The following is a 115,343-nucleotide window of genomic DNA, read 5'->3' as shown; positions in this document are numbered from 1 at the left end:
GCCTTTGTAGCTATAGCTATAAGCCGCATCACTCAAATTAAAATTGAACGACACGTTGAACTTTCCCTTCCCCATAAAATAGCTGGTAACATCGGCCGTGCAAATGTTATTTTTTTGCACCAGTTCCTTTTTGTTGGTGAGGTTTAAAAACCGGGCATTAATATTACTGAAAAATATCATCCCCGTTTTCATGGGCCCTTTATTTACTTCTTTATAAGTAAAATTAAACTTTTTAACATCAAGCGTATCTACATTAAACTTCGCTTTAACCATGTTGCGCAAGGCCCAGTTTGGGAAAGTGACCAGCCTGTCGGTTGTTTTTAGTGGGCCGTTGGGGTTACTGTAAATCTCGAAGAAGCCTTTGCTTGCGGTCATCTTCGATACCGATAAGTCCTGGTTTTTCTGATAATTCATGTAATCAAAACCGTTCAGTACAATAGTATCCAACTTTAAGGCAAACAGGTCGTCGGTGCTTTTGCGGAAAAACGTCTCATGCGGCAGTGGGGTCAATGTTACGCCAGCCAATCTAAGCCGGGCCGTTTGAGTAGATAGCTTTACTGATTTAACCTTAAAAGTATACAAGCCGTCGGCAGATTTGCTGGTGTAGTTATACAACTCGGTAGTCACATCCTTACAAAACAAAAACCTTGATGTATCCTTTTGCGTGGCCGAATCTATGAGCAGGCCGGTAGCTTTCAGGTTCAGCTTCTTTAGCTCAGATACAGCTACCTTCGGCCCGGTGTAGTCTTTATATTTCAGTTTAACATCATTTAAATAGATCTCACCTACATTGATCAACTCCAACGATTTGGAGATCTTTTGCCAAAGCGTACGCTTATCTTTTTTTGCTGTATCGGGTTCCTGGTTGGGGTGATAGCTTACCTCCACATCAGGCGCGTTCAGCGTAATCCGGCCAATATTTAGCTTCTTTTTAAAGTACAGCGTAAGTAGCTGCATGTGCGATACCACGAGGCGCTTCACCTGTAATTCGTATAAATTATTGGGCGCGGTTCCCTGTTTTTTCTTCAGGTTGTATACCGCGGTATCTACACTCAGTTTAATATCGTACAGGGTGGCCTGCCCCTTTAAAATGTGTAGCTCGGTGTTCCCTATGTCTATACGATAGAGGCTGTCGCTGCTTTTTAAAACCTGGTTTTTTATTTTATCGGCCAGTTTTGGCGCGAAGTAACTATTGGCGAATAAAGCGACTATCAAAGTAAGCACCAGTAACCCGAGTACGACGATGAGAGATATTTTTTGCCAGCGATGCTGTAGTAATTTAAATGCCATTTAAGGATATTTAGATATGTTGAGGTGATTGTACCGGTAAAGGGCTTTGTTTTAACAACAAAACATTCATTTTGTTATCTGCTGACAAACTGTCACATCATTATATAAAATTTTGTATTTTTGCGGTTCAATTTTTAAGAATGACGATGGATTTGCTTATTCCGGATAAGGTGCATGATGAGAGCAGGCAGGGAGAAGCTTTGTTATTGGAGCCTGTTGTAGGTAAAAATAACGGGCGAAAGCTTTATATAGAAAGTTATGGCTGCGCCATGAATTTTTCTGATAGCGAGATAGTAGCTTCTATACTGGCCGATAGCGGTTTTGAAACCACCAGCGATTTTAACAACGCCGATGTGGTGTTCATCAATACCTGCTCCATTCGCGAAAACGCGGAAGTGCGCGTACGTAACCGCCTTAAAGAATTTGCGGGTGCCAAATCCAAAAACCCGGGTATGGTGGTTGGCGTATTGGGCTGCATGGCCGAGCGCTTAAAAGCCAAATTTTTGGAAGAAGAAAAACTGGTAGATGTTGTTGTAGGCCCCGATGCTTACCGCGACCTGCCAAACCTGATAGAACAGGTAGACGGCGGACAGCGTGCGGTAAATGTATTGCTTAGTCGCGAAGAAACTTATGCAGATATCAGCCCCGTGCGTTTAAACAGCAACGGCATCAACGCCTTTGTCTCGATAATGCGTGGCTGCGATAATATGTGCTCGTTTTGCGTGGTGCCATTTACCCGCGGTCGCGAACGGAGCCGCGATGCGGTTTCCATTGTAGCAGAATGCACCGACTTGTTTAACCAGGGCTACCGCGAGGTAACTTTGCTTGGGCAGAACGTGGACTCGTACAAATGGAGTGGACAGCTGGCTGATAGCAGTGAGCAACTGGCAGTTGGCGATGAGGTTAAAATCGTAAACTTTGCCAACCTGCTGGAAATGGTTGCGCTGGTAAACCCGGATCTGCGCGTTCGCTTCTCCACCTCGCATCCAAAGGATATTACCGACGAGGTTTTATACACCATTGCCAAATACGATAATATTTGCAACTACATACACCTGCCGGTACAAAGCGGTAACAGCCGCGTACTGGAGCTGATGAACCGCACTTACGACCGCGACTGGTACATTAACCGTATCGACGCGATCCGCCGCATTATCCCGGAGTGTGCCATATCTACCGATATGATCACCGGCTTCTGCACCGAAACCGACGAGGAGCATAACGACAGCGTAAGCATGATGGATTACGTTAAATACGATTTTGCCTACATGTTTAAATACAGCGAGCGCCCGGGCACCTTGGCAGCCAAGCGCTATGCGGATGATATCCCCGAAGTTGTAAAGCAGGCGCGTTTAGCTGAAATAGTTGCCAAGCAGCAGCAATATTCTTTCTACCGTATGCAGGCACGTTTGGGCCGGGTAGAGAAAGTGCTGATAGAAGGCTTCTCCAAAAAATCTAACAACGATTATTGCGGCCGTAGCGATCAGAACGCCATGGTGATTTTCCCGGTAACGGAAGGTTATAAACCAGGCCAATACGCAAATGTGTTGGTAGAGCGTACCACATCGGCAACGCTGATAGGAAGAATAGTGTAGCCCTCCAGCCCGCTGAAGGGGGAGCTTTTGATTAACAAAGTTGGGCATCAAAATAAAAATAATTAACATCCTCCGGCTCCCCCTTCAGGGGGCTGGGGGGCAAATTCCCCCTTCAGGGGGTTAGGGGGCATGGAAATACAAGAAATTAAACAGCGCTTCGGTATCATTGGTAATTCGCCATTGCTTAACCGGGCTATCAATATAGCTAACCAGGTATCCCCAACAGATATTTCGGTATTGATCACCGGCGAAAGCGGGAGTGGTAAGGAGGTGTTTTCGCATATCATCCACCAGATGAGTCCGCGCAAGCATGGGCCGTTTATTGCGGTAAACTGCGGGGCCATCCCCGAGGGTACTATCGATTCGGAACTGTTCGGACACGAAAAGGGTGCTTATACCGGTGCCGTTGGCGAGCGTAAAGGCTATTTTGAAACCGTAAACGGCGGCACCATATTTTTGGATGAAATAGCCGAAATGCCTTTAGGTACACAGGCGCGCTTACTACGCGTGCTGGAATCTGGCCAGTACATTCGCGTGGGTTCGTCTAAGGTAGAGAAAACCAACGTGCGCGTTATAGCCGCTACCAATGTGGATGTATATGATGCCGTTAAGGCCGGCAAGTTCCGCGAGGACCTTTACTATCGTTTAAATACGGTTCCCCTAAGGATCCCACCGCTGCGCGATAGGAAGGAAGATATTTTCCTGCTGTTCCGCAAATTCACGTCAGACTTTACCGACAAATACCGCACGCCGCCCATCCAACTGGATGAGGACGCGCAGCAGGTTTTGATCAATTATACCTGGCCGGGTAACGTTCGCCAGTTAAAGAACATGGCCGAGCAGCTGGCCGTTTTAGAACGCGACCGGATCATCACAGCGGCTACTTTGCTCACCTACATCCCGCACGAAACAGGACGCAGCAATTTGCCTATGCGCCTGGATAACCAGCCAAAAGAAGATTTCTCTGAACGTGATATCCTGTACAAAGTACTGTTTGATATGAAACGCGATATGGTGGAGCTGAAAAAACTGGTTGCCGATATGATTGAGCATGGCGGGGTAAGCACCAACTATCAAAACCATTCGCAAACGCTCAACCAGTTGTACCGCGATATAGAATTACCGCAAAACAATCATAAGGAAACGCAATTTACCCTGCAGCAACCGGTGAATACCAGCAATAATAATGCTGATTCCTATAATATTACGCACGAGGCCGAGGAGGTGGAGGAATCGTTATCATTGGTTGATAAAGAGTCGGACCTGATACGCAAGGCGTTAAAAAAACACAAGGGCAAGCGCAAACTTGCGGCAAATGAGTTGGGCATCTCAGAAAGAACCTTGTACCGTAAAATAAAAGAGCTAAATTTATAGTTATCATAGGTATATGACCAAAAAGCTATTTTTAAATACGGTATTGCTGGGTGCCGTAATCTGTTTATTCAATTCATGTTCGGTATCGTTAAACGGGGCCACTATCCCGCCGGAATTAAAAACCATCAACATTCAGTATTTTGAAAATACTGCGCCGCTGGTGGTAAACACGCTCAGCCAGGATTTTACCGAGGCGTTAAAGAACCGTATTCGCACACAAACCAACCTAAGTATTGTTAGAGGTGAGGCGGATGCCATGATGTCGGGCACCATTACGGGGTACAATTATGCACCTATATCTATACAGGCCACTAATAATAATACCGCCCCTATTGCCGGTGCAAGCCGTTTAACCATTACCGTAATGGTGAAGTTTACGTATGATAAGGATAAAAAGCTTAGTTTTGAAGAACCGTTTACCAAATCGAAAGATTTTGCGGGCGACATTTCTTCGCAGGAACAACAGCTGATACAGGATATTAATAAACAGTTAACCGACGATATTTTTAATAAGGCTTTTAATAATTGGTAGGCAATTTGTAGTTTTAACCAGGTGGATCAAAACATAGATAACAGGCATAAGGAAATTTTGTGGGATTTGCTGGCAAACCCGGCCGAGAACGGCCAGTTACACAAGCTTAATTTAGAGCGGCTGGTGCAGGATAATCCGCAGAGCGGATTATTGCAGGTGATGTATGCGCGCTCGTTGCAAACACCCGATATCCGTAAAGCCGCAGCCTATTTTAGCCCAAAAGCGCTTCATAAACTTCTGCACGACCCGGATGGATTGCTGCCGGTATCGCGCGACAGGGTAAACCAAACTTTCAACAGTAACCAAACCACCGAGCCCGAAAATTACTTTAATATTGGCACGGCTACCGAAACAGCCGAACTGATAAGCGATGCCCCGGTTGCCGAAGCCGAAACCCTCATTCCACAAGACTTTGCCCAGCCCGCAGCTAACATTGCATCAATTGAGGCATTTACCCCGGGACAAGACGACGACGAAAAAACTTTTGACTTACCAGCCGGGGACATTACAGCAGAGCCTGAAGTGCAGGCCGGGCACACATACGACACTCCCCCGCCGTTGCCGCAATCAGACCAGCAGCAATCAGTACAAACCGAGGCTGTTTATCATTCGACCGCATCAGATGATGACGATGAGGATGCGTTTGCCAACCCCTGGGATCTGTCCAAATTAGAGAATGTTGAGGAGATAGCTGTAGCGGAGCCGGAAGCAGAACAAGTGGAGGAGCCGGTTATTGAAACTTTGCCCAAACCGGAGGCTGAAAAAGCGCCCGAAACACAGTCCAAACAAGTTGCAGCTGTTACACCGGAAGAACCCAAGATAGAAACATACGACCATTCGCTTTCTGCATTTGAACAACATGCAGTTAATCAGGCCGAATCGGCAGGCTCAACCGAACCGGCGGAAGTATCGTCATTTGAGAGTTACTACCGCCCCGAAAATGTTTTTCATAAACAGGATGATATTGAGGACGAGATTTACGACGAGATAGTAAGCATTGATGAGATAGGCGTAGAAAGCCTGAGCAATAAATTTGCCGAGGATCCCGAAGAAGCGTCTATAGAAGCCGCCGATCCGGACGAAGAAGCCACAATTACGCAGCAAACTTATATAGACGGCGAAACCGATAAACTGATCTACGGCAACATAGCAGCTACCGACTATTTATCATTCGATAAAAAGTTGGATGAGTTACGTGCAGGCACTACCGGCACTGCACCACAGCCAGAGCCTGTTGCGCAAGCACAACCTGAGACCGAACCGCAGACTCTGCCCCAGATTTCCGGGTCCGCCAAAGAGCCAAATAATATATCCAAATACAACGATGATACCCTGCCCTACAGCTTTATGTGGTGGCTTGATAAAACCCGTAAAGAACACGCGGGCGTTAATCAACCCTACGCAGAGCCGGAGCCTGCAGCGCAGACAAACGATGCAAAAAGAGACGCGCCGGATGAATTGCAGCAACAGTATTATACCAATATATTCAGCCTTACATCAATTAGCGGTATAGGCGAAATAGAGCCGCCGCAGATTGAATTTGACCATAGCAAAAAAGAAGACATCATCATAGAACGCTTTATCCATACCGATCCGCAGATCAAACCCCTTTCGGCAGATAAGCTGGATAACGAGAACAAGGCCAAGAGGAGTTCCGAAGATCAGGATGCCATGGTGACAGAAACACTTGCCCGCATTTATGGCGACCAGATGCTATATCATAAAGCTATAGCTACTTATAAAAATTTGATGTTGAAAATTCCGGAAAAAAAGCTTTACTTTGCAGCCCAGATTGAACAGTTAGAAAAGAAAATCAATTAATAAATAAAGAAATGTACTTAGTTTTAATCGTAATCACCATTATCCTTTGCATCTTATTAGGGCTTATTGTATTGATACAGAACCCAAAAGGCGGTGGTTTATCATCAAATTTTTCAGGCTCGTCGCAATTAATGGGCGTACAAAAAACCGGCGATTTTCTTGAAAAAGGCACCTGGGTACTGGCTATCAGCATCATGGTTCTGTCGCTTGTTATTAACGTATCTGTAAAAGGTGGCGCGCAAAAATCAGAAGACCCTGCGCTGATGGAGCAAATTAAAAAGGCTTCTAAACCAACCAGTACTACACCACAGCAAACTGCTCCTTTGAGCGTACCTGCACAACCTGCCCCTAAAAAACCGTAATATATTTTAAAAGCGAATATCGAAAGGCCTTGATCTATCAAGGCCTTTTTTGGCTAAAGAGAGGTGCTGACATGATGGCACGCACATGTAAATTTAGTGTAAACTGCGACAGATCGCTTTACGTAAGTCTGACAATAAAACAGTAAAGTATGCCAATGCAAGTTTATTTACAGGCTTGGCATAATTGATGTGAAAACCAATAACGAAAACTTAAAATTATAATTTCAAATAGGATTACTATGTCATTAAACATTAAACCAAGTGCAGACAGGGTGGTTGTAGAAGCCGCTGCTGCCGAAACTAAAACTGCTTCGGGTATCTACATCCCCGAGACAGCTCAGGAAAAACCACAAAAAGGTACTATAGTGGCTGTTGGCCCGGGTAAATACGCCGATGTTTCGGGTACACTTATCCCAATGACCGTTAAAGTTGGTGACGAAATTTTATATGGCAAATATGCCGGTACCGAAGTTACCGTTGATGGTAAAGAGTACCTGATCATGCGCGAATCTGATATCTACGCGGTATTTAATTAACTAATTGTTGAAAGGTTACAACGTTGTAATGTTGCAAAGTTAAATCAGCGCAGCGCACAACATTTCAACCTTAAAACGTTACAACATTTAAACAGAAAAACTAAAAAATAATGGCAAAACAAGTTAAATATAATGTTGAAGCACGTGACGCTTTAAAGCGCGGTGTTGATATTTTGGCTAACGCAGTTAAAGTAACATTAGGCCCAAAAGGCCGTCACGTAATTATCGATAAAAAGTTTGGTTCACCGGTTATCACTAAAGATGGTGTAACTGTAGCTAAAGAAATTGAACTGAAAGACCCTATCGAAAACATGGGCGCGCAAATGGTTAAAGAAGTTGCATCAAAAACTGCTGATATTGCAGGTGATGGTACTACTACTGCTACCGTTTTAGCACAAGCTATCGTAACTGCAGGTATTAAAAACGTTGCAGCGGGCGCTAACCCAATGGATCTGAAACGCGGTATTGACAAAGCAGTTGCTGCTGTTGTTGCTGATTTGAAAGCTCAAAAACAAGATGTTGGCGATGATTTCGGTAAGATCAAACAAGTAGCTTCTATCTCTGCAAATAACGATGAAGTTATTGGCGAGATGATTGCTGATGCGATGAAAAAAGTTGGTACTTCTGGTGTTATCACTGTTGAAGAAGCAAAAGGAACTGAAACTGAAGTTAAAACTGTAGAAGGTATGCAGTTTGACCGTGGTTACCTTTCTCCTTACTTTGTAACCAATTCAGATAAAATGGAAGTTGAGTTAGATAACCCATACATCCTTATCTACGACAAGAAAATTTCTTCGATGAAGGAATTGCTTCCTATCCTGGAGAAACAAGTACAAACAGGCAAACCATTGTTAATTATTGCTGAAGACCTTGATGGCGAAGCATTAGCTACATTGGTTGTTAACAAAATCCGTGGCTCACTAAAAGTTGCTGCTGTAAAAGCACCAGGCTTTGGCGATCGCCGTAAGGCTATGTTAGAGGATATCGCTGTATTAACCGGCGGTACCGTTATCTCTGAAGAAAGAGGCTACAAATTAGAAAGCGCTGACCTGAGCATGTTAGGCCAGGCTGAGAAAATTTCTATCGATAAAGACAACACTACTATTGTTAACGGTGATGGTGATGCAGACCTTATCAAAGGCCGTATCGGCGAGATCCGTGCGCAGATAGAAACTACTACTTCTGATTACGATAAAGAAAAATTGCAAGAGCGTTTAGCTAAATTAAGCGGCGGTGTTGCGGTTCTTTACATCGGTGCTGCTTCTGAAGTAGAGATGAAAGAAAAGAAAGACCGTGTTGACGATGCTTTACATGCAACCCGTGCGGCTGTAGAAGAAGGCATTGTAGCTGGTGGTGGCGTTGCCTTCATCCGCGCGGTTGGTGCTTTAGCTAACCTTAAAGGCGCAAACGAAGATGAGAACACTGGTATCCAGATCATCCGTCGCGCTATCGAAGAGCCTCTTCGTCAGATCTGCCAAAATGCAGGCGTTGAAGGTTCTATCGTAGTACAAAAAGTTAAAGAAGGTACTGGTGACTTCGGTTACAATGCACGTACTGATGTTTACGAAAACTTAATTGGCGCCGGTGTTATCGACCCAACTAAAGTAAGCCGTGTAGCATTAGAGAACGCAGCTTCTATCGCATCGATGTTGTTAACCACCGAGTGTGTGTTGGCAGACGATCCGGAAGACGAAAAAGGCGGCGGCATGCCACCTATGGGCGGCGGCGGCATGGGCGGCATGATGTAATGCCCCCTAACCCCCTAAAGGGAGAATAAAATTTTAAAACCTCTGTCTAATAAAATAGACAGGGGTTTTATTTTGGACACTATTTTATCCGTATGAAATAGGTACAATCAATTGATATACCGCTCTTTTTGCTTTTTTGAGGGCGATTGTAACGTGTTAGGTGAAATTTTCGTCATCATACTGTTAATGGGCTTATTAGGCACAGCGTTTGAATATCCCACAGTATTATGAAAAACCTCAGAAATAAAAAAACACAGATCCACAGCCGCATAGTTGAATGGGTACTGTTTAAAGGCCCGGAGCTATTCGTGGCCATCTATAGCTAATCAGCGAAAAATCTATAATTTTGCTCCGCTATGGAGCTAAAAGAATTTTATAACGCATTTCACGTTTGGTTAATACACAGGGGGCCTAACTACGCCGCCGGTATCATTGCCTTTTTTGTCGGTTTATGGTTTATCAGGTTCTTAAAGGGCCGCCTCCATACCCGGATGGATCGCAATGCGGTTCATTCATCTTTACGGCCATTCTTTTTAAGCCTTACAATTACCGCCCTTTACGTACTGCTCATCATATTTGTAATGAATATCATCGGTTTCGAACTGACCGTATTCACTACTATTATTGGCGCGTTCAGTGTGGCGGCAGGTTTGGCCTTGTCGGGCACCTTTCAAAACTTTGCCGGCGGGGTGCTCATTTTATTACTAAAGCCTTTCGAGATAGACGATAGCATTGTTGCCCAGGGGCAGGATGGCAAAGTTACCTCTATACAGATCTTCTACACCGTGCTTATTACTGCCGATAACAAAACGGTGATCATCCCCAACGGCAAGCTTTTTAACGAGGTAATTGTAAACGTAACGCGCGAAGGCCGCCGCCGTTTAGATTTTGAAATAAAGCTGGGCTACGCAGCCAACGTAACACAGGTTAAACAGATCATTAACGATGCCATAATGGCGATACCCACCATCTTACATCAACCAGAAACCCGCGTAGGCGTAGTAGGGCTGGAAATTGACGGTGTAAAATTTACTATAAACGTTTGGGTAGAACCCGCCAACTTCCTCTCCACCAAAATAGAACTACAGGAACGCATCGTCATCGGCCTCGCCGAAGCCGGAGTGAGGTTGCCCGGAGTTTAGAGTAGAATCAAGACATAAGAGACAAGAACCAAGAGAGAAAAAGAAGAAAAATGCTTTCGTCTTGTCTCTTGATTCTTGTCTCTTGATTCTACTTTCCTGCCTTGTATCTTGGTTCTTGTCTCTTGACTCTACTTCCCCTCTATATCCTTTGCTTAGCTTTCAGCTCCAAATATCGGTTTATGGTATTAATGGTCAAATTTTGCGGGGTGCTGAGGATGGATTGGATGCCGTGGGCGGCCAGTTCTTTTACGATGAGTTTTTTATCGTAGGCGAATTTTTCCGCGATGGTTTTGATGTAGATCTCTTCCACGTTACCAGCTGGTTGCTCGCTAACCTGCTTCAGTTCGGTATTCTCAAAGAAAACCACCAGCAGCAAATGGAAACGCGAGATGCGCTTTAAAAACGGCAGCTGCCTTTGTAAGGCGGGCATACTTTCGTAATTGGTAAAGAAAACAATCAGGCTGCGCTGTTTTACTACGTTACGGATAGTGCTGTAAAGCGCCTCCATATTAGTTTCCAGGTAGCGGGTTTTCTCCTTGTATAATACCTCCAGTATCTTGTTGATCTGCGTATGCTTTTTGTCGGCAGGTATTACAGAGCCAACTTTCTCGGCAATAGTGATCAGCCCGGCCTTGTCTTCTTTTAACAGGGCTACGTTGGAGAGTACCAGGCTGGCGTTAATGGCATAATCAAGCAGGCTAAGCCCTTCAAAAGGCATCTTCATGGCGCGCGATTTATCTATCACGCAATACACCTGCTGCGATTTTTCGTCGGTGTAGGAGTTGGTCATTAAGCTGCCCTGGCGTGCTGATGCCTTCCAGTTGATGTTGCGGTAATCATCGCCGGGTACGTAATTTTTTATTTGCTCAAACTCCAGGCTATGTCCCAGCCGGCGTATTTTTTTAATCCCGATCTCGCTCAGCCGGTTTGATATGGCCAGCAGTTCGTATTTGCGCATCTGCAGAAATGATGGATACACTGGTAGCACTTCTGCCTGCCCAAAGTTAAAGCGCCTGCTCACCAGGCCCAGCGGCGAACGCACAAACACCCTAATGCTCCCAAACTCGTATTCGCCGCGTTTAAGCGGCCTTAGTAGATAGCTGATGAGTTTGTGCTCGCCGGCATTTAAAGTTGTTTTAAACCACACGTCGCGCTTCTGGAACTGCACGGGGATCTCATCGATAATACCCGCCGATACCGAAAACGAATAACGATTCTCTATATAGATGCCTAACTCGTTATCATCGCTGTTGCTCAGGCGCTCGGGGGCGTGTCTTTTGGCAAACATGGCATCCTTTACACGGTAGAGCATTATTAGGTCAATAAGGGTTAGCAGCACCAGGCCCCAAAAGAAAAACTCGGGCAGATCGCCAAGCCAGGGAAAGAAGAACGAAAACAAAAAGAACACAACACTACAGGCCAGCGCCGAGAACAGCCTGCCGCTTAAGAATAGATCGGTATAAAACAGCGCTAATAGTTTCTTCACCTGCGTTTATCGTGGAATCTCAATTTTTTGGATTATCTGGGCAATTACATCATCCGGCAGTACGCCTTCCATTTCTTTATCGGGCGTAAGCATTATGCGGTGGCGCAATACAGGGGCAGCAACTAAAATAATATCATCCGGGGTCACAAAATCGCGCCCGTTAATGGCGGCAATAGCTTTGGCTGCATTTACAATAGCCAGCGAAGCGCGCGGCGAACCACCCAAATATATCGAGCGGTTGTTACGTGTTTCGTGGATGATCTGCGCGGCAAAGGCCAGTATTTTGGGCTCCACATACAGCGCCCTCACCTGTCTGCGCAAGGCAATAATATCCTCGCCCGCCAAAACAGGTTTTATATCGCTCAGCTGATCCGCGGTTTTTTGCTGGTGCTGTTGTGTAACAATGGCTATCTCCTCTTCCAGCGATGGGTATTTAATTTCTATTTTAAAAAGGAAACGGTCAAGCTGCGCTTCGGGCAGGCGATAGGTGCCTTCCTGCTCTACCGGGTTTTGGGTAGCCAGTACAATAAAGGGCTCGTCCATTTTGTAGGTGTGGCTATCCATTGTTATCTGGCGCTCTTCCATCACCTCAAACAGGGCCGATTGTGTTTTGGCTGGCGCGCGGTTTATCTCATCTATTAAAATAATATTACCGAACACCGGGCCTCTCTTAAATTCGAACCCTGCCGTTTGGGGGTTAAATACCGAAGTACCTAATACATCAGACGGCATCAGGTCGGGCGTGAATTGGATACGCGAATATTTAACATCAACGGCTTTTGCAATCAATTTAGCGGTCAGCGTTTTGGCTACACCCGGCACCCCCTCTATCAAAATATGCCCATCGGCCAATATGCCGGCAATAATTAGGTCGATAACCTGCTGCTGCCCAACAATAATTTTAGAGAGCGTGGCTTTTATCTGTGCAACAGCGCTGCTTAGCTTGCTAAGGTCTGTTCGTTGTTCAAAGTTTTCATTTTCCATGTGAGCCGGATTGAATATAAAATTTTTCTATTAACTGGTTTAGTACAATAAGTTCGCGGTCGGTAACGTGCTTTTGCGGTAGCAGGTAATTAATATGCCTTACCAATTCGCCCGCAAACAGCAGGTCGATACCTGTTTTATTGGCGAGCGGGGTTATAAATTCCTGATTGTAAACGCCTGCTTTAAGGTTAAAGACTGTGCGCAGATGTTCTGAAAAGTACAGTATCTTTTTTGCCGCGATGTTGGCGTTATCGCGCTGCTCGTAGTACACCTTGCCCACAACGGTTACAAACTCCAGCGTGGAGTTCTTCAGCGGCTCTACCACCGGGATAATCCGCTGCCTGCGCTTAATTTCGTAAACAACAAATAGCAGCATGCTGGCCAGCGCCAGGTAATACGCCCATTGCAAAGCCGCGTGCTGGAAAAATACGCGCATTGGCGACTCATCCGTAGGGATATCGTGGTTTTGATACTGGTCCCAATAAACATTATCAACACCGGCAGGGAGATAGGAAAGCGCCTTTTGAGCATAATCTGCACTGGCAGGTTTTAACAGACTGTAATTGGTAAATACCTGCGGATTGGCAAAAAGAAAAAGTTTACCCTTGCCAAAGGTATAGCTGATAAAGTTGGCGTGCCCCAATGAGTTTTGCCCTATAACCGTTGCCCTCGTAGTGTCAAATTTTTTAAAGTACTGGTCGGTTATATGTTTATCAAACGTATAGTTTTCCGCCCGTTTAAGTTTCGGGTTGGTGAAATTTACCCCGACAGCCTTTTTACCAAATTCCGCGCTTTGGTTTAGTTTCAGGGTGTCCGTTACCATGCCACCCCAGTCGAAAACACTGATGAATACCGAATTTCCCTTGCTGATGTATTTTACCATTTCGGCGTAATCATCTTTACTCAGCTCCAAATTATTGGCAATAATGAGGTAATTGCCGGGCATCATCGTAGTATCGCTAAAAACGCTGTAAGCAGATTGATTGGTGCGAGTTACGTCCGCGTCGGGGAAAAAATCATAAAGGCGGTCATACAGCACAAAGGTACCGAAGGGGATCTTGTCGTTATAGTACAGCGTAGTACTCCAGTTAACCGGGTTGGGTTTATTGTATTGCGCAATAACGTAAACCAGCATCAAAGCCGAGGCGATACCGATATATAATTTAAAATCTTTCATTCGGCGCTGCTTTTAAAGGTGTTGAAAAGCGCGTTTATCCTTTTAAAGATCTCGCCATTTATTAAAAAATCGCCGTACCATACGTATTCAAACTGCAGGGTAAGCCGTTTAAAAGCTTCGCGCTGTTCGGCGTTGCTAAGCTCGTACACGTAATTGGTGTTTGTTTTATTGATCTGCCAGTTGATAAGCCCGTTATCGCTCAACTGTTTCAGGCTGCGCAGATAAAGCAGGCGCACGGCAAAACGGTAATTGTGTACGGCAATGGCATTTTCTATTTCGGCCTCAAAATCTATCTCATGGATGTTCTCCACAGATTCGGCGTATGCCAGCGAGGAGTAAGGTTTTTTGCGGAAAAGGTGCAGCATATTGATGCCGGACAGTTTCATTATCAGAAACACCAGTGCCGAAACACCAGCCACAATAAAAAAGTATTTCAAGAATATGAATAAGGCCGACATTGCCCCCGGGTGCTTCCCGGCCCTGCCAAGTAACTGGCTAAGCCATTCCCAAAACCAGCGCCAGAAGCGTGTCCACCATGATGGGCCATTGTAAGTTTCCTCATATTTAAACTCAGGTAACTTTTTGTATTTGTTGAGGGCGACAGTATCCAGGCTCCGTTGTTCTACGGTTGTGGTATCGGTTATAACAGCCGCCGGCTTTTTACTCACCGCAACGGTATCGTTCTTAACCACTGCTTTTTTGAGCACAGTCGTCGTATCCGGCCCTGCAAAACACAGATTGGCAATCAGTAAAAAAACAAACAGGAGGGTGGTACGCAGCATTTAATATTCCTCTGAGGGCAGGTCGGTTTGTGTGTTTTGACCGCCAAACTTGTCAATACGGTTCAGCAGACTGGTGCCGTCTTTACTTTCAGTAAGGTTAAAATAGCAAAGGCAGATGCCTATAGTGGGGATCACCAATATCACCTGCATCAGTTGCTGCAGCACTGAGCCGAGCACAATCTGGCCCATGGATACAGTGGGGCCCACATGGGGGCGTAGCAACATGCTGGAAACATTTACCAGCGACAGGGGCAGGCTGATGAAGAACATCATACAATAAGCGATGAGCCATACAATAAATACAGCACCGGCGGTTATCCACCAGTTGTTGCTAATGAGTTTAAAAGCGCGGCTAAAGGCATAACCAAAGCTGGCATTCTCAATGATCATGATCGGAAATATCAGCCCAAGTATCGGGAATAACCAGATGCCCGGGATAAGGCATACCATGTAACCGGCGCACAGCAGCAGCCAAATAACAATACTGGCTCCAAGCACTCTTAAAAAATAGTACTTAAAATAGGCCCACATCTCTTCTGTTGTAGGTTCTATATTCGCTTTATTTTTATATAAGGTTACGTAGCAAATAATGGTGGTCATGTTAGCAGTAAAGCCAAGCAGCGCAAATACCATAACCCCTATAATGCTGACAGCTAACTCTGATATGTTCCCAAACTCGGCAGGCACGCCCGCAACTTGCCGGGTAACCGTATAATTGGTTTTGTATTGCATAATGCACATGGCCAGCGCACCCGCCACCAGGAAAAACCCACAGAAAATAAAAAAGCTTTTTAACAGCCCTTTAAAATTTTGGCGGATAAATAAAAACGTGTCGCTGATGATCTCGCCAAAATCGCGGGGTTTGGCCAATTCTATATTAGGTTCCATATGCTGTGTTATAAATTTTGCGGGGGTATAAGATCACGTACCAAATGATGAAAAAAGCCGATGAGCCCAGTATGCCAATACTTAGCCAGATGGGCATGTGCGTATGGCGGGTTACAAAGCCTTCAAAAAAAGCAGCGGTTAAAAATATAGGCACCAGCCCAATGGCTATCTTCATGCCATCGGCCGCGCCTTTTTTTAGCGATTCCATGCGGGTATAGGTTTTGGGGAATAAAAGGCTGTTACCCATTACCAGCCCGGCTCCACCGGCTATTACAATGGCCGAGATCTCCAGCGTACCGTGGATCCAGATAACCAGTACCGATTGCATGCCCAGGCCCTTACTAAAAAAATAATACTGGAACGCGCCCAGCATAATGCCGTTTTGAAACAGGTGGTAAAGCGTGCCCACCGAAAATATGATGCCGCTTACAAACGTTACCAGCGATACATAAATGTTATTTGCTGCTATGCGGAAAAATGTAAAAAATTCTGAGTCGCTGCCGTAAATGCCGAATGGTTCGCCGCGGGCTATGTTGGCGTTGGTTTCATCAACATAACGATCGCCCATAATTAGCCGTACAAAATTCTCATCGTACATGGCCGAGAGCCAGCCTATAAGGCAAAACACCATAAAAAAGGTGAAGGCATACAACAATGGTTTGCGATGCTTATAAAACAACAACGGCAGCTCGTATTTCCAAAAGGTAATAAAGCGGTTGCCCTTTTCGCTTTTGTTTTTATAGATGGATTGATGGAACCTGCCCGCAAGCCCGTTTAAATAAACCGTAGTTTTTGATTTTGGGTAAAAGGTTTTGGCGTAGGCCAGGTCGTCTGTTATCTGGATAAAGCTATCCGCCAGTTCATCCGGCCCCTGGCCCTGCGAACTTTCAAAGCGCTCCCATTTTTTGGCATTCTGTTTTACAAAAATCGGTTCGCGCATTAATCCGGCCCAGGTTAAATAATATGGCGTTAAAATAATTACAAAAGTTTTATAATTCAACAAAAAACCAGCAAATTGAGCATATATATTTCTTAACATGCAAACCGTACGGATCACTACTTCGCAAAACATCGATATCGACTATGAACTGGCCGGGCTGGGCGAGCGCATCGTGGCAAGTATTATTGATTTTGGCATCTTCTTCCTGTTGTATATCCTGTTCATTATCACCGGTATCAGCCTCGATGGCATGAAGAGCACACTCATAGTACTCATTGTAATTTATGGCATTTCCTATGTTTTTTACGATCTCGTTTGCGAGTATTTTATGAACGGGCAATCGGTAGGCAAAAAGGTGATGAAAATTAAAGTGGTGAGCCTTGATGGCGCGCAACCCCGGTTTAGTCAGTATTTGCTGAGGTGGCTGTTCCGGATAGTAGATTTTGGATTGAGCATGGGCTCCATTGCCCTGGTAGTAGCCGCCATAAGCGAAAAGGTACAACGCATTGGCGACCTGGTGGCCGGCACTATCCTTATCCGCACCAGCCCGCGTACAAAAATTAACCACGTGGCTTTTATGCCCGCGGCTGACGGTTACGAACCCGTATTTGCCGCCGCAGCCCAATTAAGCGAGCAGGATATCGAGCTGATAAATGAGGTAGTGAACACCTATGTAAAAACCGGCAACAGCGTAGTGGTTTACAATTTGGCTACCCGCATAAAAAACCACCTCGGTTTAGCTGCCCCACCGGAAATGAATGATCTTAAATTCCTGCAAACCCTGCGGAAAGATTACAGCTTCTACGCTACCCAGGCCGAAGTTTTATAGCCAGTACAGGTGCGCCATTTTGATGGTGTAGCTAATGAGCATTATACTCGCAACGGTAATGTAAGCGCTTGTTTTGATGATCTTTCTTGGGGTATCCAGCTTGAAGAAGTTATCGGCAAGGGTATAAATAATGGCCAGCAGTAAGGGTATAGTAGCCGGGTAAAGCGCCAGGCTTGCGCTCCACTGCCCCTGCATGAGCGCCACAACCGAGCGTTGAAAACCACAGCCCGGGCAATCTATCCCGGTAAAATACTTAAACGGACAAGGAAGTAAATGCCCCTGCAGCCAGGTAGTAAAAGCCATGCTGCAGGGTGCAAATAATAGTGAACGCATTATGCCTGCGGCGGATTTAAAGGGTCTTTATAATTTATGGAAGGATCGTAAGTATCATTCCTTGCGAAGCCTGCACCTGCCGGGCCAATATATTGGTAGTTGCCAAAACCCAGCAACGGAAAAAACACAAAAGGAAGAAAGATAAGCCCGAGGGTGAAACCTTCGCTTTGGCCGAAGCTTTTGCTGAGCAGGTTTATAAGCCATATCCCAATAAAGAATGATGTACAGGGGAAGATCAACAATAGGATCCACCAAAGCGGCTTACCCACAATTTCAAGCAGAACAATAATGTTATAAATGGGAACAATGGCCGCCCAACCAGGCTTGCCGGCCTTTTCGAATATTTTCCAATAGGCTATCAATATGATCACTGAGACGATCATAATAGGTATGAACATGGCTGCGAAAAAAGCGAAGAATACCCCTGTTTGTTGTGCGTCGTAAGTTTCCATTTGTGTTAAGGTTTTAAGTTTTAAAGTTTGGTTTAAATTATTAAATGAAACTTAATATTAAAAGCGTTTAACCAAAAAAATATACTGTTAGTATCGTTAGTTTTGTAGTGATGCAAAGAGAGCAAATTTCGGTATTCGATATGTTTAAGATAGGCATTGGCCCGTCAAGTTCCCATACGCTTGGGCCATGGCGCGCGGCACAGCAGTTTATTGCCCTACTTGCCGAACAGGAGGCGCTGCCTCTTGTGGTAGAAGTTAAAGTTTTGCTTTACGGCTCGCTGGCCAAAACCGGCAGGGGCCACGGCACCGATATTGCCATCCTCCTTGGCTTAAGCGGCGACGACCCTGTCACCTTTGAGGTAGATAGGATCAACAGCAAAATTGCGGAGATAAACACCGGGCATAAACTAATGCTTGGCGGCACTAAAGAGGTAAGCTTTAATTTTGATGATGACATGCTTTTTCTCTTTACCGAAAGCCTCCCCTTTCACCCCAACGCGGTAACCTTCCAGGCTTTTTTAAGCAATGGAAAAGCCGTAACGGCAACGTTTTACTCTATAGGCGGTGGTTTTGTGGTGAAGGAGGGTTCGAATGCATCGCACAAGACAGAGGTAGACCTGCCCTTCCCTATTGATACCGCCGGCGACCTGCTGCACTGGTGTTTAAAAACCGGGCTCAAAATATCAGAAGTTGTCGCCGAAAATGAGCTTGCCTGGCGCAGCGAAGCCGATACACGTAACGGTACGCTGCAGATATTTAAGGTAATGACAGAATGCATGTACCGTGGCTGCCATACTACCGGCAGCCTGCCCGGCGGGCTGAATGTGGCTCGTCGTGCTTTCGCCTTAAATAAACGATTATTGGCCGGGCGTAGTTACAGCAATTACACCGAATGGGTAGCGGCCATCCGTGAAACAGGTAATAGCTTCCAGAATATTTTAGACTGGGTGAGCTGCTTCGCGCTGGCCGTTAACGAAGAGAACGCCAGCTTTGGCCGTGTAGTTACCGCGCCTACCAACGGCGCCGCGGGGGTTATTCCGGCGGTGCTCCAATACTTCATCTGCTTTTGCGATGGATTTGACGAGCAGCGCATCATCCAGTTTATGTTCACCGCATCGGAGGTAGGCAGCATCTTTAAAAAAGGTGCCACCATATCTGCCGCTATGGGCGGTTGCCAGGCCGAAATTGGTGTATCATCGGCCATGGCCGCGGCAGCGCTTACCGAGGTATTGGGTGGCAGTCAGCGCCAGGTTTTAATGGCCGCCGAAATTGCCATGGAGCACCACCTCGGCCTCACCTGCGACCCTATTGGCGGGCTTGTACAGGTGCCTTGCATCGAACGGAACACTATGGGTGCCATAAAAGCTATCACCGCCACGCAGCTTGCCCTGCAAAGCAATCCCGATAAAGCCAAAGTAAGCCTGGATGCAGTGGTACGTACCATGTGGCAAACCGCTCTGGATATGAACTCCAAATACAAAGAAACATCCGATGGCGGACTGGCCATCAATATCCCCATCAGCTTGCCGGAGTGTTAGGGTTGGTTGTCTGAATCAGAATTAACAGGATTTTAGAATTTTCAGAATATAAATCCCCTGTCCCGTCATGCTGAAATCTTTTCAGCACCTCACACGGCAAGTGGCGAACTTTGCTAAAAAACCACGTATCACCGCAATGCTTTGTGACGACTTTAATGATGGGGTGCTGAAAAGATTTCAGCATGACGTGGAGGTATATGTCAACCACCATCAACTTTACATTCTGAAAATTCTAAAATCCTGTAAATTCTGATTCGGACTATTACTGCAACAACAATTTCAAATTCAAGCCAAAGTTGGTGAACGAAGTATTGAACGTTTGCGAGGTGTATGGCTTGGTGATATTGCTATCGTAGAATAAATTGAGGTTGAAGCGCTGGTTGATCACGTAATCTATCGATGGGCGCATGGTGATGTTTTTTGCACCGGATGATACCTCCGCGGCTTCAATATCGGCACGGTAAATAAGCGTTTTATTATCGCGGATAGCCACATCCAGCTTAAAGTTGATGTCGTTATTCGTTTTTCCACCAAACCAGCCAAAAGGCATCCGGAAGTTTTTAGGGCGGTAGCCAAAGCCAACCACCACAATATTCTCGGTTTGCTGCGCCAACTGGCTATTGAGCAGGCTTAATGCCAGCGTACGTGTTTTACGATATTCCATGTTGGCGGTCATGCTGTTTTTAAAACGCACATCCACACCCAAAAGCGGCACAAACTGTTCAAAAATACTCACCTGTGTCATTTGGTAAAAAGGCAGGAAATCGGTATTGGCATCGCGCGAACTTACAGCACCATTGGCCGCCTGGTACTGCAACAGGGTGGTGTAGCCATTCACGTTGTACGATGAGCGGTAGCCATGCCTCAGATCGAAGGAATCAAACACCTCGGTAAAGAACGGCATCTTGCCCAGCCCGCTGTAACTGATCTGCCAGTTGGGGATAGGCGTTTGCGGGAACTGGCTTAGCGACGAACTGCCTGCATCTTTACCTGTGTAAGCCGCCAGGAAGGCCGGAACCAGCACGTTTTGGGCATTGGCACCATAGCCATCTGCAAAACCGTTTGTTGTGCCGGTAGAATTAGGGTTGGTTACGCCAAGGCGTTTGGAGATAATCGCCCGGTTACTTAAAAATTGCTGAAACGTTGTTGAAGTATTGTTTATTCCTGTTGATTTGGAGAACGCCGTGGCAAACGATAAAATAGAAACACTGTAGGTACCCGATGTTGTAGGGCTCAGGTTCTCAATACTGTTTGTAGCTGCCAGATATTTAAAGTTGGTTTGATAGTTACGATCCTGTGTTTTAAAAGCGATCAGTTCGATGCGCAGATCTTTGATGGGTTCGATAATACCACGCAGGCGCAGATCGGAATTAAAAGTGGTTACGTAGGGCTGGTTTTGCAGGGTATCCGAGGTTATCCATCCCCGTTCTATCGCTTTATTACGCAGATCTGCCTGGCTGCCCAGCAGAAAGCCTATCCCTGGCGAATCGTAAGAAAAATCCTGCCCAAAGAAATTCGACTGCGGCAAATACCCCGGCAAGAAGGTACCCTCGGTGCGGGTATACGTACCGCTCAGGTTTTTCACGCTGGTTAATACGCCCAGGAAGAACCCGCCTACACCGCCATTATCATTATTGCCTTTGCGCAGCGCCTTAAACTTGTTATAGAAGGTTGTAAAGTTAAGCGTAGGGTTTAACTGTATGGTGCGCGAGTTTTGAATGCTGTTACCAACGTTATAATCCGGGTTGTTGATGGCGAACTCGGGCTGGGTTTGCCAGTTAAAGTGGGTGCTGTAACGCGCTATCAGGGCTGTCCAGTCCAGCCCCGGGATTTTGTTTATCGGCGTGGTGTAGTTAAAGTTGATGGTGTGGTTGTAGTTGGTAGTACGGCCCAGCCTTTTCAGGTTTTCCCAAAGTGTATCGCGTTTAAGCCCGTTGATACGGCCGGCCGGCTCATCCACTACCGATAAGTTGGTGGCATCAATATCCATCTGCAGCGATTTGGATAAATTCCAGCCGATACCATAAACGCGGGTTATATTAAAGTTTTTGTTGAAACTGGTGGGTATTGGGATATAGTTATTCGGGTCGTTATTACGCAGGGTATTCTCTGAATAATACCTGTCGAAATTGATAGCGAAGTTCAACCTCGATGGCAGTAAGCTGAAGTTAAAATCCCTCGCCAAAGCCAGCAGGTTACTTTTAATGATCTTCCCGAAAGGTGTATAATACTTAGGTTGGGTGCTGTAGTTATAGGCCAGGCTTACACGGTAAGTACGGGCCAGGTCGCTTTCCACAATAAAATCGTGGTGGGTGTATTCGGTGTAGGCGTAGGTGGCATTAAAGTTCTCTACATCCCAAACATGTACCGGCGCGCTGGCGTTGGTATGCTCTTTGTGCACGTTTGTAAAGTTGATGCTTTTACGCATGGTATAATCTATCGATACATTCCGGATAGAATCTCTCGCCTGCGAGGTTGGTGCGGCTGCAAGCGTTTTCTTCAGTTCCACATCAGGCGATTGCGGGTCGTACTGCGGGGTTGCTACCTGGTTGCTTATGTTAATATACGCCGGTATCTTGATCCCGCTTTTAGCCGGGAAGAACTTGCCCAGCTCCACACTGCCCGATATATCATAGATCTGGTTATCGCTGCGGCTCCTGTCGCTCACGCGCGAATCCAGCGAACCAAACCCAACGGTACTTTTACTGCCCGATAAGGTAATATTGGCAAAATCTGCCAGCGCGAAATCGGCCCTGGCTGTTGCCGCCCAGCCACCACGCTGGTCAAAATCAGTGAGGCGCAATTCATCAAACCACAGGGTACCGGTTTTATCCAGCCCATCATCTGCGCCTGTATTATTGCCTTTGTACGGGTTACGCACACCTACCATAATAGTACGCAGTCGGCTCAGGTCGGGTTGGCCTTTAATGGTTACTTTGTTATGCCCGTCGGTGTAAATAAACGGGGTGGTAAACGGCCATGGCAGGCCGTTTAGCTTGGCATTGTTACGGGCAAGCTTGGCGCTGGTGAGCAGGTCCAGCTCCAGGTTAAGTTCGTTACTCGCGGGCCATATAGCACCGGGGTCGCGGGTACCCTGCTGGGTAATGGCCAGTGGTACTTCGTATTCGTAATAGTTGTCCTGGTAATCAACACCCAGGCGTATAAAGGCATTTACATCGTTATCCTTCAACTGGTCGCCCTCGGCATGGATAAACATCTGGATCTTTTTGTACGACCGCAGATCGTTAAAAAATGTACGGAAAGCCGCCCTTGAGTAACCATCGCGCAGGTTGGTAACCTTTAAGGAGAGCGATTGCTCATTCAGCTTGGTATCTGTTTGCAGGTTATTGTAATTGCGCTGGCGGTTAATGCCCGGTGGCACCACGTAAGGTATTGGGGTGCGGTTACCGTTCTCTTCAATATTTACGGCCTGCACATCCAATACCGAGTTATCAACCGTTGGGCTTTGGATGGCCGGGTCGGCAATGATGTTCAGCGGGTTATTCTCGGCGTTAAAGCTGCGCCATTCGCCACGTACCAGCTGCAGGGTGGCAAAACGTAATACCGAGGTATCGGCAAAGTTGGTCATGAACATACGCATAAAACGGATGGCCTTAAAATCCTGAATGTTGCCTACTTTGCTTTGGTAGTCGGTTATCGGGATCCTGAACTGATACCATGTAACCGCTTCTGTTTGCCCGTTGGCCAGTTTTACGTTCGATTTTACTTTATCGCTGATATAGTTTTGGCCAACCAGCATATCCTGCGGGCGGATGGATACCCTGTACTGGAAGTATTCATCCGTTTGGCTCATGTTATTATCCCGGTTAATGTCCTCACCATCGGGCAGGGATGTGGAGGCCGATGTTTGCAGGCCAAGTTCCGCTTGTGATTGCTCTGCGGTTTTGGAGTTACCCTCGGTACCGTTGTAGCGGCTATAACGCTCTAAAATACCGGCGCGCGCCTGGTCAAGCTCGGGCCCTTGGTAGTAGCGGTAGTCATCTGTTGAAGGGTCGGCGGAGAACGCAGTAGCGGCCTGCGGACTCAGCACCGCCTTTGCCTGGTTTACCACATTGGCAAATTTCGATTGCTCATCCGTATCGTTCAAACCATCCAAACCAGTATCCTGTAAACGGCGCGAATCGGGGTTATTATCAAAGGCATTTATTACCGGCTGCAATTTAGATACCCGGCCCCAAACGGTTTCGTCGGTTTTATCGGTAGCGCCATCTACGGGCAGGCTGTTCTCCAAACTCTTGCGCCCGTCTTTCAGGATGTCCTCAGAAATGCTCCCGAGGTTAAAATACAGGTCGCCACCTTGCGAGGCCGGTTTGTAAATAAAGGGGTCGAGCACCCAAAATTCGATGTACCCGATATTGTTCGATTCAAAATCGTTTGTCTCCAGCTTGCGGAAGATGCCGCCCCAGCGGTTTTTTGGGCCTTGTAATGTGCCATCTGTATTGATGCCCGATGTGGCATAGTTATATTGCCCGCGTGCCGTTGGATAAAAGGCAAGGTTAAAGGTTGACAAGGTTAGCGGCTGGCCAGTTACCGACTGCTTAAATGGGAACACCTCCTGCTCAATCACCTGCCTTACGTAATGGTTGGACAGGTCGGTACGGTTTACCGCAATATTGCCGGCGCTGGTGTAAAATATCGGGTCGATATTATAAAAGGTCAAGCGGGCGCGGTTGTAGCCATAACTCAGATCGTTAAACAATTGCGATTCGGGGAACATCTGCGGCGTACCTGCAATTTGCCAGCTTACCGCGCTTTTTATATCAATAACCGAGCGGCTATTCTCAAAATCGTCCAGGTAAGAAGTACCGTTCTTGGAGCCTGCAAAGTTCAGCGCGCCCGGGCTTCCTGGCATTAGCCTAGCAAACTCGCCGCTTAGGTTAATGGTTGATGGTGCCTTGGTATTTATTAAAGGGATCTTATCTACCAGGCGCGTTAAAAGCCTTGACGTGGTGCTGTAATTGGCATCGAACCCGAAGATACTGTTGGATATAGATTCCTCTCCTACCACCTCGTTTTGGGTGATGGGCTGCTCGGTGAGGTGCATAAAGGTAGCACCCAGGGCCAGCTTATTGCTTGCCCGGTAATCCAGCCGTGTACCCCAGAGGGATTTCTGCTGAACGCCAAACAGCTCGTTATTCTCTATTTTAATGTTGATGGGCTGGCCGGAAGAAAGCAAAGCCTGGTTAAGGATGCGGATCCGGCCAGAGCTGTAATCAACAGTATAATCAGCGCCCTCGTTCAGTTTTAAATTTCCCGCCGTAACCACTACCGAGCCCTGCGGAATATTCACAGCATTTAGCTGGTACTCCGAGCCCTGGGTGGAGGTGTAAGTGCCTTTAATGAGATACCTGTTTAGCTTTGGGAATAATTGCTGCGCGATGGTTTTGGTAGAATCGTACAGCGGTTGGTATACGTAGCGGGCCACCAGGTCCTGTTCACCCGCGGTAAATTGCTTCGCGAGATCGGCACCGAAGGGTTCCACCACCGGGAACATAATGCGCCCGTTTTGCGAATCGATGGTGATACCCTCCAAAAAGTCGAAGTAGCCATCGGGTCGCTTATCGTTTTGCTGATCGAGGTTATCCACCCCGGTTAACTGCAGCCAGCGCTTGCTTTTAGTATTGGCGCCCTCGTCCATTATCGTTTTTTCGATCCCGGATTTATCATCCAAACGGCTAACATTCAGTTTAAAGTTTGATGGGCTGATACCATAAGCGCCCAGGGAATAGATGTTTTTCATCATCAGGTCCCAGGTTGGCAGGTTAGTTTTTAGCAGCTCGTTCTTTAATAATTTTACAAAAAGCGCCTTGGGCGTTGCCGGGTCTACCGCTACATCGCTGCTGAACTCGCCCACCTGGTATACTTGCCCGTTGTAAGAATACTGGTAGGCAACCGCCAGCACCTGGTCGTTATCCAACGGGTAGTTTAACGATATGTAGCCCAGTTGAGGGTGCAGCGTGTACTCAGTTGGGGTAAGCTTGCGGGCGTAGGTTACCTTGGCGTAGTTATCTGTAGCGCCGGTAGCGCGGAAGTAAGTAGAAACATCATTAGAGTTGGTTATACGCGCCGTTGACGGTAAGTTTTGCAACAGGGTATTGGATTGCTGCGTAAAGCCCGGTCCCTTGAAACCCGCGGGTAAACCGCTAAAGCCCGGCCCGCCCTGCACCAGCGCGGTATTGTAAGGCCTGTTTTCGCCCAGGTCCAAAAAGGCCAGTATATCGCGGCTATCGGTGGTAACGTTGGTACGGTTGGTTGTCCAAACCTCAATTTTAGTAATGTTGATGTTGGAGCTGATGATGGGGATATTGGCCAGCGCCCGGTTGTAGTTATTCCTGAAATATTGCGACAGGAAAAAGTGTTTATTGGATTCGTACTCCGCAGCCGTAAGCGCGATGTTGCCCTGCTGCGAGCCATTGGTAATGGTAATGCTTTTTGATTGCGAACGCTGCTGCGACAAGATGGTGGTGATATCCAGCTTACCAAACTTCAGTTTTGTTTTCACCCCAAAAAGTGCCTGGCTGCCGGTAATAAGCGAGGTATTGAGGGGCATGCTTACAGTACCGGCTTCTATCTTCTGGATAATTTCGTCGGGATGGCCGGTATAATCCAGCTTTATCTGGTTCTCAAACTGAAACTGGGCCTCGGTATTGTAATTGGTACTTATTTTCAGCTTGTCGCCAATATCGCCGGTTACGTTCAGCTGGATCCGCTGATCAAAATTAAAATTGAACTGGCTGCGCTGGCGGGTATTAAAAAGCGGGTTTTCGTTCTTGTTGATCTGCCCGGCTAATATCACCTCTGCCGAACCCTGCGGGCGGATGTTGATGGTTGAGCTGCCAAAGATCTGCTCAAACGTTTTGCTGCGAATCTTTATTTGCGGTATAAACCCCGGCTGCTGCGATTCATAAGCGTAATTATCTGCCAGTTGTTTATAATACTCGCGCTGTACGCCTTTTTGTTGGAGCTTTAAGTATTCGGTAGGGCTTAAGTACAGGGGCACACCGTAATTTAAATTTCCCAGTTTTTTGTAAATGATGTAAGTGTTGGTTGCCAGATCGTATTCCACGGTACGCGTTGTACCCGGCGGGTCTACATCAAAAAGGCCTTCCAATGCCCATTGGTTACGGGTTTTGGTCAGTTTTGGAGCGTTGCTTAAGGGCGCGGCATTACGGGGCCGGGTAGTATCTGCAGGCGCGGTGTTTGGTGTTGGTTGTTGTACTTGCGGCTGGTTTGCGCGTTGCTGCTGGCCGGGGCGCGGGATGTTTGTTTGCCCGGGTATTGGTTGCTGCCCGGTGCTTTGTTGTTGCCCCGCGCTTTGCTGCTGGGCAAATAGTTTCCCTGTTCCGCAAAATGCGGATAAAAAAAGCGTACCTATAAAAAGTTTACAAGTAAAATTTTTAACCAAGTGTTATTTTATTATAAGTAATTATAAGCTTTTTAACGCAAATTTAATAAGCTGTTCTACCGTTAAGGGGCCAGTATTTTTGCTGAGCTCCTGATCCAATACTTTCTCGGCAACGTTACGCACAAATCCTAACATAACAAGGGCTGAAAGCGCCTCTTCTTTTACCGTTTTTAACCCTGACACAACTGTCAATGTGTCCGGGCCTTCCTTGCGAAGTTTATCCTGAAGTTCTAAAATAATGCGCTGTGCCGATTTAGGCCCTATCCCTTTTATCCGTTGAATAAGCGGAACATTACCCTGTACTATGGCGTTGCGGATCTCATCGGGGGTGATGGACGACAACATCATGCGTGCAGTGTTGGGGCCTATGCCTGATATTGATACCAGGTGCAAAAAAAGCTTGCGCTCGCCCTCATCGGCAAAACCATACAGCGTGTGCGCATCTTCTTTTACATGTAACCAAACGTATAACTTGCACCTTTCCGTATTGCCCACGCGAGAAAAAGTATTTACCGAAATATTGATGTGGTAGCCAACGCCCCCCGCATCAATAACCACATGCGCCGGGCTTTTAAAGGCCAGCTTCCCGTCAATATAGTCGTACATAGTTTATTTTGCTTTACGTGCTTTTGGCGATGCTGCCGCACGGCTCTTTTCCTGGGCATCTACCACCGCAATGGTAACCATGTTTACAATCTCGCGTACACTACTGCCCAATTGCAATACATGTACCGGTTTTTTCAGTCCCAACAAAATAGGGCCAACGGCTTCCGCGCCGCCAATTTCCTGCAATAATTTGTAAGCGATGTTACCCGATGCCAGTCCCGGGAAAATAAGCGTATTGGCCGGCTTGCCGTTGAGCGATGAAAATTCGAAGTTATCCTTCAACAATTCGGAGTTGAGCGCAAAGTTGGCCTGCATCTCACCATCAACTATCATGTTAGGATATTTTTGGTGAAGTATCCGCACGGCCTCGGCCGATTTTTCCGGGATCTCGCCTTTGTTGGAGCCAAAGTTGGAGTAAGATAAAAGTGCTACCCTTGGTTTAGGTATAAAGTACGATACCGCTTTTTCTATCAGTACGGTAATATCTACCAGTTCTTCTACGCTTGGGTTGATGTTTACCGTTGTATCGCCAAAAAACACAGGCCCTTTTTGCGTTATCATCAGGTACATACCCGCAACCCGGTTTACACCCTCATCGGTACCGATGATCTGCAGCGCGGGTTTAATGGTATCCGCATAGTTTTTTGTTAAGCCGGAGATCAATGCATCCGCTTCGCCAAACTGCACCATGCAAGCGCCGTAGTAATTCCTGTCGATGATTGTTTTACGCGCTTCCTGCTTGGTAATACCGCGGCGCTGGCGTTTTTTATACAGGTACTCGGCAAACTCCTGGGCACGCGGGCAATCGTCGCGGGTGTCTATCATCTGCACATCGCCAAGGTCTAGTTCGTTCTCGCGCATAATGGCCTTTATCTTCTCAATGTTACCTAAAAGGATAGGCGTCGCTATGCCTTCATCTTTTACAATTTGGGCGGCGCGTAATATTTTGTAAGTATCGGCTTCGGCAAATACCACACGCTTTGGCGCTTGCTTGGCCTTATTGGTGATGTCGCGCATCAACTTGTTGTTGGTGCCCAATCGCGATAGCAGTTCCTCATTATAAGCATCCCAATCGGTGATGCCTTTGCGGGCAACACCACTCTCCATAGCCGCGCGGGCCACTGCCGACGATACCTCGGTGATCAACCTCTGATCCATTGGCTTAGGGATAATATAATCCCTGCCGAATTTAAGGTTGGTAATATTGTATGCTAAGTTAACCGCCTCGGGTACCGGCTTTTTAGCCATCTCGGCTATAGCGTGTACCGCGGCAATTTTCATTTCTTCGTTAATGGCGGTTGCCCTTACATCAAGCGCGCCGCGGAAAATATAGGGGAAACCCAATACGTTGTTCACCTGGTTAGGAAAATCAGACCGGCCGGTAGCCATAATAATATCCTTACGGGCGGCAATAGCCAAATCGTAACTAATCTCTGGTTCGGGGTTGGCCATGGCAAATACCACGGGGTTTTTGGCCATGCTCACCAGCATTGCGGGGGTAACCACGTTGCCCGCCGAAAGGCCCACAAATACGTCGGCATTCTTCATGGCATCGGCAAGGGTTTTAACATCCTTACGCTCGGTGGCAAACTCCATGCGAATATCGTCCAGATCGGTACGGCTGGTATCCAGCACGCCGTTGATATCAAACATCACCAGGTTCTCTTTCTTAACCCCCAGCGACAGGTACATTTTTGAGCAGGAAACAGCGGCGGCACCCGCTCCGTTAACTACCATTTTTATCTTATCCAGCTTTTTACCCTGTATTTCGCAGGCGTTCATTAAGGCCGCACCCGATATGATGGCCGTACCGTGCTGGTCGTCGTGCATTACGGGGATCTTCATTTCCGCCTTCAGCCTGCGCTCTATCTCAAAGCAGGTTGGGGCCGATATATCCTCGAGGTTTATACCGCCGAAAGTTGGCTCCAGCGCTTTTACTATCGTTACAAACTCATCAACCGTTTTGGCATTTATCTCCAGATCGAACACATCGATATCGGCATAAATTTTAAACAGCAGGCCTTTTCCCTCCATTACGGGTTTACTGGCTTCGGGGCCAATATTGCCCAGACCCAGCACCGCGGTACCATTGCTGATAACAGCTACGAGGTTGCCTTTAGCCGTGTATTTATAAACATCATCCACATTTTCTGCTATAGCGCGGCAAGGCTCGGCAACACCCGGGGAGTAAGCTAAAGTTAAATCTCGTTGAGAATTGGTAGGCTTGGTTGGCACCACCTGTATTTTACCCGGGCGCCCTTTGGAGTGGTAATTTAAGGCGTCCTGTTTACGATTTTGTTTATTCATCTTCTCTAATTCAAGCCCTCAAAATTACGATTACTTTTTTTGAAAGCTGGTAATAAAAAGGGCCGGGTTTCGAAATACATCGAAACCCGGCCACTATTATATATATTCTTTAGCCCCTGCTTAGATTAACCGTAAGTCCGGCAACCAGGGGTATGTTTTTATTGTTGCCTAATTGTTTATTCCAACCCATCAAATCTTCTACCCTAATACCGTACTTTGTTGCTATAGTTGCCAAAGTATCGCCTTTTACCGTTGTGTGGAAATGCGGCATATTAGCCCTTGGCACTATTGCAGGCGCTATTGTACCTGTTTGAGCAGCCATGTTTTCAACTCCCGGAGGTACGGCTGCCGAAGCGGCTGCCGTTCTTGTTTTTACTGGCGGTGGTACATAAACAGGCCGGTATGCAGGTATCACATAGTTAGGGTTATCTATCGCCTGCGCTAAAACAGTAAAACGTTCTTTCCGGCTATGCGGTACCAGGATCCTGCGCGGGGCTGCAGAAGAGCCGTTAACGATGAGCATCCGATAACTTGGGTTAAGGGTTACCACATCCTTCAAATCTATCCCTAAAGCTGTGGCAATGCGGCTCATGGGCACTAAGCGGCTCACGCTAACTGTATCGTTTTCCATCGGGATATCCGTGGGCTGAGGGTAAATGCCGTGGCGCTTGTAATAATTCATAGTGTAGGTAATGGCGATGTAAGCCGGTACATAGCCGCGTGTTTCGGCAGGTAATAACTGGCGGATAGACCAGTAATCGGTGGCGCCGGTTTTGGCAAGGGCATTCTCCACATTGCTTTTTCCGCAGTTGTATGATGCTATGGCCAGCAGCCAGTCGCCAAATTGCTGATAGGCATCGCGCAGGTAAGCAGCAGCGGCCTGGCTGGATTGCACGGGGTCGCGGCGCTCATCCACATAGTCGTTCATTTTCAGGTGGTAGATCTTCGCCGTTTCCGACATGAACTGCCAGGGACCAGCAGCACCTACACGCGATACGGCGTTTGGATTCAATGCCGATTCTACTATCGACAAATATTTGATCTCTTCGGGCACCCCCGCGTCGCGGAAAGCCTTTTCGTAAATGGGGAAGTAATATTTGGAGAGGCCAAGGAAACGGCCTATCTCATCGCGGCGGCTCATATAAACGTCTATATAGCCCTGCACGTAGCCATTATAATCAAGCGGGACATCCTTTTGGATAGAATCCAGCCGGCGCTTAAAAATAACATCCTGGTATTTGGAAACCGCTACCTCTTTTACAGGCAGCAGCGCGGCAGTATCTGCGTTGAACGATTGAGCATACGAACTATCCGCATTCATTAGCTGCAGTGCTGCCACGCAGATAATAAACGTAAAGAATTTCTTCATAAATTAGGTTATACCGGCAGAAGAGGCCGCCGGAAAATTATTTACTAATGTATAAACTTTCTATAGCTGTAAGAAATATTCAGAGAAATTCAACAGTTCTTCCTCGGCAAAACCCTTCCCTAATAGCTGCAAACCTAACGGCAAACCCTTACTGTTATTGCCTGTAGGCAACGAGATGGCGGGCAAACCGGCCAGCGATGCTTGCACCGTAAAAATATCGTACAAATAGGTTACCACCGGGTCCTTTTCTTTTTTCCCTATCGGGAAAGCGGGTTCGGGAGCGGTTGGGGTAAGCAGGAAATCGTACTCCTGCAGGATCTCATTGGTTTGATCTTTGATCAGCCGGCGTACCTTTTGAGCCTTGGCGTAATAAGCATCATAGTAACCGGCGCTTAAAACAAATGTGCCCAGCATAATGCGGCGTTTCACCTCTTTGCCAAAGCCTTCCGAACGGGAGAGTTTGTATGTGGAGGTAAGATCGGTTGCGTTGGGGCTGCGGTAGCCGTAATGAACGCCATCGTAGCGGGCCAGGTTGCTGGATGCCTCGGCCATGGCCAGGATGTAGTACGCGGGTACCAGGTATTCTAAATATTCAAAGGAGATGGCCTTTACGGTATGCCCGTCCGCCCTTAGTTTTTCTATGGAGTTGATGAGCGTGTTCTTTACATCGGCATCCACACCGGGGCTGGATAATGCTTCCTGTAAATACGCGATCTTCTTTTTGCCGGTATCTTTGGTATGCACATCGGCCTTAGGAACGGGCTTTTGCGATAGTGTGCCGTCAAACTCATCCGCGCCAGCCATTATTTCGAAAAGTAAAGCGGCATCTTCAACAGATTTGGTGAGCGTGCCCACCTGGTCGAACGAGGATGCGTAGGAGATGATCCCGTGCCTGGAGATCCGTCCGTAAGTCGGCTTAAAGCCCACTACACCGCAAAACGAGGCGGGTTGCCTTACCGAACCACCGGTATCGGTACCTATTGCGGCATGGCACATGCCAGCCTGCACGGCTACTGCCGAGCCGCCGGATGAACCACCCGAAACCCGTTTTTCGTCGGCAAAATTCTTTACCGCTCCAAAAAAAGAATTTTCGTTGGCTGCGCCCATGGCAAATTCATCGCAATTGCAACGGCCAATGATGATGGCATCTTCGGCTAATAAACGCTCTACAATGGTTGATGAATAAATGGAGGTGAAATTCTCCAGGATGCGCGAAGATGCTGTTACCTTATGGTCCTTGTAACAAATATTATCTTTTATAGCGATAACCATACCGGCCAGTTTGCCGGCGGTACCTTTTTTTATACGCGCGTCAACAGTTTTGGCTGAAGCAAGCGCTTCCTGGTCAAAAACCTCGTTAAAAACATTTAAACGGGCATTTGCCTTGATCTGCTGCAAGTAACCTTTTACCAGGCTTTCGGCTGTAACCGTTCCGTTTTGTAACCCTCTTTTAATATCCTTGTAAGAGGAAAAATCTTTAGACATGGGGCCTAAAATAAAAAACTTATCCGTTGAAGCATAACTATTTCAACAGATAAGTTTTATAAGTTTAAACAGCTACAAAGCTGCCCAATAAGAAACTGGCAATTATAACTTCGGTTTCTCTTCTGAAGTTGTGCTGTTTTCGCCGTTCTGCGCGTCTTTAAATTCTTTTACGCCTTTACCTAAACCTTTCATCAGTTCAGGAATTTTTTTACCTCCAAACAATATTAGTATTGCGATAATGATCAGAATAATTTCTGGTGCGCCTAATCCCATTTTCTTAAGTTTTTATGTATGTTAATGTTTTTGTGTTATTTATATTCTTCTTCGATAGTCTTTTTCTCAGGCTCTTCGCTTTTGCTCAGGTTAATAGAGCCGTTCGCGCTGCCGGTTACGGGGTGCTTTAATTCCGGTTCGCTTTCATAGGTTTCCGGTGCTTCGGGGTTGCCCAATTCGGAATGCTCTTCAATGGCATCGGTAGCGGCCTGGCCTTCAAAGGCGGGTAAGGTGCCTTCTATCGGGGTGTACTCAGGCGCAACATATTCCGGTAATTCCTCTTTGGGCTTATCGTCCAAAGATTTCTTTAACTCCGATTTTTTGTCCTCGTAATTATTTATCTGGTTGTTTATTTCGCGCTTAACATCGTCAGAAGCATCTTTAAAATCGCGGATCCCCTTTCCAAGGCCTCGTGCTATCTCGGGTAATTTCTCACCGCCAAACAGCATCAGCGCTGCGAAAACGATCAACACCATTTCGCCGGTACCTATATTAAGGAATAAAAAAACCATGCTTAACATCTTATCTCACAATTAAGGTTACAAATATATACAATTACAACGCTATAGTTAACACTTTAGTTTGCAGGTGCCAACCATACGCGCGGGTCCACAAATGTGGTGCCCTTGTTCAGGATAAAGTTTACCGACGACTCGCCACTGATCTGGTCTGTTGCTACAGCGCCAATAGTTTGTTTGGTGCCCACCTTTTGCCCTACCGAAACGTTTACCGACCGCAGGTTGGAGTATGATGTAAAGTACTCGCCATGGTTAATGATAACCAAATAAGTCCCGCTTATATCCTTCACCATTTTCACCGTACCTTCGAAGACGGCCCTTACCGGTGCGCCCGCTGCGGCTCTTATCTCGTAGCCGTTGTTATCATTACGGATACCGTCTTCTACATATGTGCCAAAACCATGGATCAACTGCCCGCTGGCAACCGGCCATGGTAAACGCCCGCGGTTACCCAGAAAGTCATTCGACAGCTTGGCTGCTTCGGGCGTGGCATTAAGTGCCTCGCTATCAGTAGCACGTTTTATCACTACCGGCTTTTTAATTACAACAGGCGCAGGTGCGTTATTATTAGCGGCATCTGCTTTGGCTTTGGCAGCTGCAATACGTGCGGCTTCCTCTGCTCTCCTCCTTGCTTCTTCTTCGGCCTTGCGCCTCATTTCCTCTATCTCCCTGCGGATAGCATTGTTTATTTCACGGTTCGTCTTCGCAATTTTTTGCTGAACATCCTTTTGCTGCTTCTTAAGCTCACCCTGGTGCTTGCTCAGGTCGGTAATTACTTTTACCTGGTTACTTTTTGCCTTACCTAATTCCGTTCGTTCTTTTTCCTGTTCGGTAAGCAGGTTGCTCTTTTCTTTTTTATCTTTATCCAGCTCGTTTATTTTTACATGCAGTTCTTTTTGTGTGCCCTGTATGTAACCCGCCTGCCGCTCGCGGTAGGTACCAAATTGCTGTAAATATTTTAAACGTCTGTAAGCCTGGTTAAAATCTTTTGACGCAAAAATAAACATCAGCTTATTGTAGGCACTTTGGTTGCGGTAGGCAAACAGCACCATGCCGGCGTACTCCTTTTTCAACTGGTCTAACTGGCTCTGCAGGTTATGTACGGTATTATTGCTCTCAGAGATTTGATTATCTAAATTTCTTACCTCGGAGTTGATATTGGCTATCTTTTCCTGGCGCAGGTTTATTTGTATTTTAAGGTTATTTAGCTGCCTTACCGAAACCTTTTTATTGCTCGCCGTTTCTTCATACTCGCGGTTAAGCTGCTGTAGCTCTTCGGTAAGTTTATTTTTACGGCGTTTTAATTCGTCGCTGGTTTGCGCAAACACGCTGGTAGCTGTACATACAGCAATAATGATCAGGGCTGCTTTAAAAAATTTCATTCATCAAAAATAGGTTTTTTAATCTGCAGGTTGATAACTTTTTGGAATACTGAAGGGGTACTCTAAAACACGGTCAAACTCCGCCTGCGTATAACGTAAATTAACCAGCACCCTATTCCCCGGCGCTGTAGAAGTAATATCTATTTGCGATGGTACTATGCGGCTATCAGCCTGTATAAAAACACGGTTGGCTACCTGTAAAGTTTGCCCTGCCAATTGGTTGGCCAGGTTGGTTTGTGTAACCTTCATATCGGGGCCAAGCAGCAGCTTATACACCAGGCCCTGCAGGTTGCCGGTAATGCCGGTGTTGGCACCCTCTGGGGTAAACTTGGCATCCGGATTAAGCAGTTCGCCAATGGCGTTCCCCACCAATAACGATTGCAGCGTTTTAAAGTTCACCTGCCTGCCCGCGTACCTATGGATATAGCTGAACGGTTTTTTAAGGTACAGGTTCTGAAAACGGTTTATCACCTGTATGCTATCCGGCGTTATCAGCGCCCTTGCTACTTCCAGCCCGGCTATAGCGGTGATGGAGATCCAAATTTTTTGATCACGGTTTACGCGGATGTTCAGGGTAACGTCGTTATCATCGCCGTTGATATCCAGCCTGGTTTTTGCCTTGCCGCTAAAAGTGTTAAAGGTAACCTGTTTGGAACGGATGGCAGCCAGCCGCTCGGCTACATCATTTGTTTTAACCGCCACGGTATCTTTTGTTGGGCGCTGCACAACCACCAACTTTTTCGATTTACAACTTACCGCTGTAACCAGTAAAAGGATGATGGCTATTTTATTCAGAATATTTCTTCTCATTTATTTTCTTCTCTAATGCAGGCGAAGCGCCACCCTGCTTTTTGGCTTTTTCCCAGTTTTGCAGGGCACCACTACTATCTCCTGTAAAAAACAAAATATCACCGTAATGTTCTGTCTTCACCGCGCTGTCTGTTTTATCATGCGCGAGCGATCTTTCTATCCAAACCTTCGCCTCTGTGTATTTCTTCTGCCTGAATAAGATCCAGGCGTAAGTATCTTCAAACGAAGCGCTGTTGGGCTGCAGTTCGGTACTGTGTTTAGACATTGCCGCCGCTTTATCCAGCTGCTCGTTCCTTAACGACAAATAGTACGCATAATTGTTCAGCGTGAAAGCATTATCGGGATTGTAACTCAGCGCCTTTTCGTAAGCCTCGTCTGAACTTTTGTTATCACTAATGGAATGGTAGCAATCGCCCATGGCCGAATAGCATTGCGAAAGCAGATCCTTATCGGCAGCCTCTAAGCCCACCGCGTTTTTTAAATAGCCCAGCGCTTTGTTGTAATTTTTGCTTTGTTGCCAGGCTATGCCTACCAAATAATTCATCCAGGCCTGGTTGGGGAAATAGCTAAGCGCGTTCTCGCCATCTTTTATAGCGCCCGCGAAATCGCTTTCGGCCATCTCAATCCGCACCAACTGCTCATGCACCTGGTATGATTGCGGATTTAACTCTATCGATTTTTTATAAACTGGTTTTGCTTCGCGAAACTGTTCTGTTTGCACCAGCATATCGCCATAAATGGCAAAAGCCTTATCGCTGTTGGGGTGGGTAACGGTAAGTATGCGGCTAAGTTCCAGCACTTGTGTCTTCAGTGTTGGGTTGGTTAGCTGCGGAACATACTCCTGTATCACGCGCACCTTTTGCTCTATATCAATATCAGGATTGGCAAAGGCAATTTTCCGCTCGTTAAAGCTGGCCACCAGGTCCTTCTTATCCTTATACACATCGGCCAGTGCCATGTGCAGCAGACCGTAGCTAAGGCCTGTGTTCTTATCTTTATCGAGCGCGGTAACCCCTTTGTTGAGCACCTCAATGGCTTTATCATTTAGCCCGTTGGAGTTGTAAAGTTCGGCAAGCATCAGGTAGTAACGGGCCTCGTTAGGGTGGGCCGCTATCATTTTCTCCAACCCGTCCGATGCTTTATCAACCTTACCCTGTATCAGGTAAATTTTTTGTCGGTTAGCCTGCAGCTCATCTGTAGGGCCGGTTATACTTTCTACCTTATCATATAGTTTTATGGCTTCATCGTACTTGCGCTGCACCGAGTAAACACTCGCTTTGCCAAAATAGTACCCAGGTTTATCGGGGTTAATGCGTATCAGCTGGTCAAAAGCGCTCTGGAGTTTTACCAGGTCGTTTGCTTTTTCGTAGTTATCAGCAAGGGCCAGCCAGTACCATTCGTTATCGGGGCTTACAGTTGTCGCTTTTTCTAATAAGGGAGCGGCGGCCTGGTAATTGTTCTGCGCTTTTTCCAGGTTGGCCAATTCATACAGGGAGGCATCGTTGTTGGGGTCGATAGCCAGCACCTGGCCAAACAACTCGGTTGCGAGCTTGGTATTATCAATTGTTTTTTGGCGGATGGCCGAGAAGAACAGCTCCTTTACCCGGCTGCTATCTGCGGCGCTCAATTGCTTTAGGGGCGCGGCATCACCATTGCTGCTTTTTTGAGCAACAGCCGTGGTACACATGCCTACTAACAGGATGATAAATGCCGTTTTCTTCATTATTTAGTCTTTACCGGTATGCCCGTACCCGCCGGTGCCCCGGGTGGTGTCGCTCAACATGTCAACCTCTTCCCATTTCACCTGCTCATGTTTGGCCACTACCATTTGGGCAATTCGGTCGCCGGTGTTTATTTCAAAATCAACGTTAGAAAGGTTCACCAGCAGCACTTTTACTTCGCCGCGATAATCGGCATCAATGGTACCCGGCGAATTTACAATGCCAATACCATGCTTATATGCCAAGCCACTACGTGGCCTTATCTGCGCTTCGTAACCTTCGGGCAGTTCTATGTAAAGCCCGGTGGGGATCAGCTGGCGCTCCAGCGGTTTTAGTACAACCGGGGCTTCCAGGTCGGCACGCATATCCATGCCCGCGGCGTGGAGCGTTTCGTAGGCCGGTAAAATATTTTTAGATCTGTTGATTACCCTGATGTTCATTTGCTAAATATAGCTTTTAGTTCTTTCCGTTCGGTATACAATGCCCCAAGCGCAAATAAAATAAACAGGCCGTTGCCAATAAATATATTGCGCTTAAATACGCTGAATGATATGTAAACGAGCACAGCTGATATTATGATATAAGCGAGGTTCTTTTTTATGTTATAGGGGATAGGGTAATTTTTTTGTCCCCACAGGTACGATAATATCATCATGGTGGCATAAGCGCCGAGCGAGATCCAGGCCGATGCCATATAACTGTACTTGGGGATGAACAGGTAATTGAGCACGATGGTAAAAAAAGCGCCTATGCCTGATATGTATAGCCCGTACTTTGTTTGATCGGACAGTTTGTACCAGATAGACAAGTTCATATAAATGCCCAGGCTTAAATAGCCAAAAAGTAATGGCGGCACAACCCCCAAACCAGACCAGTATACGTTTTTATGCGCAGCCGCACCCTCGCCTACCACCTCCTTACCTACAATAATATAGGCCAGGATATTGATGTTGGCCACCAGGGCCAGGCATATTACTGCAACGGCTATTACAAAATAATTCATGATGCGGGCGTAGGTATCACCAGAGTTCTTGTTTTTTGCGTGGCTAAAAAAGAAAGGTTCGGCACCCAAGCGAAAGGCCTGTACAAAAATACTGAGGAATAGCGCGATCTTGGCGCACATACCGTAAATGCCCACCTGCTGATCGTTAATACCATGCGGCAGCATTTGTTTCAGCATTGCCTTATCTAACGACTCGTTGATGAGGAACGATATATTGGCCACCAGCACCGGCCAACTATACACAAACATCTCTTTAAACATGCTGCTACTAAATCTCAGTCGGAGCTGGAGTATTTCGGGCAGTAACAAAATAATGGTAGCTACACTGGCAACCGTATTGGCCAGGAACACATAACCCACCCATTTTGGCCTGTACCAGCCTGCAAACCAATCTGCACCGGCCATGTGGTGCTTAATGATATATGGGATTGCAAACAGCATAAACAGATTAAAGCCCAACACCATAAGTACATTTAAAAACTTAATTAACCCATAGCGCAGCGGCCTCCCGTCGGCACGTAGTTTGGCGAACGGAATAACGCAAAATGCATCAGCCGCTAAAATGAACAGAAAACATTTTACATAGAAGGCGTAGTCGGCATGGTCTTTTATAACACCAGCCTGCAAGTAATTTATAATGCCGTCTAAAAAAAGCAGGGAAAAGGCCAGGAAAACCACTATCACAGCAATAACAGCTCCGAATGCGTTATTATAAACCTGCTGTTTGTTGTGCTCCTGCTTATTCAAATATCTAAAAAAAGTGGTTTCCATCCCAAACGCCAGGATGGCGTTGATGATAGAAGCGTAACCATACATGGCCGTAAATATGCCATTGCCTGCTACGGGCAGCGCCCGCGAATAAAAAGGAGTTAATATAAAGGCGATAAGCCTTGATACCATAGTACTTATGCCATAAATAGCAGTTTGCCCGGCGAATTTTTTTGCGGTTGACAATCAGATGGAGCTTAAAGTGTACCGAACTATTTTTTCACAACTTCAAAATTACGATAGTTTTTTAATTCGCCATCATGCACTTCCACGCCGGTAACTACGGCATGTTCCGCGCCTTCCCGGCACCATTCTAAAAACATATCCATCATAAAGTCGTCGGCTTCGGCTTCAATAAAAACATCGCCATTGGGCTGATTGCGCACAAAACCCCGCACGCCAAGCTGATCGGCCACTGCCTTTGCCGCCACCCTAAAAGAAACGCCCTGTACTTTACCCTTTACCGTTATATTGAGATGCTTCATTTGTTAATTTGAAAATGAGATGATTTGAAAATTTGAAGATTGGAATGGCAACAATTTAAAACCGAGTTTGGTTGTCAAATTACGTGGTTATTTACGACACCTCCACACTCATTTTCAAATCTTCAAATTACCTCATTTTCAAATTAACCTTTTCACCTTTGTCTCCGGTGTAATTTTGTTGCCATCGAGGCCGGTTATGAGGTTAAGTCCCGGGGTTTTACCAACCTCAATGGTTCCTTTGTCGCTGTCGATGTCCAAAAATTTGGCACCATTGCTGGTGCCCCATTGCAGCAGGGTATCGAAACTCAGCGAGGGGATATTTTGCTGCAGCGTGCGCATTTCGCTCAGGATGCAAAGCTTATCGTTTGAGGCCAGGCTATCGGTACCGAGGGTAATATTAAGGCCCTGGTTTACAAAAAGCTCCACTTTGGGCAGGCGCTTCTCTATGTACATATTGGCATTGGGGCAAAAGCACCAGTTTATCTTCCTGTCGAACCGTTTGATGAAATAAATGTCTTTTAAATTGGTGCAGGTATTATGCACCATCAATATTTTTTGCCGGTTGGTGAGCAACGGTATAATAGATTGTAAGGAATTGCGTGCCTGCGGCCGAAAGTAATCTATATTGATACCGAAGTGTTTATACATATCAATAAAGCCGCCCAGTTTGTAGCGGTAAAATTTATTCTCGTCCTCGCATTCCTGATTATGAATACTCAGCAGGTTATTACCGCTATCGCTATGGCGTTTGATCAGCTTAAATAATTCTTTGGATACTGAATAAGGCGCATGCGCGGTAATGGATACCGACTGCGGCTTAAATTCCCCGGCCAACGCCAGGGCTTTGGCAAACAGGTCTTCGGCACTCTCGGGTAAAAAGCCAAATATCTCCACAAAAGTGTGGTAATACAATTTACTTTTTTCTTTTAAATCCCTTGTAAAATTACTGTTACTCGTATCGGCTACGGCTACAATGCCATTATTGTACATCTCTGCGTCGGCGGCTTCGGCAGCGTCTATGATGGCATTTTTCTCGGTATTCCTGAAATTTTGTACGTCTTTTATAAAACTGATGAGACCGTTCCCGGGAACAATTTTAGCTTTAAGGTGCGAGAGTTCGGTATGGCAGTGGGTATTTATAAAGCCCGGTACAATTACACCACTAAGACGCTCCATAGATTCGGGCTGTTGGTCAGGCGATTGGCTTTCGGCAATGGAGATTATTTTTCCGGCATCATCAACTGTTACTATTCCATTTTTGATTGGATCGGCACAAACTGGGTAAACGAAATCGGCTATAAAACTTTTCATTCAGTGTAAAATGGCATCTTCTAAAAAAAATTTAACCCCACCCAATTTTAGTAAATACAATTAACTTTTAGTTATTGTTTTTAATGCTATAAAAGAATGACTTTAAAAAGGCATCGGAATTTTTAAATTTAAGTACTTTTGCATGGTGAACGCAAAAAAAGACAAAATTGATATCCGCAGCCTTGACCTTCAAGCACTTCAGGCGCACTTTATCCAAATGGATGAAAAGGCTTTCAGGGCTAAACAGGTGTATGAATGGCTATGGAAAAAATCATGCTTATCTTTTGATGACATGAGCAATATTTCAAAAGAACTCCGTACTAAACTTGATGAGAAATTTATTATCAACAACGTTAAAATAAATACTTCACAGGTTAGTGCTGATAAAACTATAAAAAATTCTTTTATTTTACACGATACTCATTTAATTGAGGGTGTTTTAATTCCAACTACCGATAGAATGACGGCCTGTGTATCATCACAGGTTGGCTGCAGCCTTACCTGTAAATTTTGCGCCACCGGCTACATGGAACGCAAGCGCAACCTTAACCCCGATGAAATATACGACCAGGTTGTATTGATTGATAAACAGGCCCGCGAAAACTACGGCATCCCGCTATCAAACATTGTGTACATGGGCATGGGCGAGCCTTTGCTTAACTACGCCAACGTAATGAAATCGATAGAACGCATCACCTCGCCTGATGGCTTGGGCATGGCGGCCAAACGTATTACGGTATCTACCGCGGGCATTGCCAAAATGATACGTAAGCTTGGCGACGATGAGGTTAAATTCAACCTCGCCCTCTCGCTGCACGCCGCTAACGATGAGAAGCGCAACACCATTATGCCCATTAATGAGCAAAACTCGTTAAAAGCACTGGCCGACGCCTTAAAATACTTTTACGCCAAAACCAAAAACGCCGTTACCTACGAGTACATTATTTTTGATGGCGTAAATGATAATATACAGGATGCCAAAGAACTTGTACAGTTTTGCAAGCATATTCCCTGTAAGGTAAATATTATTGAGTATAACCCGATCTCTTTCGCCAGCTACATTAACGCAGGTGAAGATAAGGTAGAAGCCTTTGCCGATTACCTGCGCAGCCATGGCGTAAACACCAACCTGCGCCGCAGCCGCGGTAAAGATATTGATGCCGCCTGCGGTCAGTTAGCTATAAAAGAGAAGGATAAGGCGGTTGCGATAGAGGCGTAAATTTTTCTCTCTCGTATAGACGCGATACTTCGCGTCTCCGTTAGGACGGATAAAGAACCAAGAAACATTGCCTGAAGGAAACGCGAAGTATTGCGTCTATAATAAAAAACGTTTCCTTATTTTAATAATACGCGTTCGCTTTGCTACCTTAAAGCCTTGAACCCATTACGCCGCTACCTTTCCGATTTCATCTCCCTCATATTCCCGGAGCTTTGCGCGGCATGCCATGCCAGTTTGGTTGCCGGGGAAGATCTTATTTGTACAGATTGCCTTTACAATCTCCCCTACACCAATCTTCATCAGCAGCCGGATAACATTGTGGCGCAGCAATTTTGGGGGAAACTGCCGGTGCAGGCCGCCTACGCTCTTTACTTTTTTAACAAAGGCGGCAAAGTGCAAAAAATGATGCATCACTTTAAGTACGACAACATGCAGCGCATAGGCAATATACTTGGCGCGGTAGCCGGCATTCAACTGGCAGAAAATGAAGTTTTCAAAACGGCCGACTATATTATTCCCGTTCCGCTCCACAAAAAACGGCTGAAAGAGCGTGGTTACAACCAAAGCGCCTGCTTTGCCGATGGCCTTGCCGAAAAATTAAACGCGAAAGTGGAGGTGGATAATCTTGTCCGATCGGTAGCTACCAAAACGCAAACGCATAAATCGCGGTTCGCGAGGTTTGAGAATATGAAGGAGGTATTTGTGGTGGCCAACCCCGATAAGTTAATAAATAAACATGTTTTATTGGTAGATGATACCGTAACCACCGGTGCAACGCTGGAGGCCTGCGGGATAGAATTGCTTAAAGTGCCGGGATTGACGCTGAGTATAGCTACAATTGCTTATGCCGTCTAAACCGGGGTTAAACGAATTTTTGCGATTTTTTGGATTTTGATTTGCAGGTTGAAAACCCTGTCCTGATATCATTATAAAACAAAAAAGCGTTCCATCGGAACGCCTCGTATTATTTTGAGCAGCCAAACTTCAGAATTCGATTTAAAAACCACTCTCTACTCTCTATTCACAACTCACCAAACTTACTGTTTCTGATACTTGCTCAGTTTCATGTGCAGGGTGGTAGGGTCGAACGGTTTTAGAATATAATCATTCATGCCGGCACTCTCTATCTGGCCCATCTGGTTGCTCAGCATAGATGCGGTAAGGGCTATGATAGGTAATTTTTGGAAGTACGGATCTGTAAAGGTGCGGATAATGCCTGCTGCTTCCAGCCCGCCCATTATAGGCATGTGGATATCCATCAGCACCACATCAAAGTTTTTGTGCAGCTCCAGCTTATCTATCGCCTCCTGGCCATTCTCTGCAAAATCGGCGGTGGCGCCCCATTTTTTCAGAACCTTGTTTATCAATAACCTGTTTATTTGGTTATCATCTACTACCAGCACGTTGATATTTAATCCTGTTTCCACTTTATTACTATTGTTTATGGTTTGGTCTTCCAGCTTTTTAAAGGTTATGGTAAACCAAAAAGTTGAACCCTGCCCCGGTATGCTGTCTACATTTATCCTTGAATCATGCAACTCTATCAGCCTCTTGCTGATAGCCAAGCCCAGTCCTGTTCCGCCATATTCGCGGGTGGTGTTTGCTTCTGCCTGCTTAAAAGATTCAAAGATGGTATTTAATTTGTTTTTTGCAATACCTATTCCACTGTCAGATACGGCAAAACGTATTCTTACGGTTTTTTTCGTATCTTCTATTACCGTTAAATCAATATCAACGCCACCTGTGGCCGTAAATTTAACCGCGTTGCTTACCAAATTCAGCAAAATTTGCACCAGCCGCGCCCTGTCGCCAATTACAATAGCCGGGATGGCTTCCTCTATGCTGCTTTTAAGGTAGATGTTATTTTCATGCGCCTTATATTGCATAGATGCTGTAACCCCCTGGATCATATCGCGAACATTCACGTGCGCTTTTTCCAGTTCTATATTACCGGTCTCTATCTTGGTAAAATCAAGCACATCGTTTATCAGCGTCATTAAGTTTTCTGCCGAGAATTTGAGGATGCTGAGGTTCTCCCTTTGCGATTCCAAAGGGTTATCGTTCAGCAGCAGGTGGCTCATCCCAATCACCGCGTTCAGCGGCGTGCGGATCTCATGGCTCATTACACCAATGAACATATCCTTGGCACGGCTCAGCTGCTGCGCCTCTTCCTTAGCTGCTATCAGTTCCAGCTCGGCTTTCTTTTTGGCAGTGATATCAATTATAACTTCAATGTATTTATCAACCCTGCCTGCATCATCGGTAATAACGGAGTTGATGACCGAGATCCAAACAGGTTGCCCATCTTTACGATAAATTAGCAGGTCAACCTCAAAAGACTGTTTTTTCTCTGATAGTTCGCGCGCTTTGGTGATAATGGATACATCGGTCAGCTCGCCCTTCAGCGAATCGCCGAGATGTTTATCCTTCACATCATCCAACGTGTAGCCGGTAATGTATTCAAAGGCATCGTTCACCCATTCTACCTTGCCTTCGCTATCATTAATAACCACACCGCTGGTGGTTTTGCTGGCTACAAGCGATAGCAGGGTTAATTGCTCCTCAGCTTTTTTACGGCTGGTAATATCAACCATTACGCCTATTTGCCGCTCTACGCTTCCTATTTCGTTAAACAGCGGGCTGTTTGATATGAACACCCAGGCGGTAGAACCGTCTTTTTTATATATTTTTATTTCAACCTCGTAAGGCTTGTTCTCTTTCACTTTTTGTACGGCACCCTTGAAAACCTCGAGGTCCGTTTCTTCGCCTATGAGTTTGGTGCCAATGGTTTGCCCTTTTAACTCATCCAAAGAGTAACCGATGATCTTCTCCATCGACTCATTCATCCAGATGATCTTGCCTTTGGTATCGCGGATCATGATACCGCTTGGCGATTTGCGGGCCGCAAAGGATAATATCTCTACGTCCTGCTCGGCACGCTTTCGAAAGGTGATGTCGATAATAATACGGATGTATTTTTCTATCACGCCATCGCTCGCATAAATAACGGAGTTGGTTACCGAGATCCAAATAGGCTGTCCATTCTTGGTGAGCATAGATAGTTCCACCTCGTATGATAAATTCTTCCTTATCGCATCAAGCAGTTTATCTTCGGCCTCGTCATCTTTTGGCTTACCTTTAAGTACCTGCCCCAGGTATTTGTGCTCTACATCCTGGTTGTTGTACCCGGTAATGTGTTCAAAGGCATTGTTGGTCCAAATAACTTTATCATCGGCATCGCTTATCACTACGCCGTTCTTTATTTTACTGGCCACCAGCGAAAGTTGTTCTGTTTGCAGTATTAATTTCTTTTGAAAAGTAATATCGCGGCCGCTGCAAAACCATTTGCCGGCTTTGTGTACGGCGGTCCAGCTGATCCATTTGATATCGCCGCCGCGGGTTACGGTTTGGGTCTCAATTTCGAAGGGTTTTTGCGTGGCCACCGCTTTTTGTATCACCGGCACAAACTGTTCGCGGTTTTGTCCAGCTACAAAACTCCATAACGACCTGCCCGTAGCCTCCTCTACCGTGTAGCCTAAAATATCTAAAATACAGTTATTTATCAGTTCGATGTTAGAATCGGCACCGGCAATTAAATGGATCTCTGTTGAATTATTGAATAGGGCATAGAAGTCTTTATGAACTGCCAGGCTTTTTTCCAGCTCTTTCTTCTGCTTACGCAGCACCAGGTGCGATATCACTTCGCTCGCCAGCACTTTAAGGGCATCCTGCTGTTCATCGGTGATGTGCCTTACATGGGTATCGAGCACGCATAGGGTACCAATGCGGTAGCCCTCGGGATCTATCAGCGGGGCGCTGCCATAAAACCGCAGGCCGAAATCGCCTTTAACCATTTCTTCCTCGCAAAACCCTTCTTTTTTTGTGAGGTCGGGAATAATAACTAAATGATCTTCCTTAATGGTGTGCTGGCAAAAGGTATCTTCAATTGGCACTTGTTCAATATCAAGCCCAATGGTGGATTTTATCCATTGCCTGGAATCGTCTATAAAAGAGATAAAGGCAATGGGAACCTGGCATATATAGGAGGCCAGGCGGGTAATAGCATCATACTCCTTTTCGGGTAGGGTATCTAAGATATCATAGGAATGCAGGGCAGTTATACGCCTGCTTTCCAGTTCCGAAGGGGTATGATGCTCTACGTCCATTGTTAGCCCAGGTGCTTATCGCGATAAAGCGGATGGTCTTCCATCAGCTTGTGCACCCTTTTACGTACTTTCTTTAAAACAGTTTCGTTTTCGGGGTCGTTTATTACCATATCTATCAGCTCCACAATGGTATCCATGTGTTTCTCTTTTAAGCCACGGGTGGTTATCGCAGCTGTACCCACACGGATGCCCGAAGTAACAAACGGCGACTTATCATCATAAGGCACCATGTTTTTGTTCGCGGTGATATCGGCACTTACCAAAGCCTTCTCGGCAGCTTTACCACTGATGTTTTTGTTACGCAGATCTATCAGCATCAGGTGGTTATCGGTACCGCCCGAGATGATATCGTAACCGCGCTCAACAAACGCTTTGGCCATGGCCGCGCCGTTAACTTTCACCTGCAAAATGTATTTCATGTAGCTATCGCTCAAAGCCTCGCCAAAAGCGATGGCCTTAGCCGCGATGATATGCTCCAGCGGACCACCCTGTGTACCCGGGAAAACAGCCATATCCAACAAGGCCGACATCATCCTCACTTCGCCTTTTGGTGTCTTTAAGCCCCATGGGTTCTCAAAATCTTTACCTAACAGTATAAGACCACCACGCGGGCCGCGCAGGGTTTTGTGGGTAGTGGTAGTAACAATATGGCAATGCGGCAGCGGATCGGTAAGTAAACCGCGGGCAATTAAGCCGGCCGGGTGCGAAATATCGGCAAGCACCAAAGCACCAACCTCATCTGCAACGGCGCGGATAAACTCGTAATCCCAATCGCGCGAGTAAGCCGAAGCACCGCAGATGATCAGTTTTGGTTTTTCGCGCAGGGCAACTTCTTTCAGCTGCTCATAATCTACATAACCCGTATCTTTTTTAACCCCATAAAAATGCGGCTGATATAATTTACCAGAAAAGTTTACCGCCGAGCCATGGGTTAAGTGGCCACCATGAGAAAGATCGAACCCTAATATTTTATCGCCGGGTTGTAAAACAGCCAGCATAACCGCGGCATTGGCCTGCGCACCGCTATGCGGCTGCACGTTTGCCCACTCGGCGTTAAACAACTGCTTAGCGCGATCAATAGCAATGGTTTCAATTTCATCAACTATTTCGCAGCCGCCGTAGTAGCGTTTGCCCGGTAAGCCTTCGGCATATTTGTTGGTTGCAACAGAGCCAGCGGCTTCCATCACCTGCTTGCTCACAAAATTTTCTGATGCTATAAGCTCAATGCCTTCTTCCTGGCGCTGCTGCTCTTCATCCAGTAATTTAAATATTAATTTATCTCTTTTCATTGTTGTGTGTAATGCGCGCTAAGTTAGCTATAAAATTAGATTTGAGATATTAGATGTGAGATTTGAGATAAAAAGGGCGTGATTATATTAAATGAGTTGGAAAACGGGGTGGGTTGGATGTACGTTAGGTGGACTTGGAGTTTTATACGCTACCGCAAGCGGCAGTGGGGCCTAAGTTTATTAATATCCCCACATATACCAAACACTGTTTACTGCGTGTACTCGTACGTTTCATAATCGACATGCTTTCCATCGTTATAAATCGTTTTCGAGGTTAGGGGATAGCCGCCCGCATTATAGGTGTAGGTACGGGTACCGATGCTCACACCTGTACTATTATCCGCAAACAAGGGGTTGTTTATGTTGCCAAGTACTTCGTGTTTCAGGTTTACGGTAGCCAGGTAGTTAAAATGCAGGTTATAACCGGCCACACGGCTAAAGGGGTTCTTTTTATCATCGAAGGTGTGCGTACCATACGGCGGGGTTTCGCTACTTAACACATACGCTTTTCCGGTCATGTTGCCTCGTCCATCGTACAAATATTGGGTTGATGATGGGGAGCCATAAGGCATGATCTTGCCGAGCCGCCTTTTTTCGTCGAAGAAAATACTGTAACCATCGCGGTTAGATGTGGCCACTATCCGGTCTTTATAGTAAATGTATTTATAGGTTACTAAGTAGTTGCCCGCATCCTCTGCAACGCCGGTTACACGGTTAGCAACATCGTAAGTGTACTCGTATACCCAGTTGCCGTTGTTATAATCGTACGAGGTAACCCTGTTTTTGCTGTCGTATTTAAAACGCTCCACCAACAGGCTATAAAACTCCTGCCCGTTTACAATCTCAGCCTGTTTTGTTGTTATGGTTTTCACCAAGGGGATGCTTACCTCCGGCAGTTCTACAGCCGCTGCCTCATCCAAAACAAGGTTCTTGTCATCTTCGTTAATAACACCGGCGACTTTAGCACAGGATTGCAGCATTAATGCCAGTACTGCGAATATTAATAGGTATTTGATGCTCTTTATCATGGCAAGGCTTTAGGATGGTAATTTAACACTTTTATCGCGATTTCGCATAATCATTACCTTGCATGCGGGCCACAAGCCGGGGACGCTTGCGGCAGCAGTTAAAACGATTCGACGAGTTCACCATGACACACTCATCTGCATATCTGAAATTTGCACATCATCCTCACATCTGCCCTTTCGGCGCTATCCAAAAGTTATTAAAGCCAAGCCCTATCTGGATATCTATCATCTCCTGTTGCAGCATTTCCAGCACGGCTAAAAAGTTGTATACAAAGTGCACCTTGTTTTCGCTGTTACCGGCAATGTGTTTAAAATCGAGCTTTTTGTTTATCTGCAATAGGTTTTGGATGGCTTGCTTTTGTTTTTCTATGGTGTAGGGGTACTGCACCACAGTGTGGGTAACAGTTTCGGTGCGGGTTAAAAATTGCTTCATTACCCGGTTGTACACCACCATCAGCTTATACAGGTTTATTTCGGAGAGTTCTTCGCCGGGGACTACTACTTTCTCAACCTGCTCCAGGTCCAGTTTGATGTTGCCGCGTTTTTCCTGTTTAAAGCGTTCGTCCTCCCAGGGGCGGATCTCCTCGCAAAGCTCCTTGAATTTTTTGTATTCGATCAGCTTCCGGATCAGCCCTTCTTTGGTATCCATCTCGTTCTCTTCCTCGCCGGTGTTATAGCGGGGCAACAGCATTTTGGCCTTAATACGCATCAGCGTGGCCGCCACAAAAATAAATTCGCTGGCCAGCTCCATGTTTAGCACGGTCATCTGGTGAATGTAATGCAGGAAATCGTCGGTAATTTTGGCGATGGGGATATCGTGAATGTCCAGCTCGTCGCGCTCTATAAAAAACAGCAGCAGGTCGAACGGGCCCTCAAACTGGGGCAGTTTAATCGCGAAGTCGTTATCCAGCATAAATTCAAAAATACAGTTAAAACCCGGTAAACAATTATAAATGTTATTTGCAAAACAATAATTACCTTTATACCATTCTAAAATTATCACATAATATAGCTTACTTTGTAAGTTAAATACTTCTAAAGAATGTCCATGCAGGTACCCGCCGGTGATTTGTTAAAAAGGATTGTTGATCCGTCTGATTTAAAGCAATTTAAGGAAGAAGAACTGAAACAGGTATGCAACGAACTGCGCCAGTATATTATCGATGTGGTATCGGTAAACGGCGGCCACTTTGCTGCCAGCCTGGGTACGGTTGAGCTAACGGTAGCCTTACAATACGTACTGAACACCCCATACGACCAACTGGTTTGGGATGTTGGCCACCAGGCATACGGCCACAAAATACTTACCGGTCGTCGCGACCAGTTTCACACCAACCGCATTCATAACGGCATCAGCGGCTTCCCAAAACGCAGTGAAAGCATTTACGACACTTTTGGCGTTGGCCACTCCTCTACCTCCATTTCGGCAGCGCTGGGTATGGCCGTGGCATCGCAATACAAGGGCGAGACCGACAGGCAGCACGTAGCCGTAATAGGCGATGGCGCCATGACCGCAGGGCTTGCTTTTGAGGCCCTTAACCACGCCGGTATAGAAAACAGCAACCTGCTGGTGATCCTGAACGACAATAACATGTCGATAGACCCTAACGTGGGCGCGCTGAAAGAATACTTGACAGATATTACCACCTCCAAGCCATACAATAGGTTTAGAGACGATATAGCAACCATTTTAACCAAGATATCCGCGATAGGCCCGGATGCTTTTAAAATAGCCAAGAAGCTGGAGAAAAGCATCAAAGGGACCCTGCTTAAACGCAGTAACTTCTTCGAGGCGCTTAAATTCCGTTATTTCGGTCCGATTGATGGCCACGATGTGGAGCATTTGGTTAAAGTACTTAAGGATCTGCGCGATATCCCCGGCCCTAAGCTGCTGCATTGCATTACCGTAAAAGGTAAAGGCTATGCCCTGGCCGAAAAGGACCAAACCAAGTGGCACGCTCCCGGCCTTTTTGATAAGATAACCGGTGAAATAAAGAAAACAAAATACGATAAGCCGCAACCGCCCAAATACCAGGATGTGTTTGGCCATACCATTATAGAGCTTGCCGAGGCAAACCCTAAAATTATGGGGATAACCCCGGCCATGCCATCGGGCAGTTCGCTCAATCTGATGATGAAGGCTATGCCAAACCGCGCCTTTGATGTGGGTATTGCCGAGCAGCACGCCGTTACTTTTTCTGCCGGATTAGCCACGCAGGGGCTTGTGCCTTTCTGTAATATATACAGCAGCTTTATGCAGCGCGCTTACGACCAGGTGATCCACGATGTGGCCATCCAAAACCTCAACGTGATCTTCTGCCTGGACCGTGCCGGTATTGCCGGTGCCGACGGGCCAACGCACCACGGCGCTTACGATCTGGCGTTTATGCGCTGCATCCCTAACATGACGGTATCTGCCCCGATGAACGAGGAAGAACTGCGCAACCTCATGTACACCGCTCAGCTGGAAAATATGGGCCCGTTCAGCATCCGTTACCCGCGCGGTAACGGGGTGATGGTAGACTGGCGCAAACCTTTCAAAGCTATCCCTGTTGGCAAGGGCCGCAAAATTTGCGATGGCGAAGATGTTGCCATAGTATCCATCGGCGCAATTGGCAACGAAGTGGTGAAAGCAACCGCCCAGTTAAACGACCTTGGCTACTACCCTGCCCATTACGACCTCCGCTTTGTAAAACCTTTAGATGCCACTATGCTGCACGAGGTGTTCAGCAAGTTTGGTTGCGTAATTACGGTGGAAGATGGCTGTATTGAAGGCGGTATGGGTACTGCGCTTTTAGAGTTTATGGCCGATAATAATTACCAGGCCACCAACGTGATCCGCCTCGGTATCCCCGATAAAATCATAGAACACGGCGAACAACCCGAACTTTGGGCCGAATGTGGTTACGATGCCGCATCAATAGTTGCCAAAGTGCAGAGTTTAGATATTAAATGCAATAAGCATACGATAGCATCGTAAAGAGTCAGGAAGCAAGAAATAAGACGAAAATAAAAAGAGCGATTGGGTTAACCAGTCGCTCTTTTTTGCTTATTGCGCGCACTCCCCGATTTATGGTACAAGGTATTGCAAAACAAGCGGGTATGAGTTTACAATAAAATAGTTATTCTTCGCAACAATATATGGAGTTGCAAAGGTGTTGAAAGGCACATCTATTTGCGCAAAAGTTTTAAGGTCTGCTGTTTTAAAATACGCTGTCCCCACCCTAAAATAGTAATTATTATCTACCTGTTTGGTAAAATTATATAATGCCGTATAATAAAAAATGCTTGGGTATTTGTAGCTGAATATTTTATTCCAGGTTATACCCTTATCATCTGACCGGTGCAGCTCGGCAAAGCCCGTGGCTTTATTATACCCCCCTGCAAACATTACACCTTTATCATCCATAAAAAACGAGGTAGCATCGGTAACCGGTAAACCTGTTACATCTGTAAGTTTTTGGGTGGTATGGTCGAGCTTAACCAATTTAGTAGCAAAATTAAATTGGCTGATAAAATAAATATCACCCTCAGCTGTTTCTGCCATGTATCGGAGTTCCACGCCCGTGGGGCGGTACGAAGCCTCAATCTCTACAAAGTTTTCTCCTTTTTTATTTCTTATAAAAATGCCGCCGTCCATTGATGTGTATAGCAATCTGCCGTCGGGTAAAAATGCAAGGTCGCGGCACCATTCCGTGTTCCACGATGTTATCCACATACGCTCCCAATGCCCTCCTATGCCCGAAGAATAATATACCGAATTATTGTTTGCCGCAAGGTATATTTCGTCGGTAGGGCTCACAATTACCTTATCCGTATACATTACATCGGTATAACTAAACGAGTGCCAGGAGACGCCATTATCGTCGCTATATTGCGGCTTTATCGAACCGGAATAACATACCAGGAGCCTACCCGTGCTCAGCATGGCAAAACTCTTTACCCCAACATTTTCGGATATGGTGCATGATGCCACATGCCAGCCGGGCTTGGGTGCGATGGCCGTAGCGGTCACTTTGATCGAATCAATTACGTTTAGTGCACTGTCAAGCACCTTAAAATTGAGTGTTTGCACACCCGGGCGGCTGTTTAGTCTCCATTTAAAACTTATCGTTTCGCCGTTCTTTATTGTGCGCTCAATTACCGAATCGCCATTACAAAGCGTTTGCTGGAATATTTTTACAAATAATTTATTGAGCCTGCTCCCCGGCTCATTTATTTTTACTACAATCGATTCTACCAGCTCTTTACCCACCGTGTCGGTTTGAGATGTGCCGCCAATAGCTACAATATTGCTTTTGGCTTCGGTACTATCTGGTTTTCCTTTAGGCCAATCACCCTGGTTTTTTACGCAGGCAGTAAGTAACAAGCCCAATAACACAATGCAGGTAAGTACTCTGTTCATTAGGTAAATATAAGCAATTATAGCAATTAGCCACCTGTTTAAGCCTGGTATTTAAAAGGCAACCTCAAGGCCATAACTTTAACAAAAATTTAACCTTGTTGTAAATCGCGGCTTAGCCTGCAAATAAAGTGTTCCGCTTTATTCATTATTGGCTTTATTGAACTTTTTTATAACTCATTGTTAATAAGATACCTGTAGCAATCACTTAAACAACGGGGTGTTCCAAAGTGTTTTACTAAAAACTGTAAAATACTGGCTGTCAATGTCATTTTAAAAATAAGTGTTCCACATTTAAAAGTGAAACACCACAAAAAAAGCGATTGGCATATACCAATCGCTTTTTTATTCCCTTAAATTCCCCCTTCAGGGGGTTAGGGGGTTAATTTTTTGCAGGTGCAACCGGCGCTGCTGGCGGTGGCGGTGGTGCCACTGTTGGTAGTGGTTTACGCGGAACCATTTCTTTGCGCTCGCTGGTGTTGTATACAAACGATGCTACGATGGTAGCGGCTTGTTTCAGGTCGTCTTCTACCAGGCGGTCGTAAGTATCCTGGTTGCTGTGGTGGGTACGTGTACCGTAGTCAATAGCATCCTGGATGAACTGGAAGCCCGGCAGGCCAACTGCGTCAAAGCTCTGGTGATCGGTACCGCCGGTGTTGCTGACAGTAACGGTTGTAGCGCCAAGGTCTTTAAAAGGCTCTAACCATGTTTTAAACAACGGACCAGCAGCCGAATCGCCCTGTAAATAAATACCGCGAATTTTACCGGTACCGTTATCCAGGTTGTAATAGGCATCTAATTTAGCTTGCTCTGGTTTTAAGGCCATGGTTTTAGGGTCGCCAAAATGGGCGGCCACGTAACCACGCGATCCAAATAAACCCTGCTCCTCGCTGCTCCATAAAGCAATACGAATGGTGCGTTTTGGTTTGAAGCCTGTGGCTTTTAGTATGCGCATGGCTTCCATCATTACCGCGCTGCCGGCGGCGTTATCCGTAGCGCCGGTACCCGCGTGCCACGAATCAAGGTGACCACCTATCATAATAACCTGGTCTTTCAATTTTTTATCGGTACCCGGTATTTCGGCAACAACGTTGTAGCCTTGCAAATCGTTTGTGAAAAATTCGGTTTTGATATCTGCTTCCAGTTCAACTTTTTTACCTGCTTTCACCAGGCGTAAAATACGTTGGAAATCTTCGCTGCTGGTTTCCAGTTCTGGGGCAACGGTTTTTGCGGTATCGGCATAAGAAGCGCCATTGGTAGTAAATACTGTACCATCGGTACCGCGGCCCTGGCTCAGGATCAGACCAACTTTCTGGTCAACAAAAAAGGTGGTCATAGCTGCACGCATAGCTATCGCCTTGCGCCTTGCCGCCATTGCAGGTGAGTTAGGGTCGAAGGCGGTATTACGGGCACCACGTGGGGCCATAGTAGCCAGCGCCATTTTATCCAATTCTTCCTCGGTGTAACGGGCAGCATCTGCTTTAAAGGTACGCTCGGTAAGCGGTTTGGTATCAAATATTACAATTTTACCGGCAAGGTTGCCTTTGTATTTATTTAGATCGGCAAGGCTATCGGCTTTTACCAAAACCACATCGCCTTTTATAGCGCCGTTGGTGCCGGGCGTCCAGGCTTTTGGTATAGCAATAATAGCGTGGTAATAAGGCACGGTAATGGCGGCGTAGTTCTTCTGCACTTCCCAGCCTTTACCAAATTTACCCCAGGCCTCCAGTTTAGAGTTGGCCATTCCCCAGTCTTTCAGTTGGCTAACGGCCCAGTCCTGCGCACGTTTTAAACCCGGCGAACCAGCCAAACGCGGCCCGGATACATCGGTAAGGTTAAAGGCAATTTCCATCACTTTAGAGTGGTTGAGCCCCTCTTCGCGAATCTTCGCAACAGACGCAGCGTCAACGGTTTCCTGCGCGAAGGCGCTGGCCGTTAAGCCAGTAAGTGCAATACAAGTGTAAAGTAGTTTTAATTTCATTGTAAATCAGTTAATTAAGCAATAAGCAAACTTATTTAAATAAAACGGGAATTATCAACCGGCAGATTTAACAAAGTTGTTACAAGTAAATAATTAATTGGGGTATATTTGGGTTATGAGCGAGTCTAGATTAGACAGGACAGCTTTCAAGGCGCAGACAGCAAAAGAGGCGGCAGATCATGCTTCGTATTACAAAACCTTGACCTGGCAGGAAAGATTGAAAATTGCCAATTATCTAAACAGTATTGCGTTTAATTACCCAGGAGACAAACCTTCTAAAATGGACAGAACAGCATTCAGTATGCGGTCAAGAAATAAATAATGGGAAATATATTCAAAGAAGATTTCATTGATTTTATAGATGCATTAAATATCTGCGACCTGAGGTATATGCTTATTGGTGGCTTATCGGTTGTTTTACATGGATATTCGAGAACTACCGGCGATATGGATATTTGGGTTGATAGGACATCAGAAAACTACAAAAAAATTAAGCTCGCGTTCAGGGAGTGGTACATCCCAATGGGCCGCTTAAGGATATGGAATGGGGTATGCGCCAGTTCAGCATCCTTGATAACGCAGGAAACATTATCCATTTTGGCGAGAATATCTCCGGTGGCGATGCTTAATTGATAAGCAACTTATACCCCCTGCCATGCACGTTGATGATCTCGACCGACGGGTCTTCGCGCAGGTATTTGCGAATTTTGCTTAAAAACACATCCATACTGCGGCCGTTAAAGTAGTTATCATCATGCCAGATGTTTAACAGCGCTTCCTCGCGTGTAAGCACTTCGTTCTTGCGCAGGCAAAGCAGGCGAAGCAGTTCGGCTTCCTTAGTAGATAGTTTTTGCTGTGCATCGCCACGGGTGATCAGCTGCATGGTATAATCAAACTTATAGCTGCCCAGTTTAAATTGGGTAGGGTTATCGTCGGCAACTTTTTTATCGCTTTTATCAGTGCGTTTAAGCAGAGCGTTTATCCGCAGCAATAGTTCTTCTATACGGAAAGGCTTGGTGATGTAATCATCCCCGCCTAAATTAAAGGCCATGGTTTTATCTTCGATCATCGCCTTAGCCGTAGCGAAGATGATGGGCACCCCTGCGTTTATCTTTCGGATCTCTTTGCCCAGCGTAAAACCATCCTTTTTAGGCATCATCACATCCAGTATCAGCAGATCGTACACTTGCTTGGTAAAAGCCCGCAATCCTTCCTCCCCATCCTTACATAAAACCACATCAAACTTGCCTTTCAGCTGCAGGTAATCCTGCAACAGCAGGCCCAGGTTAGGGTCATCTTCAACAAGTAGTATTTTTTTCATGTGCTTAAGTTCGGAAGGCGGTAAGGTTTATTAGTCGGAATTCGGAAAAGACCGATTTCCGAAAGATTTATAGTGTATATTATGCTTAATTCATCGCCCGTACGTTCCCGACTTCCCGGAACCCGGACTCACCGCTACGCGGTGGGGAACTTCAATTCAAACTCCGAGCCTTTTTCCTTTTCGCTTTTTACGCTGATGGTGCCATCAAGCCTTTTTACAATAGTGTTTACATAGCTCAGCCCCAAGCCAAAGCCTCTTACATCGTGCAGGTTGCCGGTTGGTATGCGGTAAAACTGCTCAAATATTTTGCTCTGTTGGTCGCGGTTCATGCCAATGCCCTTATCGGCCACTTTAATACAAACGTAACCGCCGCGCTTTATTGTTGTGATGGTGATATCGGGCGCTTCATTACTGTATTTTAGAGCATTATCTATCAAATTATACAGCACATTGCTAAAATGCAGTTCGTCGCCAATAATTATGGTTTTATCGTCTGTTAAGTTCAGGCTGGTGATAGCATTGCATTTCTGCAGTTTAAGCGCCATGCTATCCAGCACAATACTTATCATTTCGTTTACATCAACCGGTTTTTTATCCAGCTTAAAGTCGTTCTTTTCTATGCGGGCAATGTTCAGCACCCGCTCTATATGGCTGCCAAGGCGTATATTTTCTTCGTAAATAATATTGGCCAGCCGGGTTACGCGTGTTTTATCTTCGGCAATTTCCTCATCCTTTAAAGCCTCGCTGGCTATCATAATGGTTGATACCGGGGTTTTAAATTCGTGCGTCATGTTGTTGATGAAATCTATCTTCATCTCCGAAATTTTCTTTTGCTGCAGGATGGAGAATATGGTATAACCAAAGCAGAACACCAGCACAAAGAGCAGGCCGCCTGTGGTGCCCATGGTAGCCGTCATATTACTTAATATCAGCGAGTTTTTTTGCGGGAACGATACCTTGATGCGCCCCGGGTCATTCAATATTTCGGTGCTGAATATGGCTTTCTGATAAGTATTAGCTTCTATAAACTCCGGTTTCTTTCCGCTGTTATCCAATGCGCTGGAAAAGATAAGCGAATCGCTGTTAACGGTGCTAACTTCATAGCTAAAGGGCAATGTTATTCCACGATTATGCAACTCAAAGCGTAGCAGCGAATCTATCCAGAAACCATTAAGGCGCTTGGCCAGCGGCTCGTTAGATTTTTGATACTCCTCCGCCAGGTTTGCAATCAAATTTGATTTGGTTTGGTTGCGCGGCATGTTTGCTAAAGAATCGGCCGCCAGCATCTTTTTCACCTGCCAAAACTGCCTCTCTTTTTGCAGGCGCGCCTGTTGTTGTAACCACAAGGGGTTAAGCTTGGCTACCGTAATTACCTGCGGACCAAATTGTGGGTCGATGTAGGTACCGCGCACGGTATCATACTTATATACCCTGGATTGTACTGGGCGGGCTGTTTTAACAACCTCCGGTATCATGCGGCCCTGTACGTTACCGTATTCATCGGTATACTCCTCTATCCTTATGCGCAGGTTAAGCGTGCCCTGCTGTGTAAAGGTTGATATCTCATCATCCATTTTTTTATGGAGGATCATGCGTTTAAGACTATCGCGCAGTATAGCCAGCTTACGCTCGCGCTTGCTTTGGTTTTTTCTAAGCTTTACCGAGTCGTACGCTTTAAAGCTGTTACCATTGATGCTTATTTTGGTGGTTTCCTCTCCCGCGGTATTTTTTATGGTAAAAGCGCGAACGTTGGTTTTGGCATTTAAAAAGGTAATTGCATCCTGTTTGGCCAGTTTGGCAACTACGCTGTTTAAAGCTTCATCTACCGTGCGGCTAAACAAGTCTGACTGCATTTGGTACGACTGGCGCAAAAAATAATATTGCATGCCCACCACACCCAAAAGTGCAAACCCCATTAAACCGATGATTAAACTGATACTCCTCTTCTTCATCTCTACAGCAAAAATATTTTAATTAACCTGATAAAGGGTGCATTTAACAATTTTTAACAATTGCGCCGCGGCTATTTAACATATTGATTAATACCTGTTTTATACCTTTGATAGATCAAAAACTTAAATCCGCATAAAATGAAGAAGCTTTTATTACACCCCCGCATCGAGATCATCTTCTCGCTTAGCTTAATAGCCATATTGGGTTTACCACCACTGGTGCTGGCCCAAACTCAAAAAGATATAGAAATAAAAATACAGAACGGCGATACCACCATCAACGGTAAAAACATAAAAAAACTATCGCCCCAGGAACGCATGGATGCCCTGGGCGAGATAGATAAAATGGGCAACATCAATTTTAAAAGCAATGATAAGGGTGGCAACCGTGATATAGTTATCCGGAGAAATCAGCGCATACAAGGCGATAAAAACCAGGACGTGGTGATAGAACGCCGCATAGATGGTGGCATGGATATGCCGTTTTCTGCCGGGGTGGGCGACAGCATCCGCAAGAAATTCAGTTTCCGCCTTAAAAAGGTGCCGGGTGCTGATAGCACCTTTGCCTTTAAATTTGATAACGGCGGCGATAATATGAGATTTAATGATGAGCGCTCTTTTGATTTTAACGATGGCCCGCCAATGGCTATGGAAAGGCAGTTCCGGTTTAACAGCCCGGGCCGCGGCGAGCGGATGATGAACTTCAACCGAAAAAACACCCAAATTTTTAATTACTCCAATACCGATAACGACGGCATCAGCACCAACGTAAGCTTCCGCGTAAACGATGCCAATAAAGAAACTGCAAAACGCATAGCCGGCACAGAAAAAACTGCGCTTGATATTAATGATCTGAATTTATCGCCCGAATTCTCCACAGGTAAAACAGCATTAAGCTTTACCCTGGAGGCCAAAACCAGCGCTGATGTTAAACTAACCGACAGCGAAGGCAAAGCTCTTTGGAACGATAAAGCCGCCGGCGGCAGTTTCAGCAAAAAAATAAACCTCCCCCGCAACGGCATTTACTTCCTTACCGTAAAACAAAGTGCAAATGTTGCCGTGAAAAGGATTGTGAAGGAGGATTAAGTAGCAGTATACACAAGGCTCTTCGGATATTTCGCAGGGCCTTGTGTATATTTAGGGAATTTGCAAATCACATGTCTTCGCAGGGTCTCTTGAAAAGGTAATAGGTCTTGATTTGACAAAGCGGTAATTCATGAGCTATTACCCGTGCGAGGAGCAAGCGGGAGAAAGAGCGCCGGCGCGGCAACCCCATAATAGAAGGTTATTTACTATCTTACCTGCATCATCAATAAACAACTCATGATAGTAACCTTCATTATCCTTATCGCACTCCTGTTTTTTGCGTTTAAAGGCAAAAAGCACAAAGCAACCCAAACGGTTATTAACCCCGCTCAAAAACAAATCCTAACAACCAACATCCGTTTCTACAATAACCTGTCAGATATCGACAAGTTATACTTCGAAGATAAAATTGAGCAATTCCTGAATGATGTTCGCATAGAAGGCGTCGGCCTCGAACTGACCGATACCGACCGCATTATGATAGCCGCCAGCGCGGTGATCCCCATCTTTGGTTTTAAAGACTGGACCTACCGCAACGTTACCAATGTGCTCTTGTATCCCGATACCTTCAATAAAGATTTTGAATTTGAGGGGAATGAAGGCGAGGGGCGCAGTATTATGGGGATGGTAGGCAGCGGCTACATGAACGGGCAGATGATCCTGTCGCGCGCGGCATTAACAAAAGATTTTTCTAAAAATTCGGGGAGGGAAAATACAGGCATCCATGAATTTGTTCACCTGTTAGATAAAGCCGATGGCGCGACAGACGGCATCCCGGAAGGGTTCCTTGAGAATGAATATGTGGAGCCTTGGGTGAAAATGATGCACCAGGAGATCTTTAAAATAAACAAGGGCCGGTCAGACATTGATATTTACGCCACTACCAACGAGGCGGAGTTCTTCGCTGTGGTATCAGAATATTTCTTTTCTAAACCCGAGCAGTTTCAAACCAAACACCCGGAATTGTACGATATGCTGAGCAGGGTTTTCGGCCAGTATCCATCAACAAAATAATACAAATGACATTCGCCGAAAAGGTTATCCAATTTAACCAGGAATTGGAGTACACAGGGCCTCCATTGCCCTCGGGAGTCCGGATCATGAATCCGTATAAAGAGGAAGAATTGGCCATGCGCATCTCCTCTGAATTTTATCGCAAATTTTACAGCGACGAAAATAAACGCCACCTTATCCTCGGCATCAATCCCGGCAGATTTGGCGGCGGCGTAACGGGTGTGCCTTTTACCGATCCAAAACGCTTAATAAGCGACTGCCATATCCCTTACGAGGGAAAGATGATGCACGAGCCATCCTCTGTATATGTTTACAACGTGATACGCGCTTACGGTGGCCCGGAGGCGTTCTACAGGGACATCTACGTCAATTCGCTTTGCCCGCTTGGCTTTACCATTATGGATAATAAGGGCCGGGAAAAGAACTATAACTATTACGATAGCAAGGAGCTTAGCGCCACCGTAACGCCCTTCATCATCGAAAACATAAAAAAGCAAATAGTGCTAGGTTGCTACACCGACACCTGCTTTTGCTTCGGCACCGGGCAAAATGAAAAGTTTTTAAAAAAGATAAACAACGAGCACCGCTTTTTTAAAGAGATCGTCGCGCTGGAGCATCCCCGCTTTATAATGCAGTACAAAGCAAAATCTCAACAGGCTTATATAGATAAATACCTGGAAGCGTTTAGCGGTTTTTAATTCCTTAAATACCAAATATTACACTGTGTAATAAAATAATGCCTGGATATGCCAGCGGGAACGTGAACAAAAAATCGTTTAAACCCATTAATATGGCCGTGGATACGTGAAAGCAAAATATGCAAACCAAGGCGATAAATAAAGGCGCCTGGTACGGCAGTAAAAAGGTTACAGGCACGGCAAGCATAGTAACTATTGCCGAGTAGCACATGGCTTTTTCTAATAACGGGTGTGCGCTTAAAAAGCTGGAAACCTTGGGCACTCCGTAAGAATACGTGCTTAAAACCCCTGCCAATACATTACCACCCCGCCAATGTGGCGACATTAACTTTACCATTCCGGATGTGGAGTAAGAAATGAGCGCCTGCCCGCCGGTAAAAAATACCGACAGGAGCTGTCCCTGCTCGTTCTTTAGTAAAAAGCAAATACTGTAGGACAATAGCGCCAGCATCCGCATTTGGTCAGACCCATCCTTGCCCGCTTGCCTTTTACGATACGAATACAAGGTAACTGCCGTTAACGTCACAAACAAAACCTTAAAATAAATATCCGCAGCATTAAAAAATGCTATACAGGTTAAAAAGGCCAGGCTTGCCTGTATGGCGTGAATGATGATCCAGGTTCTTCGTTTGTTTTTTATAGCCGTTGAAGGCAGCACAAAGTTGAGGTACAATTTTGGGATGCTTAATAGCTCTGTAGCGGAAATAAACGCCGATACCAGTATGATAGCAACGCTCATTTGATAGGCAACGGGTATGGTAAGATGGTTCATGGTTAAATAATTTGATGGTATGATGCAAATACTACGTTCTTGATCTTCAATATTTCTGCCCCTTCTGAACTTACAATGGCAAAGCGGATCTTTTGTGGATCCCTGCTACCTTTTTTAAGACAAGCCGAAATAGTGATCAGTATGTTTAAGTAATGCGCCGAAACTTGTATAAAGTGTTTGTTTTCGAGCGCGTTAAACTCGCTCACCAAAAAATTGCAGGTATCTATCATTCCCTTGTTGTAGTATTTAAAAGGGTTCCAGCACAGGCGCATAAAACGAAAGGGTTTATACATCGGGATCTCTGTCCATTCGCCATCGGTTTCGGCTATGGTTTTGTAAACCACCCTAAAATCGTTCATGAGCGGTTTAGGCGCAAAAAACGAATAGTTAGGCAGGATGCCCAGTTTATCAAACCGGCTTAATCTTCTTTGCAGGCGTTTTACCTGGAAGAAAACACTTGCTATAGTAAATATAGCAAGTGTTGTTATGACTAAATATTGCATAAGCTTATTTAGAGTATTGGTTCCTTATCTTAATAAGATTTTCTAATGATAAATGCGACTGCAGGCCGTTTTTGTTGAGGGTATTAACCAGAGCCGCTACGTCTTCAGAAGTGGAATGTGCTGCGAGGGCGGCTGCGGCTACTTCGGCTACTACCGGGGCAGCCTCAACTATTGCTTCTGCAACTGCCGGCGCGGCTTCTGCAACAGCCTCTACAGCTGCAGGAACGGCGTCTGCAACAGCATTGGCTGCAACGGTTACGGCATTGGCGGCTGCATTAGCAGCGGTTGCGGCTGTGGCTGCAATAACCGAGGCTGCTGCACCTACAGCGCTGGCTGCTGCCTGTATACCGTCTGTAATGGAATCCCAAAAACCCCCTAATTGGGTTTCTCCTTTTTCCTGCATGTGCGCGATCATCAAATCAATAGCGGCAAGTTGCGCTGCTGACAGGTTTTGGTTTTGTGACATTTGATAGTGTTTTATTAAAGGTTCGACTACTCTATATGCTTTTCGTCTGCCGCATTGCCTACTTTATTGTTTAATGTCGGTTTTCAGCGCTTCCCGACCTGGAAGAAGTTATTTGGTAAACTGGTTCCTTATTTTAACCAGGTTTTCCAATGTAAGCCGGGGCTGCAAACCACCTTCGTTCAATTTATTTACCAGGGCGGCTACATCCTCGGTAGTTGATGTGGTTTGGCCTGCTACCCCTGTGGTTGCCATCATTGCGGCTGCCGGAGCAGCAACTACAGCGGCATCGTCCAAATTCCCTACCCCGGTAAGCGGCCCTACCCAGGCAGAACCTGCCGCGTTTTGTGCGGCGTTGACGATAGCCTCCCAGACGCCGCCTAATTGTGTTTGGCCGTTTTCCTGCATGTGGGCTATCATCAGGTCAATAGCGGCAAGCTGCGTTGCTGATAAGTTTTGGTTTTGTTGTGACATGGGTAGATCATTGTAAAAGGTTCGGCTACTCTGTATGCTTTTCGCCTGTCGCATTGCGTACTTTGTTATTTATTGTCGTTTTTCTGCATAGCCGACGTTATTACGAAGATGCTTCTGTGTATTAATCAATAGTTATATATTTCTTATTGATTATTATAATTTAAACTGGCATGTAAAGTTGCGGATGGATCAGTTAGTATTTAACAGGACATTAACCCTATTTTTAAGGGCATTATTATTGTTTAAATTGCTTATTATCACCCTTATAAACAGGGTTATTACACCCTGTGGTTGTATGGACGCGAAAAAAATAATGAAATAAAAAAAGCGACAGCTATTAACTCTCACTTAATTTATATTTTCGCCCCGGGCGTATATAAGCGCTCTAATTAGTGCGCAGAAGCCTATTCTTCCACCTCATCTTTCACCATCGCTGTCTTAGCCAGCAGCCTGGCACTTTGTATCAGTCGAATAAATTCGGCACGGTAACCTTCGGTATCTTCACCGCGGGCGGCTTTGGCTATACTGATTGCCTGGGCAAAAGTGGATCTCTGTTTGAATTTTGAATCGCGCAGCACCATCCCGGTTTCGGCTACTGCGGCAGCAAATCTAAAATCAGAGGAGGTTTTTTCGAAGTCGGCGGGGCTATCATTAACAGTTACCTGGCTTAACTGGCTTTTCATCGAGGTTGGCTCTTTATAACGGAACTTAATCGTCAGCATTTCATTACTTACCGCAACAACAGGTGTAGTAATTTCGGGCTTTTGATATTTCAGCGGGTCTACCGAGCTTATATATTCATCTACAACACCTACCGGGATAATTTCATAAAAAGCCGTTACGTTATGCCCCGATCCCATATCCCCGGCGTCTTTTTTATCATTATTAAAATCCTCTTTGGCTAAAATGCGGTTCTCGTAGCCCAGCAAGCGGTAGGCTTGCACTTTGGCCGGGTTAAATTCTACCTGTAGCTTAACATCCTTAGCAACCGTAAATAATGTGCCGCCAAATTCGCTGATGAGCGTTTTACGGGCCTCGGTAATGTTATCTATATACGCGTAGTTGCCATTGCCTTTATCGGCAAGGGTTTCCATTTTGCTGTCTTTATAATTGCCCATGCCATAACCTAATACCGATAGGAATATGCCGCTTTCGCGTTCTTTCTCTATCAGTTTCTCCATATCATCATCGCTGGATGCGCCAACGTTAAAATCGCCATCGGTAGTAAGTATAATACGGTTATTGCCGTTTTTTAACAGGTTCTCGGTAGCAATTTTATACGCCAATTTTATACCCTCGCCGCCCGCGGTAGAGCCGCCGGCGTCCAAATTGTCAATAGCGTTATTTATAGTGGTTTTTTTATCGCCGCTGGTTGAGGGCAACACCAACCCTGCGTTACCGGCGTAAACCACCAGTGCTACTTTATCCTGAGGGCGCAGCTGGTCTACCAGCATTTTTAACGATGCTTTTACCAGGGGCAATTTATTGGGCGAACTCATAGAGCCCGATACATCTATCAAAAACACAAGGTTTGATGCAGGCAAATTTTCGGTAGCGATGGTTTTTGCCTTGAGAGCAATACGCAACAAGCGATGGCTGGTATTCCATGGTGCCGATGAAAGTTCAGTGTGGATAGCAACCGGGGAGTTACCGGTTGGGCCTGCAAGGTCGTATTTAAAATAGTTGATCATTTCCTCAATGCGCACCGCATCTGCGGGAGGCAATTCGCCGCCGTTAATAAACCTGCGGAAGTTACTGTACGAGGCCGCGTCTACATCAACCGAGAAGGTAGAGAGCGGGGTGCTCCGGGCGTCGTTAAAGGTATTGTCGGTGATGCCCTTGTAGCTTTCATCGGGTGGTGCCTGGGTTGGGGCCACATAACCGTAAGTTCCATTGGGCGTTGACGCAATCCCCCTTATTCTTATTGTTGTCGCGGAACCGGGGTTACCCTGAATTGCAACGCCGGCTACCCTGCCGGCTAATGGTGTGCTTGAGTTGTATGCTGGCACGCTCACCTCATCCATACTAATAGTACTAACAGCACCGGTAACATCTTTTTTCCGGGTGGAGCCGTAGCCGGTAACTACCACTTCGTTTAGAGAATTATTGCTGGCTTTAAGAGTAACGTTTACGAGGTTACTGGTACCCAGTTTCACCTCCACGGTTTCATAGCCAAGGTAACTCACAATCAAAACTTTTACAGATTCGGGCACGGAAAGCCTGTACTGCCCGTTTACCGCCGTTTGGGTGCCTATGTTGGTGCCTTTTGCGCTAATGGTTGCCCCAATAACAGGCAGTTTATCGTCGCCGCCAATTATCGTACCGGTGATGATACGGTTTTCTGTTTGCCGGAAACCGGTGAGGGCCGCTGCCACCACCAAGATGATGAATACAATATTTTTCATAATGCTTAAGTTTTTTGCAGGTAGGATGCACGGGAAAGCAAATTTCCATAAGCCATAAAAAAAAACTTATTTTGTGGCTTTAATGAACTTCTTCAGAAAACCAGTTAGGCCCGATGATACCGCAGATGAAGAGCTGGTTAACAGCTATCGCGTAAACGCCGATATAAGCGTATTGGGGAAGTTATATGAACGGCACATGCCCCTTGTTTTTGGTGTTTGCCTAAAGTATCTGAAGGATGAAGAGCTTGCCCGCGACGCGGTGATGGGAATATTTGAAGAATTGGTGGTAAAGGTAAAACAGCACGAGGTGAAGCAGTTTAGGAGCTGGCTTTATGTGCTTAGCCGCAACCATTGTTTGATGCAATTGCGTGCCGATAAAAAATCACCTACGGTTGGGATGGATGAGTTTATGGAATTTAGCCCGGTTTTGCATCCTGATGATAATGATGCTAATAAGGAAGAAGCTTTGCAGGCATTAGAGCGCTGTATGGATAAACTGGTGCCCGCGCAAAAACAAAGTGTGCGTTTGTTTTATTTAGATGAGAAGTGCTATAAAGAAATTGCAGAACTAACAGGCTTTACCTTAAACGAAGTAAAAAGCTATATACAAAACGGCAAACGCAACTTAAAGCTTTGCCTGGAGAAACACGGTGGATAAGCAGAGGGCCAACATATTGCAGATACAGAAGTACCTTAACGGGGAGCTTGATGCCAAAGCTATGCACCAACTGGAGCGCGAAGCCCAGCACGATCCGTTTTTGATGGACGCGCTGGAGGGCTACCAGGAGAGCGCCGGCAACCAGCAGGCCAACCTTGATCTGTTGGCCCGGCAGTTAAACACAAGGGTTAATAAAAAAGAGCGCCGCATTATCCCATGGACAACCATATCTATAGCTGCCGGTGTTGTAGGTTTTATGATAGTGGTAGGCTTGCTGTATAAAGGAGGTGACGATAACGGTAAACCGATGCAAACTGCGCAGGTGACCGAATTGCCAAAGGTTAAAGCGGATACTATTGCCACTACGCCTGTTATAACAGATCCATCGGCAAACAGCATGGCCGCATTACAACCAAATAAAAAAACGGTGATATCTCCTGTCTTAGGAAATAGGTACGCGCCAGTTGCCGCAGACAAGGAAGTTGATATACTCAAAAAGAAACCCTTGGCACTGGCCGACGCGAAAGAACCGCCCGCGGTTGCCGAGATAGCCATGGTGCCCGCCTCTGCGACCAATGCTGAAAGCACCCCCCTGGATGAAATGGTAATTGGTGCCATAGCCAAGCAAAAAGACAGTTTAGAGATGCCGCTTACAGTGGCGGTCACTAAGAAGGCTACGTCGCAGCCGTTGATAGGTAAGGCGGAGGGCGTAGCGATCATTAAAGATAAACGGACGGATAATGCATACGAGCTGAACAAACTAAATTTACCCCCGGGCTTTTTTTCAGGCAGGGTTGCTAATAACCAGGGAACGCCGCTGATTGGGGCCACCATTAAAGTTGGAGGAATGCCTGCTATTGTTACCCAAACGGATGCCAATGGCAGATTTACGCTTCCTGCCGCCGCCTCAAAAGAAACCGTTGAAGTGTCTTATTCGGGGTTTGAATCAAAAAAGGTAAGTGTAAGCAGCGGCCTGTTTAATGCGGTGGCAATGAATGCGAACACTGCCAATGATGCATCGGGAGCGGGGTATTCAAATGTTGCCGGTGCTGTAAGTAATTTGGCTCACCCGCAAAAAGGATGGGTAATGTACCAGTTATACCTTGCGCAGAAAAGCTATTTACCTGCCGGCGAAAAGCCCGGTGTGGTAGAGCTTAAATTTACAGTGAGCCCAACGGGTGCTGTAAGTAATATCACTGTGGTTAAAGGGTTAAGCCCCGCGGCAAATAAAAAGGCCGTAAGCATAATAGCCGACGGCCCTAAATGGGTTGGTAATGTTAACGGTAAGCCCGAAGAAAAAACGCTTCAGCTGGAATTTTTGATCAAATAAACCTCGCCGATTTCTCCGGGAACGCTTTTATCTTTTATTCTTATCGTAATAACCAAATACCTTTTGCAGCAGCGGTGTTGTACGCGCCGATAGGTTTGAGCGGATGTTAAGCTCTTCTTTTGCTACTTCAACAAATAAACCATCAATGGCCTTTTGCATTACGTAATCGCTTATATCGGGGTTTAACTTAGTTACAAACGGCACCTTGTTATAAGCGGTAGCGGCATCGCCGTAATATTTGGTAGCGCCTACCCTGTTAAGGCTTGCCTGTATAATAGGCTTAAAGTTGGCAGCCAACTGCAGGGAGGTGGTGCGTTTAAAGTATTGTGTGGCGGCATCCTGATTACCCAAAAGAATGTTGGTAACATCTTGTATGGTCATTTGCTTAATAGCAGCAACAAAAACGGGTTTAGCGCCTTTAGCCGCATCTTCTGCAGCACGATTAAGGGATAGTATTACGTTATCGGCCAGTTTGCCTAAGCCAATGCTGCGGAGGGTTCTCTCCGCCTTTTGTGCTTCGGGCGGAAAAAGTATTTTGATGGCTGCGTTTGCAAAGAAACCATCAACAGCCGATAGCTGGTCGGAGCTTTTGCCGGTGCCAATTTCAAGCGCCTGCTTAAGCCCGTTGCCTATCTCCAGGCTGGTGGGGTTGCCGTATTGCTGTATGGTGCTTTGAGCTACCTGGTTAAGCGTATCACAGCCGGAAAGCAGGATAAAAAGTAAAGGGATAAAGAATAAGGATTTTTTCATAATAGGTATCAAGCAAATCTGCTGCCAAGATACGCTTATCCTATTACATGTATCAGTACAAAAACAAGCCCCGCAATTAAAGCGGAGATAGGTATGGTAATTATCCATGCCCAAACCAGGTTAATGGTAACGCCCCAGCGTACTGCCGATACACGCTTGGTTAAGCCTACCCCTATGATGGAACCGGTAATAGTGTGTGTGGTAGATACCGGTATAGCCAAACGCTCCGTCATGAACAGGGTAAGCGCACCTGCTGTTTCAGCTGCAACGCCTTCCAGCGGGGTTATCTTGGTGATCTTTGATCCCATCGTTTTTACGATCTTCCAACCGCCGCTCATGGTGCCTAATGATATGGCCGAATAACAGGCCAGTGGTACCCACTCGGGCATTGGTGCGCCACTGTTAATTACCTTTGAGGCAATTAGCGCTACGTATAAAATACCCATTACTTTTTGGGCATCGTTTGTACCGTGTGCAAAGCTTAGCATAGCTGCAGAAACCAGTTGCAATCTTTTAAACCAACGCTCGGCTACTGCAGGCCTGGCGCGCTTGCAAATGTGCAGTATCAATATGGTGATAATATAGGCCATAATTAAGCCTATAAAAGGAGCCAATACAATATAAGCTACAATGGTTAATATATAGTGGGCGTTTACAGCGCTTAATGCCGGTGCGCCCAGGTATAAGGCATTGGTGATACCTGCACCTGCAAAACCACCAATAAGTGTGTGCGACGAACTTGAGGGGATCCCAAACCACCAGGTAGCTAAGTTCCAGGTAATGGCGGCAATAAGCCCGGCTAATATAACATGCAGGGTAATGTATTGCTCTACTACAATTTTGGCAACGGTATTGGCAACTTTGTGGTCTTTTATAAAAAAGTAAGCGGCAAAGTTAAATACTGCGGCAAGTAACACCGCCTGAAAAGGTGTTAATACTTTTGTTGAAACTATGGTTGCTATAGAGTTGGCCGCATCGTGGAAGCCGTTGGTATAATCAAATATGAGTGCCAGGGCAACTACAGCGACTAATAAGGTGGTAACCATTTATTATAAAATAAGTATATGCTTAGGCGTTTTTAACTAAAATCGATTCCATTACATTGGCAGCATCCTCGCACATATCTGTAGCGGTTTCTAATGCGGCTAATATCTCTTTGTATTTTATCAGGCGAATGGCATCTGTTTCGTATAGGAAAAGGTCGGCAACGGCGCGGTCGAAAACGTAATCGGCCTGGTTCTCTACACTGTTTATACGGATGCATGAATCTGCAATGGCGCGTACGTTGCGCAGATCTTTTAATTCGCGTACGGCTTTCTCCAGGTCGCCTGCTGCCTGTAGGATAAGGTCTGATAACTTGCGGATGTGCTCGTTAAAATCATCTATCTTGTAAAGGCTCATGCGGTTGGCAGCGCCATGTATATAATCGGCAACATCATCAATAGCGGTAGCTAAAGCGTGGATGTCCTCACGATCAAACGGGGTAATGAAGTTTTTGCCCAGTTCCAGGTATATCTGGTGGGTTAGCTCATCGCCTTTGTTTTCCAGTTTATCTATCTGTCTGAACAATTCTTCCTGAGTAGCCGGGTTGCTGCTGTTAACTGCTTCAACTAAGATAGTTGCCATGGTAACTACGTTGCTTGCTGCCTGCTCAAATAAAGGGAAGAAGGTTTTTTTGTCCTTTGGGACGAAGTACTGGAAAATACTGTTAAGTGACATTTTTTTATTATTTGGTGTAAAGGTACGGTTGCAATGTTAAGTTAATGTTAACTTTTTAACACTGGTATATTTGGAAAAGGTAAGATCTGCTTGGTTTTTTGGAGGGTGAAACCAAAGGTGGAGCCCAGGCCTTCGGTACTGCGTACGTTGATGGTTTGCTGGTGTGCTTCTATGATATGTTTTACAATAGCCAGCCCCAATCCCGAGCCGCCAATTTGCCTGGAACGGCTGGTATCGGTACGGAAAAACCGCTCGAAAAGGCGGGGGAGGAACTTTTCCTCGATACCCATACCATCATCGGTAACCTCTACAAGCACCTGTTCGTGCAGAGTGAAGATGCTAACCGAGGTTTCGCCGCCTTCTTTACCATATTTAAAGGAGTTGTCTATCAGATTCACCAGCACCTGGCGGATCTTCTCCCGGTCGGCATTTATGTAGATGCCGTCGTCGTATTTTTGTTTAAAGGTAAGCCTGATGTTGTGGTGTTTAGCTTTTAGCTCCAAAGATTCAAACACGTCTTTTACCAGGTCGTTTATTTTAAACTTGCTGTAATTGATAGGGATCTCGCCCGATTCCAGCTTGGAGATCTCATCCAGATCTTTGATCAGGTAACTCAGCCGGTCTACATTTTTTGAGGCCTTCTCCAAAAAGTTGGCGGCGAGGTCTTTGTCCTCAAAGTCATCATCCTGCAAAGCCTCAATATAACCCTGTATGGCAAAAAGCGGCGTTTTGAATTCATGCGAGATGTTAGACAGGAAATCGCGGCGGAAACGTTCTTGTTTCTTCAGCTCGTCAACTTCTATCTTTTTAAGCATAGCCCATTCTTTTACCTCTTCTTCTACATCTTTTATAGGGTTGGCGCTTACGTGTTCGCCCAGGGCGTCGCGCAGGTCGCGGCCCAGTTTAAGGTTATGAATGAGCTTGTAAATGAGTTTTATTTTGGAGTAAATGTATTTTTCTATGAGGTAGTAAAATACAATGTAGCTGCTGATGAGGGTCACCAGGAAAGTGATCATCATATCGTACCACTTATGCTGAAAATAATAATTTACCGCCGAAAGGCTGATGGCTACCGCCGCCGAGTTAATAAGCACTAATACACGCAAATTCATAGTGTAAAGTTACACTTTGTATGCGATGATTTTGCAGCCTGCCTGCCCGTGCAGCGTTAAGTAATTGTTACTAAAAATCAGGACCGGCTTGTGGCCTCAGCTTCTATGGTGATGGCAATTTCATCCGAAAGTATCATGCTGCTGCCACCAACCCCAAAATCGAGACGATTAATTTTGAAGGTGCCCTTTAATACCGATGCTCCTCCGGCGTTACTGTAGCTGAAGGGGATGCTGATGAGTTTGGTTTTATCTTTAATGGTGATATTGAACTGCCCTATATAGTTGCCGGAATTTTTGCGACTGAAGGAAACAGAGTGTATTGTGATTTTGGGGTACTTAGATATGTCTAAGAAATTCACACCCTTCAGGTGTTCATCGCGTAATTCGTTATCGGTATTAATCGTAGTTACATCGGCTGTCGCTTCAATTTTGCTGGCAGCTAAATTTGCAGGGTCAAAATCCGCGGTGCCTTGCAAACTACTGATAGAGCCGCCAATGGTGAACCCGGCATTCTTTATTTTAAAGGTCACCAGCGATTTACCGATATTGTTTTTCTCCTGCCCAAAAGCGGTTTGTGTGGCCACGAAGATCAAGAGTGCAAAATATACTTTTCTCATAAGAGTTTGAGCGGGTTTTGTTAACTGACTTGTTTCGTGCCCGTTAGTTTAACGGGCACGAAAATAAGTATCGATAAAGCCTAACCATTAAAATTCAACATGCGCCCTTAACGAAAATACGTTTACAGGGCCTCTATCATGGTTATAAGCGGGGTTGGCAATAAACTGGTAGTCGGGCGTGAGCCAAAGTTTGCCCTGGTAGGCGTTAATTTTATAGTAAAGTTCAGCTATCAGTTCGGTGGCGTAGTTTAGTTTGCCATCGCCTATAATAAAGCCATAGCCGCCTGCCGCCAGGTAATCGCGGTGGGGTTTAGATATGCCGTTGCCAACAAACGCCAGCCCCAGTTCATCATCTTTACGGTTCCAACCGCCGCCTTTTAGCACAGCGCCTAAACTTACCGAGCGGTCTATCTCGGTAAATGCCCAGGTTTCGGTTTTGCCGTCGTTATAGCTTGCTTTAGCAAATACACCAAAGTTATCGCCCAGATATTGGTCGGCGCTTATGCCGAAGCCAAACTTGTGCTTCCCGTAAACTAAGTTGGTATCTACAACGGGATTAACTGAGTTTTTAGCCAGCGCCAGGCGATAATCGCCCATTTTGCCGTTGTTGCGGAAGCCCAACAACCTTACTGTGCCCTTGCGCCCGTTAAGTGTGTAGCGTTTTTCGTATTCGAGGGCCTGGGTGTTGGCATGGGCTACCTGCTGGTCCCAAATGGCACCGTTGGCAGATGTAGTGGTCATGGTAAAGGCAAAGCGCAGGGCCCAGGTTGGTTGGCCCAATTCGGCCATAGCGCCCATTACGTAGCCGCGGGTATTGGCGGGGTAGTCCCACGCACCGTTATCCATTAAGCTCCAGTTCATAAACTGCGAGCGGGCATCGTGACTAAACTCGTTCCCGTCAAAAAAATCGGCCATGCCAAATTTGCCAACGGTAAAGTTGAGGTAGCGTTTACTTATTAGCCCGGCTAATTGGTTCACATCATCGGCAAGGGTGTTTTTTTCGGTACCCCATTCAAAATTCTGGGACAAATACAGGCGGGCTATATAAATTTTAGGTTCCGCGCCGCCAACCCTAAAGGTTTCGCCATTTGGGAAACTGGCTACACCAAGCGTTTTACTAAGGCCCGAGCCGCCCGACATCTCAGGATTAAAATAGGCGGACGCTCCTTTCCACAACCTTGCACCACCAAAAAAGGTTGTGGTTAGCGAGGTTTGGGTTTCTTTTAAGGTTGATAAGCTGTGATCGCCTGTGTAAGGCGCGCTAAAACCCAGTTTAGACTGGGTAATTACCGTTTGTTGAAAATGGAAATTGAACCGCTGTTTTTTAAATGTATCCTGCGCAAGGCTGGCTGTACAAATAAACAGGGATGCTGCAAAAAGAATAAGGGGGGCTTTATTCATAACAATATGATAGAAATGGGTGATTACTGTACTTCGCTGTAAAACTGCTGTAAATAGCTTTCCATAAACTCGTGGCGTTGCTGCGCCAATTGTTTACCGGTTTCGGTATTCATTTTATCTTTTAGCAATAAAAGCTTTTCGTAAAAATGATTGATGGTAGGGGCGGTGGTGTTTTTATACTCAGCCTTACTCATGCTAAGGTTGGGCTTTAATTCGGGGTTGTATATTTCGCGGCCTTTAAAACCACCATAAGTAAATGCGCGGGCAATGCCAATGGCACCAATGGCGTCAAGCCGGTCAGCATCCTGTACCACAGCAAGTTCCGGCGAATAAAATGTGGCTTTATCAAAGCTTGATTTGAACGACATGTGCCTGATAATCTGCTGCACATGCTCAACAATGGTGGCATCAACATTGATACCGGTAAGGAAATCGCCGGCGGTTCTGGGGCCTATCTCTTCATCTCCGTTGTGGAATTTACTATCGGCAATATCATGCAGCAGGGCAGCAAGTTCAACAATCAGGATATCGGCATTTTCGGTTTGGGCAATGCGTTTGGCATTGGTATGTACACGCTTAATATGCCACCAGTCGTGGCCTCCTTCTGCGTTTTTTAGGGTGTCCTGTACAAAACCGGTGGTTTGGGCTATAATATCTGCTACGCTCATCTTTTACAATTTGCTGCAAATATATTTATCAGGGAATAAGATTGGTGTATAAAAAAGGAATTATGCGGCTTCGGCTTTTTCGGTTTTGATGAGTTCCATCAGTTCGGTCTCTAAAACATCAGCTATCTGGAACAGGCGTTCGAGTGTTATTTTGGTGTAGCCCAGTTCTATTTTACTGTATGCGTTTTGCGAAATATTAAGTTTTGCGGCTAAATATTCCTGCGTGTAATTTAATTCTTCGCGCTTATTGCGAATGTTGGCAGCTACTGCTTTTACTTTAAAATTTAGTAAGTTCTTCATCATCACTATTTACAGGGGGATTATTAATTAACATACAAACGAAATTCTTTTACAAACGGATTTTGATTTATATGGTTGTAATTAATTTTTTTTCGGAAAAAAACAATGTACCATGTAATTAACTGTGAAAAAATCGGGCCAGAAATTTTTTGATATAGAGGAGTGGACGAAATAAATTCGGGGTAAATATCCCTTTTACACCGAAAATGCATTCGAAAATTTCCTTGTTTTTGCAGTTTTTATCGAAAAAAAGGGATGATTTTATACTTTTTAGGAAGAATATAATACCACAAAAACCATCGGAAAACTGCCTGATGGTTTTTGTAGAAAATGGTTAGACGGTAATTTTGGGGCTACCCCCAATTAATTACAGGTCGTATTTGATTACCACGGTGGGCAGTAAGGTTGCCGAGTTTAGCGGGATCTGGTCGTTAGATACAATGGGTTTGCGGGTGCTGTAAAAATCGTAGGCCGCTTTTTGCACTTCGGCTTCGCCGGATGATGGGCTGTTGTAACCGATAGAGAACGGGATGATAAAATCATGAAATTTCTCCTTGTTCGGGATGATCCATTTTTTTGTTGATTTTTTCAGCGCCTGGATCACCGGCATGGTTAGCAGGTAATCATCGGCGTAATAGATCACAATTTTTTGGATGTTGCCATTAACATCTGCTGTGAATTTAAACACCGCCATGCCGGTAGCTTTTTTCGCTTTTATATCGTTGCCAATTTGCAGGCTATCTTTAAAAAAACGGGTCATTACCGGGTTGCCCCCCTGGAAAGGGAACGCCAGGTCGCCTTCCTGTGCTTTGCAATAAACTGATGATAATAACAAGGCAATAATTAATAGCTTCTTCATTTAATCTACTTTTGGTTCGCGTTTGCTGCCTTCGTACAATTCGTACTCAAACAGTCGGCAATCTAATTTGCCGTTGTAAAACTCAATTTTGCGGGTAGGGCGCAGGCCAATCTTCTTGGCCAGGTCCGGGTTGCCGGTAAAAACGTAACCGCGGTAACCGCCGCACTGTTTTTTAAGGTAATCGCCAATACGGGCGTACGTTATTTCCAGTTTGGTATGCACGCCAAGGCGCTCGCCGTACTCGGGGTTAAACATTACCACGCCAGGACCTTCCGGTACTTCCGTATCCGCAAAATCACAAACGCTAAACTCTATTAAATGTTCTACGCCGGCAGTATTTGCGTTTTTGCGGGCAATATCCACGGCATCGTCAGAAATATCTGTAGCAATAATTTTAAAATCGACCGCCTTCTTTGCTTTATCCTTCAGCTTACGGCGCTCTACAAAAAATACCTGCTCATCATAACCCATAATGTGCATAAAGCCATAATTCATGCGGAACAGGCCCGGGTGCTTATCGGTAGCCAGCAAAGCGGCCTCGATAGCTAAAGTGCCCGACCCACACATCGGGTTGATGAAGGTGCTCTTCATATCCCATTTGGTAGCAATAATGGTTGATGCCGCCAGCGCTTCCAGCATAGGTGCCTTGCCCGGTATTTTGCGGTAGCTGTGCTTGGCCAGGGTTTCGCCCGATGTATCTATATAGATATCGGCCTTGTCATCCTGCCAGTACAGGCTGATAACGGTTTTGTTGGCTTCGGCACCGCTGTTTGGGCGGATGCCTTTTTGCGCTTTTATCCTATCAACAATGGCATCTTTTACCTTTACGTTGGCAAACAGCGGGGTAAGGATGTGCTCGTTATTAACGTTAGATGTTACCGAAAAATAGCCGGTAAAATCTATCAGCTTTTCCCATTCTATTTGCACCAGCTCATCGTAAAGCTGGTTGGGGTTTTCGGCTGTAAAGCTTTTTAATAGGTATAGCACCTGGCTTGCGCAGCGCAGGTTAAGGTTAAGCGCAATGGTATCGGTAACGGTACCAACTAACTCAACGCCTGTTTGGAAAACACGGGTGGGCGTAAAGCCCAGTGCTTCAACTTCCTGCTGCAGGTAAGGCGAAAGCCTTTTGTTGCAGGTGATTATGATTTTACTCTCGGTGTGGAAAACTTGCATGATATATTTTGCGAATTTATGAATAAATAACCCCGGTTTTAATTTCTTACTGCTAACTTTACATTTTAAATATTTCGGAACTATGGAAATCAAAGGTAAAGTGTATGAAGTGTCTCCAACCACACAGGTTACGGAGTCGTTAAAAAAGAGAGAATTAATACTTGAATATATCGAGAACCCACAATATCCCGAGTATTTGAAGTTTGAAGCTATACAGGATCGTTGCGCATTGCTGGATAATGTGAAGGTTGGCGAAGACGTTGAAGTTTTCTTTAACCTGCGTGGCCGCCCGTGGACAGATAAAACAGGTAAAAAAACCTATTTTAACTCCCTGCAGCTTTGGAAACTGAATGCATTAGGTAGCGCAGGCACAGCCAGCACACCAGAATATGCGGCCCCTGCAGATATCAGCTCAACCGCTGATGACGACGATCTGCCGTTTTAAGTGAGTGGAAAGTAGAGGATGGTGAGTGGTTTTAACTGCTGCACCGTTTAAACATATAAAAGGCTTTTCGGATTATTCCGAAAAGCCTTTTTGTTTTTCCACCTAACTGCGAAATTTTCGGAACTGTAATATGTTTCCGCGGTTACCCCTAACGGGGGATATAAACGATGGCGGTATACGGTACGTAAACAACGGGGTAAATCTCTTTACTATTTTGATCTCACACGTGTCCAAATAGAGGCCGCAATGGTTCCGGCTCCTGCATTGGCGGGCAATTGATAATATAGCTCGTCGCCTTTAAGCGTGTACTGCCTTGTTTGGCTGGTGTGCTCCCAGTTGGGGTATGCGGCGTAGTCGATATCAAACTGCAATAGCTTTTTGGCGGTGTCTATTTTAATGTGGCCTGCATGTGTGCTGAGCCCCAAAAGGGCCGAGGCGTATTCTCCGGGGGTGCCGCGTTTCTTATCGCCCGATGCAAATTTGGGCCGGTCGGTTTTGAAAATTTGCAGGGAGTACTGCCCCTCCGCATCAATCATTAAAACACCTTTTGCATCCTTACCTAAGCCAGGGTCGGTAATATGGGTTCCGTCTGGAAGGATTACCTCCGCGGCTTTCAGCGTCCACGTGCCGGCGAGGGGGAACATGGAAGATTGGCCACCTCTTGGCGCTATGATCTTTCCTTTATTTGGCTTTGAACGGGTGTTATTGGTTTGAGCCATTACCGAATAAACGGAGAAGACCAATAAAATAAGGGCGAATGCTTTTTTCATTTTTTTTTGCTTTTATGGTGAATTCTGTGCGCTGCTTTTGCTGAAACGGTCGCAACAGCTTAATTGCATAAAGCAAAATTGTACAATTTATCTCCTTGGTTATCTGTACATTTTTACACTTATTCCGTACTTTCACACTCATGAAGGGAGCAACGTTATACCGGCAGTACGAAATAGAATGGATAGAACTGCAACGCTACAGCAGGCCGGCAAAACGGAATAATTTTTTTGAGCTGATCTATGTAAAAGATGGCACCGGCATACAAACCGTAAATAAAAACCATTTCAATTATCGCAAGGGGAATTTGTTTTTACTTACGCCGCAGGATGTGTATTCATTTGACATTGATACCCCTACCACGTTCTTTTTCCTTCGGTTTAACGAACTGTATGTGAAGGATAACATCAGCAAGGACAAAGACGCTGTGAGGCAGGTAACCTATATTTTGCAGAATGCAAGCCATCGGCCGGGCTGTATCTTAAAAAACAAAGCCGATAAGCCCCTGATTGCATCACTTATCAACAGCATCCTTACCGAGCAAACCAATCAGCAGCTGTATTACAACCGCATATCAGAGCAGATAATTAACACCATAATTACCATTGTTGCCCGCAATATTGCTTTAAAGCTCCCCAAGAATATCAATGAAGCTACGGGCGAGCCTATCCTGGATATGTTAAATTACCTTCAGCAAAACATTCTCGACCCTAAAAATTTACGGGCCGAAAAACTGAGCAGGCTTTTTAATATTTCTCCCAACTACCTGGGCCGGTATTTTAAAAAACAAACAGGCGATACCCTGCAGAATTATATAGCCAATTATAAAATGCGATTAATTGAAACAAGGCTGTTGCACAGCGATATGCGCATAAACGAAATTGTGTACGAATTTAACTTTACCGACGAAAGCCACCTGAACAGGGTATTTAAAAAGCACAAAGGCATAAACCCGTCCGAGTTCAGAAAAATGTACAGTACAGAGATGGGGGTGTAATTGGTGATAGTCGCAAGCGTGCCCGGCTTGTGTTGGCTTAGCAGAGCGGCATTGCTTTTCACCGTGTATAGTTTGCATGATGGCTACCTTCCTGTGGGTAGCCTTTATACGCTGCTGGCAGCGGGACTAATTTTGTTATTTAGGAACATCATAAAGTATAGAATCTGGCAGCGACTGCTTTCTGCCATAATGCTCTGCTTGATTTATAACTTCTGTTCTAAACCTATTTGCAATCCGATCTATTTCTTTATCCCCTAATAAAGTTCTATTGTTGACTAAAGTATCGGTAAGGTTTTTGCAGTAAATTGTTTCTATCCAACATGGCGCGGCGTTAAAATTAATCATATACCATTCATCAGGATTATTTTTAAAGTGAATAATGCGCTCTTGCTCTTTTAACGGCTCTCCTGATAGGAAGATGTAATTTATCGAATCGGGGATGATTAAGTTTTTATTTACTACACTATCAACATATTTGGTCAAGAAAATGCTGTTTATACGGCTGTCGTTAAATGTTATACTTAAATAGCTAAACTCTGTCATCTTATAACAGCCTGATAGCATAAATAAACAGACGAGTGAAAGTATTTTTTTATTTAACATGCAGTTTTTTTCATTCTTAATAAGTTATTACAAATTGTAAAGCTGTGGTGCAACACAATATAGTGCCATTATAAGAGCTGGCTGTGGGAAAAGGCTACTCGTGCCTAACCTGGCAGGTTGCAAATTCCCTAAATATACAAAAGGCCCTCCGGAATATCCGAAGAGCCTTTTGTATACTGCCACTGCAACTATATGTTGCTATTTAATTCTCTTTAACAATCCGCTTCACGGCAACATTTGCGCTTTGTTTTACGGTCAAAAAGCAAATCCTGTTGCGGGGCAGGTTTATTTTTTTGCGGAAACTGACGCCGGCGGCTTTATCGCTCCAAAGAGCTTTGCCTTCGCTGTCGGTTAATTTACATCGGCAATATTTTTGGCCGCCAGGGTAAGGCTTAAAGCGGCTTTACCTGTAAAAAACTCGGACGATAAATTCAGATCGTTGATATCCAGCGCTCTTTTAAATCCGAGATCGAAATTCGAAATCAATTATATCATCATCCTCACCGGTTCTTCCAGTAGTGATTTTAGTGTTTGCAGGAATGCGGCAGCTGATGCGCCATCCACCACGCGGTGATCTGCACTTAGCGTAACCTTCATTATATTGCCTGGTACTACCGCGCCATTTTTAACAACCGGAACCGCTTGTATACCGCTTACCGCAAGGATACATGCATTTGGTGTGTTAATAATAGCGGTGAACTCGTCAACACCAAACATACCAAGGTTTGATATGGTGAAGGTAGAGCCTTCCATTTCGGCAGGTTGTAATTTTTTGCTTTTTGCTTTACCGGCAAACTCTTTTACCTCTTGTGAGATGTGGCTAAGCGATTTACCGTCGGCAAATTTAATAACCGGTACCAGCAGGCCTTCGTCTACCGCTACGGCTACGCCAATGTGTACATGCTCGTTGGTACGGATCTTATCGCCCAGGAACGATGAGTTGATAGCAGGGTGTTGTTTTAAGGCAACGGCGCAGGCTTTCAATACAAAATCGTTAAAGGAGATCTTAACCGGCGCAACATCGTTCATTTTACCACGGGCGATGATCGCCTGGTCCATATCTATCGACATGGTAACATAGAAATGCGGCGCGGTGAACAAGCTCTCTGATAACCTGCGGCTAATGGCCTTACGCATTTGCGTAACAGCGCGCTCGCTGAATTTCTCTTCGCCTGTAAAGGTTGGCAATACAACCGGTGCCTTCGCAGGTGCAGCAGCCGGAGCTGATGTAGCGGCGGCAGGTGCAGCGCTCTCAGCAGCAGGCTGGGCCAGCGGTGCCGCGGCAGCCGATGGTGTAAAGCTCTCTATATCTTTCTTAATAATGCGGCCGCCATCTGCGCTGCCTTTTACATCGTTAAGGTTAATGCCTTTATCTTTTGCAATTTTACGCGCTAAAGGCGATGCCTTTACACGGCTATCGTCTTCGGTAGAACCAGATGAGGCAGTTGCAGTAGCGGTTGCAGTTGAATCAGCAGATGCAGCTGGTTCAGTTTCAGTCTCGCTGCCACTACCACTTTCTGCTGCAACTTCTTCAGTACCACCATCCAATAACGGGGTAATATCGGTACCGGCTTTACCTACAATGGCTATAATGCCATTAACAAGGGCGGCTTCGCCTTCTTTAACACCTATATATAACAGCGTACCGGCTTCGTAGCCCACAACTTCCATGGTGGCCTTATCGGTTGCCACGTCAGCAAGGGAATCATCTGCCTTTACGGTATCGCCAACTTTAAAGTACCATTTTTCAATAGTTCCTTCGGTCATGGTATCGCTAAGCAATGGCATCCGTATTACGGCGGCCGGAATGCTTGACAGATCTACTTTTGGTTTTGGTTTTGCCTCCACAGGAGCAGCTGGCTTCGCGTCTGCAGGTGCTGGAGCGGTAGCAGGCTTTTCTTCCGGCTTAGCAGCTTCCGGCGCTTTTTCTTCGGCGGCAGGTGCGGCCGGCGCAGATGCTGCTCCGTCTAACAGTGCTTTATAGTCTTCGCCTTCTTTCCCCAATACAGCTATAACAGCATCAACAGGTACAGCGTTACCTTCTTCAACACCAATGTAAAGCACGGTGCCGTCCTGGTACGATTCAAAATCCATAGTGGCTTTATCGGTTTCTATCTCGGCTAAAACATCGCCCGATTTCACCTTGTCGCCAACTTTTTTATGCCATTTTGCCAATACCCCTTCGGTCATGGTATCGCTCATTTTGGGCATTTTAACTACTTCAGCCATATACTGTTTGTTGTTAATATTTTAGGTATAATAATTAGTCGCGAATGTAAGGGTAGTCCTGCTGCACGTAAACATCGGTATAAAGTTCCGATGCCTCAGGCCATGGCGACTCTTCGGCAAATTTCACCGCTTCGTCTACCTGTGCTTTTATTTTGGCTTCAATTTCTTCAAACCATTGGTCGTTGGCGTAGCCTTCTTTTTGTATAGCAAGTTTTACCACTTCAATAGGGTCTTTTGCCTTGTAGCTTTCCAACTCTTCTTTGGTACGGTATTTTTGCGGATCGCTCATCGAGTGGCCCTTGAAACGGTACGTACGCATTTCCAGGAAGGTTGGGCCTTCGCCGCGGCGTGCACGTGAGATAGCCTCGTCCATAGCGTTATGCACTGCAACCGGGTCCATCCCATCAACAGGAGATGAAGGGATACCGTAAGGCAAGCCTAATTTATAGATATCTGTTTGTATGGTAGTACGCTCTACAGATGTACCCATGGCGTAACCATTGTTTTCGCAAACAAAAATTACCGGGAGTTTCCACAGCGCGGCCATATTAAAGGTTTCGGTTAATGCACCCTGGCGTACAGCACCATCGCCCATATAGGCAATGTTTACGTTATCGGTACCTTTATACTTTTCAGCAAAAGCTACACCTGCACCCATAGGGATCTGGCCGCCTACAATACCATGCCCGCCATAAAAATGGTTTTCTTTGTCGAACATGTGCATCGAGCCGCCTTTGCCTTTTGAGCAGCCGGTTGCTTTACCATACATCTCGGCCATAATAGCGTTTGGGTGCGTACCTTTTGCCAAAGCGTGCGCGTGGTCGCGGTAGGCAGTTATCATACTGTCTTCGTGGCGCATAACCGACATGGCGCCGGCCAACACTGCTTCCTGCCCAATATACAGGTGACAAAATCCGCGTATTTTTTGCTGGCCATATAATTGACCAGTTTTTTCTTCAAACTTACGCATCAGGAGCATGGACTCATACCACATCAGGTAGGTGTCTTTCGTTATTTCGATTGAACTCATTTGATAAAAACAATTCTTAGAGAATGTGCAAATCTAATTATATCTCGCAAATAACCGAAACTGCAACGAATTTGTTGTAAAGATTTATTTAACATGAAAGTAACCTTTCTACCTCAAAAACGCCGATTTCGGCAAAAGCAGAATATCATTTGGATAGTGTGTAATTAATACGCTTTGCCGCAATGCAATATATTACTTTCCCGCAATAATCTTTTCGCTGTTTGATTAATTATGGTAGATGGCTTTTACCTGTAAAAATGCCCTTCCTGCCGTTATTGCGCAGATGTTCGCTTGTTTGAAGACTATCGGTTGCCTGGTGACTATCTAACTGCATAAAAATTTTGGAAAAAACGCAAACGTTTTAACAGTACACCCAACTGTCGTAACATCAACGCCAGGCGCTATACAACTCATCGGAATCCACATCTGTTGTGTTGTAAAAATCGCAGATCGACCTTATTTGGTAGTCGCGAAAAAATTCAAAATTTGATTTTTTTCCACAGTTTACACTTTTGGCATGCTTTAAAAGGAAAAAATATTAGCCATTGAAAATTAGTTGGTTAACTATTTAATGGGCCTATAAATATTTACTTCAACGATAACTTTATTAACATTGGTTAATATTTTTCACCGTAACGAACATGAAAAATATTTCATAATTTATTTGGAGGTGTAGATTATTTGTATAGTTTTGTATCTAACAATAGACACAACGTCCAATTTAATATACATTTGTTGCCCTAATTCAACAAAAAACCAAATTAAATGAAGAAATTCGCACTTGCTATTGCATTATTTATGAGCGTTTTAGCCGCACAGGCTCAAACAAAAAGTGTTCCAACTCCATCTGTAGAATCTGACGATCAGGAGTCATTAGCCAAAGATTATCTTTCACAAATTATGGGCGTGGCCTTATCGGCTACGTCAAACATGAAACTTTTTAATTTCGTGCACGATTGGATTGGTACTCCTTACCGTTTTGGCGGCAGCTCAAGAAAAGGAATAGATTGCTCAGCATTTACCAAGCAATTGTATAGCGATGTGTTTAACTTAGCTATTCGCCGCAACTCACGCGACATCTTTAGTATGGTTAACCCGGTGGGTAAAGATGATTTGAAAGAAGGCGACCTGGTTTTCTTTAAAATACACAGCCGCAGCATTTCGCATGTTGGCATCTACTTAGGCAATAACAGGTTCGCTCACGCTTCATCTCGCGGTGTAGCTATCAGCAGCCTCGATGATGCTTACTACAGTCGCTATTTTTACAAAGGCGGTCGTATGTTGGAGTCGTTTAAAAACGAACTGACCAGCAGCAGCGCGGACCAGCCCGGACCAGATAATAATTGATTAAACCTAAATTATTTATAATTCCCCAATCCTTCCATCCTAATATGGAGGGATTTTTTTTGCCATGAAATTAGGCTTAACACTCATTTTGCTTTTTTGCTCAATCCTCCTGTTTGTGGGCTGCAACAATCCCACTGCACACCGGCCTGCCAAAACGGAACCGGCAGCAGAACCCGTCGCGGTTGAAACTATCGCTTCGCCTGCAGATACTGCCATTAATATTGCTGCCGTTGGCGATATAATGCTGGGTACCGCTTACCCAAACATTAACAATTTACCGCCCGATAGCGGAAAGAATAGCTTTAAATATGCCCTGAAAGATCTGCGCGAAGCCGATATAGCCTTTGGCAACCTGGAAGGCGCGCTCATAGATAGCGGCGCCCCTGCTGCTATGAAATTGAGGTTCCGTAGCAAGCCCTACCTGTTTAAAATGCCCGAGCATTATGGCGGTATTTTTAAAGACGCCGGTTTTGATATTTTAAGCGTGGCCAACAATCACAGTAACGATTTTGGGTTGAAGGGGCGTGTGAATACAGTAAAGATATTAGATAGCCTGGGTATCCATTACGCCGGGTTAAAAACATCTCCAACAAAAGCCTTCACCTTAAATGGTGTGAGATATGGGTTTTGCGCGTTTTCGCCTAACAGCCAAACAGTATCGTTGCTGGATATTAAAGCTGCAACAGTTATTATACAAAAGTTAAAGCGGCAGAGCGATGTGGTGATCGTATCGTTCCATGGCGGTGGCGAAGGTGTTGCTTTTGAGCATGTACCCTGTGTGTCCGAATTCTACAACGGCGAACGGCGGGGCAACGTAAATGCATTTGCACACGCTGCAATTGATGCCGGTGCCGATGTCATTTTAGGAAACGGCCCGCACGTAAGTCGTGCACTGGAATTATATAAAAACAGGCTGATCGCTTACAGCCTCGGTAACTTTTGCACCTACCGAAGCGTAAGCGTGGCCGGTATTTGCGGACTAGCCCCTATGTTAAAATTGCGCATCAACAAAAAAGGCCAGTTTTTACGTGGCCAAATAGTATCCTATAAGCAATCGCACGACAAAGGCCTGCTTCGCGATACGCTTAACCGCGCCTCCCGTCGTATCAAAACGCTTACCGAAAACGATTTTGAAGCTTCGGGTTTAATCATTTCCGAAACCGGGGCAATTATGCCCGCTGCCTTAAATTAAGCTTCGTCTTTAGTATTGCGTACCAGGCTGATCCCCGTAGAGAAAAACAGTACAGATATAATGCCGATAACAATTAAGGTAGTTGCAGCACCAGTATGGTTAATAATTTCAATACCGGTCCAAATAAGGCCGGCGATGCCGAGCACGGTAAGTACGGCTCCGAAAGTGCGTTTTAAATTCATTTTTTTTAACAGGTTAAGTTTGTGTATAAAATATGTACAGCTATTAACCAAATTGGTGGTGGTTTGTTTTGGCTACCCGGCTAAAAGAGCAACGCCCGGCAATGCTTATTGCTATAGTTTTGTATTTAGGGCAAAAATTGAAGCAGATATCAGCCCCTGCTTAATATTGTTCTGGTAAGAAACTAAAGGAAAGGCTTGGGCTGCAGAAAAGCCGGGTTAGAATTAGGGTAGAAATATGCCAAGCCCGCGAATTTAAAAGCAAGCAAATTCGCGTAATAGATAAAGCCCAATTTATCTTAATGGCACCACAGCAAAAAGCCCCATCAATATCAGCAGAATAGAAAGCAGTATTAATGTAAATGTATATCCTTTTAAAGCACTTTGTTTAATATGCCTGATCATGTGTCCTGGTTATGTATCTTCCATTACGCGGCAAAATGTCAAACGCAACAATGCAGATAATATTTTTTTTGCCCGATTGTTTGGCCGGAGGACTAAAAATTTAAAAGATTTTATCATTTGCAAGTAATTTGAGATGGCTTTACACAACATTTGGGCAATACATTTCGTTTAAAACAGCGTAAGTGCATCCGCACTTATAATTGTGATAAGGTTTAGGTTGAAAGTCCCCGGCAGCGAGTGCACGGGGGCTTTTATTTTTTAAGCCGTTTTGATTGCGGTTTTATTTAGCATCTTCGTTTTTTCAGGATAACCAACATGAGCGATATAAAGGAGAAGCTGCACGCGTTATGTGTTGCCTATGTAAAAGGCCGCATGCAAGCCGCCGAACAGGCCATAGCCGAAGCACAACAAGCCGCCAACAACGATACCAAAAGCAGCGCCGGCGACAAATATGAAACAGGGCGCGAAATGGCCCAGCAGGAAACTAACCGCAACCTGGCCCAATTGAACGAGGCCAACAAACTAATGGTGGCGTTAAACCAGGTAAGTTTTAATGGCGCATCTGCCACTGTCGATACCGGCAGCCTTGTAACTACCAATAACGGAGACTTTTACATCGCCATAAGCGCCGGCAACCTACTGCTGGATGGCAAAAACTACTTCGCGGTGTCGCCGGCTTCGCCAATTGGCCTTAAATTAAAAGGCAAAACCGGGGGCCAGGAATTTAACTTAAACGGCAAAAGCTACTCCATCAGCTCTGTTTTTTGAGAAAACAGCCATAAATAGCGCTTTTTAATAAAATAAAGCCAGTAGTTTGATAAATTATTGTACAAGTGATTAATATCTATTCTATATTTGGTGTAAACAATAAAATGACAGGAAGAAAAACTGATCATTACTAAACTAATTTTTTGATGAACATATTCGTAGGAAGCCTTCCTTACTCTTTAGAGGAAGCAGATTTAAAAGAGCTTTTTGAAGCTTATGGTGAAGTAACCACCGTTAAAATTATTATTGACAGAGAATCTGGCCGCAGTAAAGGCTTCGGATTTGTTGAAATGTCTGACGATGAAGCAGCTCAAAAAGCAATTTCTGGCCTAAACGGTTCTGAAGTTAGCGGCCGCTCAATTGCGGTTAGCCAGGCTGAAGACAAAAAACCGGGCGACCGCAGAAGCGGTGGTGGCGGCGGCGGTTACGGCGGCGGCGGTGGTAACCGTGGCGGCGGTGGCGGTGGCTACTCAAGAGACAGTAGAGGTGGCGGTAGCGGCGGTGGCGGCGGCTACTCAAAAGATAGCAGAGGCGGCGGCGGCGGCGGTAGCCGTTGGTAGTTCTGTAAAGATTTTAGCAAAGCGCTGTTTCAACCAGTGCTTTGCTAATGTTTTTATTTGCACGCTTTCATACATTTTGGTGGCGTGATTTTTTATGCGCTATGGTCCCGGTTATTTCCCTTCCATGGCCGGATTTTCTCGCCGTATGCCATCCCTTTCCGTAAAATTAAACCGTCGCAATAAAACCGCCCTTTCCGCAACTTCGTTTTTATAAGTATGAAAACGATATATGCCATAGCCCTCATCCTATTTACAACTATTACCGGCATCCCCAATAAGCCGGTTGCTCAAGTAGATCTGAAACGTTTTGCAGGCACCTGGTACTCGCTGTACTCTATCCCTACCATGTTTGACAAAGGCAGTAGGGAAACCACAACTACCTACACCTGGAATGCAGGGAAGGCCTATTATGATGTTGTTACTAAATGCAAAAAAGACGACGGCAGCGATAAGAGCGTAAAATCAAAGCTGTTCCAGGTAGAGGGTACTAATAACGCCGAAATGAAAGCCCAGTTCCTGTGGCCCTTTAAGGTAGATTACTGGGTGATAGATCTCGCCGACGATTATTCTTACGTGGTAGTTGGCCACCCCGATCATAAATTCCTCTTTATTATGAGTCGCAAGCCATCCATCAGCAAAAAAACTTACGACGAACTGGTTGCCAGATGCAAAGCTATGGGCTACCCGGTAGAAAAACTGGTATCGCAAAAACACGGCGGCGTTTAATCTGTTGCTCATCTCAAAACCAATTAACTAAATTACTTGCATAAAACGCGTTGCGGGTAAAACCTTAATTAGGGGCTTTGATACTTTTTATTATTTTTGTCAAAAATCTTAAACAATGAGCGAACTCATTAAAAAACAAGTAACTGATGCAAAAGCTTTAATGGATAAAGCAATTGCACACGCAGATAGCGAATTAACCAAAATACGCGCAGGCAAGGCAAACCCAAGCATGCTGGATGATATCAGCATTGATTATTATGGCACAGCTACCCCGCTTAGCCAGGTAGGCAGTGTTAACACGCCCGATGCGCGCACCATTATAGTGCAGCCATGGGAGAAAAACCTGCTGCCGCTTATAGAGAAAGCCATTAAAGAGGCCAATCTTGGCGTTAACCCGCAAAATGATGGCATCATCATCCGCATCAACATACCGCCACTTACCGAAGAGCGCCGCCGGGATTTGGTTAAAAAAGCAAAAGGCGAGGCCGAAACGGGTAAAGTTGCCGTGCGCAACATACGTAAGGATGCTAACGAAAAGATCAAAAAATTAAAAACCGAAGGCGTTTCTGAAGACGAAATAAAAGTTGGAGAGGCAGAAGTGCAAAAGCTAACCGATGCTTACATTATTAAAGTTGATCAGTTATCAGAAGCTAAGGAAAAAGATATCATGACGGTTTAAGTTTGCTTAAACTGCTGGGAAAAGGGAATGGCCGTTAAGGTTATTCCCTTTTTTTGTTGGCCTAAAGTAATAAAAGTTAATACGAATGATTTTTTTTGAAAAGTTTTAAATAGATACTTATATTTGCGTAATTGATTACGTAATTTATTTCTCATTATGGAGTTTTATAACAAAGTAGGTAAAATGGCGCTCGGCAGCAGGTTACGCAGGCTAAGCGAATTGGTTACCGACCAGGCAAGCAAAGTATATGAGCTGTACGATATCGGGCTAAATCCCAAATGGTTCCCTGTGTTTTATGCGCTGGCCGGAGGCGAGAATAAATCTATTATGCAAATAGCTCAGGAGATAAACCACTCGCACCCCTCTGTAAGTACTATTGTTAAAGAGATGGTGAAAAGCGGCATAGCACAGGAGATCCCCAACCAAAAGGATGGCCGGAAGAATTTTATTGGCCTCACAGTAAAAGGGAAAGATATTAACGAGCGCATACAAGTGCAATACACCGATGTAAACGCCGCCGTAGAAAACGCGCTTAACCAAACCCAATACAACATTTGGAAAGCCATTGAAGAGTGGGAATTTCTGCTGGAACAAAAGAGCCTGTTTAAACGCGTGGAAGATGAGAAAAAGCTCCGCGAAGCAAACGACGTGCGAATAGTTGCATACCAGCCCGAACACCAGCAATCCTTTAAGCAACTGAATGAGGAATGGATAACGGAAAATTTTAACATGGAAGAGACAGATCATAAATCGCTCGATCATCCACAGGAATACATCTTAGATAAAGGCGGCGTTATTTTGATCGCATTGTATAAAGGCGAGCCGGTGGGCACATCTGCTCTTATTAAAATGGACGGCGGAATGTACGAGCTGGCAAAAATGGCGGTATCTCCAAAAGCAAAGGGCAAAGGCATTGGCTACCTGCTGGGGCTTGCTTGTATGGAGAAAGCCCGCTCAATTGGAGCGAAAACGCTTTACCTCGAAAGCAATACCAAACTAAAGCCTGCTATAAATTTATACCATAAACTGGGCTTTAAAAAAACAAGCGGACTACCCTCACCTTACGAACGCTGCAATATCCAGATGGAAATGGCGCTATAACTACGGGTTGTTACTTTGCCGCACAAATAACGGCATTGTCAAATTAAAGGGAATGAGCTTCTTAGCCGTTCCCTTTTTTTAGTTTTGCATTAATGAATATACTCTTATCCTACTTAAAAAATTACCGCGGAGTTGTAATTATCGCGCTCTTGCTTGCCGGCATCAACATCGGTTTCTCCTTACTCGATCCTTACATTAGCGGCCGCATACTTGATAAAGTTATTGGTGGCCGTGCTCATTATACTTACCATGGCTATTTAATGGCTGCCTTAACCTTTGTTGGTGCCGCAATTGGCGTGGCCATGGTATCGCGCATCGCCAAAAACTTCCAGGATTATTACACCAGCATCATCACCCAAAAAGTGGGTGCTAAAATGTATGCCGATGGTTTAAAACACTCGCTCGAACTACCCTACCAGGTTTTTGAAGACCAGCGTAGCGGCGAAACTTTAGGCATTTTGCAAAAGGTGCGCTTAGATTGCGAAAAGTTTATCACCTCGTTCATCAGCATCCTGTTTGTAAGCCTCACCGGTATGCTGTTTGTTATCTTTTATTCGCTCAGCATTAGCTATAAGGTAACACTGGTTTATTTAGCGGCTATCCCAATTATCGCTTTCGTAAGTATGGTGTTAAGCCGTAAAATAAAGGTGATACAGAAAAAAATCGTCGGCGAAACTACCGCCCTTGCCGGCTCAACAACCGAATCGTTACGTAACATTGAACTGGTAAAAAGCCTTGGGCTGGCCAAACAAGAAATTGAACGCCTGAATAATACTACCTATAAGATCCTCGATCTGGAGCTAAAAAAAGTGAAATACGTACGCAGCATGAGCTTTGTACAGGGCACTACCGTTAACCTGGTACGCAGCAGTATGGTTGTAGTATTATTGATCCTGATATTCGAGACAACCATCACTCCCGGGCAATACCTAAGCTTGTTATTCTATTCATTCTTCCTGTTTAACCCCCTACAGGAGCTTGGCAACGTTATATTAAGCTGGCGCGAAGCAGAGGTATCCTTAGCCAACTTTAAAGGCATCTTAAGCGTACCTATCGACAAGAAACCCGAGAAGCCTGTGCTATTAGAAAAAATAGAGACGCTTACCTTTACTAATGTTAGTTTTAAACATTTAACTGCCAACCGCAACGCCTTAAACCATATCGAATTTGAAACTGTTGCCGGCCAAACCATCGCGTTTGTTGGACCATCCGGATCGGGAAAGAGCACGCTGGTAAAATTACTGGTGGGCCTTTATCAACCATTTGCAGGCGAAGTAAGTTATAACAGCATCCCAAGTAATGAGATAGACCTGGACCAGCTGCGCGAGAAGATAGGCTTTGTAACGCAGGATACGCAGCTATTCTCCGGCACAATTCGCGAGAACTTGTTGTTCGTTCGCCCGGAAGCTACGGATGAGGATTGTATGAATGTACTGCAGCGTGCGGCCTGCCAAACTTTATTATCCCGTGCCGATAAAGGGCTGGATACGGTAATTGGCGAGGGTGGTGTAAAAGTTTCCGGTGGCGAAAAACAACGCCTGTCCATAGCCCGCGCTTTACTACGCAGGCCCGATATTTTGGTGTTTGATGAGGCTACCTCTTCATTAGATTCTATCACTGAAGAAGAGATAACCGATACCATCCGCGATGTTTCTGTACTGAACGATCATATCACTATCCTGATAGCGCACCGCCTATCCACTATTATGCATGCCGACAGGATCTTCGTGCTGGAGAAAGGCCACATCATTGAAGCCGGCAAACACCAGAACCTGATAGACCAAAAAGGCCTGTATTACGCCATGTGGAGGCAACAAATAGGCGAGAAGTTTACGGTAGAAGTGTAAATATAGGGAGCTACTAAGCGCTAACCGTCATGCCGAATTTATTTCAGCACCCCCTCTGCAAAGTTCGGCAAGCAAGGCGACTATGCATAGTTGTTACCTGCCCGTGTGAGGTGTTGAAACAAGTTTAACATGATCGTAATAATAACAAAAGAGGCCCCGGAATTTTGGGGGCAGTCCATTTTGGGGGCCTCTTTTGTTATTACTTTATTTTACCAGCGTTCCAATCGGTTCGCCCTGGGCAATCTTCATAAAGTTGCCTTCTTTGTTCATATCGAATACGATAATAGGGAGTTTATTTTCCTGGCAAAGCGTGATAGCGGTCATGTCCATTACGCTTAAGCCTTTGTCGTATACTTCCTGGAACGAGATCTCATCGTAACGGGTTGCGGTTGGGTCTTTCTCGGGGTCGGCAGTATAAATACCATCAACACGGGTTCCTTTTAAAACCACATCGGCCTTTATTTCAATAGCGCGAAGAGATGCAGCTGTATCGGTAGTAAAATAAGGGTTACCGGTACCGGCACCAAATATTACAATTTTACCGCATTCCAAATGGTGCATGGCACGCCGGCGAATATAAGGCTCGCAAATCTGCTCCATTTTTATGGCCGATTGCAGGCGGGTTTCTACACCAACACTTTCCAATGCATTTTGCAAAGCCATACAGTTAATAACGGTTGCAAGCATACCCATATAATCTGCCTGGGCGCGCTCCATTCCGCTTTTTTCGGCACTTAGCCCACGGAAGATGTTACCACCGCCAACTACTACCGCTATCTCTATGCCTTGTTCTTTTACAGCCTTAATGTCCTGCGCGTATTGCAAAACCTGGTTATTATCAATACCATACTGTCTTTCGCCCATCAGGGATTCGCCGCTAAGCTTCAGGAGAATTCTTTTGTATTTCATTTGGAAGGATGATTTGTCAAAAATAGATAATAAACGGTATTGTTAAAATTTTATGTAGTCTCTGTTAAAAAATTCCCTTTCAGGATGGTTGCCTTAACCTTGTATTCCCTGTCGAACACAATAAGGTCGGCATAAAAACCGGCTGCAACCTGGCCATGTTTATCCATTTTTGCTAACTCAGCGGGATATTTTGTTCCCATATTCACCGCTTCTGCCAACTCAATGCCAACTTTGTCAACGCAGTTCTGCACGGCCTTTAACATTGTAAGGCTGGAGCCGGAAAGCGTGCCATCGGGCATCACATATTTATCACCTTCGAGCCTGTGTTGGTAAGCGCCCTCGTTAGTAGCGGTAACTGCATCGGTAATAAGAAATAGCTTATCGCCCAGTTCGCGCTTGGCCAGGCGTATCATTGGCCAATCCACATGGTTGCCATCGGCTACGATGCTGGCATACGGCTTTTCCTCAAATATAGCGGGGATGTAACCAGGCTCGCGGTGATGCATTTGCGGCATGGCGTTAAACAAATGCGTAACCGCCGGGATAGGTTTGTTTAAAAAGCCTTTACCCTGCTCATAAGTAGCATTGCTATGGCCCGATGAGATGATAATCCCCTGCGCGTGCAGGTAATCTATCACTGCCTGATCTTGCAACTCCGGCGCTATGGTAATCATTTTAATAACACCATCCGCTTGTTCCACCCAACCTTTAACTTCGGCCAGGGTAGCTTTTTTTATATATTTTTCAGGATGCGCGCCTTTTTTGGCAGGGTTTAAATATGGCCCCTCCAGGTGCAGTCCCCAGCAATTGCCCCGCGCTTCGGCCCGGTAAGCTTTGGCTGCTGCGATGCCTTGCTCAACAATTTCGTTTGTATTGGTACCAATGGTTGCATAAAAGCCGATGGTTCCCTGACTGAGCAGGTCATCTTCCATGCGTTTCAGCGCTGCTACCTCCGGCGTACCAGCGAATAGCTTGCCGCCGCTGCCATAGATTTGCAGATCGATAAACCCGGGCGCAAGATAAGCGCCTTGCAGATCCTTTTTTATTGCTTCTTTGGGGATGGCAGACTGGTCGATAACATCAATAATGCTGTCACCAGAAATTAAAACTGCTTTACCATCGGTGATGGTACCATTAGAGATAAGTTTAAGATTATGAAGTGCTGTTATCATAAACCTTTGTTTTTTTTAACGAGTTATTGTGACGCATACATCGAAATGCATGCGATCTACTTGCCTATCGGGGATTGCTTCGTTCCTCGTAATAACGCGGTGGTGAAGCTACGAAACAATATCGCAAAAAAAATCCCTCCCGATTTACTCGGGAGGGATAATAGAATTAAGCTCCTAAAGCTATCCGCTTAAAGGCGGTAACAGTAAGGCCCTTATCAATGCTATCTAAAAACTGGCTTACGTTTTTGGAAGAGTCTTTTACAAACTCCTGGTTTAGTAAGGTTGAGTCTTTGTAGAATTTGTTCAATTTACCGGCAGCGATTTTTTCAACCATTGCTTCTGGTTTACCTTCTGCACGGATAACGTCTTTTGCAATTTCCAATTCGCGTTCGATAACTGATGCATCAACACCATCTTTATCAATAGCAACCGGGTTCATTGCAGCAATTTGCATGGCAACGTCTTTACCTGCTTCGTCTGCACCTTCAACGTTTTTGCTTAAGCCAACCAATACACCTAAACGGAAGTTACCGTGGATGTAAGCAACAACTTTTTCAGCATCAATAACTTCGTATTTAGATACGCCGATCTTTTCGCCAATTTTACCTGTTTTGTCGATGATAGCATCACCAATTTTAACACGGCTGTTGTCAACGTCAATTTCTAAAGCGTAAAGCTCTTCGATGCTGGCAGGGTTTCCTTCAACAGCAGCATTAGCTATCTGGTTAGCGAAAGCTACGAACTCAGCGTTCTTAGCAACGAAATCAGTTTCGCAGTTAAGGGTGATCACAACACCACGTTTAAAGTCTTCTGAAGTACGTGCAATAACAACACCTTCGTTAGATTCGCGATCCTGGCGGCTTGCAGCCACTTTAGCACCTTTTTTCCTTAAAAAATCAATAGCAGCTTCAAAATCACCATTAGTTTCGGTTAAAGCTTTTTTGCAATCCATCATGCCTGCACCGGTTTGCTGGCGCAGTTTGTTTACATCAGATGCAGATATTTGTACTGTAGACATTTTGTAATTAGTTAAGTAGTGAGTAGTGAGCGGTGAGTAGTTTTATAATAGCTATCACACGCAAACTAAAATTTCATTTATCATAAAAGTGGTGAATAGTGAATGGCGAGCTTAAACACTCACTGTTCACCACTCACCACTCACTAATAATTATTCTTCTGTTGAATCAGCAGCAGGTGCTTCTGTTTCAGTTTCAGCTGTAACATCTGCGGTCCTTCTTCTTTTGCCACCTTCTGTTGCTGCAGAACGATCTGCTACTTCAGGTGCATCAGCCTTTGCTTTAGCAGCAGCTGCTTCTTTTTCAGTTTCATCTTCTTTATCGCGTTTGCGTTCTTCTAAACCTTCCTCAATTGCTTTGATGATTATGCCGGTGATCAATGAAATTGATTTGGTAGCATCATCATTCGCCGGGATAGGGAAATCGATGTTAGAAGGATCAGAGTTGGTATCAACCATCGCGAAAGTCGGGATGTTTAATTTCAAAGCTTCAGAAACAGCGATGTGCTCTTTCTTAACGTCGATCAGGAACAATGCAGCCGGTAAACGGTTCAGATCCGAAATACCACCTAACAATGATTCTAATTTGATACGCTCACGTTGTATCATCAGTCTTTCTTTTTTAGAAAGGTTGCTGTAAGTACCGTCTTTGGTCAATTTATCGATGTTAGACATCTTTTTGATCGACTTACGTACGGTAGCAAAGTTGGTTAACATACCACCCAACCAACGTTCGGTGATGAAAGGCATGTTTACCATTTTAGCATGCTCGGCAACGATATCCTTAGCTTGTTTCTTGGTAGCTACGAATAATACCTTGCGGCCTGATTTTACAATTTGTTTTATAGCTGCAGCAGCTTCTTCAACCTTTGATAAGGTTTTATTTAAATCGATAATGTGGATACCGTTGCGCTCCATAAAAATGTACTGTGACATTTTTGGGTCCCATTTGCGGGTAAGGTGGCCAAAGTGTACACCTGCATCCAGTAAATCCTGATATGTTGTTCTTGCCATTGTTGTTGTCCTCCTAAAATTTTAGCGTTTACTGAATTGGAATCTCTTACGTGCTTTCTTACGGCCTGGTTTCTTACGCTCAACCATACGGTCATCACGTGTCATTAAACCTTTAGCGCGCAAAGACGGTTTTTTCTCCGGATCCAGTTCAACAATAGCTTTCGCAATAGCTAAACGAACGGCTTCTGCCTGTCCTTTTACACCACCACCCGCTACGTTTACTTTTACATCAAATTTACCAGCCGAGCCAGAAACTTCTGTGCTTTGCATAACGATGTATTGTAAAGGTAAGGTAGGGAAGTACTCTTTGTAATCTTTACCGTTTACGATAATAGCACCTGCACCATCAGTTAAATAGATGCGGGCAACTGCTGTTTTTCTTCTGCCTGAAGTGTTAGTTGTTGGCATTTTTCTTTTCTCCTTTTAATTAAATGGTTGTTGGATTTTGAGCTGCATGAGGATGCTCTGCGCCTGCATAAACATGCAGGTTACCGTAAATAGCACGGCCTAAACGATTTTTAGGCAACATACCGCGTACGGCTTTTTCAATCACACGCTCAGGATGCTTTGCCATTAACTCTTTTGGAGAAATGAAACGCTGACCACCCGGGTAACCGGTGTAAGAAACATACTGCTTTTCGCTGAATTTGTTTCCGGTCAGTTTAACCTTGTCTGCATTAATAACAATTACGTTATCTCCGCAGTCTACGTGTGGGGTGAACCCTGGCTTGTGTTTACCTCTGATCATCATTGCGATCTTAGTACACAAGCGCCCCAAAATCTCATTGTTAGCATCAACAACAACCCATTCTTTATTAACGGTTTTCTTGTTGGCTGAGACAGTTTTGTAACTTAACGTATTCACTTGCTTTAAATTAAATTTATTAAACGTATTCTATACCCCGTAATTACGGGACTGCAAAGATACGCTTAAAAGTTTAATTCACAAATGGTATTTATGAAATCTGAAAATAGTTTATCAGCTTGATTGTCTGATCCTTGATTTATTGATTAGCCAGCCGTTACGATGTGGTTTCGGCACGTGTTGTGGGTTTAAGGACGTGTGTTATATTTTCGACAACCTCTTCACCACCTTGTATATCGCCTTCCCCCAAAACCCGCCCAAGGCAATGGCGCCCTTTTTATTAGGGTGCAGGTAGAAAATCCCTTGCCTGCCCTGCTCCGCCTGGAAATCTGTTAGGTAATTCGCTTTAAAATAACCGAATGCTTTAGTATCGCCCACAAAAACATGGTGGGGATTTACCACTTTATAATCAGCCGCCAGCGCGTCTATTACAGGGATATACGTTTGCAGGCGAGTTAGTCCTTCCTGCAAATAGGTCGCGCCGTTTTGGGTGTTAGGGCTATACCAAACCGGGTGCTGGTAAATCATTACAGCATTTGGGAAATATTTCAGTAAGGTGTCGGTTATAGCTTTTAAGTTGGTTCTGTAGTCCTCAACGGAAACAGGTGCGCCATGCGTGCCTTTTACAGCGCTATCATTAGTGCCTATTTTGACGGAGAAGATGAGCAACGCATCCTCCTGCTTAAAAGCTTTCGCCGCTTGCACTACTGCAATAAACGCCGGCGTGCCGGGCAAAAAATCGAGCGTAGTGTACCCGCTATGTCCCTGGTTACTGAAATTCACCGCACCAATTCCTTTTTGCTTTTTTAGCCATTCCGAAGCAATTACCGGTGGGGCCTGGATAGCAGGGCTATCTAAACCCGCACCGTAAGTAATGCTATTACCGATGTAAACGACGTTGAGGTTACGGGTTTGGGCTGAAGTCCGGTTAGATACTAAACAACTAAAGGCGATTAGTATATATACAATTATTATTTTCATCCTTATCGCTTCTCCACCTTATCATAAAACCCTCCAAATGAGTTCATTTTCACGGCATCTTCGTTAAAGAAATCGCCGGGGAAGCCTAATTCTATTTTACTGGCATCATCCAGTTTCTGTATCTGTTCGGCGCTTAGTTTTACATCGACTGTTTTCAGGTTGTCTTTTAGCTGATATACTTTGGTAGCGCCAACTATGGGGATGCATTGAAAACCTTTGCTCATGGTCCATTGCAGGGCAACGTGGCTTTCGGATACGCCGAGTTCTTCGGCAATCTCCATCACTACGCGGGTTATTTTCTCGGCGCGGTCGCTCAGGCGGTTGCTTTCGGGTTTAATGCGGCCCTTATCGCCTTTAAGGTATTTACCAGTTAAGGCACCGCCGGCTAATGGCGCCCATGGCGTAACCGTCATACCGAAATGTTTGGCCATAGGGATCAGCTCGCGCTCAGCGGTGCGGGCAAGCAGGCTGTACTCTACCTGCAGGGCTATAAACTGGCTCCAGCCCATCAGTTCGGCAAGGGTGTTGCCCTTTGCCACTACCCATGCGGGTGTATCGCTGATGGCCGCATAGGTTATCTTACCTTGTTTAATCAGGTCGTCCATGGCGCGGAGCACTTCGTCTATCGGGGTGATATCGTCCCATATATGCAGGTACAGTACATCTATAAAATCTGTCTTCAGCCGTTTCAGGCTTTCTTCCACACTACGCATCATGTTTTTGCGGTTGTTGCCGCTGGCGTTGGGGTTGGTGATATTATCCTTTAAACTGTATTTGGTTGCCAGTACAAAGTAATCGCGGTCGTGGTTGCTCATGTAGTCACCGATGATCTTTTCGCTTGTGCGCAGTTTGTATATATTGGCGGTATCTAAAAAGTTGCCGCCCTGGTTAGCGTAGGCATCCATAATTTCAAAGCTGGTGGCGGCATCTGCTCCCCAGCCGGCTTCGGTGCCAAAACCCATGGTACCCAGGCAAAGTTCGGACACTTTAAGGCCCGAGCGGCCCAATAATTTATATTTCATAGCGGTAGTTTTATATATGAACGATTAAAGCAAAACTCCTGTTTTGGCGGCTTAAATAAAAGTGCCGTGTAAACAATAAGTACAAGCGATTGTAAATATATCAAATACCAATATCATGAAGATCATCACCCTGCATAAACCGATTAGTAACGGCGAACTTTTTAAACATCTGCAAGAACAGTTGAACCCTGTTTTTCAAAAACAGAGGCAAAGTGATATCAGCTTCCGCGTTCTGAAAACACCTGCCGGCGTAACCATATCTCAACCCGACTTTTACGAGGGCGACTTATTTACCATAGAAGTGCAAGGGCAAGAGCTATGGATAACCCGTAACGAACATTATGTGGATGATGTAAATTCGATAACCGTTGAATCTATCCTCAATAGCCTGTTCGACGACCTATCCGGCGGCTTAGGTACCGACTTGGTTTTGGAAGGATAAAGCTACCCCCCCTATATCCGGATATTTATTTTTAGCTTTAACATAAAAAAGCTTCGATGCGGATAAGAGACCTTTTACTAATATTATTATTATGTGCTTCGTTTTTTGCGCGTGCCCAAAACGTTGCGCCTGCGGCTGGTGAGCCTATCGTCATCAACGAGGATACGCTGTTTAAAGTTTATGCCGGGCAGGGGATGTTTAACCCGAAGGAACGGGCGGAAGTAATTACCCACCGCATCAACAGCCTGCTTAACCGGATGGATTTTAATCCCGATTCGCTCACGGTTAAAAACGACACCTCTATATCGGTGATCTTCTACAAATCGCAAATGATACTGGCGCTGAACGATAAGGATGCCGCCTTTACCGAACTTAACCGCCCGCAATTAGCTGCCAGCTACCTAAGCACTCTGAAGAAAAAACTGGGGAACGTTTTTGAGAATAACAGCATTAAACAAATTATAATAAACATACTGGAGGCCGTTGCCGTAATTGTACTGCTTATTTGTTTTATATGGGCGGTTAACCGTGGCTTCCGTTGGCTTAAATTAAAAATTATAAAAGCCTGGGAGAGCCGGCTCGATAAGCTGGCCGCCAAGGGCGCGCCGGTGGGTTACGCCAACCGTATTTTCCCACTGATAAATAACCTGCTCAGGATAGCCCGGTTTGTGATCATCATTCTGCTGGTTTATTTGGCGCTGCCTGTATTGTTCTTTATCTTCCCGGCATCAAAGCCCATGGCCACGCTGTTGCTTGGCTACGTATTAACCCCACTGAAAAGCATCGCCCTGGCATTTTTACATTATATCCCCAATATGCTCACTATTGCGGTGATATATATTGTTACCCATTACATTATAAAACTGGTAAAATTTATAGCCAAGGAAATTGAGCAGGGCGCGTTTTCCGTAAATGGCTTTTATCCCGAATGGGCAATGCCTACCTACAATATTATTAAAGTGCTGCTTTATGCCTTTATGTTTGTGGTGGTATTCCCCTACCTGCCGGGGTCCGATTCTAAAATATTCCAGGGGGTTACTGTATTTTTAGGGGTGTTATTCTCGTTTGGTTCATCGTCGGCTATATCCAATATGGTTTCGGGTATTGTGCTTACTTATATGCGCCCCTTTAAACTGGGCGACAGGGTGAAAATTGGCGAGATCACCGGCGATGTGATCGAAAAAAACCTGCTGGTTACCCGGATCCGCACTATTAAAAACGAAGATATTACCATCCCGAATGCGTCTGTATTAGGTGGGCATACGGTAAACTATACTTCCACTGCTAAAACTTTAGGGCTGATATTAAACACGACCATCACCATAGGCTACGATGCACCATGGGAGCAAATACAAAACCTGATGGTCAGCGCCGCCAGATCCACCGAAGGTATATTGCCTGAGCCAAGCCCCTTTGTGCTGCAAACCGCCCTTAACGATTTTAACGTGAGCTACCAGGTAAACGCCTACACCGATCAGCCAAATAAAATGGCGGTGATATACTCGCGGCTGCACCAAAACATACAGGATAAGTTTAACGAGGCAGGCGTAGAAATTATGTCGCCGCATTACAGTGCCCTGCGCGATGGTAACCACATCCAGATCCCTAACGATTATGTGGATAAGGATTATAAAACGCCGGGGTTTAAGGTTAAACCAGAGTAGTCCCAAAACAAAAAGCCTCCCAACGTTAGTCGGGAGGCTTCTTAAATATTGTTTAAGCTATATTATCCGTTTATCCAGCTGAATTTGTATTCGAGCATTGGGTTTTTCATACGCTCGGCTACACGCAGTAAGCGGGCAGGCAGATTCATGATGTAGTCACGGGCTTTTTCGCCATTTTCCTCTAAACCGGTAGCGCTTTCAATGTGCCAGTCTTCAATAAGTTCTTTCAGGATATCTACATAATCCAGCGCGGTGTAAATACCAAGGCGTTCGGCAGCATCAGTAAAGTGGCCAAAGGTTTGGCCTATTTTTAAACCTACTTCGCGCAGGAAGTGTGCAGGCATTACAATTTTCTTACGCATCATATCCTCAAAGGCAAGCATAGCCTCATTGGGGTCTACTTCAAAAATTTTCTCAATAAAGTATTTGTACGCTTTAGCGTGGCGGGCTTCATCACCGGCAATAACACCACACATTTTTGAGAGCAATGCATCACCATCTTTTTTAGCCTGTGATGCCACCCTGCGGTGAGATACATTTGTAGCCAGCTCCTGGAAAGAGGTGTAAATAAAGTTGCGGTATGGGTCGTGGCCGGTACCAATATCAAAGCCATCGGCTATCAGATACTGTGTGCTTACCTCCATCATGCGCATGTTTACGCGGCCACTCAGGTAAAGGTATTTGTTCAGCAGGTCGCCGTGGCGGTTCTCTTCGGCAGTCCAGTGGCGGGTCCATTTCATCCAGCCGCCTTCTTCGTTGTCAGATACGCCTTCTACCATGGTTAACCACGATTCGTAGGTTGGCAAAGCTTCCTCGGTGATGGTATCACCAACAAGTACCGCTATCAAATCGTAAGATAAGCCCTTCGCGCTTTCCTGCAATTCTTTTATCTCGCTGAAAAAAGTAGACCGGGATGCATCAGGCAAAAAATCTGACGGCTGCCAAATGGTATCGATAGGTTTAAGGTATTCGAACATCTTCTCGAGCATGTGGGGCTCGATATGTGACATTACCTCCTTACGTTTTTCTTCGAAAAAATGCATAGTACAGTGTTAGCTTACAAAGTTAATCAATTAAATTATATTATTGTTTTGCCGGTTTATAATCAATTGCCTCTTTCATCCCGTCTGACAAATTCTTTACAGACGGCGGACCGTTAAATATCGAAAAATTGCTGCTGTAATCCCAATGAATTCCCGGGATATCTAAATTTTTCAATGCCATGCGCACCGCTTTAATATACCGGCACCTGCTATCCTCATCGGTATACTTTCGGTAAACGCCATATTCGCCACAAATAATGGGTACATAATACTTATTGCTCCAGTTCTTTACTATCTGTAATTTATCTTTTATCGATTGCTCGTTGCCATCAATCCTGTATTGAAAATAATTATTCTCGCCCCAGGTACCAATTACAGCGGGGTTTATAGGCGGGTAAGTTTTTGCATTATAGGGGAAGGGGATGCCCGTTGTAGCCACCTGATCGCCCACCCAATCGGCACCCTGGTGAGTAAATAAAAAGGGCTCGTAAAAATGAAAAGTGTAAATAATGTTCTCGTCGGCCAATCTTTCCATGCGGCTCAGCTCATAAATACTGTTATAGTTTGATGCGCCAACTATCAGTGTCCGCTTGGCATCAACTTTGCGTATAGCGGTAACAATATTATACGCCGCATCTTTCCACACTTTGGGGTCTATGTGGGGCGGTTCGTTATATATTTCAAAAAAAAGCAGGTTGGGGCTCTCTTTTTTATACTTTTTGGTTAATAATAACCAAGAGTTAATCACCTTTAGGGTCTCGGTTAAATAGTTATTATCATTTATTTTACCGTAGTGGTAATCTATGATCAATTTTATATCGTATAACTTACATTGTTTCAAAACTTCATCAATGTGAGCAAATACTTTCTCAACCGGAATTTTCGTAGTTTCGAAGTGTTCGAAAGCTACAGGGAGGCGGATGCTTGTAATTTTAAGTTTTTTAATTAACTCATAGTCGCTTTTTTTGATAGGGTTTATACTTAAAACGTCCTTATTCCACCATTGTTCCAGCCATGAAATACTTACTGCATTGTTTAGGCTTTTTGCACGTTTAAAGGCCAATAACCTTTCGTTTGAGGGAATTGGTTTGCTTTTTGCATTAAGGCACTGCATAATTATAATCAAAGCTATAAATAACGCCCTTACCGGTAGTTTTACACAATATCGTTTAAGAGTTGTATTTTTCAAAGTATTTAATCGTGTTACTATTAACTGATCTAAAATCTTATTATAATTTAACAAATAATGTTTGTTCAAATATCAAAAGAGGAATATAAAAAGGAAATATTAAAAAAGGCGTGGTACCAAACTAATAATATTATTTGGTCTATTGTTTTTATATACCCTATCCTTTTTACCATTGTCGATTTCGTATATTCAAATGATATATGGCTGCAATTTGCTATTGTTCGCATCATTACCGTACTTATCATATTAGGGCTCTACAATTTCTTCCAAACCAAAAAGTACAATTACCGGTTGTTATTGCACCTTTGTTTTTTCTTTCTTTCTCTTACCTCTGCCATACTTTGCAATATTGTAAAGTTAGAGGCGCAGCTTATATATTTCCTCACTTACTCTGCCATTTTGTTGTTTTTTAACCTGCAGGTATTTTGGGAACCAATAAACTCTGTTATCCAAACCCTGTTGGCGATTTTATTGCTTGCCATTTTTTATAACCTGCTTAGCGAGTACCCGCTGGATCTGGTTGTGAGCACTGGCGGTAACTTCTTTTTTGTGATCGCGTTTATTTCCTGCTTAATACCAAACGCGCGATATAAGGTTATAGCGCGCGAGGTACGCTCGCAGATCTTGATAGAAAAATCTAACGACCAGCTGAAAGACCAAAATCGCGACATTAACGAGAAAAACAATATTATAGACAGCCAATACGAGCAGCTGCGCAAACTGGACGACCAGAAGAACAGCTTTATTAATATTGCCGGGCACGATCTGAAGAACCTCATTGGCCAGATCATCATGAGCAATAACATGCTTAAGGAAGAGGATTATCGCCTCAGTTCCGATCAAAAGGAAATGAGCAGCTACATTTCAGAATCGGCCGAGAAAATGCAGTACATGCTGAACAAGCTGATGGATGTGAAAGAGATAGAATCGCCGGAGATGAAATTCAACATGGAGATCTTTGATATCAACGCCGAGGTATTACATGTTTTTAAGGGCTTGCAGGAAACCGCCCAGATGAAGAACATTCACCTGGTTGATAACATCCTGAAATTACCGTTGAATGTGAAGCTGGATAGGGTATTTGCCGGGCAGGTGTTCCAAAACCTACTCTCAAATGCTATAAAGTTTTCGCAAACAAACAACAACATAAAAATTGTTACAAGTTTGCAGCGCCAGAAATTTGTTTTTGAAATTATAGACGAAGGCGTTGCTATTGGCCAGCAGGAACTTGATATGATGTTTAACAAGCTTAAAACACTTAACGATGCGTCTGCAAGTATAGAGAGCCGCCTTGGGCTGGGCTTATCCATAGCCAAGCTGATGACCAAAGAACTTGGTGGGGATATGATGTACCGCAGCGATGATAACGGCAACTATTTTAGAGTAGAATTTTACGTAATAAACTAATACTAACAACCTGATGAAGAGATTATTGACCTTATTGGCTTTTATAATTCTAAGCACAACATCTTTTGCGCAGACTACTATTATGTCGTTCAAAGCGATGGGCCATGACGATGACGAAACCGTTTACGGAATGAGCGGTGCAACTTCGTTCTATTTCAAGATCACTCCACAATATGAATTAAACGGGAGTAAACTTGTCATCTACTTTGAGCCATCACAGGCGCTAATACGGGAGAAATCGTACGTTAACCTGTTCATCGGCGCAAAACCGGTATATAGCGCTCGCCTTACTAAAGATTCTATTCAAAAGATCTCTATTAACCTTACCAGGGCTGACGTATCGCCGGATAACTACCTGAAGATTGCCGTTAAAACCTTATTGACCATTACCGATGACCAATGCCGCGATCTGGATAACCCCGCGATGTGGCTTAAGATCAAAAATTATTCATACCTATCGTTAGTAAAAAGCAACAAAAACTTTTTTAACAATATAAATATCAGCAACTGTTTTGATAGCAAAACTGCTATTGTATACCCATCTAACCCAACCCTGCACGATTTGAAGGCGGTTGCATGGGCTTACTCCAGGTTAAAGAAAACGCAGCAAAAAAACATCCGCGTTTACGAGAATAACAAACTGCCCGATACCGTGCGTAACTACATTATGGTAGGCAACATTTCGTCGCTACCGGCCAATAAGCGCCCTTTAGTGAAAGTTACCCCGCAAAACAACCAGGGTTTATTTTACCTGCACAAAGCAATTAGCACCGTAACAGATACCATAACACGTATGGTTGATGTGAAAGGCCGTCTGCTGCCGGTAAAATCCGTTTCACAAGAAGTAGTGCCTACCGAGATCTTGTTTGTAACCGGCGGCGACGATGCAGGTTATGAAAAAACCATCACCGCGTTGGGTAATATGAACATCTTAAACTCAACCTTTGGCGATTACCTGCTGGTAAACAAAGCGCAGAACCAGTTCTTTAAAACAGTCGACGAGAACCGCTCTAAGCTATCGCTAAAGCAAATTGGGGGTGTAAGCGATTTCCTATCGGGTATAGGTTCTTTAAAAAGCGCATTCAACTTTAAAAACTCCGATTTTAGCTTCACCCCAAAAGAAGTAGAGATCCGAATAGTAGCTAATTACAGCAGCCTTAACCCGGGCGACCGTGGTTTCTTTAATATTTACCTTAACGGTTTATTGTTAAGCAGCGAAAAGCTGGATGCATCGGGCAAGCTAAACACCACCGTTACTATTAACCGTTACCAGCACCATAAATACAACACGCTGGAGGCCGAGTTCAGGTTCTACCCCAACAATGGTAACTGTAAAAACAGCTTTACCAACTTTTTTGCCGAGGTTGACGTTGATAAATCTTACCTCGAATCTAAAAACCCGTTCATCACCAGCGACCTGAGTTTTTATCAATACCCAGAGGCATTTAACAGCGGTGTTACCAAAATAGTGGTAACAAAAGATTACGCAAAATACGCTGCGGGCGCCATGGGCGAGATCATATACGAGCTGAACAACAACATTAACGCAAACAACTTCCCGGAATTTGTATACTCGGTAGATGTTCCCCCTGCCGACCTTAAAAAGAATAACATCATCGCGCTTTTAAGTAAAGACGACAAGATGTTTAAGGAGTTCCCGGATGCGCCGATCAATTTCGAGCGGAATTTCCGCCTGTACAATACCGATAATAATACCATCGTGTATTCCCTGTCGGATACTACCTCCAACGGCCTTGCGCAAATCTTCTACGGCCGAAGCAATAATGCCACATTGGTGTTAACCGCTACCGGTAAGCATTTGGCGGAGGCATTCCTGTCGGCATCAAAATCTATCACCGAGCAGTTATCTACTTTAAGCAGTAACGTTTGTATCTCTGACGTAAACAACAACAAATACCTGTTCAACATTAACAAAAGCAGCGATAACCTGGAGTACATAGATACCAAAAGCGCAATTACCCGGTTTTGGGATAGTTACAACCTGTACATACTGCTGGCCATATTAGTGCTCATATTATTGTCATTCCTTTATGTACGCTCTAAAGTTCAAAAATCACAGGAGTTATTTAATGATTAATGTACCTGGTGCATATTCATTTACTAACCTATTAATTTTTCATAGCGATGTCGATTCCTGAGTTACTGATCAATGATGGGTTTATTACTGCGACTGATCGTGCGAAGATTGACAGTTACTCAAGCGAAAGTGGCTTATCTTTTATCAAGATAGCGCTTACGCTTGGCTATATATCCCGCAAAAACTACGAGCGATCTTTAAACAACGCTGGTATTGACTTTGCCCAGATAAGGGAAATGGAATACGACCAGGCTGTTTTAGATAAAATAGACCTCTCGTTTGCCAACGAGCACCTGGCCCTGCCGCTGCGTATTGAAAATGGTAAGGTAGTAACGGTAATGGCTAACCCGGATGATGAACTATTTAAAGATTTTATACGGTTCACCTATGATATGGACCCTCATATCATCATCGCGTCGGACCTTGATATTATCTGGCTCAGTAATAAATTAATTGGCGATAAATACCTTAAATCATCCGTTTTTGAACTGATGAAGCGCGATCCGGATAGCTCAGCGGTGGTTACGTTTTCATCAGCACAGCTGGTTTTTATTTTTGTACTGATAGCGCTTGTAGCCGTAGGGTTGGTATTAAGTTTCAAGAATACCTCCATCATCATCAACGTTATCATCAGTTCGTTTTTTTTGGTGGCTATCATCTTCAAGCTGTTTTTGGCGCTGGTTGGGTCGAGGTTTGAGCTGCACCAGGCGGTTACCAAAGAGGAGCTTAAGCTGGTATTTGATGACGAGCTACCCATATACACCATTCTGCTGCCGGTATACAAGGAAGATAAACTGATTAAAAAGCTCATCTGGAACTTACAGGCTATTGATTACCCCCGCCACAAGCTGGATGTAAAGCTGCTGATAGAGGAAGACGACGATAAAACCCTTAATGCGGTACGCAACCTGGATTTCCCGGCTATATTTGAAGTGATCGTAGTACCTTACCATATGCCCAAAACCAAGCCTAAGGCTTGTAACTACGGCCTGCACTTTGCGCGCGGTAAATACCTTACCATTTACGATGCAGAGGATATCCCCGATACCGATCAGCTAAAGAAAGTAGTGTCGTTGTTTGGCAAGCTGCCTTCGGAATACATTTGTATACAAAGTGCGCTCAACTACTTCAACCGTAACGAGAATTTCCTTACCCGTATGTTTACCCTGGAGTACTCGTACTGGTTTGATTATATGCTGCCCGGTTTGGATACCCTGGATATCCCTATCCCGCTTGGTGGTACCAGTAACCACTTTAAACTGCAGGAACTGGTTGATCTTGGTGCCTGGGATCCCTTCAACGTAACAGAGGATGCCGACCTTGGCGTACGCGCTTATGCAAAGGGCCACAAAATTGCCATCATCAACTCTACCACTTACGAAGAAGCCAACAACGAACCCTTCAACTGGATCCGCCAGCGCAGCCGATGGATAAAGGGTTACATGCAAACCTACCTGGTACACATGCGCGACCCTGCAGCACTCATAAAAAAGATAGGCTGGAAAGGTTTCCTCGGCTTTAACTTCTTTATTGGTGCCACACCTGTTATATTTTTGGTGTACCCGCTGCTGTTAACCTTTTTCATCTGCTATATCGTGTTCGATCTGTCATCTATCCGTACCCTGTTTCCGGATTGGGTGCTCTTCATGTCTATCTTTAACCTTATGGTGGGTAACATCCTCATGATATACATAAACATGATGGCGGTATTTAAAAGGCGCTACTACGAGTTAATATTATTTGCCATAGCCAACCCCATTTACTGGCTAATGCACAGCATATCGGCTTATAAGGGGCTTTACCAACTAATTACCAATCCGTTCTACTGGGAAAAAACAAACCACGGCTTAAGCAAAGTTAATAACCCAACAAACGTTGTTAAATAAATGAGAATCAGCAGGTCGCTATATTTAATCTCCCTCACGGTTATACTGATCATATATTACCTGGTGGCTGCCATATATCTTAACAATTTAGGGTACTACAACCACGAGTCGCTGTTCTACATCGAAAAAACAAGGATAGTGTTTGATGGCGTAGGCGCACGCTTAAAGGTAATGGGGCTAACATCACCCATGATCCCCTTTATGGCTACCTTCTTTTTCACCTCCATCAGCTATACCCTTGCACCGGCCCTCGCGTCGGCCATTGGTACGGGCATGTTGTTTCATGTAATTGCAAGTACACTGATTAAACGCCGCGACGACGATTTTTTTATGTACCTGCTGCTGGCCATCTTCCTGTTTCACCCCGGCATATTGTATACCGCGGCATCCGGAAAAAGCACCTATCTGGTACTCATCTTCTTTTTCCTGTTCTTCCTCAACCTGCTCAAATTCTACCGAAGCAATACAACCTTCCACGTATCTATTGCCAGTATATGTTTGGTAACCCTCATCTTTTGCGATTATAAGTTTGTATGGCTTACGCTGTTCTTTTTGCCGCTGGTGCTTACCATTACCATCCACAGCTTAAACCTTGGCGAGCAGGAGAGTATCTTTCGCCTGTTTCTCAGCTTCAACAGCCCATCGCTGAGGCGTAAACTGGTGAACAAAACCTTCGCGCTCTACATCATTTTGTTTGCCCTGCCGCTGGTTGCCGTGCTTTGTTATAAGCTACTGAACCTTACCCACGCAAGCGATCTTAACTACTTTAGCGAAAGCCCATACGCAACCTGGAACGTACTGATAGATAAGCTCAGCTTCGACCAGCAGAGCACCACCAATATTTATCAGATCCCCGAGATCAGCCTGCTGTTATCGGCCCGGGTGCTGCTGTTCTGCCCCATGATATTGATAGCCATCTACCTGTTCAGGCAGAGCACCTACCAGATCCTCACCCTGCTTACGCCTTTTGCGTTCATAGAGTTTTTACACCTTAAGTACGATAAGGTTTACCTCGCCTACCAATACTACCTCATATTTATAGTACTGGCGTTTCTGTGCGTAATGTTTAAATCGCAAACCGTAAAAAATCAGAAATCGTTCAGGATCCTGCTGGTGCTATCGGTAATAGTGCAGCTATATTCGGGCTGGTATTTCCTCAAAACATCGCCCATTGCAGAAGACCGCAACTTCCTGAGCGTACTCACCAACCGTGCCGAAGACCACACCCAGGCCGACAACGCCGAAGTAGCCGGCTTCATTAACAGCCTGCCCGACGATGCCCACATATTAATGGACGATGCCACCGCTTACGGCGTGGTAGCGTTTGTAGAATCGCAGAAGATAAAATCGCTCACCATGCCTTACCAGGATAACTTCCTGAGCGGCGTAGAATCGCCCGATAAAGCTGCCGACTACATTGTAATTGCCACCGCCAAAAACCTCGTAACTGGCTACACCCAACTAAACGACCGCTACCTGGTGAGCATTAAACGTACCCTGCCGCAGCTCATCTTTAAAAAAGTATACGAAACCGAAAACTGGATAGTATACCGGGTAGTGAAGTAGTATTTGGTGATTGCACCAATTTTAGGATAGATTACACCGATGGCAAACCATATCATGCTGAGCTTGTTTCAGCACCCACAGGACGGGTATGACCAATGTATATTCCACGCGTCAGCCTGAGCCTGTCGAAGACCTTAACACAACACATAACCCCAACCGTCATGCTGAACTTGTTTCAGCACCCCAGGAAAAGTATGACCAATGCATATTCCACGCGTCAGTCTGAGCCTGTCGAAGACCTTAACACCATGCATTTCTTTCTTGTCTCTTGATTCTTAACTCTTGCTTCTACTTAAGAAAAGGTACTGTTGTGGTACTTAGGTTAGGGTTGGTCCCGCTTTCCGTTTATACGCGCACAAGCATTAAGCACGAAGGCCGGTATTCGCTGCAATCGGGTTTAGGGGTGAACAGTTGATTTTCATAGCCTCTACCATAAGCAGTCCAGCTTTGGTAGAGGAGTCTAAGCCACAAACATTTGCAATGTTATTATACAAAAAAATCAACCGCTTTATCATTTATAATGCGATCAAGTGCTCGATCTAAAAGAATCTTTAGCTGCTTTGCCGTTTTATCCAGTTCGTAAATTCCTGCTTGAACGTTATACGTTTCGTCCATTTCCATAAAATTCACTAAAGAAAATGTTTTAAAATCGTAGTTTAAAGACCCGTTATGATAAAGTCGTGCAATTTGACTTTGCTTAGTTTTATCAAATAAAGGAGTCTCAATAAGATGAAAATAGGACGGAGCACAATGGCCTCCAGATCCTCCTACTCCAATAAAATCGATCATTCCTTTTGATCTCCAAAATGCAAGGAAGCATCTTATGAAGATGCTTTCTATCAAATCTTTGTTTTTATTAATTATTCTAATTCCATGGTAATTTGTAGCCACATTGTTGGATTCCTCTACAACAACGTAAGTGCGCCCCTTTCCAAATCCTTCACCACCAAATATAATATCTCCTTTAGATATCGTTTTTAATTTAGTTGGGGTACCTATATACAAGGATTTGTCAACATACCCATATAGACTAATATTGGTTGGCAGCACTAATTCATAAAAACCCTCTTGATATTTATCACTGTCTACCCTAGTCTTAATGAAATTTTTCTCTAAAGATGTCCCTCTCGACCAATCAAAGCCTCTTGAAATTAAATCCGCACTCCCATTCTTATAGTTTTTTACTAAATAATTCCATTTTTTAAATTTCTCGTTATATAATCCCGTATCAAGTCTTCCATTAATAAAAACCTCGTCTATACCTGGATATTCAAACTCAAAATCGGTTTGTTGCTTGCCATTTATTAGTTCTTCTTCGATTGATAACAAAATATTTTCGTGTCTCTCTTTTATTAGTTTTTCTTTGTTAACTATCGCCTGAGTAAGCATTTCTACATATTGAATAGTTTCCTCTGCATGAATATTTGGCAACGGAATTTTACAGTCCAAAAATAGAGTCTTCGCATGTCTAATAGTCGCCCCTTTTGGAACCATAAAATCAAGTTGCTCTCTAAAGATTGCATGCTTTAACATCGCCAGTAAATAATATTTATTTTGTTTGACGGGTAATTTATATATCGCGCCAGAAATCATAAAATTGCTATAGTCTCTATCAAGAATGGCAATTTCCCCAATGTTACTATCTTTAGATATGATCAGGTCCCCTTCTCTTAAATTATTGTTTACAAAGACTTTAGGTATTATAGGCAAAGTAGTTTCTGACGTAATTTCAGGCAAAAAGGTGTGAGGTTGTAGAGCCTTTGTTCTAATAAAAAAAAAAGGTGATTGGGTAATATAATTCACGCTACCAATTTCATTCCCTAAGTCGCTTCTTTTAAGTGGCCGCGAAAGGAATTCCTTAACAAATTTAAAATTCCTGTTTGGCATATTAAGGTCCATGTATTGAGACGAAGAAAGTGTATATCCCTTTTCCTCAATCGTTTTCAATGAAATTGACAATGGAACTTTTATATATTGATTAATATACTGGCTACTCATACTATTTCCGTTTTATAAATAGATCTTGCAATGTTTTCTCCTGCCCGTTACACCATTTTTTAAAGTCGTGAATTGTGTCGGTAAATTCCTCGTCTAATAGCACTTGCCCCTCGTCATCTATAACAGTTTCGAAATTGATTGGATTAATTTTGTATATTGGTGAAAAAAACTTTACTCTCTTGCTTGTTTTAACCTCATAACCTACTTTTTCTATTCCTCGAAAGAAAACCTGATAATTTTGTTCTTGTAATTTTTTTAAATCCCTGTCACTGGGCTTATAGGCTACAATCACAGAAGTGTTTACTCCGGTTTCTCCAAAAACATTGGCTGGTAAATCAAATATTGCCACAATTCTCATTTTTTTCATTAACCATTTTCGCGCTTCTTTATGTGTGTCGATTGACGCAATTGAATTTGATAAAACAATGCCTATTCGCCCATTATCTTTTAATATTCGATAAGCATTTTCTAGAAAAACAACTCCTAAGTCAATTTTTTTTCCCCCATATAAATTCCACATTTCGTAGCACTCGATGGCCTCCCTGTCATTGACATCCTTAGGTTCAAAGGCCCTATCCTCGCCAAATGGAGGGTTAGTAAGAACGACATCGAATTTTTTTAATTTGGTCTGATCTTTCCAATTATCCCAATTGCCATTTTTGTGAAACTTCGAGTTTATCTCAACTAAATTATCTCTATCATCAAATTTCCAAGTTATAGAGCCTTTGTCTGGCTTATATTCCAATTTTGCATTGCCATCTCCATTTAACAGCATGTTCAATTGCGCAAGCATTATCATTTGTTCATCGTTATCCAAGCCATAAATATTGTTGTCTTGCAACGTTCCTTTCGAGTTAACATATGACACAGATAGAAAATCTGCAATACCCGAGGTAGGATCGATTATTTTGTCGGTACTTCTGGGATTTACAATTTGCACTAAAAAATCAATTATAGGAATCGGCGTCAAAAATTGTCCTTTTTCTGCTTTTGAAAATGCATTTGCAAATTTGTGAAACACAATTTGATATAAATCAGACTTGTCGGATTTGACAAAACTATAGTCTTGAAATTGCTCAACAACCTCAGCTATTATTCTTATGTGCTCTTCTTTTTCCCAGGCGATAGTTTCTCTATCATCACGTTTTAAGATAAACTGATAAGATTGTGATGCTTCTGCATAAAGTAAACGCATCCTTTCGATAAAGGATTGTATATTGTCATCGGATATTTTTGTGTAGTTCCTTTCTTTTGATGTTACAAAAAACAGGAGATCAATATGTTCTTTTTCTTTGTCGGTTTTATGCCAGTCCAAAAACGACTCAATTTTCGCACTCCGTTTTTCATCATATATTTTTAAGGCGATTATCTGTATTAATATTTCGTAGCCTCTTTGATTTTGCATACTTACCTTGTCCATGGTACGAAGTATTGTCGAAATACCATCCGTTAGCTGTGTACTATACACTCCGCTTATAACCTCTAAATCATCAATAGTTCTTTTTGATCTATCAATTTTAGGATGATATACCTTTTGAATTAACTGTTCAAATGAGGGTATTGTATTATATGAATCGGTTAGATGAAGCTGTAAATCCTTTGTTTGACTATCTTCTTTTTTGGTATTAAACCCTTCATTTAGTCTTAAAAATAAATCTCCTTGTTTTTTAAATAGATACAATCGCTCAGTATCATATATGACTCCCAAACAGAAACCGTTTTCAGATTCCTTTAATGCTGGTTTCAATTGTTGATTCCATATTGTTTCAATGTCTTTACTATCTTCTTTCTTTATCTCTACAACCGCAATTATATGACGTCTTAACCAATCAAGTGAACCCTGATCTTTTAAAAGATGATATGACTGATAGTGCTCAAACCAATTAACATCATCAAAAATTGCACAATCAAACTTTATAGGAGCAGAATTTTTATTCCCTTTTGGAAAATATACTTCTGTTCCGACATAGTCTTTTATATACATCCCAGAATTAATAAGTGAAAACAGAAATTGCCATTTATAATACTGCTCATTTTTGGCCCCGTTCTTTCCTTTCAGGATTGTAGTTTTCTTTACCTGTAAGTGCTCGGGTAAAAAATTGCTAAACTCATTTGACGTAGCAAATTTTTTGTCGAATTCTAATTTAGATTTTGAGAATGAAAGTGTCATCTATAATTTGTGCTATTTCTTTGATTTAATATATTCAACCTTTTCCTCTGCAAGCCTAAGCAACTTGCTATCAAACTCTTCTTCTAATATCTGATAGGCAATTTTGTCAGTAAAAGCTTCGTTAATCAAATCTTTACTATCTACTCCGAATAATGTTGCTATTTTTTCAATTAATTCTTTGGAGGGCTGCCGAACGTTCCGTTCATATTTGGCGAGAAGAGATGCATCTATATCTAAGTATGCGGCTATCTTCCTTTGTGGAAGCTTACGGTCTACTCTAAGCTGCTTGATCGATTCTCCAAATGTGGTCAATTTTCGTTTGGACATAATATAACAGGTCAACTATTGTCCAAATATAGGAGTTGAACATTCTACAACAATATTTTTTATAACTTATTTGAGATTTAATAGTTAGAATGATTTGATGGCATGGAAAACGGTAGCGCTACTCAGTTTACAGTCTGAGTATACAAAGGGCTGGCAAAAGACAGAACTGTATTTTATTTGAGGTCTGGGGGAGAATGGCCAATCGGGTTAACGTATTAGGTGTTTCGGCGTTAGGAAATCAATTATTGACTATGGACCGGAAAAACTCCTCTAAACGAAGAAACCCCTCGTATTACTACGAAGGGTTCTTGTTAAGGCCGTTAAGGCATTAAGATTTGGCACCGACTTATTCTCCCACATTTTACTGCAGTACCATCGGCTCTGGCGGGCTTAACTTCTCTGTTCGGAATGGGAAGAGGTGGACCCAACCTGGCGCGGGTATGCCGAGTGCGAGCGTGCGCTGATTACTCGTGCATTTTACGAAGTCATGGTTGCTCAATGCCATTCTCCGCGCTACATACACTCGTCAGGATCTGCTTTTATGTAATTAAATTTAGACTATGCACAGCATGGGTTGCTGCTCGCGATAGCGCAAAGGGATTTAACAACATCTTCCTAAATCGGCCTTAGCTCGTTCTGTCAACACTAAACCTGCTACAGCACAACCTTAACTTGCTGTCGGTGCTATCACCGCACCGCTTCCCGCCGCCGGCTTCGGCATCAGCTTATTAACCAAACCTACCGAGATGCACAATTCGCTGCTTATCCGGCGCTGGCTATAACCTGTGTGTAGTAAAAGCGGGGTATTGCCGGGCGCACAAAAAACACGTTCATCACCTCAGCAACTGTTTATAAAGGCTACAGCATGTACCTTTCACACAAATATAACGGCTACGGCTAAAACCCATGGTGGCACGAGTGTGTCAGTAAAAGGGGGATATGATATTGCTAAGGTATTGATTAAGAGGCGTTCACGCATGTTCACGCCGTTCATGTGTTAAACGTGAACAAATAGTGGAAGATTTCCGAACTCCCGGACAAGAGCCTTTCTGGATTTCTTTTAAAC

General features: G+C 44.8%; 100 protein-coding genes and 1 rRNA gene (1 of these 101 running past the window's edge). 35 read left to right on the top strand and 66 right to left on the bottom strand.

Going from position 1 to position 115,343, the window contains the following annotated elements; translation table 11 throughout:
* Nucleotides 1–1,290 carry the 5' portion of a hypothetical protein gene (locus tag EPL05_RS17295; protein ID WP_128535244.1) on the bottom strand. It extends 513 nt beyond the left edge of the window, so the window shows 1,290 of its 1,803 coding nt (coding positions 1–1,290); it begins with the start codon at nucleotides 1,288–1,290; its stop codon lies off the left edge, out of view.
* 146 nt (nucleotides 1,291–1,436) lie between these two features.
* Between EPL05_RS17295 and miaB the strand changes: the two genes are divergently transcribed.
* From miaB to EPL05_RS17255, 8 genes are all read left to right on the top strand, one after another.
* The gene (gene miaB, locus EPL05_RS17290; protein WP_128535243.1) at nucleotides 1,437–2,885 is read left to right on the top strand and encodes a tRNA (N6-isopentenyl adenosine(37)-C2)-methylthiotransferase MiaB; all 1,449 of its coding nucleotides are present in this window, start codon (nucleotides 1,437–1,439) and stop codon (nucleotides 2,883–2,885) included.
* Between the two features lie 129 nt (nucleotides 2,886–3,014).
* Nucleotides 3,015–4,259: a sigma-54 interaction domain-containing protein gene (locus EPL05_RS17285; protein ID WP_128535242.1), complete on the top strand. Its 1,245-nt coding sequence runs from the start codon at nucleotides 3,015–3,017 to the stop codon at nucleotides 4,257–4,259.
* 13 nt (nucleotides 4,260–4,272) lie between these two features.
* Nucleotides 4,273–4,791 (top strand): LPS assembly lipoprotein LptE, encoded by a 519-nt coding sequence (lptE, locus tag EPL05_RS17280; protein WP_128535241.1) that lies wholly within the window; start codon nucleotides 4,273–4,275, stop codon nucleotides 4,789–4,791.
* Between the two features lie 21 nt (nucleotides 4,792–4,812).
* A complete protein-coding gene (locus EPL05_RS17275) occupies nucleotides 4,813–6,612 on the top strand; it encodes a hypothetical protein (protein WP_128535240.1) in 1,800 nt (599 codons plus the stop codon).
* Between the two features lie 11 nt (nucleotides 6,613–6,623).
* Nucleotides 6,624–6,974 carry a preprotein translocase subunit SecG gene (secG, locus tag EPL05_RS17270; RefSeq protein WP_128535239.1) on the top strand — a complete coding sequence of 117 codons (351 nt, stop codon included), beginning with the start codon at nucleotides 6,624–6,626 and terminating at the stop codon, nucleotides 6,972–6,974.
* A 239-nt stretch (nucleotides 6,975–7,213) separates the two neighbouring features.
* Nucleotides 7,214–7,510, top strand: a complete 297-nt coding sequence (locus EPL05_RS17265; RefSeq protein WP_128535238.1) for a co-chaperone GroES — start codon at nucleotides 7,214–7,216, stop codon at nucleotides 7,508–7,510.
* Between the two features lie 110 nt (nucleotides 7,511–7,620).
* Nucleotides 7,621–9,258: a chaperonin GroEL gene (gene groL / locus EPL05_RS17260; RefSeq protein WP_128535237.1), complete on the top strand. Its 1,638-nt coding sequence runs from the start codon at nucleotides 7,621–7,623 to the stop codon at nucleotides 9,256–9,258.
* A gap of 356 nt (nucleotides 9,259–9,614) precedes the next feature.
* The gene (locus EPL05_RS17255) at nucleotides 9,615–10,400 is read left to right on the top strand and encodes a mechanosensitive ion channel family protein (RefSeq protein WP_128535236.1); all 786 of its coding nucleotides are present in this window, start codon (nucleotides 9,615–9,617) and stop codon (nucleotides 10,398–10,400) included.
* A gap of 139 nt (nucleotides 10,401–10,539) precedes the next feature.
* Here the strand turns inward: EPL05_RS17255 and EPL05_RS17250 are convergent, their stop codons facing one another.
* The 6 genes from EPL05_RS17250 to EPL05_RS17225 are packed head-to-tail and all read right to left on the bottom strand — an operon-like array spanning nucleotide 10,540 to nucleotide 16,657.
* Nucleotides 10,540–11,886: a DUF58 domain-containing protein gene (locus tag EPL05_RS17250; RefSeq protein WP_128535235.1), complete on the bottom strand. Its 1,347-nt coding sequence runs from the start codon at nucleotides 11,884–11,886 to the stop codon at nucleotides 10,540–10,542.
* Between the two features lie 6 nt (nucleotides 11,887–11,892).
* Nucleotides 11,893–12,870 (bottom strand): AAA family ATPase, encoded by a 978-nt coding sequence (locus EPL05_RS17245; protein ID WP_128535234.1) that lies wholly within the window; start codon nucleotides 12,868–12,870, stop codon nucleotides 11,893–11,895.
* The gene (locus tag EPL05_RS17240) at nucleotides 12,860–14,047 is read right to left on the bottom strand and encodes a DUF4350 domain-containing protein (protein ID WP_128535233.1); all 1,188 of its coding nucleotides are present in this window, start codon (nucleotides 14,045–14,047) and stop codon (nucleotides 12,860–12,862) included. The genes EPL05_RS17245 and EPL05_RS17240 overlap by 11 nt, the downstream gene beginning before the upstream one ends.
* On the bottom strand, nucleotides 14,044–14,829 hold the full coding sequence (locus EPL05_RS17235; protein ID WP_128535232.1) for a DUF4129 domain-containing protein: 786 nt from the start codon (nucleotides 14,827–14,829) through the stop codon (nucleotides 14,044–14,046). Before EPL05_RS17235 ends, EPL05_RS17240 begins: the two co-directional genes overlap by 4 nt.
* Nucleotides 14,830–15,717, bottom strand: coding sequence for a hypothetical protein (locus tag EPL05_RS17230; protein ID WP_128535231.1), 888 nt, complete (start codon nucleotides 15,715–15,717; stop codon nucleotides 14,830–14,832).
* Nucleotides 15,707–16,657: a stage II sporulation protein M gene (locus tag EPL05_RS17225; protein WP_128535230.1), complete on the bottom strand. Its 951-nt coding sequence runs from the start codon at nucleotides 16,655–16,657 to the stop codon at nucleotides 15,707–15,709. The genes EPL05_RS17230 and EPL05_RS17225 overlap by 11 nt, the downstream gene beginning before the upstream one ends.
* Before the next feature lie 97 nt (nucleotides 16,658–16,754).
* Here EPL05_RS17225 and EPL05_RS17220 point away from each other — a divergent pair, with 97 nt between their 5' ends.
* Nucleotides 16,755–17,486, top strand: coding sequence for an RDD family protein (locus EPL05_RS17220; protein WP_128535229.1), 732 nt, complete (start codon nucleotides 16,755–16,757; stop codon nucleotides 17,484–17,486).
* On the opposite strand, the gene EPL05_RS17215 is transcribed toward EPL05_RS17220, so the two are convergent.
* On the bottom strand, nucleotides 17,481–17,789 hold the full coding sequence (locus EPL05_RS17215) for a DUF2752 domain-containing protein (protein ID WP_128535228.1): 309 nt from the start codon (nucleotides 17,787–17,789) through the stop codon (nucleotides 17,481–17,483). The genes EPL05_RS17220 and EPL05_RS17215 overlap by 6 nt on opposite strands.
* A 29-nt stretch (nucleotides 17,790–17,818) precedes the next feature.
* Nucleotides 17,819–18,271: a DUF5684 domain-containing protein gene (locus tag EPL05_RS17210; protein WP_128535227.1), complete on the bottom strand. Its 453-nt coding sequence runs from the start codon at nucleotides 18,269–18,271 to the stop codon at nucleotides 17,819–17,821.
* A gap of 110 nt (nucleotides 18,272–18,381) precedes the next feature.
* Here EPL05_RS17210 and EPL05_RS17205 point away from each other — a divergent pair, with 110 nt between their 5' ends.
* On the top strand, nucleotides 18,382–19,809 hold the full coding sequence (locus EPL05_RS17205) for an L-serine ammonia-lyase (protein ID WP_128535226.1): 1,428 nt from the start codon (nucleotides 18,382–18,384) through the stop codon (nucleotides 19,807–19,809).
* Between the two features lie 262 nt (nucleotides 19,810–20,071).
* Here EPL05_RS17205 and sov read toward each other — a convergent pair whose 3' ends face one another.
* From sov to EPL05_RS17135, 14 genes are all read right to left on the bottom strand, one after another.
* The gene (sov, locus tag EPL05_RS17200; protein WP_243837317.1) at nucleotides 20,072–27,235 is read right to left on the bottom strand and encodes a T9SS outer membrane translocon Sov/SprA; all 7,164 of its coding nucleotides are present in this window, start codon (nucleotides 27,233–27,235) and stop codon (nucleotides 20,072–20,074) included.
* A 21-nt stretch (nucleotides 27,236–27,256) separates the two neighbouring features.
* Nucleotides 27,257–27,841 carry a Holliday junction branch migration protein RuvA gene (ruvA, locus tag EPL05_RS17195; protein WP_128535225.1) on the bottom strand — a complete coding sequence of 195 codons (585 nt, stop codon included), beginning with the start codon at nucleotides 27,839–27,841 and terminating at the stop codon, nucleotides 27,257–27,259.
* Between the two features lie 3 nt (nucleotides 27,842–27,844).
* Entirely contained in the window at nucleotides 27,845–30,148 is a 2,304-nt protein-coding gene (locus EPL05_RS17190) for an NADP-dependent malic enzyme (RefSeq protein ID WP_128535224.1), read from the bottom strand.
* 109 nt (nucleotides 30,149–30,257) lie between these two features.
* On the bottom strand, nucleotides 30,258–31,517 hold the full coding sequence (locus EPL05_RS17185; RefSeq protein WP_128535223.1) for a lytic transglycosylase domain-containing protein: 1,260 nt from the start codon (nucleotides 31,515–31,517) through the stop codon (nucleotides 30,258–30,260).
* Between the two features lie 60 nt (nucleotides 31,518–31,577).
* A complete protein-coding gene (gene gatA, locus EPL05_RS17180) occupies nucleotides 31,578–33,002 on the bottom strand; it encodes an Asp-tRNA(Asn)/Glu-tRNA(Gln) amidotransferase subunit GatA (protein ID WP_128535222.1) in 1,425 nt (474 codons plus the stop codon).
* 102 nt (nucleotides 33,003–33,104) lie between these two features.
* Nucleotides 33,105–33,275: a Sec-independent protein translocase subunit TatA/TatB gene (locus EPL05_RS17175; RefSeq protein ID WP_128535221.1), complete on the bottom strand. Its 171-nt coding sequence runs from the start codon at nucleotides 33,273–33,275 to the stop codon at nucleotides 33,105–33,107.
* Between the two features lie 35 nt (nucleotides 33,276–33,310).
* The gene (locus tag EPL05_RS24360; protein WP_243837316.1) at nucleotides 33,311–33,787 is read right to left on the bottom strand and encodes a twin-arginine translocase TatA/TatE family subunit; all 477 of its coding nucleotides are present in this window, start codon (nucleotides 33,785–33,787) and stop codon (nucleotides 33,311–33,313) included.
* A gap of 65 nt (nucleotides 33,788–33,852) precedes the next feature.
* A complete protein-coding gene (locus EPL05_RS17165; RefSeq protein ID WP_128535220.1) occupies nucleotides 33,853–35,175 on the bottom strand; it encodes a murein hydrolase activator EnvC family protein in 1,323 nt (440 codons plus the stop codon).
* 18 nt (nucleotides 35,176–35,193) lie between these two features.
* Nucleotides 35,194–35,985, bottom strand: a complete 792-nt coding sequence (locus EPL05_RS17160; RefSeq protein WP_128535219.1) for a DUF4292 domain-containing protein — start codon at nucleotides 35,983–35,985, stop codon at nucleotides 35,194–35,196.
* The gene (locus EPL05_RS17155) at nucleotides 35,963–37,708 is read right to left on the bottom strand and encodes a tetratricopeptide repeat protein (protein WP_128535218.1); all 1,746 of its coding nucleotides are present in this window, start codon (nucleotides 37,706–37,708) and stop codon (nucleotides 35,963–35,965) included. The genes EPL05_RS17160 and EPL05_RS17155 overlap by 23 nt, the downstream gene beginning before the upstream one ends.
* Nucleotides 37,709–37,711: 3 nt before the next feature.
* Nucleotides 37,712–38,146 carry a dUTP diphosphatase gene (dut, locus tag EPL05_RS17150; RefSeq protein ID WP_128535217.1) on the bottom strand — a complete coding sequence of 145 codons (435 nt, stop codon included), beginning with the start codon at nucleotides 38,144–38,146 and terminating at the stop codon, nucleotides 37,712–37,714.
* Nucleotides 38,143–39,663, bottom strand: coding sequence for a polysaccharide biosynthesis C-terminal domain-containing protein (locus EPL05_RS17145; protein ID WP_128535216.1), 1,521 nt, complete (start codon nucleotides 39,661–39,663; stop codon nucleotides 38,143–38,145). The genes dut and EPL05_RS17145 overlap by 4 nt, the downstream gene beginning before the upstream one ends.
* Nucleotides 39,664–39,689: 26 nt before the next feature.
* The gene (locus EPL05_RS17140; RefSeq protein ID WP_128535215.1) at nucleotides 39,690–39,962 is read right to left on the bottom strand and encodes an acylphosphatase; all 273 of its coding nucleotides are present in this window, start codon (nucleotides 39,960–39,962) and stop codon (nucleotides 39,690–39,692) included.
* A gap of 138 nt (nucleotides 39,963–40,100) precedes the next feature.
* Entirely contained in the window at nucleotides 40,101–41,273 is a 1,173-nt protein-coding gene (locus tag EPL05_RS17135) for an amidohydrolase family protein (protein ID WP_128535214.1), read from the bottom strand.
* A gap of 142 nt (nucleotides 41,274–41,415) precedes the next feature.
* Between EPL05_RS17135 and rlmN the strand changes: the two genes are divergently transcribed.
* Nucleotides 41,416–42,492: a 23S rRNA (adenine(2503)-C(2))-methyltransferase RlmN gene (gene rlmN / locus EPL05_RS17130; protein ID WP_208394778.1), complete on the top strand. Its 1,077-nt coding sequence runs from the start codon at nucleotides 41,416–41,418 to the stop codon at nucleotides 42,490–42,492.
* A 156-nt stretch (nucleotides 42,493–42,648) separates the two neighbouring features.
* Nucleotides 42,649–43,347 (top strand): ComF family protein, encoded by a 699-nt coding sequence (locus tag EPL05_RS17125; RefSeq protein WP_128535213.1) that lies wholly within the window; start codon nucleotides 42,649–42,651, stop codon nucleotides 43,345–43,347.
* A 182-nt stretch (nucleotides 43,348–43,529) separates the two neighbouring features.
* Here the strand turns inward: EPL05_RS17125 and EPL05_RS17120 are convergent, their stop codons facing one another.
* The 4 genes from EPL05_RS17120 to EPL05_RS17105 all read right to left on the bottom strand — a co-directional run bounded on the left by EPL05_RS17120 (nucleotide 43,530) and on the right by EPL05_RS17105 (nucleotide 49,888).
* Nucleotides 43,530–46,658, bottom strand: a complete 3,129-nt coding sequence (locus EPL05_RS17120) for a PAS domain S-box protein (protein ID WP_128535212.1) — start codon at nucleotides 46,656–46,658, stop codon at nucleotides 43,530–43,532.
* Between the two features lie 2 nt (nucleotides 46,659–46,660).
* A complete protein-coding gene (locus EPL05_RS17115) occupies nucleotides 46,661–47,947 on the bottom strand; it encodes a serine hydroxymethyltransferase (protein WP_128535211.1) in 1,287 nt (428 codons plus the stop codon).
* A 209-nt stretch (nucleotides 47,948–48,156) separates the two neighbouring features.
* The gene (locus EPL05_RS17110) at nucleotides 48,157–48,975 is read right to left on the bottom strand and encodes an RHS repeat domain-containing protein (protein ID WP_128535210.1); all 819 of its coding nucleotides are present in this window, start codon (nucleotides 48,973–48,975) and stop codon (nucleotides 48,157–48,159) included.
* A 163-nt stretch (nucleotides 48,976–49,138) separates the two neighbouring features.
* Nucleotides 49,139–49,888 (bottom strand): segregation and condensation protein A, encoded by a 750-nt coding sequence (locus EPL05_RS17105; protein WP_128535209.1) that lies wholly within the window; start codon nucleotides 49,886–49,888, stop codon nucleotides 49,139–49,141.
* Between the two features lie 135 nt (nucleotides 49,889–50,023).
* Here EPL05_RS17105 and dxs point away from each other — a divergent pair, with 135 nt between their 5' ends.
* The gene (dxs, locus tag EPL05_RS17100; RefSeq protein ID WP_128535581.1) at nucleotides 50,024–51,955 is read left to right on the top strand and encodes a 1-deoxy-D-xylulose-5-phosphate synthase; all 1,932 of its coding nucleotides are present in this window, start codon (nucleotides 50,024–50,026) and stop codon (nucleotides 51,953–51,955) included.
* A 90-nt stretch (nucleotides 51,956–52,045) separates the two neighbouring features.
* Here dxs and EPL05_RS17095 read toward each other — a convergent pair whose 3' ends face one another.
* The gene (locus EPL05_RS17095) at nucleotides 52,046–53,380 is read right to left on the bottom strand and encodes a ligand-binding sensor domain-containing protein (RefSeq protein ID WP_128535208.1); all 1,335 of its coding nucleotides are present in this window, start codon (nucleotides 53,378–53,380) and stop codon (nucleotides 52,046–52,048) included.
* 379 nt (nucleotides 53,381–53,759) lie between these two features.
* The gene (locus tag EPL05_RS17090; protein WP_128535207.1) at nucleotides 53,760–55,358 is read right to left on the bottom strand and encodes a M28 family metallopeptidase; all 1,599 of its coding nucleotides are present in this window, start codon (nucleotides 55,356–55,358) and stop codon (nucleotides 53,760–53,762) included.
* Nucleotides 55,359–55,679: 321 nt separating this feature from the next.
* Between EPL05_RS17090 and EPL05_RS17080 the strand changes: the two genes are divergently transcribed.
* A complete protein-coding gene (locus EPL05_RS17080; protein WP_128535205.1) occupies nucleotides 55,680–55,991 on the top strand; it encodes a hypothetical protein in 312 nt (103 codons plus the stop codon).
* Here EPL05_RS17080 and EPL05_RS17075 read toward each other — a convergent pair.
* Complete coding sequence (locus tag EPL05_RS17075; protein ID WP_128535204.1) at nucleotides 55,984–56,679, bottom strand: response regulator transcription factor; 696 nt, start codon at nucleotides 56,677–56,679, stop codon at nucleotides 55,984–55,986. The genes EPL05_RS17080 and EPL05_RS17075 overlap by 8 nt on opposite strands.
* A gap of 134 nt (nucleotides 56,680–56,813) precedes the next feature.
* Entirely contained in the window at nucleotides 56,814–58,631 is a 1,818-nt protein-coding gene (locus EPL05_RS17070) for a sensor histidine kinase (RefSeq protein WP_128535203.1), read from the bottom strand.
* 138 nt (nucleotides 58,632–58,769) lie between these two features.
* On the opposite strand from EPL05_RS17070, the gene EPL05_RS17065 reads away from it, so the two are divergent.
* The 3 genes from EPL05_RS17065 to EPL05_RS17055 all read left to right on the top strand — a co-directional run bounded on the left by EPL05_RS17065 (nucleotide 58,770) and on the right by EPL05_RS17055 (nucleotide 61,429).
* Nucleotides 58,770–59,717, top strand: coding sequence for a T9SS type A sorting domain-containing protein (locus tag EPL05_RS17065; RefSeq protein WP_128535202.1), 948 nt, complete (start codon nucleotides 58,770–58,772; stop codon nucleotides 59,715–59,717).
* A 237-nt stretch (nucleotides 59,718–59,954) separates the two neighbouring features.
* A complete protein-coding gene (locus tag EPL05_RS17060) occupies nucleotides 59,955–60,731 on the top strand; it encodes a M90 family metallopeptidase (RefSeq protein WP_128535201.1) in 777 nt (258 codons plus the stop codon).
* A gap of 5 nt (nucleotides 60,732–60,736) precedes the next feature.
* On the top strand, nucleotides 60,737–61,429 hold the full coding sequence (locus EPL05_RS17055; RefSeq protein WP_128535200.1) for a uracil-DNA glycosylase family protein: 693 nt from the start codon (nucleotides 60,737–60,739) through the stop codon (nucleotides 61,427–61,429).
* A 4-nt stretch (nucleotides 61,430–61,433) separates the two neighbouring features.
* Here the strand turns inward: EPL05_RS17055 and EPL05_RS17050 are convergent, their stop codons facing one another.
* From EPL05_RS17050 to EPL05_RS17030, 5 genes are all read right to left on the bottom strand, one after another.
* Nucleotides 61,434–62,201: a hypothetical protein gene (locus tag EPL05_RS17050; RefSeq protein ID WP_128535199.1), complete on the bottom strand. Its 768-nt coding sequence runs from the start codon at nucleotides 62,199–62,201 to the stop codon at nucleotides 61,434–61,436.
* Between the two features lie 2 nt (nucleotides 62,202–62,203).
* On the bottom strand, nucleotides 62,204–62,704 hold the full coding sequence (locus EPL05_RS17045; protein ID WP_128535198.1) for a hypothetical protein: 501 nt from the start codon (nucleotides 62,702–62,704) through the stop codon (nucleotides 62,204–62,206).
* 4 nt (nucleotides 62,705–62,708) lie between these two features.
* Nucleotides 62,709–63,170: a hypothetical protein gene (locus EPL05_RS17040; RefSeq protein ID WP_128535197.1), complete on the bottom strand. Its 462-nt coding sequence runs from the start codon at nucleotides 63,168–63,170 to the stop codon at nucleotides 62,709–62,711.
* Nucleotides 63,171–63,278: 108 nt separating this feature from the next.
* A complete protein-coding gene (locus tag EPL05_RS17035) occupies nucleotides 63,279–63,641 on the bottom strand; it encodes a hypothetical protein (protein ID WP_128535196.1) in 363 nt (120 codons plus the stop codon).
* 404 nt (nucleotides 63,642–64,045) lie between these two features.
* The gene (locus tag EPL05_RS17030) at nucleotides 64,046–66,046 is read right to left on the bottom strand and encodes a vWA domain-containing protein (protein WP_128535195.1); all 2,001 of its coding nucleotides are present in this window, start codon (nucleotides 66,044–66,046) and stop codon (nucleotides 64,046–64,048) included.
* Nucleotides 66,047–66,128: 82 nt separating this feature from the next.
* Between EPL05_RS17030 and EPL05_RS17025 the strand changes: the two genes are divergently transcribed.
* Together EPL05_RS17025 and EPL05_RS17020 are read left to right on the top strand one after the other, a co-directional pair.
* Entirely contained in the window at nucleotides 66,129–66,704 is a 576-nt protein-coding gene (locus EPL05_RS17025; RefSeq protein ID WP_128535194.1) for an RNA polymerase sigma factor, read from the top strand.
* The gene (locus EPL05_RS17020) at nucleotides 66,697–68,034 is read left to right on the top strand and encodes a carboxypeptidase-like regulatory domain-containing protein (RefSeq protein WP_128535193.1); all 1,338 of its coding nucleotides are present in this window, start codon (nucleotides 66,697–66,699) and stop codon (nucleotides 68,032–68,034) included. The genes EPL05_RS17025 and EPL05_RS17020 overlap by 8 nt, the downstream gene beginning before the upstream one ends.
* 27 nt (nucleotides 68,035–68,061) lie before the next feature.
* Here the strand turns inward: EPL05_RS17020 and EPL05_RS17015 are convergent, their stop codons facing one another.
* The 10 genes from EPL05_RS17015 to EPL05_RS16970 form a co-directional block, all read right to left on the bottom strand.
* Nucleotides 68,062–68,784, bottom strand: a complete 723-nt coding sequence (locus EPL05_RS17015) for a DUF4197 domain-containing protein (RefSeq protein ID WP_128535192.1) — start codon at nucleotides 68,782–68,784, stop codon at nucleotides 68,062–68,064.
* A 35-nt stretch (nucleotides 68,785–68,819) separates the two neighbouring features.
* Complete coding sequence (locus EPL05_RS17010) at nucleotides 68,820–69,830, bottom strand: inorganic phosphate transporter (protein WP_128535191.1); 1,011 nt, start codon at nucleotides 69,828–69,830, stop codon at nucleotides 68,820–68,822.
* Nucleotides 69,831–69,852: 22 nt separating this feature from the next.
* Nucleotides 69,853–70,503 carry a DUF47 domain-containing protein gene (locus EPL05_RS17005; protein WP_128535190.1) on the bottom strand — a complete coding sequence of 217 codons (651 nt, stop codon included), beginning with the start codon at nucleotides 70,501–70,503 and terminating at the stop codon, nucleotides 69,853–69,855.
* Between the two features lie 47 nt (nucleotides 70,504–70,550).
* Nucleotides 70,551–71,615, bottom strand: coding sequence for a sensor histidine kinase (locus EPL05_RS17000; RefSeq protein ID WP_128535189.1), 1,065 nt, complete (start codon nucleotides 71,613–71,615; stop codon nucleotides 70,551–70,553).
* 77 nt (nucleotides 71,616–71,692) lie between these two features.
* The gene (locus EPL05_RS16995; RefSeq protein ID WP_128535188.1) at nucleotides 71,693–72,232 is read right to left on the bottom strand and encodes a YceI family protein; all 540 of its coding nucleotides are present in this window, start codon (nucleotides 72,230–72,232) and stop codon (nucleotides 71,693–71,695) included.
* 87 nt (nucleotides 72,233–72,319) lie between these two features.
* Entirely contained in the window at nucleotides 72,320–73,633 is a 1,314-nt protein-coding gene (locus EPL05_RS16990) for a carbohydrate porin (RefSeq protein ID WP_128535187.1), read from the bottom strand.
* A gap of 23 nt (nucleotides 73,634–73,656) precedes the next feature.
* Nucleotides 73,657–74,301, bottom strand: a complete 645-nt coding sequence (locus EPL05_RS16985; RefSeq protein WP_128535186.1) for an HD domain-containing protein — start codon at nucleotides 74,299–74,301, stop codon at nucleotides 73,657–73,659.
* Between the two features lie 60 nt (nucleotides 74,302–74,361).
* The gene (locus EPL05_RS16980; protein WP_243837315.1) at nucleotides 74,362–74,604 is read right to left on the bottom strand and encodes a helix-turn-helix domain-containing protein; all 243 of its coding nucleotides are present in this window, start codon (nucleotides 74,602–74,604) and stop codon (nucleotides 74,362–74,364) included.
* A gap of 364 nt (nucleotides 74,605–74,968) precedes the next feature.
* A complete protein-coding gene (locus tag EPL05_RS16975; protein ID WP_128535185.1) occupies nucleotides 74,969–75,460 on the bottom strand; it encodes a hypothetical protein in 492 nt (163 codons plus the stop codon).
* Nucleotides 75,461–76,633 carry a THUMP domain-containing class I SAM-dependent RNA methyltransferase gene (locus tag EPL05_RS16970; RefSeq protein WP_128535184.1) on the bottom strand — a complete coding sequence of 391 codons (1,173 nt, stop codon included), beginning with the start codon at nucleotides 76,631–76,633 and terminating at the stop codon, nucleotides 75,461–75,463. It abuts the gene before it with no gap.
* A gap of 82 nt (nucleotides 76,634–76,715) precedes the next feature.
* Between EPL05_RS16970 and EPL05_RS16965 the strand changes: the two genes are divergently transcribed.
* A complete protein-coding gene (locus EPL05_RS16965; RefSeq protein WP_128535183.1) occupies nucleotides 76,716–77,078 on the top strand; it encodes a DUF3127 domain-containing protein in 363 nt (120 codons plus the stop codon).
* A gap of 209 nt (nucleotides 77,079–77,287) precedes the next feature.
* On the opposite strand, the gene EPL05_RS16960 is transcribed toward EPL05_RS16965, so the two are convergent.
* Nucleotides 77,288–77,848: a lipocalin-like domain-containing protein gene (locus tag EPL05_RS16960; protein ID WP_128535182.1), complete on the bottom strand. Its 561-nt coding sequence runs from the start codon at nucleotides 77,846–77,848 to the stop codon at nucleotides 77,288–77,290.
* A gap of 140 nt (nucleotides 77,849–77,988) precedes the next feature.
* Between EPL05_RS16960 and EPL05_RS16955 the strand changes: the two genes are divergently transcribed.
* Entirely contained in the window at nucleotides 77,989–78,843 is an 855-nt protein-coding gene (locus EPL05_RS16955) for an AraC family transcriptional regulator (RefSeq protein ID WP_128535181.1), read from the top strand.
* A 135-nt stretch (nucleotides 78,844–78,978) separates the two neighbouring features.
* Here the strand turns inward: EPL05_RS16955 and EPL05_RS16950 are convergent, their stop codons facing one another.
* The 4 genes from EPL05_RS16950 to pdhA form a co-directional block, all read right to left on the bottom strand.
* On the bottom strand, nucleotides 78,979–79,446 hold the full coding sequence (locus tag EPL05_RS16950) for a hypothetical protein (RefSeq protein WP_128535180.1): 468 nt from the start codon (nucleotides 79,444–79,446) through the stop codon (nucleotides 78,979–78,981).
* A 351-nt stretch (nucleotides 79,447–79,797) separates the two neighbouring features.
* Nucleotides 79,798–79,932: a hypothetical protein gene (locus EPL05_RS24500; protein WP_262708199.1), complete on the bottom strand. Its 135-nt coding sequence runs from the start codon at nucleotides 79,930–79,932 to the stop codon at nucleotides 79,798–79,800.
* Nucleotides 79,933–81,675 carry a dihydrolipoamide acetyltransferase family protein gene (locus EPL05_RS16945; protein ID WP_128535179.1) on the bottom strand — a complete coding sequence of 581 codons (1,743 nt, stop codon included), beginning with the start codon at nucleotides 81,673–81,675 and terminating at the stop codon, nucleotides 79,933–79,935.
* Nucleotides 81,676–81,709: 34 nt separating this feature from the next.
* Entirely contained in the window at nucleotides 81,710–82,705 is a 996-nt protein-coding gene (gene pdhA / locus EPL05_RS16940; protein ID WP_128535178.1) for a pyruvate dehydrogenase (acetyl-transferring) E1 component subunit alpha, read from the bottom strand.
* 765 nt (nucleotides 82,706–83,470) lie between these two features.
* Here pdhA and EPL05_RS16935 point away from each other — a divergent pair.
* Both EPL05_RS16935 and EPL05_RS16930 read left to right on the top strand, forming a co-directional pair.
* Nucleotides 83,471–84,052, top strand: coding sequence for a C40 family peptidase (locus EPL05_RS16935; protein WP_128535177.1), 582 nt, complete (start codon nucleotides 83,471–83,473; stop codon nucleotides 84,050–84,052).
* A 64-nt stretch (nucleotides 84,053–84,116) separates the two neighbouring features.
* Nucleotides 84,117–85,244 carry a CapA family protein gene (locus tag EPL05_RS16930; RefSeq protein WP_128535176.1) on the top strand — a complete coding sequence of 376 codons (1,128 nt, stop codon included), beginning with the start codon at nucleotides 84,117–84,119 and terminating at the stop codon, nucleotides 85,242–85,244.
* Here EPL05_RS16930 and EPL05_RS16925 read toward each other — a convergent pair.
* Nucleotides 85,241–85,426 carry a hypothetical protein gene (locus EPL05_RS16925; RefSeq protein ID WP_128535175.1) on the bottom strand — a complete coding sequence of 62 codons (186 nt, stop codon included), beginning with the start codon at nucleotides 85,424–85,426 and terminating at the stop codon, nucleotides 85,241–85,243. The genes EPL05_RS16930 and EPL05_RS16925 overlap by 4 nt on opposite strands.
* 717 nt (nucleotides 85,427–86,143) lie before the next feature.
* Here EPL05_RS16925 and EPL05_RS16920 point away from each other — a divergent pair.
* The 6 genes from EPL05_RS16920 to EPL05_RS16895 all read left to right on the top strand — a co-directional run bounded on the left by EPL05_RS16920 (nucleotide 86,144) and on the right by EPL05_RS16895 (nucleotide 91,509).
* The gene (locus EPL05_RS16920; protein ID WP_128535174.1) at nucleotides 86,144–86,596 is read left to right on the top strand and encodes a 3-oxoacyl-ACP synthase; all 453 of its coding nucleotides are present in this window, start codon (nucleotides 86,144–86,146) and stop codon (nucleotides 86,594–86,596) included.
* A gap of 146 nt (nucleotides 86,597–86,742) precedes the next feature.
* The gene (locus EPL05_RS16915) at nucleotides 86,743–87,156 is read left to right on the top strand and encodes an RNA recognition motif domain-containing protein (protein WP_128535173.1); all 414 of its coding nucleotides are present in this window, start codon (nucleotides 86,743–86,745) and stop codon (nucleotides 87,154–87,156) included.
* Between the two features lie 216 nt (nucleotides 87,157–87,372).
* The gene (locus EPL05_RS16910; protein WP_128535172.1) at nucleotides 87,373–87,882 is read left to right on the top strand and encodes a lipocalin family protein; all 510 of its coding nucleotides are present in this window, start codon (nucleotides 87,373–87,375) and stop codon (nucleotides 87,880–87,882) included.
* A 115-nt stretch (nucleotides 87,883–87,997) separates the two neighbouring features.
* Nucleotides 87,998–88,561, top strand: coding sequence for a ribosome recycling factor (gene frr / locus EPL05_RS16905; protein WP_128535171.1), 564 nt, complete (start codon nucleotides 87,998–88,000; stop codon nucleotides 88,559–88,561).
* 156 nt (nucleotides 88,562–88,717) lie between these two features.
* The gene (locus tag EPL05_RS16900; protein WP_128535170.1) at nucleotides 88,718–89,662 is read left to right on the top strand and encodes a bifunctional helix-turn-helix transcriptional regulator/GNAT family N-acetyltransferase; all 945 of its coding nucleotides are present in this window, start codon (nucleotides 88,718–88,720) and stop codon (nucleotides 89,660–89,662) included.
* A gap of 92 nt (nucleotides 89,663–89,754) precedes the next feature.
* Nucleotides 89,755–91,509: an ABC transporter ATP-binding protein gene (locus EPL05_RS16895; protein WP_128535169.1), complete on the top strand. Its 1,755-nt coding sequence runs from the start codon at nucleotides 89,755–89,757 to the stop codon at nucleotides 91,507–91,509.
* Nucleotides 91,510–91,713: 204 nt separating this feature from the next.
* On the opposite strand, the gene pyrH is transcribed toward EPL05_RS16895, so the two are convergent.
* The 8 genes from pyrH to EPL05_RS16855 all read right to left on the bottom strand — a co-directional run bounded on the left by pyrH (nucleotide 91,714) and on the right by EPL05_RS16855 (nucleotide 98,487).
* Complete coding sequence (pyrH, locus tag EPL05_RS16890; RefSeq protein WP_128535168.1) at nucleotides 91,714–92,418, bottom strand: UMP kinase; 705 nt, start codon at nucleotides 92,416–92,418, stop codon at nucleotides 91,714–91,716.
* A 50-nt stretch (nucleotides 92,419–92,468) separates the two neighbouring features.
* Nucleotides 92,469–93,590 carry an N-acetylglucosamine-6-phosphate deacetylase gene (nagA, locus tag EPL05_RS16885; RefSeq protein ID WP_128535167.1) on the bottom strand — a complete coding sequence of 374 codons (1,122 nt, stop codon included), beginning with the start codon at nucleotides 93,588–93,590 and terminating at the stop codon, nucleotides 92,469–92,471.
* A 166-nt stretch (nucleotides 93,591–93,756) separates the two neighbouring features.
* Nucleotides 93,757–94,608: a translation elongation factor Ts gene (gene tsf, locus EPL05_RS16880; protein WP_128535166.1), complete on the bottom strand. Its 852-nt coding sequence runs from the start codon at nucleotides 94,606–94,608 to the stop codon at nucleotides 93,757–93,759.
* Between the two features lie 150 nt (nucleotides 94,609–94,758).
* Complete coding sequence (gene rpsB / locus EPL05_RS16875; protein WP_128535165.1) at nucleotides 94,759–95,619, bottom strand: 30S ribosomal protein S2; 861 nt, start codon at nucleotides 95,617–95,619, stop codon at nucleotides 94,759–94,761.
* A 21-nt stretch (nucleotides 95,620–95,640) separates the two neighbouring features.
* A complete protein-coding gene (gene rpsI / locus EPL05_RS16870; RefSeq protein ID WP_128535164.1) occupies nucleotides 95,641–96,027 on the bottom strand; it encodes a 30S ribosomal protein S9 in 387 nt (128 codons plus the stop codon).
* A 19-nt stretch (nucleotides 96,028–96,046) separates the two neighbouring features.
* On the bottom strand, nucleotides 96,047–96,484 hold the full coding sequence (rplM, locus tag EPL05_RS16865; RefSeq protein ID WP_067062091.1) for a 50S ribosomal protein L13: 438 nt from the start codon (nucleotides 96,482–96,484) through the stop codon (nucleotides 96,047–96,049).
* Nucleotides 96,485–96,685: 201 nt separating this feature from the next.
* Entirely contained in the window at nucleotides 96,686–97,465 is a 780-nt protein-coding gene (locus EPL05_RS16860) for an SGNH/GDSL hydrolase family protein (protein ID WP_128535163.1), read from the bottom strand.
* Nucleotides 97,466–97,467: 2 nt separating this feature from the next.
* Entirely contained in the window at nucleotides 97,468–98,487 is a 1,020-nt protein-coding gene (locus EPL05_RS16855) for an aldo/keto reductase (protein ID WP_128535162.1), read from the bottom strand.
* Between the two features lie 115 nt (nucleotides 98,488–98,602).
* Between EPL05_RS16855 and EPL05_RS16850 the strand changes: the two genes are divergently transcribed.
* Entirely contained in the window at nucleotides 98,603–98,929 is a 327-nt protein-coding gene (locus EPL05_RS16850) for a hypothetical protein (RefSeq protein ID WP_128535161.1), read from the top strand.
* Nucleotides 98,930–98,985: 56 nt separating this feature from the next.
* Nucleotides 98,986–100,593: a mechanosensitive ion channel family protein gene (locus tag EPL05_RS16845; RefSeq protein WP_128535160.1), complete on the top strand. Its 1,608-nt coding sequence runs from the start codon at nucleotides 98,986–98,988 to the stop codon at nucleotides 100,591–100,593.
* Between the two features lie 62 nt (nucleotides 100,594–100,655).
* Here EPL05_RS16845 and EPL05_RS16840 read toward each other — a convergent pair whose 3' ends face one another.
* Both EPL05_RS16840 and EPL05_RS16835 read right to left on the bottom strand, forming a co-directional pair.
* The gene (locus tag EPL05_RS16840) at nucleotides 100,656–101,636 is read right to left on the bottom strand and encodes an acyl-ACP desaturase (protein WP_128535159.1); all 981 of its coding nucleotides are present in this window, start codon (nucleotides 101,634–101,636) and stop codon (nucleotides 100,656–100,658) included.
* A 40-nt stretch (nucleotides 101,637–101,676) separates the two neighbouring features.
* Complete coding sequence (locus tag EPL05_RS16835; RefSeq protein WP_128535158.1) at nucleotides 101,677–102,750, bottom strand: glycoside hydrolase family 5 protein; 1,074 nt, start codon at nucleotides 102,748–102,750, stop codon at nucleotides 101,677–101,679.
* 132 nt (nucleotides 102,751–102,882) lie between these two features.
* Here EPL05_RS16835 and EPL05_RS16830 point away from each other — a divergent pair, with 132 nt between their 5' ends.
* The 4 genes from EPL05_RS16830 to EPL05_RS16815 are packed head-to-tail and all read left to right on the top strand — an operon-like array spanning nucleotide 102,883 to nucleotide 109,782.
* Entirely contained in the window at nucleotides 102,883–104,232 is a 1,350-nt protein-coding gene (locus tag EPL05_RS16830) for a sensor histidine kinase (protein WP_128535157.1), read from the top strand.
* 13 nt (nucleotides 104,233–104,245) lie between these two features.
* Nucleotides 104,246–106,330: a cellulose biosynthesis cyclic di-GMP-binding regulatory protein BcsB gene (locus tag EPL05_RS16825; protein WP_128535156.1), complete on the top strand. Its 2,085-nt coding sequence runs from the start codon at nucleotides 104,246–104,248 to the stop codon at nucleotides 106,328–106,330.
* Nucleotides 106,331–106,377: 47 nt separating this feature from the next.
* Nucleotides 106,378–108,216, top strand: coding sequence for a glycosyltransferase (locus tag EPL05_RS16820; protein ID WP_128535155.1), 1,839 nt, complete (start codon nucleotides 106,378–106,380; stop codon nucleotides 108,214–108,216).
* Nucleotides 108,217–109,782, top strand: a complete 1,566-nt coding sequence (locus EPL05_RS16815; protein WP_128535154.1) for a hypothetical protein — start codon at nucleotides 108,217–108,219, stop codon at nucleotides 109,780–109,782.
* 486 nt (nucleotides 109,783–110,268) lie between these two features.
* On the opposite strand, the gene EPL05_RS16810 is transcribed toward EPL05_RS16815, so the two are convergent.
* The 4 genes from EPL05_RS16810 to rrf all read right to left on the bottom strand — a co-directional run bounded on the left by EPL05_RS16810 (nucleotide 110,269) and on the right by rrf (nucleotide 114,725).
* Nucleotides 110,269–111,780, bottom strand: a complete 1,512-nt coding sequence (locus EPL05_RS16810; RefSeq protein ID WP_128535153.1) for a restriction endonuclease subunit S domain-containing protein — start codon at nucleotides 111,778–111,780, stop codon at nucleotides 110,269–110,271.
* 1 nt (nucleotide 111,781) lies between these two features.
* Nucleotides 111,782–113,950 (bottom strand): HsdM family class I SAM-dependent methyltransferase, encoded by a 2,169-nt coding sequence (locus EPL05_RS16805; protein ID WP_128535152.1) that lies wholly within the window; start codon nucleotides 113,948–113,950, stop codon nucleotides 111,782–111,784.
* 12 nt (nucleotides 113,951–113,962) lie between these two features.
* Nucleotides 113,963–114,277, bottom strand: a complete 315-nt coding sequence (locus tag EPL05_RS16800; RefSeq protein WP_128535151.1) for a helix-turn-helix domain-containing protein — start codon at nucleotides 114,275–114,277, stop codon at nucleotides 113,963–113,965.
* Nucleotides 114,278–114,610: 333 nt separating this feature from the next.
* A 5S ribosomal RNA gene (rrf, locus tag EPL05_RS16795) occupies nucleotides 114,611–114,725 on the bottom strand.
* Nucleotides 114,726–115,343: the final 618 nt, after the last annotated feature.

The sequence above is a fragment of the Mucilaginibacter gilvus genome (assembly GCF_004054195.1).
GTDB lineage: Bacteria > Bacteroidota > Bacteroidia > Sphingobacteriales > Sphingobacteriaceae > Mucilaginibacter > Mucilaginibacter gilvus.
Note: the sequence above shows the minus strand (reverse complement) of the source record. Positions and strands in the feature narration are given on the sequence as shown.

Bases quoted from the DNA above. Each gene is read 5' to 3' on its own strand.
- EPL05_RS16825 (WP_128535156.1), top strand. From the start codon at position 104,246: ATGAAGAGATTATTGACCTTATTGGCTTTTATAATTCTAAGCACAACA.
- EPL05_RS17245 (WP_128535234.1), bottom strand. From the start codon at position 12,870: ATGGAAAATGAAAACTTTGAACAACGAACAGACCTTAGCAAGCTAAGC.
- EPL05_RS16955 (WP_128535181.1), top strand. From the start codon at position 77,989: ATGAAGGGAGCAACGTTATACCGGCAGTACGAAATAGAATGGATAGAA.
- EPL05_RS16800 (WP_128535151.1), bottom strand. From the start codon at position 114,277: ATGTCCAAACGAAAATTGACCACATTTGGAGAATCGATCAAGCAGCTT.
- EPL05_RS16965 (WP_128535183.1), top strand. From the start codon at position 76,716: ATGGAAATCAAAGGTAAAGTGTATGAAGTGTCTCCAACCACACAGGTT.
- EPL05_RS17000 (WP_128535189.1), bottom strand. From the start codon at position 71,615: ATGAATTTGCGTGTATTAGTGCTTATTAACTCGGCGGCGGTAGCCATC.
- EPL05_RS17230 (WP_128535231.1), bottom strand. From the start codon at position 15,717: ATGGAACCTAATATAGAATTGGCCAAACCCCGCGATTTTGGCGAGATC.
- EPL05_RS17215 (WP_128535228.1), bottom strand. From the start codon at position 17,789: ATGGCTTTTACTACCTGGCTGCAGGGGCATTTACTTCCTTGTCCGTTT.
- rlmN (WP_208394778.1), top strand. From the start codon at position 41,416: ATGGTGAACGCAAAAAAAGACAAAATTGATATCCGCAGCCTTGACCTT.
- EPL05_RS17095 (WP_128535208.1), bottom strand. From the start codon at position 53,380: ATGAACAGAGTACTTACCTGCATTGTGTTATTGGGCTTGTTACTTACT.
- EPL05_RS17120 (WP_128535212.1), bottom strand. From the start codon at position 46,658: ATGGACGTAGAGCATCATACCCCTTCGGAACTGGAAAGCAGGCGTATA.
- EPL05_RS17010 (WP_128535191.1), bottom strand. From the start codon at position 69,830: ATGGTTACCACCTTATTAGTCGCTGTAGTTGCCCTGGCACTCATATTT.
- EPL05_RS17285 (WP_128535242.1), top strand. From the start codon at position 3,015: ATGGAAATACAAGAAATTAAACAGCGCTTCGGTATCATTGGTAATTCG.
- EPL05_RS16995 (WP_128535188.1), bottom strand. From the start codon at position 72,232: ATGAGAAAAGTATATTTTGCACTCTTGATCTTCGTGGCCACACAAACC.
- EPL05_RS17030 (WP_128535195.1), bottom strand. From the start codon at position 66,046: ATGAAAAATATTGTATTCATCATCTTGGTGGTGGCAGCGGCCCTCACC.
- EPL05_RS17015 (WP_128535192.1), bottom strand. From the start codon at position 68,784: ATGAAAAAATCCTTATTCTTTATCCCTTTACTTTTTATCCTGCTTTCC.
- EPL05_RS17135 (WP_128535214.1), bottom strand. From the start codon at position 41,273: ATGAAAAGTTTTATAGCCGATTTCGTTTACCCAGTTTGTGCCGATCCA.
- EPL05_RS17205 (WP_128535226.1), top strand. From the start codon at position 18,382: ATGCAAAGAGAGCAAATTTCGGTATTCGATATGTTTAAGATAGGCATT.
- EPL05_RS16950 (WP_128535180.1), bottom strand. From the start codon at position 79,446: ATGTTAAATAAAAAAATACTTTCACTCGTCTGTTTATTTATGCTATCA.
- tsf (WP_128535166.1), bottom strand. From the start codon at position 94,608: ATGTCTACAGTACAAATATCTGCATCTGATGTAAACAAACTGCGCCAG.
- EPL05_RS17190 (WP_128535224.1), bottom strand. From the start codon at position 30,148: ATGAATAAACAAAATCGTAAACAGGACGCCTTAAATTACCACTCCAAA.
- EPL05_RS17050 (WP_128535199.1), bottom strand. From the start codon at position 62,201: ATGAACCATCTTACCATACCCGTTGCCTATCAAATGAGCGTTGCTATC.
- EPL05_RS17235 (WP_128535232.1), bottom strand. From the start codon at position 14,829: ATGCTGCGTACCACCCTCCTGTTTGTTTTTTTACTGATTGCCAATCTG.
- EPL05_RS16895 (WP_128535169.1), top strand. From the start codon at position 89,755: ATGAATATACTCTTATCCTACTTAAAAAATTACCGCGGAGTTGTAATT.
- EPL05_RS16915 (WP_128535173.1), top strand. From the start codon at position 86,743: ATGAACATATTCGTAGGAAGCCTTCCTTACTCTTTAGAGGAAGCAGAT.
- EPL05_RS16820 (WP_128535155.1), top strand. From the start codon at position 106,378: ATGTCGATTCCTGAGTTACTGATCAATGATGGGTTTATTACTGCGACT.
- EPL05_RS16975 (WP_128535185.1), bottom strand. From the start codon at position 75,460: ATGAAGAAGCTATTAATTATTGCCTTGTTATTATCATCAGTTTATTGC.
- EPL05_RS17265 (WP_128535238.1), top strand. From the start codon at position 7,214: ATGTCATTAAACATTAAACCAAGTGCAGACAGGGTGGTTGTAGAAGCC.
- EPL05_RS17185 (WP_128535223.1), bottom strand. From the start codon at position 31,517: ATGAAGAAATTCTTTACGTTTATTATCTGCGTGGCAGCACTGCAGCTA.
- EPL05_RS16930 (WP_128535176.1), top strand. From the start codon at position 84,117: ATGAAATTAGGCTTAACACTCATTTTGCTTTTTTGCTCAATCCTCCTG.
- EPL05_RS17035 (WP_128535196.1), bottom strand. From the start codon at position 63,641: ATGTCACAACAAAACCAAAACTTATCAGCAACGCAGCTTGCCGCTATT.
- EPL05_RS16960 (WP_128535182.1), bottom strand. From the start codon at position 77,848: ATGAAAAAAGCATTCGCCCTTATTTTATTGGTCTTCTCCGTTTATTCG.
- EPL05_RS17140 (WP_128535215.1), bottom strand. From the start codon at position 39,962: ATGAAGCATCTCAATATAACGGTAAAGGGTAAAGTACAGGGCGTTTCT.
- frr (WP_128535171.1), top strand. From the start codon at position 87,998: ATGAGCGAACTCATTAAAAAACAAGTAACTGATGCAAAAGCTTTAATG.
- EPL05_RS16985 (WP_128535186.1), bottom strand. From the start codon at position 74,301: ATGAGCGTAGCAGATATTATAGCCCAAACCACCGGTTTTGTACAGGAC.
- EPL05_RS16945 (WP_128535179.1), bottom strand. From the start codon at position 81,675: ATGGCTGAAGTAGTTAAAATGCCCAAAATGAGCGATACCATGACCGAA.
- EPL05_RS16990 (WP_128535187.1), bottom strand. From the start codon at position 73,633: ATGAATAAAGCCCCCCTTATTCTTTTTGCAGCATCCCTGTTTATTTGT.
- EPL05_RS17105 (WP_128535209.1), bottom strand. From the start codon at position 49,888: ATGCTGGATAACGACTTCGCGATTAAACTGCCCCAGTTTGAGGGCCCG.
- EPL05_RS17065 (WP_128535202.1), top strand. From the start codon at position 58,770: ATGAAGAAGCTTTTATTACACCCCCGCATCGAGATCATCTTCTCGCTT.
- rpsI (WP_128535164.1), bottom strand. From the start codon at position 96,027: ATGCCAACAACTAACACTTCAGGCAGAAGAAAAACAGCAGTTGCCCGC.
- EPL05_RS17080 (WP_128535205.1), top strand. From the start codon at position 55,680: ATGGGAAATATATTCAAAGAAGATTTCATTGATTTTATAGATGCATTA.
- EPL05_RS16860 (WP_128535163.1), bottom strand. From the start codon at position 97,465: ATGAAAATAATAATTGTATATATACTAATCGCCTTTAGTTGTTTAGTA.
- secG (WP_128535239.1), top strand. From the start codon at position 6,624: ATGTACTTAGTTTTAATCGTAATCACCATTATCCTTTGCATCTTATTA.
- EPL05_RS17040 (WP_128535197.1), bottom strand. From the start codon at position 63,170: ATGTCACAAAACCAAAACCTGTCAGCAGCGCAACTTGCCGCTATTGAT.
- EPL05_RS17225 (WP_128535230.1), bottom strand. From the start codon at position 16,657: ATGCGCGAACCGATTTTTGTAAAACAGAATGCCAAAAAATGGGAGCGC.
- EPL05_RS16830 (WP_128535157.1), top strand. From the start codon at position 102,883: ATGTTTGTTCAAATATCAAAAGAGGAATATAAAAAGGAAATATTAAAA.
- EPL05_RS16815 (WP_128535154.1), top strand. From the start codon at position 108,217: ATGAGAATCAGCAGGTCGCTATATTTAATCTCCCTCACGGTTATACTG.
- EPL05_RS17255 (WP_128535236.1), top strand. From the start codon at position 9,615: ATGGAGCTAAAAGAATTTTATAACGCATTTCACGTTTGGTTAATACAC.
- EPL05_RS17110 (WP_128535210.1), bottom strand. From the start codon at position 48,975: ATGATAAAGAGCATCAAATACCTATTAATATTCGCAGTACTGGCATTA.
- groL (WP_128535237.1), top strand. From the start codon at position 7,621: ATGGCAAAACAAGTTAAATATAATGTTGAAGCACGTGACGCTTTAAAG.
- EPL05_RS16935 (WP_128535177.1), top strand. From the start codon at position 83,471: ATGAAGAAATTCGCACTTGCTATTGCATTATTTATGAGCGTTTTAGCC.
- EPL05_RS16845 (WP_128535160.1), top strand. From the start codon at position 98,986: ATGCGGATAAGAGACCTTTTACTAATATTATTATTATGTGCTTCGTTT.
- dut (WP_128535217.1), bottom strand. From the start codon at position 38,146: ATGAACATCAGGGTAATCAACAGATCTAAAAATATTTTACCGGCCTAC.
- lptE (WP_128535241.1), top strand. From the start codon at position 4,273: ATGACCAAAAAGCTATTTTTAAATACGGTATTGCTGGGTGCCGTAATC.
- EPL05_RS17090 (WP_128535207.1), bottom strand. From the start codon at position 55,358: ATGAAATTAAAACTACTTTACACTTGTATTGCACTTACTGGCTTAACG.
- EPL05_RS17160 (WP_128535219.1), bottom strand. From the start codon at position 35,985: ATGAGAAGAAATATTCTGAATAAAATAGCCATCATCCTTTTACTGGTT.
- EPL05_RS16910 (WP_128535172.1), top strand. From the start codon at position 87,373: ATGAAAACGATATATGCCATAGCCCTCATCCTATTTACAACTATTACC.
- nagA (WP_128535167.1), bottom strand. From the start codon at position 93,590: ATGATAACAGCACTTCATAATCTTAAACTTATCTCTAATGGTACCATC.
- dxs (WP_128535581.1), top strand. From the start codon at position 50,024: ATGCAGGTACCCGCCGGTGATTTGTTAAAAAGGATTGTTGATCCGTCT.
- EPL05_RS16855 (WP_128535162.1), bottom strand. From the start codon at position 98,487: ATGAAATATAAATTATTGGGCCGCTCGGGCCTTAAAGTGTCCGAACTT.
- EPL05_RS16980 (WP_243837315.1), bottom strand. From the start codon at position 74,604: ATGATGAAGAACTTACTAAATTTTAAAGTAAAAGCAGTAGCTGCCAAC.
- rpsB (WP_128535165.1), bottom strand. From the start codon at position 95,619: ATGGCAAGAACAACATATCAGGATTTACTGGATGCAGGTGTACACTTT.
- EPL05_RS17070 (WP_128535203.1), bottom strand. From the start codon at position 58,631: ATGAAGAAGAGGAGTATCAGTTTAATCATCGGTTTAATGGGGTTTGCA.
- gatA (WP_128535222.1), bottom strand. From the start codon at position 33,002: ATGTCTAAAGATTTTTCCTCTTACAAGGATATTAAAAGAGGGTTACAA.
- EPL05_RS16850 (WP_128535161.1), top strand. From the start codon at position 98,603: ATGAAGATCATCACCCTGCATAAACCGATTAGTAACGGCGAACTTTTT.
- EPL05_RS16835 (WP_128535158.1), bottom strand. From the start codon at position 102,750: ATGCAGTGCCTTAATGCAAAAAGCAAACCAATTCCCTCAAACGAAAGG.
- EPL05_RS17025 (WP_128535194.1), top strand. From the start codon at position 66,129: ATGAACTTCTTCAGAAAACCAGTTAGGCCCGATGATACCGCAGATGAA.
- EPL05_RS16840 (WP_128535159.1), bottom strand. From the start codon at position 101,636: ATGCATTTTTTCGAAGAAAAACGTAAGGAGGTAATGTCACATATCGAG.
- EPL05_RS17045 (WP_128535198.1), bottom strand. From the start codon at position 62,704: ATGCAATATTTAGTCATAACAACACTTGCTATATTTACTATAGCAAGT.
- EPL05_RS17115 (WP_128535211.1), bottom strand. From the start codon at position 47,947: ATGAAAAGAGATAAATTAATATTTAAATTACTGGATGAAGAGCAGCAG.
- EPL05_RS17055 (WP_128535200.1), top strand. From the start codon at position 60,737: ATGACATTCGCCGAAAAGGTTATCCAATTTAACCAGGAATTGGAGTAC.
- EPL05_RS17220 (WP_128535229.1), top strand. From the start codon at position 16,755: ATGCAAACCGTACGGATCACTACTTCGCAAAACATCGATATCGACTAT.
- EPL05_RS16970 (WP_128535184.1), bottom strand. From the start codon at position 76,633: ATGCAAGTTTTCCACACCGAGAGTAAAATCATAATCACCTGCAACAAA.
- EPL05_RS17165 (WP_128535220.1), bottom strand. From the start codon at position 35,175: ATGAAATTTTTTAAAGCAGCCCTGATCATTATTGCTGTATGTACAGCT.
- EPL05_RS16810 (WP_128535153.1), bottom strand. From the start codon at position 111,780: ATGAGTAGCCAGTATATTAATCAATATATAAAAGTTCCATTGTCAATT.
- miaB (WP_128535243.1), top strand. From the start codon at position 1,437: ATGGATTTGCTTATTCCGGATAAGGTGCATGATGAGAGCAGGCAGGGA.
- EPL05_RS17175 (WP_128535221.1), bottom strand. From the start codon at position 33,275: ATGGGATTAGGCGCACCAGAAATTATTCTGATCATTATCGCAATACTA.
- EPL05_RS16920 (WP_128535174.1), top strand. From the start codon at position 86,144: ATGAGCGATATAAAGGAGAAGCTGCACGCGTTATGTGTTGCCTATGTA.
- EPL05_RS17240 (WP_128535233.1), bottom strand. From the start codon at position 14,047: ATGAAAGATTTTAAATTATATATCGGTATCGCCTCGGCTTTGATGCTG.
- EPL05_RS16805 (WP_128535152.1), bottom strand. From the start codon at position 113,950: ATGACACTTTCATTCTCAAAATCTAAATTAGAATTCGACAAAAAATTT.
- EPL05_RS17210 (WP_128535227.1), bottom strand. From the start codon at position 18,271: ATGGAAACTTACGACGCACAACAAACAGGGGTATTCTTCGCTTTTTTC.
- ruvA (WP_128535225.1), bottom strand. From the start codon at position 27,841: ATGTACGACTATATTGACGGGAAGCTGGCCTTTAAAAGCCCGGCGCAT.
- EPL05_RS16900 (WP_128535170.1), top strand. From the start codon at position 88,718: ATGGAGTTTTATAACAAAGTAGGTAAAATGGCGCTCGGCAGCAGGTTA.
- EPL05_RS17005 (WP_128535190.1), bottom strand. From the start codon at position 70,503: ATGTCACTTAACAGTATTTTCCAGTACTTCGTCCCAAAGGACAAAAAA.
- EPL05_RS16925 (WP_128535175.1), bottom strand. From the start codon at position 85,426: ATGAATTTAAAACGCACTTTCGGAGCCGTACTTACCGTGCTCGGCATC.
- EPL05_RS17060 (WP_128535201.1), top strand. From the start codon at position 59,955: ATGATAGTAACCTTCATTATCCTTATCGCACTCCTGTTTTTTGCGTTT.
- pdhA (WP_128535178.1), bottom strand. From the start codon at position 82,705: ATGAGTTCAATCGAAATAACGAAAGACACCTACCTGATGTGGTATGAG.
- EPL05_RS17075 (WP_128535204.1), bottom strand. From the start codon at position 56,679: ATGAAAAAAATACTACTTGTTGAAGATGACCCTAACCTGGGCCTGCTG.
- EPL05_RS17155 (WP_128535218.1), bottom strand. From the start codon at position 37,708: ATGAAGAAAACGGCATTTATCATCCTGTTAGTAGGCATGTGTACCACG.
- EPL05_RS24360 (WP_243837316.1), bottom strand. From the start codon at position 33,787: ATGGTTTTTTTATTCCTTAATATAGGTACCGGCGAAATGGTGTTGATC.
- pyrH (WP_128535168.1), bottom strand. From the start codon at position 92,418: ATGAAATACAAAAGAATTCTCCTGAAGCTTAGCGGCGAATCCCTGATG.